The organism is Verrucomicrobiia bacterium, assembly GCA_019634635.1.
Classification (GTDB): Bacteria; Verrucomicrobiota; Verrucomicrobiia; order Limisphaerales; family UBA9464; genus UBA9464.
Genome location: JAHCBB010000008.1, coordinates 57,672 through 173,014 on the forward strand (window position 1 = coordinate 57,672; position 115,343 = coordinate 173,014).

89 protein-coding genes, 4 tRNA genes and 1 pseudogene (1 of these 94 only partly in view) are annotated in these 115,343 nt (G+C 65.7%); 35 read left to right on the forward strand and 59 right to left on the reverse strand.

The window, feature by feature from the left end:
- Positions 1-396: 396 nt before the first annotated feature.
- The 12 genes and pseudogenes from KF791_07430 to KF791_07485 form a co-directional block, all read right to left on the reverse strand.
- Positions 397-897, reverse strand: coding sequence for a transposase (locus KF791_07430; protein MBX3732413.1), 501 nt, complete (start codon positions 895-897; stop codon positions 397-399).
- Positions 898-997: 100 nt separating this feature from the next.
- A complete protein-coding gene (locus KF791_07435) occupies positions 998-1,435 on the reverse strand; it encodes a transposase (GenBank protein ID MBX3732414.1) in 438 nt (145 codons plus the stop codon).
- Positions 1,329-2,717 (reverse strand): annotated as a pseudogene (locus tag KF791_07440) (IS66 family transposase). Before KF791_07440 ends, KF791_07435 begins: the two are co-directional and overlap by 107 nt.
- On the reverse strand, positions 2,714-3,592 hold the full coding sequence (locus KF791_07445; protein ID MBX3732415.1) for a DUF4338 domain-containing protein: 879 nt from the start codon (positions 3,590-3,592) through the stop codon (positions 2,714-2,716). The pseudogene KF791_07440 and the gene KF791_07445 overlap by 4 nt, the downstream one beginning before the upstream one ends.
- Positions 3,593-3,644: 52 nt before the next feature.
- Positions 3,645-3,980, reverse strand: coding sequence for an IS66 family insertion sequence element accessory protein TnpB (gene tnpB / locus KF791_07450; GenBank protein ID MBX3732416.1), 336 nt, complete (start codon positions 3,978-3,980; stop codon positions 3,645-3,647).
- Positions 3,974-4,342, reverse strand: a complete 369-nt coding sequence (locus KF791_07455; protein ID MBX3732417.1) for a hypothetical protein — start codon at positions 4,340-4,342, stop codon at positions 3,974-3,976. The genes tnpB and KF791_07455 overlap by 7 nt, the downstream gene beginning before the upstream one ends.
- A gap of 966 nt (positions 4,343-5,308) precedes the next feature.
- Positions 5,309-5,533: a hypothetical protein gene (locus KF791_07460; GenBank protein ID MBX3732418.1), complete on the reverse strand. Its 225-nt coding sequence runs from the start codon at positions 5,531-5,533 to the stop codon at positions 5,309-5,311.
- Positions 5,534-6,298: 765 nt separating this feature from the next.
- Complete coding sequence (locus KF791_07465; GenBank protein MBX3732419.1) at positions 6,299-6,997, reverse strand: transposase zinc-binding domain-containing protein; 699 nt, start codon at positions 6,995-6,997, stop codon at positions 6,299-6,301.
- 10 nt (positions 6,998-7,007) lie between these two features.
- Positions 7,008-7,859, reverse strand: coding sequence for an ABC transporter permease subunit (locus KF791_07470; protein ID MBX3732420.1), 852 nt, complete (start codon positions 7,857-7,859; stop codon positions 7,008-7,010).
- A 5-nt stretch (positions 7,860-7,864) separates the two neighbouring features.
- Positions 7,865-8,794 carry an ABC transporter ATP-binding protein gene (locus KF791_07475; GenBank protein MBX3732421.1) on the reverse strand — a complete coding sequence of 310 codons (930 nt, stop codon included), beginning with the start codon at positions 8,792-8,794 and terminating at the stop codon, positions 7,865-7,867.
- Positions 8,791-9,342, reverse strand: coding sequence for a type II secretion system protein (locus tag KF791_07480; GenBank protein MBX3732422.1), 552 nt, complete (start codon positions 9,340-9,342; stop codon positions 8,791-8,793). The genes KF791_07475 and KF791_07480 overlap by 4 nt, the downstream gene beginning before the upstream one ends.
- Positions 9,339-9,953, reverse strand: a complete 615-nt coding sequence (locus tag KF791_07485; protein MBX3732423.1) for a hypothetical protein — start codon at positions 9,951-9,953, stop codon at positions 9,339-9,341. The genes KF791_07480 and KF791_07485 overlap by 4 nt, the downstream gene beginning before the upstream one ends.
- A gap of 213 nt (positions 9,954-10,166) precedes the next feature.
- Here KF791_07485 and KF791_07490 point away from each other — a divergent pair, with 213 nt between their 5' ends.
- The 9 genes from KF791_07490 (at position 10,167) to KF791_07530 (ending at position 20,007) form a co-directional block, all read left to right on the forward strand.
- Positions 10,167-11,369 (forward strand): class I SAM-dependent rRNA methyltransferase, encoded by a 1,203-nt coding sequence (locus KF791_07490; GenBank protein MBX3732424.1) that lies wholly within the window; start codon positions 10,167-10,169, stop codon positions 11,367-11,369.
- A gap of 54 nt (positions 11,370-11,423) precedes the next feature.
- Positions 11,424-13,325: a PIG-L family deacetylase gene (locus tag KF791_07495; protein ID MBX3732425.1), complete on the forward strand. Its 1,902-nt coding sequence runs from the start codon at positions 11,424-11,426 to the stop codon at positions 13,323-13,325.
- A 10-nt stretch (positions 13,326-13,335) separates the two neighbouring features.
- Positions 13,336-15,162, forward strand: coding sequence for a DNA primase (gene dnaG, locus KF791_07500; GenBank protein ID MBX3732426.1), 1,827 nt, complete (start codon positions 13,336-13,338; stop codon positions 15,160-15,162).
- Between the two features lie 62 nt (positions 15,163-15,224).
- Positions 15,225-15,530, forward strand: a complete 306-nt coding sequence (locus KF791_07505) for an ATP-dependent Clp protease adaptor ClpS (protein ID MBX3732427.1) — start codon at positions 15,225-15,227, stop codon at positions 15,528-15,530.
- Between the two features lie 25 nt (positions 15,531-15,555).
- The gene (locus tag KF791_07510; GenBank protein MBX3732428.1) at positions 15,556-16,038 is read left to right on the forward strand and encodes a hypothetical protein; all 483 of its coding nucleotides are present in this window, start codon (positions 15,556-15,558) and stop codon (positions 16,036-16,038) included.
- Positions 16,039-16,080: 42 nt separating this feature from the next.
- A complete protein-coding gene (gene aat / locus KF791_07515) occupies positions 16,081-16,734 on the forward strand; it encodes a leucyl/phenylalanyl-tRNA--protein transferase (GenBank protein MBX3732429.1) in 654 nt (217 codons plus the stop codon).
- Positions 16,735-16,926: 192 nt separating this feature from the next.
- On the forward strand, positions 16,927-17,556 hold the full coding sequence (locus tag KF791_07520; protein MBX3732430.1) for a type II secretion system protein: 630 nt from the start codon (positions 16,927-16,929) through the stop codon (positions 17,554-17,556).
- A 37-nt stretch (positions 17,557-17,593) separates the two neighbouring features.
- Complete coding sequence (locus KF791_07525; GenBank protein ID MBX3732431.1) at positions 17,594-19,309, forward strand: type II/IV secretion system protein; 1,716 nt, start codon at positions 17,594-17,596, stop codon at positions 19,307-19,309.
- Entirely contained in the window at positions 19,306-20,007 is a 702-nt protein-coding gene (locus tag KF791_07530) for a type II secretion system F family protein (protein ID MBX3732432.1), read from the forward strand. The genes KF791_07525 and KF791_07530 overlap by 4 nt, the downstream gene beginning before the upstream one ends.
- 148 nt (positions 20,008-20,155) lie before the next feature.
- Here KF791_07530 and KF791_07535 read toward each other — a convergent pair whose 3' ends face one another.
- Positions 20,156-20,935, reverse strand: coding sequence for a choice-of-anchor L domain-containing protein (locus KF791_07535; GenBank protein MBX3732433.1), 780 nt, complete (start codon positions 20,933-20,935; stop codon positions 20,156-20,158).
- A gap of 506 nt (positions 20,936-21,441) precedes the next feature.
- Here KF791_07535 and KF791_07540 point away from each other — a divergent pair.
- The 7 genes from KF791_07540 (at position 21,442) to KF791_07570 (ending at position 30,106) form a co-directional block, all read left to right on the forward strand.
- Entirely contained in the window at positions 21,442-21,999 is a 558-nt protein-coding gene (locus KF791_07540; GenBank protein MBX3732434.1) for a hypothetical protein, read from the forward strand.
- A complete protein-coding gene (locus tag KF791_07545) occupies positions 21,993-23,411 on the forward strand; it encodes a hypothetical protein (protein ID MBX3732435.1) in 1,419 nt (472 codons plus the stop codon). Before KF791_07540 ends, KF791_07545 begins: the two co-directional genes overlap by 7 nt.
- Positions 23,408-24,001, forward strand: a complete 594-nt coding sequence (locus tag KF791_07550) for a hypothetical protein (protein ID MBX3732436.1) — start codon at positions 23,408-23,410, stop codon at positions 23,999-24,001. The genes KF791_07545 and KF791_07550 overlap by 4 nt, the downstream gene beginning before the upstream one ends.
- Positions 23,998-24,552 carry a hypothetical protein gene (locus tag KF791_07555; GenBank protein ID MBX3732437.1) on the forward strand — a complete coding sequence of 185 codons (555 nt, stop codon included), beginning with the start codon at positions 23,998-24,000 and terminating at the stop codon, positions 24,550-24,552. Before KF791_07550 ends, KF791_07555 begins: the two co-directional genes overlap by 4 nt.
- Positions 24,549-26,156, forward strand: a complete 1,608-nt coding sequence (locus KF791_07560; GenBank protein MBX3732438.1) for a secretin N-terminal domain-containing protein — start codon at positions 24,549-24,551, stop codon at positions 26,154-26,156. The genes KF791_07555 and KF791_07560 overlap by 4 nt, the downstream gene beginning before the upstream one ends.
- Before the next feature lie 279 nt (positions 26,157-26,435).
- The gene (locus tag KF791_07565) at positions 26,436-27,101 is read left to right on the forward strand and encodes a response regulator transcription factor (protein ID MBX3732439.1); all 666 of its coding nucleotides are present in this window, start codon (positions 26,436-26,438) and stop codon (positions 27,099-27,101) included.
- Between the two features lie 137 nt (positions 27,102-27,238).
- The gene (locus tag KF791_07570; GenBank protein MBX3732440.1) at positions 27,239-30,106 is read left to right on the forward strand and encodes a hypothetical protein; all 2,868 of its coding nucleotides are present in this window, start codon (positions 27,239-27,241) and stop codon (positions 30,104-30,106) included.
- 47 nt (positions 30,107-30,153) lie between these two features.
- Here the strand turns inward: KF791_07570 and KF791_07575 are convergent, their stop codons facing one another.
- Entirely contained in the window at positions 30,154-30,498 is a 345-nt protein-coding gene (locus tag KF791_07575) for a hypothetical protein (GenBank protein ID MBX3732441.1), read from the reverse strand.
- Between the two features lie 168 nt (positions 30,499-30,666).
- On the opposite strand from KF791_07575, the gene KF791_07580 reads away from it, so the two are divergent.
- Positions 30,667-31,047, forward strand: coding sequence for a hypothetical protein (locus KF791_07580; GenBank protein ID MBX3732442.1), 381 nt, complete (start codon positions 30,667-30,669; stop codon positions 31,045-31,047).
- Between the two features lie 10 nt (positions 31,048-31,057).
- Here the strand turns inward: KF791_07580 and KF791_07585 are convergent, their stop codons facing one another.
- Complete coding sequence (locus KF791_07585; protein ID MBX3732443.1) at positions 31,058-31,489, reverse strand: DUF309 domain-containing protein; 432 nt, start codon at positions 31,487-31,489, stop codon at positions 31,058-31,060.
- 145 nt (positions 31,490-31,634) lie between these two features.
- Between KF791_07585 and KF791_07590 the strand changes: the two genes are divergently transcribed.
- Positions 31,635-32,540: a polyprenyl synthetase family protein gene (locus tag KF791_07590; GenBank protein ID MBX3732444.1), complete on the forward strand. Its 906-nt coding sequence runs from the start codon at positions 31,635-31,637 to the stop codon at positions 32,538-32,540.
- 13 nt (positions 32,541-32,553) lie between these two features.
- On the opposite strand, the gene KF791_07595 is transcribed toward KF791_07590, so the two are convergent.
- On the reverse strand, positions 32,554-33,939 hold the full coding sequence (locus tag KF791_07595; protein ID MBX3732445.1) for a DUF1501 domain-containing protein: 1,386 nt from the start codon (positions 33,937-33,939) through the stop codon (positions 32,554-32,556).
- A 59-nt stretch (positions 33,940-33,998) separates the two neighbouring features.
- A complete protein-coding gene (locus KF791_07600) occupies positions 33,999-36,416 on the reverse strand; it encodes a DUF1553 domain-containing protein (protein ID MBX3732446.1) in 2,418 nt (805 codons plus the stop codon).
- 873 nt (positions 36,417-37,289) lie between these two features.
- Between KF791_07600 and leuA the strand changes: the two genes are divergently transcribed.
- Positions 37,290-38,969, forward strand: coding sequence for a 2-isopropylmalate synthase (gene leuA, locus KF791_07605; protein MBX3732447.1), 1,680 nt, complete (start codon positions 37,290-37,292; stop codon positions 38,967-38,969).
- Between the two features lie 29 nt (positions 38,970-38,998).
- Here the strand turns inward: leuA and KF791_07610 are convergent.
- From KF791_07610 to KF791_07640, 7 genes are all read right to left on the reverse strand, one after another.
- A tRNA-Gln gene (locus KF791_07610) sits at positions 38,999-39,072 on the reverse strand.
- A 365-nt stretch (positions 39,073-39,437) separates the two neighbouring features.
- Positions 39,438-43,502: a hypothetical protein gene (locus KF791_07615; protein MBX3732448.1), complete on the reverse strand. Its 4,065-nt coding sequence runs from the start codon at positions 43,500-43,502 to the stop codon at positions 39,438-39,440.
- 567 nt (positions 43,503-44,069) lie between these two features.
- On the reverse strand, positions 44,070-44,663 hold the full coding sequence (locus KF791_07620; protein ID MBX3732449.1) for a hypothetical protein: 594 nt from the start codon (positions 44,661-44,663) through the stop codon (positions 44,070-44,072).
- Complete coding sequence (locus KF791_07625) at positions 44,660-45,484, reverse strand: MBL fold metallo-hydrolase (protein ID MBX3732450.1); 825 nt, start codon at positions 45,482-45,484, stop codon at positions 44,660-44,662. Before KF791_07625 ends, KF791_07620 begins: the two co-directional genes overlap by 4 nt.
- Before the next feature lie 206 nt (positions 45,485-45,690).
- Positions 45,691-46,335, reverse strand: a complete 645-nt coding sequence (locus KF791_07630; protein MBX3732451.1) for a PEP-CTERM sorting domain-containing protein — start codon at positions 46,333-46,335, stop codon at positions 45,691-45,693.
- A gap of 135 nt (positions 46,336-46,470) precedes the next feature.
- A complete protein-coding gene (locus KF791_07635; GenBank protein MBX3732452.1) occupies positions 46,471-49,260 on the reverse strand; it encodes a valine--tRNA ligase in 2,790 nt (929 codons plus the stop codon).
- 107 nt (positions 49,261-49,367) lie between these two features.
- Positions 49,368-49,440, reverse strand: a tRNA-Ile gene (locus KF791_07640).
- A 326-nt stretch (positions 49,441-49,766) separates the two neighbouring features.
- On the opposite strand from KF791_07640, the gene KF791_07645 reads away from it, so the two are divergent.
- The gene (locus KF791_07645; protein ID MBX3732453.1) at positions 49,767-50,924 is read left to right on the forward strand and encodes an ABC transporter substrate-binding protein; all 1,158 of its coding nucleotides are present in this window, start codon (positions 49,767-49,769) and stop codon (positions 50,922-50,924) included.
- Positions 50,925-51,021: 97 nt separating this feature from the next.
- Complete coding sequence (locus KF791_07650) at positions 51,022-51,912, forward strand: branched-chain amino acid ABC transporter permease (GenBank protein MBX3732454.1); 891 nt, start codon at positions 51,022-51,024, stop codon at positions 51,910-51,912.
- Between the two features lie 16 nt (positions 51,913-51,928).
- On the opposite strand, the gene KF791_07655 is transcribed toward KF791_07650, so the two are convergent.
- Together KF791_07655 and KF791_07660 are read right to left on the reverse strand one after the other, a co-directional pair.
- Positions 51,929-55,387 (reverse strand): pyruvate carboxylase, encoded by a 3,459-nt coding sequence (locus tag KF791_07655; protein MBX3732455.1) that lies wholly within the window; start codon positions 55,385-55,387, stop codon positions 51,929-51,931.
- A 117-nt stretch (positions 55,388-55,504) separates the two neighbouring features.
- Positions 55,505-55,963, reverse strand: coding sequence for an SRPBCC family protein (locus KF791_07660; GenBank protein ID MBX3732456.1), 459 nt, complete (start codon positions 55,961-55,963; stop codon positions 55,505-55,507).
- Positions 55,964-56,008: 45 nt separating this feature from the next.
- Between KF791_07660 and KF791_07665 the strand changes: the two genes are divergently transcribed.
- Positions 56,009-56,851 carry a prepilin-type N-terminal cleavage/methylation domain-containing protein gene (locus KF791_07665; protein MBX3732457.1) on the forward strand — a complete coding sequence of 281 codons (843 nt, stop codon included), beginning with the start codon at positions 56,009-56,011 and terminating at the stop codon, positions 56,849-56,851.
- A 344-nt stretch (positions 56,852-57,195) separates the two neighbouring features.
- Positions 57,196-58,797 carry a LamG domain-containing protein gene (locus KF791_07670; GenBank protein MBX3732458.1) on the forward strand — a complete coding sequence of 534 codons (1,602 nt, stop codon included), beginning with the start codon at positions 57,196-57,198 and terminating at the stop codon, positions 58,795-58,797.
- A gap of 112 nt (positions 58,798-58,909) precedes the next feature.
- Here KF791_07670 and KF791_07675 read toward each other — a convergent pair whose 3' ends face one another.
- From KF791_07675 to KF791_07685, 3 genes are read right to left on the reverse strand one after another with little or no spacing between them, the layout of a single operon-like run.
- Positions 58,910-59,164: a type II toxin-antitoxin system RelE/ParE family toxin gene (locus KF791_07675; protein ID MBX3732459.1), complete on the reverse strand. Its 255-nt coding sequence runs from the start codon at positions 59,162-59,164 to the stop codon at positions 58,910-58,912.
- Between the two features lie 2 nt (positions 59,165-59,166).
- Positions 59,167-59,466, reverse strand: coding sequence for a type II toxin-antitoxin system prevent-host-death family antitoxin (locus KF791_07680; GenBank protein ID MBX3732460.1), 300 nt, complete (start codon positions 59,464-59,466; stop codon positions 59,167-59,169).
- 49 nt (positions 59,467-59,515) lie between these two features.
- Entirely contained in the window at positions 59,516-61,576 is a 2,061-nt protein-coding gene (locus KF791_07685) for a hypothetical protein (protein MBX3732461.1), read from the reverse strand.
- Between the two features lie 439 nt (positions 61,577-62,015).
- Here KF791_07685 and KF791_07690 point away from each other — a divergent pair, with 439 nt between their 5' ends.
- The 4 genes from KF791_07690 to KF791_07705 all read left to right on the forward strand — a co-directional run bounded on the left by KF791_07690 (position 62,016) and on the right by KF791_07705 (position 71,118).
- A complete protein-coding gene (locus KF791_07690) occupies positions 62,016-64,463 on the forward strand; it encodes a sulfatase-like hydrolase/transferase (GenBank protein MBX3732462.1) in 2,448 nt (815 codons plus the stop codon).
- 189 nt (positions 64,464-64,652) lie between these two features.
- Positions 64,653-66,401, forward strand: a complete 1,749-nt coding sequence (locus tag KF791_07695; GenBank protein ID MBX3732463.1) for an Ig-like domain-containing protein — start codon at positions 64,653-64,655, stop codon at positions 66,399-66,401.
- Positions 66,402-66,541: 140 nt separating this feature from the next.
- Positions 66,542-67,498 (forward strand): SEC-C domain-containing protein, encoded by a 957-nt coding sequence (locus KF791_07700; GenBank protein MBX3732464.1) that lies wholly within the window; start codon positions 66,542-66,544, stop codon positions 67,496-67,498.
- A 347-nt stretch (positions 67,499-67,845) separates the two neighbouring features.
- The gene (locus KF791_07705; GenBank protein MBX3732465.1) at positions 67,846-71,118 is read left to right on the forward strand and encodes a HEAT repeat domain-containing protein; all 3,273 of its coding nucleotides are present in this window, start codon (positions 67,846-67,848) and stop codon (positions 71,116-71,118) included.
- Positions 71,119-71,130: 12 nt separating this feature from the next.
- Here KF791_07705 and KF791_07710 read toward each other — a convergent pair whose 3' ends face one another.
- The 4 genes from KF791_07710 to KF791_07725 form a co-directional block, all read right to left on the reverse strand.
- A complete protein-coding gene (locus KF791_07710; GenBank protein MBX3732466.1) occupies positions 71,131-71,922 on the reverse strand; it encodes a ubiquinone/menaquinone biosynthesis methyltransferase in 792 nt (263 codons plus the stop codon).
- Positions 71,923-72,188: 266 nt separating this feature from the next.
- Complete coding sequence (locus tag KF791_07715) at positions 72,189-72,590, reverse strand: PIN domain-containing protein (protein MBX3732467.1); 402 nt, start codon at positions 72,588-72,590, stop codon at positions 72,189-72,191.
- Complete coding sequence (locus KF791_07720; protein MBX3732468.1) at positions 72,587-72,835, reverse strand: AbrB/MazE/SpoVT family DNA-binding domain-containing protein; 249 nt, start codon at positions 72,833-72,835, stop codon at positions 72,587-72,589. Before KF791_07720 ends, KF791_07715 begins: the two co-directional genes overlap by 4 nt.
- A 91-nt stretch (positions 72,836-72,926) precedes the next feature.
- Complete coding sequence (locus tag KF791_07725) at positions 72,927-75,182, reverse strand: sigma-70 family RNA polymerase sigma factor (protein MBX3732469.1); 2,256 nt, start codon at positions 75,180-75,182, stop codon at positions 72,927-72,929.
- A gap of 470 nt (positions 75,183-75,652) precedes the next feature.
- Here KF791_07725 and KF791_07730 point away from each other — a divergent pair, with 470 nt between their 5' ends.
- A complete protein-coding gene (locus KF791_07730) occupies positions 75,653-76,342 on the forward strand; it encodes a thymidylate kinase (protein ID MBX3732470.1) in 690 nt (229 codons plus the stop codon).
- Positions 76,343-76,346: 4 nt separating this feature from the next.
- Positions 76,347-77,108: a thymidylate kinase gene (locus KF791_07735; GenBank protein ID MBX3732471.1), complete on the forward strand. Its 762-nt coding sequence runs from the start codon at positions 76,347-76,349 to the stop codon at positions 77,106-77,108.
- Positions 77,109-77,147: 39 nt separating this feature from the next.
- On the opposite strand, the gene KF791_07740 is transcribed toward KF791_07735, so the two are convergent.
- The 12 genes from KF791_07740 to KF791_07795 form a co-directional block, all read right to left on the reverse strand.
- Positions 77,148-77,224 (reverse strand) — tRNA-Pro (locus tag KF791_07740).
- Positions 77,215-78,258, reverse strand: coding sequence for a 4-hydroxythreonine-4-phosphate dehydrogenase PdxA (pdxA, locus tag KF791_07745; protein ID MBX3732472.1), 1,044 nt, complete (start codon positions 78,256-78,258; stop codon positions 77,215-77,217). Before pdxA ends, KF791_07740 begins: the two co-directional genes overlap by 10 nt.
- A 24-nt stretch (positions 78,259-78,282) precedes the next feature.
- Positions 78,283-79,299, reverse strand: a complete 1,017-nt coding sequence (locus tag KF791_07750; GenBank protein ID MBX3732473.1) for a peptidylprolyl isomerase — start codon at positions 79,297-79,299, stop codon at positions 78,283-78,285.
- 168 nt (positions 79,300-79,467) lie between these two features.
- Complete coding sequence (locus KF791_07755) at positions 79,468-80,133, reverse strand: hypothetical protein (protein MBX3732474.1); 666 nt, start codon at positions 80,131-80,133, stop codon at positions 79,468-79,470.
- Between the two features lie 415 nt (positions 80,134-80,548).
- On the reverse strand, positions 80,549-81,811 hold the full coding sequence (locus KF791_07760) for a putative Ig domain-containing protein (GenBank protein MBX3732475.1): 1,263 nt from the start codon (positions 81,809-81,811) through the stop codon (positions 80,549-80,551).
- Between the two features lie 634 nt (positions 81,812-82,445).
- Positions 82,446-82,817 carry a hypothetical protein gene (locus KF791_07765; protein MBX3732476.1) on the reverse strand — a complete coding sequence of 124 codons (372 nt, stop codon included), beginning with the start codon at positions 82,815-82,817 and terminating at the stop codon, positions 82,446-82,448.
- Between the two features lie 529 nt (positions 82,818-83,346).
- Positions 83,347-83,523, reverse strand: coding sequence for a hypothetical protein (locus KF791_07770; protein ID MBX3732477.1), 177 nt, complete (start codon positions 83,521-83,523; stop codon positions 83,347-83,349).
- Positions 83,524-83,674: 151 nt separating this feature from the next.
- A complete protein-coding gene (locus KF791_07775) occupies positions 83,675-83,875 on the reverse strand; it encodes a hypothetical protein (protein ID MBX3732478.1) in 201 nt (66 codons plus the stop codon).
- Between the two features lie 42 nt (positions 83,876-83,917).
- Positions 83,918-84,571 carry a cadherin repeat domain-containing protein gene (locus tag KF791_07780; GenBank protein ID MBX3732479.1) on the reverse strand — a complete coding sequence of 218 codons (654 nt, stop codon included), beginning with the start codon at positions 84,569-84,571 and terminating at the stop codon, positions 83,918-83,920.
- Between the two features lie 138 nt (positions 84,572-84,709).
- Complete coding sequence (locus KF791_07785) at positions 84,710-88,801, reverse strand: PQQ-dependent sugar dehydrogenase (GenBank protein ID MBX3732480.1); 4,092 nt, start codon at positions 88,799-88,801, stop codon at positions 84,710-84,712.
- Between the two features lie 276 nt (positions 88,802-89,077).
- Complete coding sequence (locus KF791_07790; protein MBX3732481.1) at positions 89,078-90,703, reverse strand: sulfatase; 1,626 nt, start codon at positions 90,701-90,703, stop codon at positions 89,078-89,080.
- A 100-nt stretch (positions 90,704-90,803) separates the two neighbouring features.
- Positions 90,804-91,280, reverse strand: a complete 477-nt coding sequence (locus tag KF791_07795; GenBank protein MBX3732482.1) for an MgtC/SapB family protein — start codon at positions 91,278-91,280, stop codon at positions 90,804-90,806.
- Positions 91,281-91,455: 175 nt separating this feature from the next.
- Between KF791_07795 and KF791_07800 the strand changes: the two genes are divergently transcribed.
- Together KF791_07800 and KF791_07805 are read left to right on the forward strand one after the other, a co-directional pair.
- Entirely contained in the window at positions 91,456-92,235 is a 780-nt protein-coding gene (locus tag KF791_07800) for an SDR family oxidoreductase (GenBank protein MBX3732483.1), read from the forward strand.
- 20 nt (positions 92,236-92,255) lie between these two features.
- Positions 92,256-93,131: a DNA alkylation repair protein gene (locus KF791_07805; protein ID MBX3732484.1), complete on the forward strand. Its 876-nt coding sequence runs from the start codon at positions 92,256-92,258 to the stop codon at positions 93,129-93,131.
- Between the two features lie 49 nt (positions 93,132-93,180).
- Here KF791_07805 and KF791_07810 read toward each other — a convergent pair whose 3' ends face one another.
- From KF791_07810 to cimA, 13 genes are all read right to left on the reverse strand, one after another.
- Positions 93,181-94,710, reverse strand: coding sequence for a mercuric reductase (locus KF791_07810; GenBank protein ID MBX3732485.1), 1,530 nt, complete (start codon positions 94,708-94,710; stop codon positions 93,181-93,183).
- A gap of 28 nt (positions 94,711-94,738) precedes the next feature.
- Positions 94,739-95,344: a TVP38/TMEM64 family protein gene (locus KF791_07815; GenBank protein MBX3732486.1), complete on the reverse strand. Its 606-nt coding sequence runs from the start codon at positions 95,342-95,344 to the stop codon at positions 94,739-94,741.
- 160 nt (positions 95,345-95,504) lie between these two features.
- Complete coding sequence (priA, locus tag KF791_07820) at positions 95,505-97,814, reverse strand: primosomal protein N' (protein ID MBX3732487.1); 2,310 nt, start codon at positions 97,812-97,814, stop codon at positions 95,505-95,507.
- A 62-nt stretch (positions 97,815-97,876) separates the two neighbouring features.
- On the reverse strand, positions 97,877-99,007 hold the full coding sequence (locus tag KF791_07825) for a c-type cytochrome (protein MBX3732488.1): 1,131 nt from the start codon (positions 99,005-99,007) through the stop codon (positions 97,877-97,879).
- A 45-nt stretch (positions 99,008-99,052) separates the two neighbouring features.
- Positions 99,053-99,127, reverse strand: a tRNA-Glu gene (locus KF791_07830).
- Positions 99,128-99,231: 104 nt separating this feature from the next.
- Complete coding sequence (locus KF791_07835) at positions 99,232-99,723, reverse strand: PEP-CTERM sorting domain-containing protein (protein MBX3732489.1); 492 nt, start codon at positions 99,721-99,723, stop codon at positions 99,232-99,234.
- Between the two features lie 47 nt (positions 99,724-99,770).
- Positions 99,771-100,385 carry a hypothetical protein gene (locus KF791_07840; GenBank protein MBX3732490.1) on the reverse strand — a complete coding sequence of 205 codons (615 nt, stop codon included), beginning with the start codon at positions 100,383-100,385 and terminating at the stop codon, positions 99,771-99,773.
- A gap of 148 nt (positions 100,386-100,533) precedes the next feature.
- A complete protein-coding gene (locus KF791_07845; GenBank protein ID MBX3732491.1) occupies positions 100,534-101,355 on the reverse strand; it encodes a hypothetical protein in 822 nt (273 codons plus the stop codon).
- Positions 101,356-101,471: 116 nt separating this feature from the next.
- Positions 101,472-102,818: an MBL fold metallo-hydrolase gene (locus KF791_07850; GenBank protein MBX3732492.1), complete on the reverse strand. Its 1,347-nt coding sequence runs from the start codon at positions 102,816-102,818 to the stop codon at positions 101,472-101,474.
- Positions 102,819-102,921: 103 nt separating this feature from the next.
- The gene (locus tag KF791_07855) at positions 102,922-103,959 is read right to left on the reverse strand and encodes a hypothetical protein (GenBank protein MBX3732493.1); all 1,038 of its coding nucleotides are present in this window, start codon (positions 103,957-103,959) and stop codon (positions 102,922-102,924) included.
- Positions 103,956-105,176: an SAM-dependent methyltransferase gene (locus KF791_07860; protein MBX3732494.1), complete on the reverse strand. Its 1,221-nt coding sequence runs from the start codon at positions 105,174-105,176 to the stop codon at positions 103,956-103,958. The genes KF791_07855 and KF791_07860 overlap by 4 nt, the downstream gene beginning before the upstream one ends.
- Positions 105,177-105,181: 5 nt before the next feature.
- Positions 105,182-105,889 carry a dethiobiotin synthase gene (gene bioD, locus KF791_07865; GenBank protein MBX3732495.1) on the reverse strand — a complete coding sequence of 236 codons (708 nt, stop codon included), beginning with the start codon at positions 105,887-105,889 and terminating at the stop codon, positions 105,182-105,184.
- The gene (gene cimA / locus KF791_07870) at positions 105,886-107,484 is read right to left on the reverse strand and encodes a citramalate synthase (protein ID MBX3732496.1); all 1,599 of its coding nucleotides are present in this window, start codon (positions 107,482-107,484) and stop codon (positions 105,886-105,888) included. Before cimA ends, bioD begins: the two co-directional genes overlap by 4 nt.
- Before the next feature lie 438 nt (positions 107,485-107,922).
- Between cimA and KF791_07875 the strand changes: the two genes are divergently transcribed.
- From KF791_07875 to KF791_07885, 3 genes are all read left to right on the forward strand, one after another.
- On the forward strand, positions 107,923-108,636 hold the full coding sequence (locus KF791_07875) for a FecR domain-containing protein (GenBank protein MBX3732497.1): 714 nt from the start codon (positions 107,923-107,925) through the stop codon (positions 108,634-108,636).
- A gap of 79 nt (positions 108,637-108,715) precedes the next feature.
- Positions 108,716-111,037 (forward strand): adenylate/guanylate cyclase domain-containing protein, encoded by a 2,322-nt coding sequence (locus KF791_07880; GenBank protein MBX3732498.1) that lies wholly within the window; start codon positions 108,716-108,718, stop codon positions 111,035-111,037.
- Positions 111,038-111,155: 118 nt separating this feature from the next.
- Positions 111,156-112,766: an ABC-F family ATP-binding cassette domain-containing protein gene (locus KF791_07885; GenBank protein ID MBX3732499.1), complete on the forward strand. Its 1,611-nt coding sequence runs from the start codon at positions 111,156-111,158 to the stop codon at positions 112,764-112,766.
- A gap of 60 nt (positions 112,767-112,826) precedes the next feature.
- Here KF791_07885 and KF791_07890 read toward each other — a convergent pair whose 3' ends face one another.
- The gene (locus tag KF791_07890) at positions 112,827-115,046 is read right to left on the reverse strand and encodes a hypothetical protein (protein MBX3732500.1); all 2,220 of its coding nucleotides are present in this window, start codon (positions 115,044-115,046) and stop codon (positions 112,827-112,829) included.
- Positions 115,047-115,270: 224 nt separating this feature from the next.
- Between KF791_07890 and KF791_07895 the strand changes: the two genes are divergently transcribed.
- A protein-coding gene (locus KF791_07895) for an AraC family transcriptional regulator (GenBank protein MBX3732501.1) crosses the window boundary here: on the forward strand, positions 115,271-115,343 show its 5' portion. Its footprint extends 767 nt past the window's final position; only the first 73 of its 840 coding nucleotides appear in the window; its start codon is at positions 115,271-115,273; its stop codon lies beyond the right edge, outside the window.

The following is a 115,343-nucleotide window of genomic DNA, read 5'->3' on the forward strand; positions in this document are numbered from 1 at the left end:
CCTTGACCCAATACATAGCAGGAATTTGGTTTTTGCGCCTCGCCGGGAGAGGGAGATTTGATTCTGCTGACCCGACCGTTTTGGAAGTTCACTTCGCAATTTTCCCGGTGTCAACTTTCGATTTTCGCCTGCGGCGAGCCTTCTCCCAAGCCGTAGCGAGTCGAGTGGCTGTCGAAGGCCGCCAGAGGGGGGGGCAGGGCGCCGAGTACCCTGTCCGTTTCTAGGACGCAGCTCGCGGGCTGGCGTCCATCGGCTGAGGGGCTTCAGTCCGCGAGGATATTCTCGTAGTCCGGCATCGGGGGGCGATCAGGAATTCGCCGTCATGGAGAGGCGCGGGATCGTCGCGCTAAGAAACGGACATCGGGGGATCCGGTGGGGTAATTCACGAAAGTGGGCTCAAGATGACTTTGTGTGGGTGGAAGGAAGGGGATCTGGGAGGTTAAAGTCGAGATGAGAACCGATGAGGTAGATGATGGCGGTGAAGTACTCGACGGACTTGAAGCCGCGAGCCTTGCGCTTGGCATTCTGGATGAGGCCGTTGATCGCTTCAGCGGCTCCGTTGGTGATGCGGGTCCTGAGGTAGGCGACCACGCCGTCCCAGTGGTTGCGGATCGTGCGGGCCACCTGCTTCATCTCCGGGATGCGGGATCGGGCCACCCAGCTGCACCACCACTTGAGATCGGCCTCGGCCGCCCGGGCATCCGTCTGGGCCATGATCGTGCGCAGGGCATCGACATGGTTGAAGGCTTTGCCGGTCTGGAGCTGGCCCGAGCAGACCCGTTGGCGGATCCGCTGCTGCTCCGCGGTGAGCTGACCCTCCGGCTTGAGCAACGCCCACCGGGCGCCTTGGAGTTCCTCAGGAAATTCGCGGCGCTCCCGACGCCGCACCTCGTCCAACGCCCGGGTGGCCAGTTGAACGTAAGCGGTAAGGCAGGTGCATGTCCCCGCCGCTGATTGCGGCGGGGCGCTGCTCCTGAACTTCGTGGGGGCCTCAGGCTCAGGCCGGTGCCGGAGGAGGCTGCTTCCAGTTTTCGGGCAGGACCTCGTCGATCTGCGTGATGTTCATCCCCGGCAACCGCCGGAGCACATCGCTGAGGTACTCCTGCGGATTGATCCCGCGCCGCCGGCAACTGATGATCACCGAGTAAATCACCGCACTGCGCCATCCGGCATCCGGGTGCCCGATGAAGAGCCATCGTCTCCGCCCCACCGCCGGCCCTCGAATCGAGTTTTCCACCAGATTGTTGTCGATTTCGAAGCGGCCCGATTCCAGATACCCGATCAGGGCCTCGTACTCGTTGAGCAGGTAGCTGACGGCTTTTCCCAGGCTGCTTTGGGGCAGGAGTTGCGGTTGCAGCGCGCAGCGCCTTCGCCCGGAGCGACTCCCACAGCGGGGCCGCCTTTTGCCGCCGAACTTCGTACCGATCCTCCGCACTCATGGCCTTCAGCTCACGTTCCAGCCGGTAGAGCCTCCGAAACAGGCCGATGAACTCGATGGCACGGGCATCTCCCTCCCGCACCGCACGGCAGAACTTGCGCCGCGAACGAGCGGCACATCCGATGCGCCTGAGCGTCCGGATCACCTTCTTGAGCGAATCGTACACCTCATAGGCATCGGTTTGGATCGTGCCCTCAAACGCCCCGAGTTGTGCACAGGGGGCACGGCGTCCGCGGGTGTCCTGGAAATCCAGGTACACGTCCCCGCCCGGAACGGCGTAAAACCAGAGATAGCCCCTGGCGCATTTCCCCTTCACCTCCGGATCCAGCACGCGGACCGGCGTCTCATCAACCTGGAGATAGCCCCCCTGCTTCATCCGTTCGAACATCCGCCTCACCACCGGCTGGAGCACAAAGGCAATCTGCTCCACCCACTGGACCATCTGCTGACGGGGAATCACGACCCCGTGGCGTTCGCGGAAGATCCGTTCCAGCGTGTAGTAGGCGACGTGGTCGTCGAAGCGCGCGAGGAGCAGGTGGACCGCCAGTCCCGTCCCCAGTTTGCTCTGCGGCAGCAGCCGAGGCGGCAGGGGCGCAATCCTCACGCCGCCACACCCGCATTGGCAGCCGTACTTTGGACGGACCGTCCGGCGGCAAACCACCTTGGCCGGCACATACTCCAGCTCCTCGCTGACCTCCTCACCGAGGCACACACGGGTCTTGCCGCACTGCGGGCAGGCATCCAGTCCCTCGGGTTCGAGCACGACCGTCTCCCGTTCGAGATGGTCGGGCATGGGGTGGCGCCGGCGACGTTTCCTGGCGGGCTTCTCCTCCTCGTCCTCGAGGACGTCGTCGCTGACGGGGGGGTCGCGCTGCGCCTGTTCCTTGAGGTCCTCCTCCAGTTCCCCGAGTTGGGCCTCTTGCTCCGGGTTGAGCGTGTCGGACTTCTCACCGAAGAGCTGGCGACGCAACTCCTCCAACTCCTTCAGCGCCTCCTCCAGTTGGGCCTCCAGCCCGTTCTTCAGGACCTCCAGTTCCTGATTCTTCGCCTGCAGACGTTCGGCATCCTCCTTCCATCGAGCCACCTCGGCTTCACGTTGCTCGTATTCCTGGCTCCGGCGGAGGCTCTCGGCCTGGAGCTTTGCGTACGCACCCCTCAGCCGGGCCGCCTCGGCTTGCCCCTGATCTCGTTCCGCTTTGAGCCGGTCCAGTTCGCCTTGCAGGGCCTTCAGTTGTTCTTGGAACCGGCCCATCTCGGGTGATGAATCCGATGGCTTCATGCCCTCAGCTCCTTTCGAAAGTCCGCCTGCAACGGCAACACGAACACCTCCTTGACCGGCACTCGCAGCGTGCGCTCCCGATCCTGCCGGCTGCGGCCGGTCGTCCTGCCCAGCGCCTGCCAGTTGGCGGCCCGGTAGCAGGTGCCCCGGAATCGTTCCCCCTCCACGAAGCTTTCCAGCAGGACCACCGGATGGCCGTACTTGTCCTTCCAGTCGGCGGCGATGCGCCGGGCCACCGCACCCAGCAGGTGGCTGGCCAGGTGAGACACCTGCACCCAGGGCAGGATCAGGAAGCGGCTCTGATTGGCGATCCTGCCCAACCCCACCTCCCGCTGCCGGGGGCTCCAGCCAATCCACCGGTCGCGCACTGCGCACTTCCACGCCGCGGCCCCGAACACCATTACCGCCAGCAGTCGCCCGGCGGCGTCGCGTGCCGCGTAGTGCAGGCTCTCCCCAACCGGGGCCCGGTATCCCAGGTAGTGAAAGCTTGCCAACGCCGACCGCACCTCGGCCCGATCCCCGGTGCGGGTGCTGACTTCCTCGATGCGCACGCCCCACGCAAGGCTGGACAGGCTTCCGGTGATCGGTGAGGTGTCCCAGAGGCGCGGAGGCGGGGGCGCAAGGCGATGGCGGTTGGGCGACACGATGCGCGGCGGCGGCAGCTGGATCCATTCCCGCTGGTGCAGCTTGCCGAGCAGCGTACGGGCCGCCATGTCCTTCCACTCACCGCGGTCGGTGCGCCAGTTCCAGAGCGAGCACAACTCCCGCGACAAGCGGTAACGACTCCACTCCGGGTGGCTGCCAATCAGTTCCCGAATCCGGACGACGTCCGACGGCTCGATGCGCCGTCCCTGGAGGATGCATGCGCGGGTCATGAGTCCGAAGATGATCGGCGCCGGGAGCAGAGTCCAGCTCAAACTTTGCGGATCATCGCCGATACCAGCCCGGCTTTTCGCGCACCTGCAGGCCCGCCACCAGGGCGGTGAGCTGGTCGGAGCGCAGCGTCAACGCGGGCCCTTCTCCGCGCGGCCAGTCGAAGGAATTTCGCTCCAATCGTTTGGTCGCCAGCCACAGCCCGCTGCCGTCCCACCACAGCAGCCGCAGGCGGTTCCGACGACGATTAGTGAACACGAAGAGCCCGCCCTCCAGGACCTCTCGCCGGAGGACACCCCGGACGTGACTGGTCAGTCCGTCGAACCCCCGGCGAAAGTCCACAGGTTCCACCGCGACGAACACCCGCAGGCTGGCGGTCTCGATCAGCATGGGCGGCGGATCGCTTGGGCCAGGGCCCCGATCCATGCCGGATCGGTGTCCCGACGGACCCGCAGACAGGTGCCGTCCCTCCACGCGATCTCCGCGTCCCAGCCGCCCCCGGGATCCGGGGGCGACCGACGGACCCACTCGACCTCGCGGAACATGGGTTCCGCGGGCCGCAGTACGTCGGCGGCCTTCCGGGACTTGGCCCCGCGCCCCCCGTAGATCCAGTAATGAAGCTGCGATGCCCTCAGGCCATGTACCTCAGCAAACCGACGGAGTCCCAGATCTCCCTCCCGGTACCTCTGCACCCACCGCTGCCGCTCCGCCGCGGGGACGGAGGCCCTCAGTGCAACGCATTCCGTGTTCATCCTCCCAGCCTGCCACACCATCAACCCCTCCGGTAGATGCGCTCCCCTTACCGCTTACGATTCAGGAGTGCCTTTAGTGTGGCCATGGTGAGGGGGGCTGTTGGTGGTGTCGTTGATCCCTTTGTCCGCTCGATGATACACCATGGGTCGCCCCTCACCATCCCCCCTCCCCTCGGGAGCCCAGGCGCCCTCGGCACACCCGGGAGCGGTCGAGCGCTGGCGCGGCGAGCGGCGGCGACGGGCTTCCGAGCCACAGCTCGCGTCGCCGCCGGTCGCCACTGCGTAACGGACTCGCCTGCGCCAGCGCACTTCGCCCCAACGCGTCCCATGGCCGGACGGTTCCCCTTCAAACTCTCTCCCCACCCGCTCTCAATCCCCAGTTTTCACCCACAAATTCTGCTGAAGAGCCCATTTTGGTTTCATTGGTGTGGCTATAATGCTTTCGGCATACGGTATTATAAATTTTGTTTTGCAATCAATAAATCAAGTAAGATAAAATGAAAAGCGACCGCAGGTCGCTTTTTTGTTTTGGTTAATCTTTCCAGAAATCAACAGTCCCGTATACATCGGGACCGTGGTGCTTCGGGTCTACTCTGATTTCAAACGATGACACAGGTCCATCTTCCAAAACCAAGGGTGGCCCATCGGGTGGAACATCATAAATCATGCTCTTATTCACCCTGACTTGGAGGAATAGACCTGGCCTTTGAGTCACATTGACCCAATGCACTCGCTCATTGCGAGCGTCGAGTGCTCTATAGATATCTTTTGACCAGGATGTTGTCATCACGGTCATGGACATCCTTGGTTTCGTCTTCAGCTCTTCAAGGTGTCTCACTTGCACCTTTTGCTTTTCGTGCTCGAGGGAAGACTCTTTCCACCAGTTGTATACAAACGGCGAAAGGAGGATGAGTACTACGAGAATGATAAGGTTTTTCATTGGATGAACTGTTAGGAATTTGGTTTTTACGCTTCGCCCGGAGAGAACTGGGCGTCCGACAGTGCCTCGAGGAACGCATCGCGGTCGCCCTGTGCAGGCTTGATGCTCACGATTGAGGCGGGGACCAGGGCATCGGGGAACGTGTCCTCGTTGACCCCCACGGCGGCGTCCTCTTTGTTGTCCTCACGCGGGGGGTTCTCGGCGACGATGGCCCGCCACTTCTTGCGAGGCAACGCGGTCAACAACACCACGGCGGCACGCTTACTACTACTGGTAGGAAATTGGTTTTTTGACGCTTCGCCGGGAAAGGGAGATTTGGTTGCACTGCCCCGATCTTCAAAGTGAGTTCAATTCGCGATTTGAGCGGTGTCAACTGCCAATTTTCGCCTGCGGCGAAGCTTCTCCGAGGCGGGAGAGGGTCGAGGGGCTGTCGAAGGCCGCCAGAGGGGGCAGGGATCCCAGTGCACTACCCGATTCCAGGGTGTCGCTTGCAGGCTGGCGTCCATCGGCTGAGCAGGCTTCAGTCGGTGAGGACGTTCTCGTAGTCCGGCATCGGGGAGGTCTCGATCAGGAACTCGCCATCGTGGAGAGGCGCGGGATCGTCGCCTTGTGGGACGGATACTAGAAGCTGCAGACCGGAGGCTGGAGGAGGAGGTGGGGGCCGCGCCGGGGCGAAGGTGGCGGGTCCACACCACAGATTGAGATGGCGGAGGATTTTCTCGATGGCGGCGGGCTCTTCGATCAGGGCGATGAAGCGCATCGCCTTGCCGCATTCGGGGCATTGGAGGGGATCGGTATGCCACGCCTGCCGGATGAAATCCCGCCACTTGCGGGCGGGCAGCTTGGCCGGTGGAGGCGGAGAGCCCTTGGGCCAAGCCACCTTCGCGGCGGGATTGGCGCGACTCCGGCAGCCGCGGCTCTTGTTCGAACACAGGCCGTAGTACCGGATCATTTGGGCACCCCGGTCGGGGATGTGCTGCGAGAGTGCGGCCAGGAAGTCCTCCGCGGCGAAGACCTCAAAGTTGCGGTGGACCTTGGCATTGAGCCGCGAGCGGTAGATCACCACGTCCCCGGGTTGCTCCAGGGTGATCTTGGCCGCGGAGAAGGGGTTGCGCAGGATGTACTGGCAGAGTGCCTCCCGTTCGGCGAGATGCTCCGGGGACACACTCCGGGCGGCATCCACGTTGAATCCGGTGTGCTTCCAGCCACGCATGCGCTCCACCCGTTGCGGGGAGATTCGACGCAACCGGAGGAGTTCGGCGAAGATCCGGTCCCGAAAAGCGGACTCCAGAATGCCGTGCGGGATCTGGGGAGCGGGGTGCCACTGGCCCTCCAGAATCCAGGAGGCCATCGGCCATCAGAGCATGGATGTGGGGGTGGAAGTCGAGGTATTCGCCGAAGGTGTGGAGGGTGAGAAGGAAGGCGGGGCGTCCGCGAGGCAATCCCAGGGCGGTGCGCAGGAGTTGGGTCAGCGTCTGCTGTGCGACGGTACAGAGGCGCCGGAGGAGGTTGCGATCCCGACGGAAGAGGGGTCGCAGCAGTTTGGGCAGGGCGAGGACGACGTGTCGGTGGGGTACGGGAAGCAGGATGTGGTCCACCAGGTGGGCGGCGGTCTGCAGAACCTTGCGTTGATGGCAGGAGGGGCAGAACCAGCGTCCCTTGCGGGAAAAGGCGACAAGGTATTCGAGGGGAACCCGCAGGGGCAGGACATCCATCAGCGCCGGCTCAGGACTTGATGTCGCGCATCTGGAAGATGGCGGCGCCGACGGCAAAGAATGTGGCGTTGAAGCCCGCAAGCAGGCAGAGCGATTCCACCATGCGGGCCAGCGGTGGCGTCGGCAGGAAGGTCCACTGCCACAGATTGAGATGATGGGTGAGGAACCAGCCGCGGTATTCCGCAAACCACGGGATGTTCATCAGGATGGCGTTCGCAAAGAGCACCGACAGGGCCAGGATGGTGGCGGCGGCGGGTTTCATGTTGAAACAGGAGAACAGGAACCCAAGGCTCAGCACCGTGACGGCCTTGGTGGCCAGCAGGGCATGCGCCGCGGCGTACCGGCCCAGGCCCGCGCCCGCACCAAAGACGGCGAACCCCCCGCCCGGTCCGCCCCCGTCAAACTGGATCGCAAACAAAGGGCCCTGCGGAAACCAGATCGAGGCGATCAGCCATCCGAACAGGCCAAGCCCGAGGGACAGGAGCACCGCAAACACGGCGCCCGTCAGCCACTTCAGCGCAAGCAACCGCAACCGCGAAACCGGACGGCACAGGATCATCCGCAGGGTGCCGTCCTCCGCCTCCTTGGCGACCAGGTCCCCGCCGACCAGCGCGACATACAGTGGCAACAGCAGGAAGGCGACCGGAAGCACCACCTGGGTCGCGATGGTCCCCGCCGTCAGGAACTCGGCGGCGGGATATCCACCCCCCTCCAGCGCCCGCCGGATGGACTGCGTGGCCCGCGTGTACCGGAAGATCCCGATGATCGCCGCCTGCGCGAGCAGGAACGCACCAAATCCGATGTAGGTGCGCTTCTTGCCGAAGAGCTTCCAAAGTTCGTGTTTGAGCTGGTTGGGGAACACAGGAGTTACGTCAGGGACGTCTCAGCGCCGGAGGAGGCGGCCTGCCCCGCCTGGCGCACCACGGACAGGTAAAATCGTTCGAGGGTTTCCTCCTCGGGGCTTGCCGCATGCACCGGAACTCCCAGTTCCACCAGGCGCTTCACCACCATCCAGCACTCGACACCGTCGCGAAGTGTCAGCAGGCCGTCCGGGGTGGCCCCGGTGATCCAGGCCTCGTCCCGCAACCGCCCCGTGACCCCGGGGAGGTCGTCGGTGACAAGCCGCACCCGGTTGCGCGAACGCGTGGCCTCGGCGACCGAACCGTCAAAGACCTTGCGCCCGCGGTGCAGCACGGCGATCGCACTGCACAGTTGCTGCACCTCCCCCAGCAGGTGCGAGGACAGCAGGATGGTGAGGCCGAATTCGGCGTGCAGGCGGCGGATGGTGTCCCGCATCTCATGAATCCCCTCCGGATCCAGTCCGTTGGTGGGCTCGTCGAGAATGAGGAGCGCCGGCGAGGGCAGCAGTGCCTGGGCCAGCGCCAGCCGGGCCCGCATGCCATGTGAATAGGTCTGCACCCGCGTGTGTTCGCGTCCCGACAGACCGACCCACGCGATGACCTCGCGGATCCGTGCCGCCGGGGTGGCCGCCGAGTAGCCCGCGAGAATCTCGAGATTCCGCCAGCCGCTCAGGTAGTCGTAGAAGGCAGGCGCCTCGAACAGGGCGCCGACCGTCTCCAGCGCCCGGCTCCGGTGCGTCGCCACCTCATGCCCGCAGATGCGCGCACCGCCCGCACTCGGCCAGATCTGGCCCAGCAGCATGCCAATGGTGGTGCTCTTGCCGGCACCGTTGTGCCCGAGCAGCCCGAAGATGACCCCGCGCGGCACGTGCAGATCCAGGGCGTCCACCGCGAGGTGGCGCCCGAAGCGCTTGGTCAAATGGTGCAGGTCAATCACCGTTCTGGTTCCAGCACGAAGAAGTGCTTCACCCGCCCGTCCGCGTACAGGTGGTTTTTCGAACGTCCGGGGCCCAGCACGGCGTGGAAGTTGTCCTGATCGCTGAACACCGGCACCCCGTCCCCGGACACGGGCACACCCAGCACCCGGACACCGTCCGCACGTTGGCCGTTGAGCAGAAAGTTCCAGAAATAGCTCGAACCGGCCTCTTCAAAGAACCGGGAGCGATCGGAGGGACACTGCAGGACCCGGCGGTTTCCCAGCCGGCCCCCCAGGACGACCTCGACGCTGTTCGTTGGTACCGGAAGTGCCTCCCGCGAGCGATTGATCATGATCGGGAACCGGTTCCCATGATCATCAAGATAGAGACGCAGGCCGATCCCGATCTGGTGGAGGTTCGATCGGCAGGCCGTGGACCGGGCCCGGCCGGTCATCCGGGCCGCGGCCGGCAGGAGCAAGGAGGCCAGCACCCCCACGATCGCCATCACGACCAGAAGCTCCACCAGTGTGAATGCCAGGACGCGCCCGTCGTCGCCCGGACGCTTCATGGACCCCGCATCCGGCGGCCCGGACGAAACAACCGTCCCGATTCCATCGCCCGCTGCATCTCCTCCAGCACCGGCTGGAGCTGAACGCGCGTCTCGGGGGATCCCTGTTCCATGAACGATTTCACCCCCAGCGCCACCAGCCGGTCGCGCATCTCCGGACTCAGGCCGGAAGCGTCCTCATCCGCAGACGCCGTTTCCTGATCCTCGCGAAGCCGGCGCACCGTTTCGTCCACGGCCTGTCGGCGTTTCTCCTCCGGCAACTGCTCAAAGGCGGTCAGCATCTGGCCGAAGCCGGTCGGCAGCGTGAGTTCCAGCAGCGTTCCCCGTTCCTCGTCAGTCATCGAACCGAACCATGCGGCCCACTCCGGATGCCGTCGGATCTGCCGCCGTTCCTCGGGCGTCAGGGCGTTCAACATCGTCGCCAGTTTGCGCAGCGCCTTCATCCGGTCCCCGGGGGAGAGCCGTGCAAAGTCCACCGATTCCAGGTAGGCGGACAGCTTCGCAGGCGTGACCTTGAGGTGCCGCATCCACGCGAGGCCGCCCAGGGCCAGGGCCCACGCCACCACGAGGGCGGCGAAGGTCCAACTCAGCGTGCGGACACGGGGTGACATGGCGGCGACAGACTAGAATGAATCTCCGCGATGCGGAAGAGGAGCCGTGGCATCCTCAACACCCCGTCAGACCCCGACGCGCGTTCGCCGCCGCGGGATTCTGCTGCCGCATCGGCTGGGAATCGAGGACGGCGCCAGCTTGGACAACCCGACGGTCTCCGGTAGCGTGCCCGTCTGGTCGGCGCCTGGTGTGCCCCCATCTGTCCACAAGCCATGAATCTTTCCACGGTCCTGCTCAAGCCGGGCGAGGCCGACCGCATCGCGGCCGGCCACCCCTGGGTCTACACCAACTCCATGCTGCGCCTGACCGGTCCGGCAGCCGACGGCGACTGGGTTCAGGTGAAGGACCACCGCCAGCGCCTCCTGGGCACCGGATTCTACAATTCAAAATCCAGAATCGCGGTCCGGCTGCTCGACCGGGACCGGGTTCCCGGCGACCGGGAATTCTTTTCGCAACGCATCGCCGCGGCCGCCGCGGTGCGACGACGGTGGCTGCCCGGGGCGACCTCGCACCGGTGGATCAATGCCGAGAGCGACTTCCTCAGCGGGTTGATCGTGGATCGTTATGAGGACGTGCTGGTGGTCCAGATCAGTTCCCTGGGCATGGAACGACGGAAGGATTTGATCTGCGAGGTGCTGCGGGAGCAGTTCCAGCCCCGGGCCATTCTCGAACGTGGGGACCCTGCCGCCCGCCGCTTCGACGGTCTCGAAGGCGTCCAGGGCGTCCTCTGGGGCGAGGCGCCCGACCGGACGGAGATGGGAATGAACGGCCTGCGTTGGACCGTGGATTTCGCGGAGGGTCACAAGACCGGCCATTACCTGGACCAACAGGTGAACTACGCCTCGGTCGGTGCACTTGCGGCGGGGGCCTCGGAAGTCCTCGACTGTTTCACGTACACCGGCGGCTTTGCGCTCCACGCCGCGCAGGCCGGTGCCCGCAACGTGCTGGCCCTCGACCAGAGCGAAGCCGCGGTCGCCGCGGGCCGCGCCCATGCGGAGGCCAACGGACTGGCGAAACAGGTGCAGTTCGAGGCGGCGAACGTCTTCGACTGGCTCAAGGAGCGGACCGCCGTCGGACGCGGTGAGCGGGTGATCCCACGCTTTGATCTCATCGTGCTTGATCCCCCCTCCTTCACCCGGAACCGGGCCTCCGTCCCCGACGCCCTCCGCGGCTACAAGGAGATCCATCTCCGGGCGCTCCGGTTGCTCAAGCCCGGTGGCGTGCTGGCGACATTCTGCTGCTCCCACCACGTCCATCGGAACCTGTTCGAGGAGGTCATCCTCGCCGCCGCCTTCGACTCCCGCCTCACGCTCCGCCGCGTGGCCAGCTATACCCAGTCCCCCGATCACCCGGTGATTCCCGCCATTCCGGAGACCGAGTACCTCAAGGGATTCGCCTACGAACGGGTTCGGTGACCCCGGTGGCGGTTCGTCCTTCATGCGGCCGCGGGAATGGCGCATCTTGCGTCCATGCGATTCCCAAAGCTGGCTGCGGTTCTTGCCGCCCTCCTGCCCGGCACGGCCGCCGGTGCGGAACCGGACTTCCTCAAGACGGACCTGCTCGGCGTCTTCGCGCATCCGGATGACGAAACCGGCGCCGCCGGCACGCTGACGCTCGCCGCTCTCGGGCAGGGCCTGCGGGTGGCCGCAGTCTACTGCACCCGCGGTGAGGGTGGCGGCAACATGGTGGGGCGCCAGTGGGGCCCGGCCCTGGGCATCCTGCGCGAAATGGAACTGCGCGACTGCCTGGCGATCCTGGGCGTCCGCGGATGCCACTTTCTCGACCGCACCGACTTCGCCTACACGGAGAGCCTGTCCATCACGCTGGAGAAATGGGGCCATGAGCGAACGCTCGAACGACTGGTCCGGCTCGTCCGCACCCTGCGCCCCGACATCATCCTCACCATGAATCCGGCGCCAAACCCGGGTCAGCACGGCAACCACCAGGCCGCCGGCGTCCTGGCCATCGAGGCCTTCGATGCCGCCGCCGATCCCGCGCGGTTCCCCGATCAGCTCCGATACGAGGGCCTCGGGGTTTGGCAGGTGCGCAAGCTGTATTACGGCGGTCCGGCAGGCACCGGAGCGACCGTGGACCTCACCCAACCGCTCCCCGACGGCCGCAACGCCGGGGAGGTCGCCGGTGTGGCGCTGTCGCATCATCGCTCCCAGGGATTCGGCGCCTTCGCCAACTCCCCCTGGCTGCGGCGTCCGCAACACTGGACCCTGGTCAAAAGCGTCGTGCCGTTCGCAACCGACGAAACCGACCTCCGTCGAGGACTGCCGGTGGATGGCGACACGCCGGTGCCAATTCCCTCCGAGCCCCCGGAACCGGGACCTCCCCGGCCGGAAATCCTGTTCCAACCCCGGCCTGCCGTGGCGTGGTACCGCCAATGGACCCGGGAGCAGGGGATCGCCTCGCTGGCCGCGCAGTTCACCGCAGACCTTCCAGTTGCCACCGGCGAAACGAACACCCTCACCTTTTCGGTGTCCCACGGCGCCGCGCTGTCCGGGGCCACGCGGATTCGCTTCCAGGTTCCGGACGGCTGGCAGGCGGATCCTCCCTCGATGGTCCTGGCGCACGGGGCCGGGGGCGACCCCCGGTGGACCGTCCGCATCACCCCGCCGCCCGGCGCCGAAGGGGATGTGGAGATCCTCGCCGTGGCCGAGGACGGCGACCCCGCGTTGCGGGGAACGGCGCGGCTGCATCCGGTGCCCACCCTCCGCATCCCGCGGATCTCCCGGCCCCTGTCCATGAAGGACGCGGACGACGCCGACCCCGCGTGGGCGGCGCTGCCCGTGCATGCCATTCCCGAATCGCGGACCTGGCAGGGCAGGGTGACCGATCCGGCCGACTGCAGCGGCAGGTTTCGTGTGGCGCACGACGGCACCCGGCTGTTCGTCGAGGTGCGGGTGCGCGACGACCAGGTGGTGAGCCAAATTGCGCCGGACGACATCCAGGGCCACTGGCGCGGCGATTCGGTGGAACTCTGCCTCGATCCCACGGCGGGCGCGGAGCACACGCTGGGCACCTTCAAGCTGGGGATCTTTCCCTTTGACACCACGGGCGTCGTGCGCGCGGCCCGCGATGCCGATGCCCGTCCGGGGCGCGTGGAGGAAACCTCCCCGGAAACGCGGCTGCTCTCGTGGCGGACGCCGGACGGCTACGCGATCCGCGCGGCCATTCCTCTTGCCGACATTGGCGGGTTGCGCCGCGATGCCGGCCAGCGGCTCGGTTTCAACGTCCTGATCTATGACGGCGACAAGGCCGATGCCGCCCCCGGGGAGAACATCAACCGCAGCCGCCTCGCCTGGTCCCCGCGTCCGGGCGTCCAGGGCCGCCCCGAGGACTGGGGACGTGCCGTGCTGGAGTAGGCGCCCGACCATGCCCCATTTTTCGTCGCCGTTCCTCGAGCAGGTTCGCGCCGCCAGCGACATCGTGGATATCGTCGGCGCGGCGCTGCCCCTGAAGCGCGCGGGATCCAATTTTGTCTGCCTCTGCCCGTTCCACCGGGAAAAGTCCCCCAGCTTCAACGTCCATCCCGGCAAGCAGATCTTCCACTGCTTTGGGTGCCAGAAGGGCGGCGATGTCTTCAAGTTCGTCGAGCTGTACGAAAACATCAGCTTTCCCGAGGCGGTCGCCCGGCTGGCGGAACGGGCCCGAATCCCGCTCGAAACGGAGCGCGACCCGGCCGCGCGCGAGGTGCGCGGACTCAAGGACCAGTTGCTCAAGCTCCACGAGGCCATCGCCCGTCGCTGGCAGCAATGCCTTGAAAACGAAGCGGCGGGACAGGCGGCACGCGACTACCTGACGCGGCGCGGGGTGCCGCCGGAGGCCGTCCGGGAGTTTCGCATCGGCGCCGCACCCGACGCCTGGGACGACACGGTGAACTGGGCGCGCGCGAAGGGATTCGACACCGCCCTTTGCGAGCGTGCCGGACTCATCCTGCGCAAGGAGGAGACCGGGCGCCTCTACGACCGGTTCCGCGGACGGCTCCTCTTCCCGATCTGTGACGAGCAGGGTCGGGTGATCGCGTTCAGCGGGCGCATCCTCGCCGGCGATGAGAAAGCCGCGAAATACGTCAACTCGCCCGAGACACCCCTCTTCACCAAAGGCCGCATTCTCTTCGCCCTCGACAAGGCGAAACGGGCCATCCTCGACGCCGGCCACGCGGTGATCTGCGAGGGCCAGCTCGACACCATCGCCTGCCACGGCGCAGGCATCCGCAATGCGGTCGCCCCGCAGGGCACCGCGCTGACGGCGGAGCATGCGCGCATCCTCAAGCGCTACGTGGACGAGGTGGTGCTGTGCTTCGACGGCGACCGGGCCGGACGCGACGCCAGCATCCGCTCCTTTGACGCCCTGCTGGGATCGGGGCTTGCGGTGCGGGTCGCGAGCGTCCCCGCGCCGGAGGATCCTGACAGCTACATCAGGGCACATGGTGCGGAGTCGTTCCGCGGGATCCTCGCGTCGGCGGAGGGCTACTTCGACTTCCTGTTACGGCACCTGACCCTGCTGCACGACCCGTCCACGGACCGCGGGCGGATGACCATTGTTCGCGAAATGGCCGAGGCCGTGCAGAAGACAGGTAATGCGGTGCTGGTGGACACCTACGCGCAAAAGGCGGCGCAGCGCCTCGGGGTGACCGTGGAGGCGGCCCGGATCGAATTCCGAAAGGCGCGCCGCGCACCGGTGGCCACCCGCGATCCCGAAGACACCGGTGGTGACGCCAACGCCCGGCACTCGGAGCCTTCGCCGCAGGCGCCGCCGCCACCGGCCCTGGAACAATGGCTGCTCAAATACGTCCTGCTTCAGCCCGCACTCTCTCATTTTGCGGCGCTGCATCTGGATCCGCACTGGGTCACCCATCCGGCCGTGCGCCGGGTGATCGCCATGCACTTCTCCCTCGAAACCGGTGTGGCCGGTTTGCTCGCAACCTTTGAGGACGACGATGAGGCCCGCACGCTGGTGGCGGCGGCGGCGACCGAGCGGCGGGAGATTCCGGAACCCGAGCGGCAGCTCGCCGACACCATCCTTCGCCTGCGCAACGCAGCGCTCGACCGCGAGATCACCGCACTCATGGCGCGCGCCTCGGAGACCGACCCGGCCGGACCCGGGCACCACGAGCTGCTCGCAGCGCTCCAGGACTGCCGCCGTCGCAAGCGCCAGCCGCTGGAACCGCTCGGCGACAGTGTCCCTCCCCCGGGATAGGGAAACCTCCCCCGAATTCCCCGGCAGCTTGTTTCCGACGCCAGTGCCGCTAGCATCCGGTCATGCCGTCGGTGGACATGCCGCTTCCGGAGACGGAGATCCTTCCGGAAAGTGACGCCAAGGAAACGCGGGAACCCGGGTTCCTCGTCATCTGCTGGAACGATCCCGTCAACCACATGGCCTATGTGACCCATGTCTTCCAGACGGTGTTTGGTTGGAACCGGCAGAAGGCCGAGAAGCACATGCTCGAAGTGCACCAAAAGGGCCGGAGCGTGCTCACCCGCGATGGATTCGAGCGGGCGGAATTCCTGGTGCACCAGCTCCAGAAATTCTCCCTCCAGGCCACACTGGAGCCGGCCGGGGAATGAAGCGGTCCGCACCCCCCCTGGCCCGGTGAAGTTTGTCTCCCGCCATCCTGACCGGCTGGTGCTTCGTCTCGACTCCCGAGAGTACGACGCGCTGCGCGCCGCCCTCGCCCTGAGGGCCCACCTGTCACGCCGGAGGCGTCCGATCTCCGGTGATGCCTCCACACCACGCGACGTTCCAGCCGACGCCGACGCCGAACTGCACGAGGCGCTAGGCGAGCACCGCCGGCACCTGGGCGAGGCGGTTGAGGCCCTGTTGGCGGATCCCAAGCGATGCGCGCCCCTGCCGCGAGGGGCGCGGGAACTGACGCTGGGGACCGAGGATGCAACGCTCCTGCTCCAGACCCTCAATGACCTGAGGGTGGGTGCCTGGGAGCACCTGGGGTGTCCGGATTTCGAGGAGGAAGATCGGCCGGAGGTCACCGAGGAGAACTTCCTGTGCCTCTGGGCGCTCCAGGTCACCGACCTGTTTCTCGCCTTCCTCCTCCGCGGGCTCCAGACCGAAGACTGATACGCCTCCCCGGCGCTCCCGCGCAGCGACGCCCTCGCAGCCATGGTCTGGAAGCTTGATGATCGCCTGTGGTTTCCCGACCCCACCCACGCGCGGGCGGACGGACTCGTGGCGATCGGCGGCGACCTGTCCCCCGCGAGGCTGCTGCTGGGGTATCGCAGCGGACTGTTCCCCTGGACCTCGGGTCCCGTAAGCTGGTGGTCCCCGGATCCGCGGGCGGTCTTTCCCCTCGAAAGGATTCATGTGCCGCGGAGCCTGGACCGGTCGCTGCGCCGGGGCGGATTCGAGGTCACCCTGGACCGCGATTTCGCCGGAGTGATCCGCGCCTGCGCCGGCGCCTACCGGGGCGGCTCGCCCACCTGGATCACTCCGGAGTTCATCCGTGCCTATGAAACCCTCCACGCCTGCGGCCACGCCCACAGCGTCGAGGTCTGGTGGGACGGCGAACTGGCGGGCGGGTTGTACGGCGTGGCGCTCGGCGGTTTCTTCAGCGGGGAGTCCATGTTCCACCGCGTCTCCGACGCGTCAAAGGTCGCGGTGGTGCACCTGGCCCTCCGACTTCGCGAACGGGGCTTCACCGTGTTCGACACGCAGATGGTCACCCCCGTCACCCGCGCCCTTGGTGCGGTGGAAATCCCGCGCGCCCGCTACCTGCAGCAATTGAAGGAAGCCCTCCACCAGCCCGAACGCTGGTAGCCGGGTGGGTGGTGAAACCTGGGGAGGCCGGGCGCTGCAGGACGCGCGCCTCACTACATGTGGCGATGGGCGGCATCCGGGAGTCGTGGGAAACCGTCAGCGTCTCGCCACGGCCCCGGTTTCGGGGCCCGGGCCCGGCGGGTGCCGGCCCGGCGCGAACCCTGTCAAAAGTCCACCGACCCCAAGTCTCCCATGAAGGCTCCCATCCACTCCCAAATCCCCGCCCGCGGCTTCACCCTTGTCGAGATGATCGGCGTCCTCGCCATCATCGCCGTTCTCGCATCCCTGCTGCTGCCGCGAATCTTCGCCGCCATCAACGACGCGCGCGTCACCAGCGCCGCGCTCGCCATCAACTCCATCCGTTCCGCCTCGATGACGTACTTCGGCAAATACGGCCGCTTCGGTGATGTCAACGGCGCGCCGATTACCGACCTGACCACGCCGGCGGCCGGCAATTGGGCGCAGGAGGTCCTGCTGCGCGGCGGCTACCTGGAACGGCCGTTCACCACCAAAATCTCGGACGGCGCCTACCTGTACCTGACCAACTGTGTCACCCCGGGCACCGATCCCACCGGCGCCAACGACGCCTACAACTTCGACGGCCAGCCGCCAGACAATGATGCCTCCGGTGGACGCTACGTGCTGCAAGCCGTCCTGGAGAACGTCGCGCTGGAGGACGCGCGCGAACTCAACCGCAAGCTGGACGGCGATGAGTTTGGCGAGGGAAACGGAACCAACCCCGTGGATAACCGGGGGCGCGTGAAGTACAACTTCACCGGGGCCCAAAGCGGCACGGTCAAAATCTACATCGCCCATCGCTGAGTACGGTCCAAGGGATCCGTCGCCGTTCCCCGCGGTCATGAAGCCCGCCCCCAGCGATCCCGGCCTTGGAGAACGCCTTCTGGCCGAAGGCCTCCTGACCCAGGAGCAGCTCGCCCTCGCGGAATCCGAGCGACGACGGCGCGGCGGCGGACTTCTCGACGTGGTCGCATCCCTCGCCTTTGCCAGCCCGGACACGCTGTGCGAATTCGTCGCCCGCGTGTCCGGGAGCCACCGGGCCGACCTGGCATCGTGTCCACCCCGTCCGGAGCTGCTGGACGTCCTCCCCGCCCCGCTGGCCCGCCGGCTGCGCGTTGTCCCCGTCGCCTGGGCGGACGGGCGCCTGACGATCGCCACCGCCGATCCGTTCAACGTGGTGGCCCTTGACCTCGTGCGGCAGTCGGTGGGATGCGACGTCGAGGTCGTCACGGCATCCGAGCGCGAAATTCTGGGCGCGCTGGACCGAATGGAAGCCACCGGTCCAAGTCTTCACGAGTCCATCGAACGGAGTGCCCTCGAGGTCCCCGAACCACCGGCCACGAGCCTGGCCGCCGAACCCGCTGCCGGCCCCGAGGGTCCGGAGGCACCGGTCATCGCCCTGGTCCATCAGATGATCGAGCGCGCCGTCGGCGCCGGCGCCAGCGACCTGCACGTCGAACCCGGGGAAACCTCGGTGTCCCTGCGGCTCCGGGTGGACGGTCTCCTGCGGCACGACGTGCTGATCCCCAAGTCGCTGCAGGCCGCAGTGACCTCCCGGTTGAAGCTCCTGGGCGACATGGATGTCACCGAGACCCGGCGTCCCCAGGATGGCCGGGCGACCGTGCGGGTGGATCGGCAACCGATCAACCTCCGGCTCTCCACGCTGCCCACGCGTTTCGGGGAAAGCGTGGTGCTGCGGATCCTCGATCCGACGTCGCAGGGCCTCGGCCTCGCGCAACTCGGCCTCCCCGGCGCAATGGACCGCACCGTGCGGAACCTGCTGGCCACACCGCACGGGGTGCTCCTGGTGACCGGGCCCACAGGGAGCGGCAAAACGACGACCCTCTACGCGCTGTTGCAGGAACTGAACCGTCCGGACCTGGGAATCTTCACCCTTGAGGATCCGGTGGAGCTGACCCTGCCGGGCATCCGCCAAACCCAGATTCAGGAGGACATCGGGCTGACGTTCGGAACAGCCCTCCGATCCCTGCTGCGGCAGGACCCTGACGTGATCCTGGTCGGGGAGACGCGCGATGCGGAGACCGCGGGCCTGATGATTCGCGCCGCCCTGACCGGCCACCTGGTATTCTCGACCCTGCATACCAATGATGCCCCGGGCGCGATCCCCCGCCTGCTCGACCTCGGGATCGAACCGTGCCTCATTCCGGACAGCCTCGTGGCCGTCCTCGCGCAACGCCTGGTACGCCGCCTTTGCCTTCAGTGCCGGCGCCCGGTTGCGGATCCCGGGCGCGTGGCGGCGGAGCACCGTCCAAGCCCTCCGAATGGAACGGCATTGGAGCTCTGGCAGGCCGTGGGATGTCCGGCCTGCCGGAACACCGGCTACCGGGGACGCCAAGCCTTGTTCGAGCTGCTGGTGCCCGACGAGCGGTTCCATGACGCGGTGATGCGTCGCGCACCCCACTCCGAATTTCTAAGGCTCGCCCGGGAGCAGGGCATGGAGGGCCTGTTCGAGGACGGGTGGCGGCGTGTGCTCGACGGCACCACCACCCTTGCCGAGGTCATCACCGTGACGCGACCGCCGGAGGCACGGCCATGACGCTGTTCACCTACCGGGGCGTGGACGCCGGCGGACGGACACGGTGCGGCCGCCTGCACGCAGCCGACGAGTCCTCCCTCGAGCAACAGCTGCACACGGCGGGCATCTGGTTGATCAGCGCCACGCGGACCCGGATGCCCCGAATCCCGCACCGCCGCCGGCGGCGGCTGCCCCGCAACGAACTGGCACAATTCTTCGGCCTGATGGAGTTCCTGTCGCGGGCCGGGGTTCCACTGGTCCAGTCCCTCGACCTGGCCGCGCAGGACGCCGGCCGGCGGGAATGGGGGGCCCTCTACACCGACCTTCGACTCGGCGTGGAATCGGGCCGGACCCTGGCATCCGCCATGGAGCAGCATCCGGAGGTTTTCCCCACCGACATCACCCACTTGATCCGGGCCGGGGAGACCGGGGGCTCGTTGCCGGAGGCCTTCGCCGAGCTGCGACGCACCCTGGAATGGCGGGAACGTGTGGCGTCGGAAATCCGGCAGGCGACGGCCTACCCGGCGACCGTGCTCGGGGTCGCCGCCTGTTTCGTTCTCGTGCTGTTCACCTTCGTCGTCCCGAAATTTGTGGTCCTTCTCGCCGCAGTGAAGGTCTCCCTGCCCTGGCCCACGCGTGTCGTGTTCGGAGCCAGCGAATGGATTCGGGTCGCGGCGGATGCCTGGTTCGGATGGCTCCGGCGCCGCAATGAGCTCTGAGTAGGTTCACAACAAGGCACGAACGAAGGCAACACGGCGCAACAATGCCGAGCCCCGCGGGTTGGAGGCGGTGGCTCGACTCGAATCAGACCAGCACCCAACCGGGCATGTTTACCCGGTTGGGTGCATCTGACTTGGCCGAAATCAACTACCAGCTAATGGAAGTACGTAGAAACACCGCTGAGTCCAACGATGTGTCATTTCCATCGGCAACCCCAACCCGAATCGTCTTGGAAGTGTTGTAAGGAACTTGAATCGTGATGTACCAAGTAAAGGTATAGCCTCCATATACAAAATTTGCCGCTCGATATCGAGGAAGACTAGAGTCGTAATTGTTAAACCAATTCAAATAATTAACTTGGTCGTTTACATTTTCGATGGTTATGGGGTCTCCGTACAGGGTAGCTTGGTTGACGCCGTTAACCCAGATGCCCATGGCGTCATTGAACAGATTGTTCACGTAATCGGGATACTCTTCTGATGCAAAGGTAAAGTACAAGTAGATCGTGCGCGTTGCATACTCAGGATTGTAAACGGTAAACTCGACGTACGACACGTCACCGCTAGTCTGCCCATTCATCAACGCTGTGAATGCCGAGTTAGATCCACTTGAGGTTGAGGTGCTTGCCACGGTTGACTGTGCCGACGACGCGCTCGCTATATTCCCCGTCGATAAAATGACTCCATTCGTCATGTTGCCATTACCGACTTGATCCGTTGCGAGCGCGGTAAACGTTCCCCGCTGCTGGGAGCCTCCCTGCGATGAGATCGAACTCAAGGTCAAACTTGAGCTTGATGGTACCAACGTTTGCGCAACCTGCGTGGCCGTTGCCTGCGTTGTGGATATTCCCCCTTCGAGGCGGGCAACATATGCAATGGCAAGCAACGTAAAAAGTGCGGCATTGCGCATCGAGGATTTGTTGTTCATTTGATGTGACGTTTGTGACGTTTGTGACGTTTGTGACGTTTGTGATGTTTAGGCTAGGGTCCCAAAGGCAAGCCACGACAGCCGTCGCTCGCGAGGAGGGACCGAGGAAACGGCACCCAATTCGAGAGGCAATAGCTGAGGAAGCTTGCCCGCATCGTTGAGGACAACATTCCAATTGTCAATCAAAAAATTGTCGAAATCTGGATAGAAGAATCGTTTCGATCCGCAAGTGAGGACAGGTGTCGAGAGGAGGGTATCCCTTCGGCATGTGTGCAGAGGGGGTTAACGGGGCGAGTACTTCGTTACGGTGCGACTCCCGGCGGACGCGAGCTCAGGGTGCCCTAGGCGAGGTGGTGGCGCCCGAGGTCTGCCTAAGGGACACAGGGACACAGAGGATGCTCCTGCGGTAGTGATGTAGCATTTTTCGCGGAACGAGGCGTTGCCACTGCGTGCCTGTCTGCTGCTCATCAATATTGTCCGGCAAAACTAGCAAGAGTTTCCAAATCTTGCGTGAATTCTACCAACATTTGGTCGTGGGCCGGCTGGATCTGCGGGAGCAGTTCGTTCCAATGCTCCTCACCCGGTCCGCCGGAGAAGCGCCGGCCTTTTTTGGCGTAGACCGACTGGCCACAAATCCCATGCCCGAGGGAATCTTCGAGGCCTGGTATCTTCGCGGGTCGGTGCTGCGCCTTCATGGCGACACCGGGGCGCTTCAGTCCTCAGTGGTCCTCCACCAACCGCTCGCCATGACGTTCGAGCGTGGTGCGTGGCGGGGGCGCCCCACGCTCAGGTCCGCAGCCGGTCACTGGACCGGGCCGGCTGTGGATGAGGCCCTCGACCGGTTCCTGGGCGCGCCGGAAAACCCGGGGGGACTGCACGCCGCAAGCCCGGCGGACCGGGATGCCGTCGTGCGATCCCTCCGGGATTTCTTCGAGGCCTACCTCGACTGGGCAGCACACGGGTTCCCACAGACCGGGCCCGACCGGGCGACGGTTGTCGGTGCCGTCGCCCAACTGGACTTGATCACCGCGCCCACCTCCACCAGCCCTGACACCCCATGCTGACCCTGCGTCCAACCGCCACCCGCGACGCGGCCCCCATCCCGGAGCGGAGCGGCCGGATGACCGTCAGCTGGCTGCACACCCGTTTCGTGGCGGTGACCGGTCCGGAAGCAGCCCGCACCCATTGGACGTCCCCCGCTCCGGTGTCCACTCCCGGGGAACTGGGCGAGGCCCTTCGCGCTGCAACCGCTGCGCTGCAGCCGTCGGAGCGAACCCTCGACCTGGTGATGGCACACCCGCGCCTCCTCCACCAGCGGGTGGACCTGCCCCCGATGCGGCCGTCCCTGAGGCAGCGATATCTTGAAAGGCAGGCCGGACGCCTTCCGGGACTTGGCGATCCGATGCGCTGGTCCGGCCGGCCTGCGGTGCCGGTGGCAGCCCGCGAGGCGGTGCTGATCACTTTGCTGCCCAGATCGCTGGCAGATGCCCTGTGCGATGCCAGCCGGAAGGCGGGCCTGGAGCTTCGGAGCCTGATTCCCTTCAGCGAGCTCCTGCTCGACGTTGCCCACTCGCTTCCCGGGAGCCGGACCGAGTTCCGCCTGGTGGCCACCCACCTTTCGGGGACCACCGAAATGGCCATCACACGAGGCGACGGGCTGGCATTGCTCGCGCGCAGCGCGGGAATGCAGCGTACCGGGGGCGGGGTCTCGATGGCCGCCGAACTGCACCGGACCGCGCAGTTCGTTGAGCAGACCTTTTCGCATCCGGTGGATCGCCGGTGCTGGCTGGGCCCGGCCGGCGCCGAACAATCCCCGGAAGGCTTCGAAAGCGTTCCCGGAGCCTGGGATGCCGCCGACTGGACCCGTCGGGCGGCACAGCGCGGCAACCCCACGGGCGTGAACCTTGCGGTCCGCGATCCGTGGGAACAGCCCGGCCGCCGGCTGGTGCTGCGAACGCACACCCTGCTCGCCGTCCTCGGACTCGTGGGCGCCGCAACCTTCCTGGTCTTCGCCGATCGCACCGCGCGCCAGGAACACGAAATCCTCCGCACGCTCCGCCGGGAAGCCGCACACCTGGCCGCGCGTGAGGCCGAACTGCGTGAACCGATGGAGCGCCTGCGGCGCCAACGCGCCCTGGTCCATCTTGCCGGAAGTCCGCCGCCGCCGGTGCCGCTCTGGTTCGTGGCCACCCTGGCACCCCGGATTCCCGGAACGTTGCAGCTCATGAATGTGGCCATCGAGCGGAGGGACAGCGGATGGCGTTATCGCGTGGCGGGCCGCCACCGTCGGGACCCGGGGGATCGGGCGGACGCGATCGCCTCATTGAGTGCCACGATGTCGGGAGACCCCTTCTTTGCCCGTGTCGAGGCTCCGCCTCCCACCGATCCCGCACCGTGGGCCACTCGAGTTCGCACCCTCGGAAGCGGCCCCCGGGATGCGTCCGATGCGTTTCTGCTCGAAGGAGATCTCCCATGAACTCCCAGTCATCCACTCCCAACCCACCCCTTCGGAACCGGGTCACCGAATGGATCCGATGCCTCACCCCCTTCGCCGTCGCGGCGGGCCTCCTCGTCGCCGGGATCCACCGGCTGCGTCCGGTCCTCGGGGAATCAGCAATCCTTCATCGCGAACTGGGTGATCGCATCACCCGGGTGCAACAAGACGAACGATGCCTTCACGATGCGGACGAGGAGCAGCTCGCCGACCGCTTCGAGGAGCTGTGCCAGGCGCTCGCCGGCGATCCCTCAACGGTGGGCACCTGGCTGGATGCCGCCACCGCGATCGCTCGTGAGCTGGGATGGAATCTCCAGTTCGCGATCACCGATGTCGTCACGCATCCGGCCGCGGACCGGGAGGTCCTTCGCATTCCCATCCGGCTCAGCCTGCGGGCCACGGGGGCTTCCGGGGAGCGGCGTGGGCTGCAGGACTTATTGAAGTTCGGGCACTGGATTCTTCGGGACACCCGGCGTGCGGATGTCACCGGTCTGACCATCGCTGCCGACCTCCACGGAATCCTGACGGCAACCCTGGATCTCGAACTCTGGATCATCCCGCCCGTCTCATGAAGATCTCCCAAGCCATTGGATTTGCGGTCATTGCCGCGATCGCCGCGGCAGGCATCCTAACGCTGCGGAACCGCGGTGGCCCCGGACCCGTGGACGCCTGGGCGACCGGAATCGCAGCGGCGGATTCCACTCCCCAGGACGAATTCCAGGATCCGGAAGCGTCCGACGCCCCACCACCAGTGCGAGACTGGAGGCTCCGGGAGGGCGACGCCCCTGCGGATCCCTTCGCCGGCGATCCCGTGGACACCGCTTCCCCCGGTCGGTCGGAGGCGTCGGAACCCCTCAGGCTTGCTGCCGTGTGGTGTCAACCGGGTCAGACGTTTGCAGTGATCAACGGAACGGTCGTGGCCGAGGGAGGTCATGTTGCCGGATACCGGATTGACCGGCTGGCCCCCGGGCTCGCCCAACTGAGCGGCCCCGAAGGCGTTGTCCGTCTCGTGGTGGCCCGGACGGCCTGGGTGCTGTCACCGCCGGTGGCCACCGCCACGGAGCAATCCTCCAGCCGCTCCGGCCCTCAGATCCTTCGTTCAACCACCCGAATTCTGCGATGAACCCATCCACCTTCCAACCGACCGTCCTGCATCCACGGCGTACAGAGCTGCTCCGGCGACTGAGTCTGGCGCTTCTCGTCGCGGTGACCGTCACCACGACGGATGCGCAATCACCCCGCGACGCGCAATCCGGCGGCACCCGCCCTTCCCGGCGTCGTCTGGAACAATGGCGGACGGTGGATCGCGAACTGTCGCAGGCGGAATGGCCCGTCCTCCCTCCCGCCGGGATTCCGGAAAGGCCCGCGCGATCCGTGGAGGTCGAGCGTCCAGCCTCGCCTGCCGATTCGCTCGCTCCAGACCGGCCGTTGTACTCGTTTTCGGCCGCCGACCTGGACCTCAAGGAGGCCCTGGCCCTGTTCGCGAGGGCCAACCGTCTCAACGTGGTCCCGGATGCCGACGTCACCGGGGTGATCACCGTGGATCTGCACGATCTGCCGCTGCCGGTCGTGATGCGGGCCCTGCTGGAGGCCGCGGACTGCGGATGGACGGAATCCGAAGGGCTCATCCGCGTGAGAACCACGGAAAGCCGTTCCTTCCTGATTGACTACCTGCGGTTGCAACGCAAGGGCCTCGGACAGAACTCGGCCACGCTGGCCGCCGGCACCTCGGGTGGCGGGACCACCGTCGCCACCGCATCGGGCTCCCAGACCGTGGGCGGGGGCGCCTCCGGCGCCACGGGCGGTTCGTCCGTCCAGCTCACCGCCGAGAACACCATCAATTTCTGGACCGAGCTCCGCGACGACCTGACCCGCCTGCTCACGGCGCCGGGCCGCGACACCCTGGCGATCAATCCCACGGCCGGCCTCATCGTGGTTACCGACCGGCCGTCCGCGCTGAGGCGCGTCGAGCGCTATCTGGACCGTCTCCAGCACACGGTGCAGCGGCAGGTGGACATCGAGGCGCGGCTGTATGACGTGACGCTCAGCGACCAGTTCGAGTTCGGCATCAACTGGGAGGAGGTCATCCGGACCTCAGGCGGTGCATTCGGGATGGCCGGCTCCCCGATGATCACCCGTCCCCTCGGCGGCTTCGATCTGTCCCCTGCCACGCTCACCCTGGCGTTCGAGAATGATCAGGCCTCGCTCCTGATGAAGGCCCTCCAGGAGCAGGGGGAGGTGCGGGTGATCTCCAAGCCAAGGCTCCGGACGCTGAACAACCAGACGGCACTCATCAAGGTCGGCACCGAGATGCCCTTCTTTCAAAACCAGTCCACCATAGTGCCCGGAGGGGGAACCACGGCCGGGGCATCGGCGGTCATCGAGCAGGACACGGTGATCAGCGTCACCGTGGGGACGATCCTGGCAATCACTCCGCAGATCTCCGGGGACGACTGGGTGACGCTCGACATCTCCCCGGTGCTCACCAGCCTCCTCGAGACCAAAATCTCCCCCAACCGCAGTACCACGGCGCCAGTCCTCGACATCAAACAGGCCTCCACCCTCATCCGGGTCCGGAGTGGGACCACCATCGCAATGGGCGGGCTGATCCAGACGGAGTCCGCAAGGCTTCGACGCAAGATTCCCGGCCTCGGGGACATCCCGTGGCTTGGCCGGCTGTTCCAAGGCGACTTCGACGCCCGAAGGAAGAAGGAACTCGTATGCTGATCACCCCGAGGATTGTCACCGACCCTCCAGCCCCGTGACCCGATCCCCCCGTCACCATTTCGCCACATTTTTCCGCCTTCCGAGATTCCCCCTCTGGACACGCTTCGCACCATGAGCAGTTTTCGCCCTATTCCGCGGACCGTTGCGCTTCGCCGCACCCCGCACGGCTCGGCATCCCCGACCGGGGGTTCCCCCTCTGCACTCCCGGTTTCCGCCAGGCCGTCGGCCCCCTCGGCGTCCACGGAGACAACTCCCATCACCCCTCAGGAAAACCACCTGATGCACTCCACCCAACACATGAACCTCAACATTGCCATCATTGATGACAGCGGCGGTGCCCGTGACGGGCTCGCCGCACTGGTCCGGATGACTCCCGGCCACCACCTCGTCTCCGTATGCAGCACCGGCCGGGGCGCCCTCGCCGAGCTGCCCCAGACCCGGCCGAAAGTCGTCCTCATCGAAATGAACCTCAGAGATATTCCGGGTCCGGACTGCATCCGGCGCCTGAGATCCCTGATTCCGGGGGTCGAGATCATTGCGATCACGACCCGTCCAGAACTGCCCCACATCCTCGCCGCCATGGCCGCGGGGGCCCATGGCTATCTCCTCAAGGACTCGCCCCCGCAGCGCGTTCTGGAAGCCATCCAGGAGGTGGCCACGGGCGGGGCTCCACTGGCTCCGGCCATCGCCCGCTGCCTCATCGAACAATTGTACCAGGACCGCCCCGGGCCTGCCGAGGCGATCCGCCTGAGCCGGCGGGAGGAACAAGTCCTGTGGCGGCTCGCCGACGGGCTGCGGGCCAAGGAAGTGGCCACCGTGCTCAACATCAGCACCTACACGGTCCAGACCCATGTGCGAAACATCTACTCCAAGCTCGGGGTCAAATCCGTCGCCGAGGCGGTGGCCTGCTACCTCCGACGCGATTTGCGGACCCCGCCGGCGTGACCCCGGGTGGCCGGCGGATTTCGTCACCGCCATGTAACTTCAGGGCCACCCCCCTGTTGCGACCGCCCCCCCAAGGTGCCCGCTCCGATGCCGCCATTTCAGGCGGGACATCGCTGTCGTCGCAATCAACGAAACCAATGAACTCTATCATCCATTCCTGGCGGAGGCTCGGAGGCCTTCTCCTCATCCTGTGCGGCCTTGCGGGCGCCCAGCTGGCACACGCCGAGACGGTCACCATCCCGGCCGGATTCCTCACGGGCACCAATGTCTGGAGCCGCACCAACACCTATCTGCTCGACGGGTTTGTCTATGCGCTGGATGGCGCCGTACTGAAGATCGAGGCGGGCACGGTCATCAAGGGGGCCCTAGGCACAGGGCCGGAAGACTTCGGCTGCCTCTTCATCTGCCAGGGCGCCAGGATTTACGCCCAGGGGACCCCTCAGAATCCGATCATCTTCACCGCGGAAGAGGATGACGTGGAGGATCCCACCGATCTCGGCCCCCAGGACACCCAACTTTGGGGCGGCGTGGTGCTCTACGGGCGCGCACGGATCAACAACTCCAACAACGGCACGGGCGATGCCAGCAACCCGAAATACGACATCTACGAGGGGCTTCCCGACGACCAGGCGCCAACGGGCCAGTTCGTCAACCGGTTCGGAGGCGGGGACGACGACGACGATTCCGGAGTTCTCCGGTACGTCTCCATCCGCCACGGCGGCAAGGTGCTCGAGTCCAACAAGGAGGTGAACGGGCTTTCCCTCTGCGCCGTGGGACGCAGCACCACCGTCGAGTACATTGAGGTGTTCGCCAACTCGGATGACGGATTCGAATTCTTCGGGGGGACGGTCAATACCCGTTATCTGGTCAGCGCCTTCAACGAAGATGAGGCCTTCGACGCGGACCAGGGCTATTCCGGCAAGAACCAGTTCTGGTTCGGGATCCAGAACTCAAACTCCGTCGAGAAGGGCATGGAGATCAACGGGGAACCCCAAGAGCGGATCACCGGCCAGGGAGTGCCTGTTTCCAACTGGGAAGTGTACAACGTCACTTTGATCGGTGCCGGGGCTCAACAGGGCACTCCAGGATCCGGGAACAACGCCTTCACCTTCCGGGCCTACACCCAGGTCGGAGTTTACAACGGCATCTTCACCGAGTTCAACGGGCTGCCCATCACCGGTGGCGCGTTCTCCACGGGTGCGGAACCGACCGTGCGCAACAACCTGTGGTTCGGCTTCTCGGACCCCACGTTCACTCCGGCCGCCGTTTTCAATCCGACGGCCACGAACGACGTTGCCGATCCGATGCTCCGGGGCATTTCCCGCGCCTGGCCGGCCGATGGCGGCCTGAATCCTTTGCTCAAGCCGGAAAGCCCGGGCTTTGAGAACTATCGCCCGGCGCCCCAGGATGGCTTCTATCAGATCGCCCCGTACCGCGGTGCCTTCGACGGGGCCAACAATTGGATGCGCAAGTGGACCTTCCTCGACCAGGCGGGCTACCTGCCGCCGCAGACCAATCTGGTGACCATCCCTGCCGGATTCTACTCGGGCCGCCTCGACTGGGCTTCCACCAACGTCTACCTGCTGGACGGTTTTGTCTACCTGCTGGACGGCGCCGAGCTGCACATCGAGCCAGGCACGGTGATCAAGGGCGCTCTGGGAACAGGGCCTGACAACTTCGGCTGCCTTTTCGTCTGTCAGGGTGCGAAGGTCTTCGCCGAAGGAACCCCGGTGAACCCGATCATCTTCACCGCCGAGGAGGATGACGTCAGTGACCCCGACGACCTCGGGCCGCAGGACACCCAGCTTTGGGGCGGCTTGGTGATCTACGGACGGGCCCGCATCAACAATTCCAACAACGGCACCGGCGACGCAACCAATCCCAAGTACGACATCTACGAGGGGCTGTCCGACGACCAGGCGCCAACCGGTCAGTACGTCAATCGGTTCGGTGGAGGCGACGACGAGGACGATTCGGGGGTCTACCGGTACATTTCGATCCGGCACGGAGGCAAGGTGCTGGAGTCCAACAAGGAGGTAAACGGCCTGTCGCTCTGCGGCGTCGGTCGTTGCACCAAAGTCGAGTACATCGAGGTCTTCGCCAATTCGGACGACGGATTTGAGTTCTTCGGCGGCTCGGTCAACACCCGGTATCTCGTTGCCGCATTCAATGAGGACGAAGCCTTCGATGCCGACCAGGGATACACGGGCTTGAACCAGTTCTGGTTCGGCATCCAGCCCCAGAACAGCGTGGAAAAGGGCATGGAGATCAACGGCGAACCCCAGGAACGGATCACCGGCCAGGGTGTCCCGGTCTCCAATTGGCAGACGTACAACACCACCCTCATCGGTGCGGGAGCCGTTCCCGGCACCCCGGGATCCGGGAACAACGCCTTCACCTTCCGGGCCTACACCCAGGTGGGCGTCTACAACGGCATCTTCACCGAATTCAACGGACTCCCCATCACCGGCGACGCGTTCAGCACAGGTGCCGAGCCGACGGTCCTCGACAACCTCTGGTTCGGATTCTCGATGCCCAGCTTCGGGCCGGCTTCGGTGTTCGAGCCCGGAACCGGAAATCGGACCAACGTCAACCCCATGCTCCGCGGCATCAGTTGGTCGGAGCCCTTTGGCCTCGACCCGCGACCGGAGGCGGACAGCCCGGCGAATTCCTCCCCGCGCATCGCGCCCGACAACGGGTTCTACCGTCCCGCTCCCTATTACGGCGCCTTTACCAGCAGCCGCAACTGGGCGGTGGACTGGACATGGATCGGGAACAGCCTGCTGCTGAATCCGGAGGGCGGATTCACGCCGGTTGAGTATCCGCCGAGCGCCGGGCCGGTGATCGTGATCGAGACCGGCGACGGGGGCGTGCAGGTGATCTTCTCCGGCACCCTCCAGTCGTCCGAAACCCTCGGCGGCGACTTCGCCCCGGTTCCGGGCGCCGCCAGCCCCTACACGGTGCCCCCGGAGACCACGCTGCGATTCTACCGCGCGGCGGACTAAGGCGTCCCAATCATCACGGGGCCGGGCTGACACGCCCGGCCCCTTTTTTATTCCATGACCTGCTTTGCGATCGCCACCAGGCGCCGCCCGGACGCGCGAATCCCGAGGGTATCCCGGACCCACGTCCGGCGATACAGCATGCCACCGCCCAACTCTCCGGCAGTATCCCGGACTTCGTCTGCAGAAGCGGCCACGGAAACGGTACGAATGGTCTCCAAGTCCCTGCGGAACAGCCCGGCGTCGAGCCACAGCAGCAACCGGGCTGCCGGACGCTGCAATGGCGGAACACAGCGCAGGAAGAGTTCACGTTCGAATTGCGACTCCGGCACACGGGCGCGACGCAGAAACGCTTCGCGCAGTCGTGCAGGGGAAACCTCTTGGGAGCCCTTCATCAAAGGGCATCGTTACGCCCCGGTGACCCCGGTCAAGATGGTGAGGGCAACGTCTCCGTAAAGTTTGGTGGCCCGCAGGCCGGGGCTGAAAATCGAGGCACACTCAATTTCCCGCTCGCCTTTCCGGGAACGGCTGCACTTTCATCCCCGGAACATTTTCCGTCCCCGATGAATCCACTCCTGCGCCTTGCCACCCTGACGGCCACCGCCACCACTCTGGGCCTGACCGGCTGCTCGACGTTCAGCAACACCAAGCCTTCCATGTCCATTGACCAGATCATGGATGAGGGCTTCAAGGGCAAGGAGTCCCTGGCAGCCCGGCTCGGAGAGAACACGGCGACCTCCGCCGACAAACAGCGGATGGTGTACCTCACGCAGCAACTCGCACTGAACAAGCCGCCCATGGGGGATTTGGCCAGCTGGGAGGACAAGACATCCCAACTCAGCCGCGCGGCCGTGGCGCTGGCGGACCGCCTGCCGGACTCCATCGAGGCGTGGCGGAGTGCTGCCAACTGCAAGGCCTGCCACAGCATCCACAAACCGGACTGATCGTCGCGGATCAGGACCCGGATGCATCCGGCCGAAGGGTCGGTCCGCAGCCCGACGCCAGCGGGTTGTCCCGAAATCCCCCCGCTTCGACCCGTCCCCTCCATTCACCGATCACCCGCAGGACGTCATCGAGATCCAGTCCCTCGTGGCGGACGGGGTACCGGCGGAGATTGGACTCGGCGAGGTTGAACAGTGCCACGGCCGGGCGCAGTCGTCCTTTCTGCAGGTGGACGAACGCCCCGGCGAACTGGATCAGACCCTTGTAGAACGCGTGGTTCGCCCCGTCGCGCCCCTGGGAAAGCCACAGTTCCTCGAGCACGTCATGGGCTTCGTAATACAGCCCGCGGTTGAAGCAGTCGAAATACCCGAGGTAGTGTGGATCAAACCGCGGGTCATGGAGACCGGCGATCATTTCGGCGATCCGGGCGGATTTCCGGCTCATGCGGGCAGGATTCGTGAGGCGCCGGAAAATGCACACTCCGGATTTTCACAAACGCGCCGGCGATCCCTTCGGGCGGCCCCGCGGGCGGTCCGGTGACTTTTGGGCTTTGAGCTTGCGGCACCCGGACTTGTAAGCTCCTCCATCAATGTCCGTTGCGAACACTTCTGAATTTGACGTTTCCCGATGGCTCGCGGCCCGTTCCCGCTCGGTGGACCGGGCGTTGGACCGGTTCCTCCCCAGGGCGACCGCCCGCCCTGCGACCCTTCATGGCTCGATGCGCTACTCGCTGTTTGCCGGCGGCAAACGAATGCGCCCGGCACTGGTGCTTGCCGCCGCGGAGGCCTGCGGTGGGCGCGAATCCGAGGCCATGCCCCTCGCCTGCGCCGTGGAGTGCATTCACACCTACTCGCTGGTCCACGACGACCTGCCGGCCATGGACAACGACGACTTCCGGCGGGGCAAACCCACCAACCACAAGGTGTACGGTGAAGGGATCGCCGTCCTTGCCGGCGACGCCCTGCTCACCCAGGCCTTTGAAATCACCGCCCAGGCCCGTTCCTGGCCGCGGTATTCCCACCAGGACCTCGTGCTGGAACTGGCCCGTGCCGCCGGCTCCCTCCAGCTGATCGCCGGTCAGGTGGCGGATCTGGAGGGGGAGGGACGCGACCTGACCCTCGCCCAACTGCGGTACATCCACGAGCGGAAGACCAGCGCGCTGTTGTGCTGTTCGGTTCGTCTCGGGGGCATGAGCGCCAACTGCACGCCAGCCCAACTCAGGGCGCTCACCGAATTCGGTCATCGCGTCGGCCTGGCATTCCAGGTGATTGACGACATCCTCGACGTCACACAGTCCACGGAAACGCTGGGCAAGACCGCCGGCAAGGACGCCGCCTCAAAAAAGGCCACCTATCCGCGGATAGTTGGACTGGAGAAATCCCGAAGGATCGCCGCCCGACTGACCGCCGAGGCCTACGAATCCCTGAAGATCTTCCGCGGCCGGGCCGCCGCACTGGAGGCGCTCGCGCGCTACCTGCTCGGCCGCGACCACTAGCCCGGGTCCCGTTTCAGGCGAGGATGCCGTGCACCACCTCGCCGTGGACGTCTGTGAGGCGGAAATCCCGGCCCGCATGACGGTACGTCAGGCGCTCGTGGTCCAGTCCCATGAGGTGCAGCAGCGTTGCATGCAGGTCGTGCACGTGCACCGGCTGCTCCACCGCTCGGAACCCAAAATCGTCGGTGGCGCCGTGGACATGCCCCCGCTTCACCCCGCCACCCGCAAGCCACACGGTGAAGCCCCAGTGGTTGTGATCCCGCCCCTTGCCGTTCCCCGGAGTTCCCGGGGCCGGCATCTCCACCGCCGGCGTCCGCCCAAACTCGCCGCCGCACAGAACCAGCGTGTCCTCGAACAACCCCCGCTGCTTGAGGTCCGTCAGCAACGCCGCGATTCCCTGGTCCACCTCCGACGCCAGACGCCGGTGCGCATCGGCAATCATGTCATGGCTGTCCCACGGCTGGACATCCCCGTGATAGCACTGGACCACGCGCACCCCCCGCTCAATCAGCCGTCGGGCGATCAGCAACTGACGGGCTTGGACGGTATCGCCGTACATCGCCCGGATGGACGCCGGTTCGCGCTCGTAATCGAAGGCGTCCGTCGCCTCGAGTTGCATCCGGTAAGCCAGCTCAAAGGACTGGATCCGCGCCTCCAACTGGGGATCATCGCCCCGCACCCGCCGGTGCTCCCCGTTGAATTCCCGCAGCCAGTCCAGTTGGCGTCGCTGCGATTGCGGGGACACCCGGGCATTCGTCAGGTGATCCATCCATCGCGACGGCTGCGATTCCCGGGTGTTGATGTGGGTGCCCTGGTAGATGCCGGGCAGAAAGGCCGACCGCCAGTTCGAGACATCCGACACGGGCAGCCCCGGGCACAACGCCACGAATCCCGGCAGGTTGCGATTCTCCGTCCCCAACCCGTAGGTGAGCCAGGACCCGTAGCTGGGACGCGACAACCGCTCGTCGCCGCAGTTCATCAGCCTCATGGACTGCTCGTGGTTGGGGGTGTTGGCGAACATGGAGCGGATGAAGCAGAGGTCATCCACGTGCGCCGCCGTCCGTGCAAAGATTTCGCTGACCTCAATGCCGCTTTCGCCGTACGGACGGAACTCGAACGGCGAGGGCAACGCCGCCCCAAGCGGCCGTTCCGTGGTCAGATTGCCCCCGGGCAGCGTCTGCCCCGCGTACCGCGACAGGGCGGGCTTGGGATCGAAGGTGTCCACCTGGGACGGTCCCCCATTGAGGAAGATGTGAATGATCCGGCGCGCACGCGGCGGGCGATGCGATGGCTTCGGGGACAGGGGGCCCTCCATGTCCATCCTGCCTGCGGTTTGCGCCTCTCCCAAAACGCCCGCGAGTCCCAGCATGCCCAGGCCGGTGCCCATGGACTGCAGCATCTGACGGCGGCTCCAAAACGAACCGAAGGACTGGGATGCGATGTTCATTGGGGATGGGTTCAATCCAGAAAGACCGCCTCATTGGAGATCATCAGCATCTGGGCCAGCAGCTCCCACGGGCCCGCCGGAGCGTCCCCGCCGGTCGGAACCTCCACGAACCGCACGGCGTCGCGAATCTCATCCACCGACGGTTCACGGCCCAGCACGCGCCGGAACAGCGCCGCCACCCGTGCTCCGGGATCTTCTGCAGCCACAACCTCCGGAAGCGATGCCAGCGCGCGCGCCTGCTCAAGGACGAAGGGGGCATTGAGGGCAAACAGGGCCTGTTGGGGAACGGTGGTGGAAGGGCGTCGCTCCACACATTGATCCGGGGCTGCAAAATCGAAGGTTCGAAACAGCGAGGGCAGATTTTGCCGGTCCACCAGCCCGTACACGGTCCGCCGAACATTCAACGGATCCCCGGCCGCATCCCCGGGAGGCCCGCCGAGGGTCAGATCCAGCCGCCCGGAGACCTGCAGCAGGGAATCCCGCATGGCTTCGAGATCCAGCCGTCGCCGCAGAACGGCTCCCGGTTCGGAGGCCGCGGTCCCGGAAATCGGCGTCCGCACAGCCTGGGCATACGTCGCGGAAAGCAGGAGCGTGCGATGGAGCGACTTCAGGCTCCAGCCGGACCCGATGAACTCGGCGGCCAGCCAGTCGAGCAACTCCGGGAGCACCGGCGGATCGCTCCGCGCACCGAATTCCGATGGCGTGCCGACCAGAGGCTCGCCGAAGTGATGCATCCACACCCGATTGACCAGCACGCGGGCGGTCAGCGGGTTGTCCGGGGAAACGATGGCTTCGGCCAGTTCCCGGCGCCCACTGCCCGAGACGAAGGCGTGCGGCTCTCCGTCCCCCAGGGCTCGCAGGAATGCCCGGGGCACCTCGGGGCCCAGTCGGGACGGATTGCCACGGAGAAAGATCCGCGGCTTCAGGGGTTCCGGCAGATCAGCCACAATCATCGCCCGGGCCGGAGGCCGGTTCGTGGCATGTGCCGCGAGCTTGTCGAGAGCCATGGCCAGCCCGCTGTAGCGATCCTTGTCCGGACGCGACATGTGTGCGGGCGTCTCCCGGCGCGGGAACGTCATCGGCGCATCCGGCCCGGAGACCAGCGCGACCAATTCCACGTCGCCGGATCCGTCCCGGGCATGCCGGTCGTTCATCGCGAGCAACAATTCGCCGTAGGCCCGGGCCACGGCGGCGCGATCGGTGAAGCGCCGCCCCTCCAGCGCGGCGATGACCTGGGGATTCCAGTTCACATCGGGCGGCACCACCAAACGAACCGCCTGCCCGTCGGGAGCGTCTTCCAGGGCTGACGTCAGGGACGCCCAAGGACCAAAAACCCGGTCTTCCAAATTCACCCGCGCCGCGAGCAACCGCCGCGTGCGCAGCATCAGTGCGGGCCGGAAGTCCTCCGGCGTCAACGAAAGGCCGAACTGGGCGGTCTCGGTCAGATCCGGCTCCGTGGTCGCCGCCCGGACCAGATAGTCGCCAAGGCGCGAGCGCAGGATCCCGGTCAACTTCGCATGCTCGGCATCGAGGTGGTCGTCGAGTTCCCGCCGCGCCGCGGCCAGCCGCTCTTCGAATTCAGGGCCGCCCGGAACGGCCGCCGGATCCTCGATGAGTGGCAGCACATACGGCCGCTCGGTCGAGGCGAACACGCCATATAGGCCGTAGTACTCCCCGATCGAGATGGCATCATACTTGTGGTCGTGGCACCGGGCACACGACACGGTGAGCCCCAGCAATCCACGGGTGACGGTGTCAATCTGGTCATCAATCTGATCGTGGGGATTGTTGTCGAAGAGGCGCCCCAGCGTCAGAAACCCGAGCGCCGCGAGCCGCCACGAAGCCACCGCTGGCGTCGCCAGGTCCGCCGCCAACTGGTCGCGAAGGAACTCATCGTACGGGAGGTCCTCGTTGAAGGCCCGGATCACATAGTCCCGATAAGTGTACGCGTAGGGACGCAATGCATCCCGCCCGTACACCAGCACCAGATCCTTGGTGTCGGCATAGCGGGCGACATCCAGCCAGTGACGCCCCCACCGCTCCCCGTATTGAGGACTTGCCAGCAACCGGTCCACCACGGCGACGAATGCCTCCGGCGACGGATCCCGTTCGAAAGCCTCGACCACCAAACGTTCGGGAGGCAGCCCGGTCAGGTCGAAATACACCCGTCGCATCCGGTCCCTTGGGGCCGCCGGCGCGGCCAAGGTTTCTCCACGCGCCGCCAGGGCCGATTCGACAAACGCATCCACGGGCGATCGCAGGCGTCCGGAATCCCGGACCGCCGGGGGCGACGGGCGTCGAATCGGTTGAAACGCCCAATGACGGCGCGCCGCCTCCAGGGACATCGCAGCAGGCGCCGCCGCGAGCAGAGGCGGCGTCAACAAGGCGGTCCCGAACAGCACCATCAGCAGATGTCTCCAGCAAGTCATCAGCTCAACACTTGTGTCGCAGCCGGCCCGCAACCGGTCAACGCCAAGTTCCCCGGTAGCCGGACTGCCTGCCGGACTGCGAAATGCCGATGCGGACCATCCCCATGCCCACCGGGTCACCCAGCAACTCCCAACCCCGCTGGGGGCTCCGCGGAGCCGCCCGCATGAGGATGCCCCACAGTCCCAGATTCCGGTAACGCGCACGGTTCGGCAGAGCCTCACCCCACCGGACATCACCCCGCCGGGTGGAGCGGACAGAAGGACAGCGGACAGAGGGACAGGTCAATGGTTGTGGTAGGGCTGCTCCGAGCTGGGGGCCACTGCATGGGGACAGGTCAACCGTGGTGGTGGCTCTCCCACCGCGGACAAGCGGATAAGGGACAAGGGACAGGACCGGACAGAGGGACAGGTCCTTGTCCTTGGTCGCAGTGACACTCCCCGGCGCGCCGCTGTCGCCACGTGTCCCTACGACGCTCATCCTCCTTGGCAGCGGCACCCTCCGCACGCATTCATCCGAAGGGACACCCCGTTCCATAGGTTCAACCGACACTCCGTCCCCGTGCGCCCGGGCATCCCCAGCTCAAGGCGATACGAACCTGCCGACTTCCTCTCCCCGGCGTCTGAACCACAGGGGGGCACGGAATGCCCTTGCCCGGAAGTCGCGTTGCCTGTATCCCGAAACTGTGATCGGCAAACACATCCTTGGACTTGTGCCGGGCGCCTGCCTTCCCGGCAGCGCGGCGTGCGGGGTGTGTTGACGTCCGTTTCAGTCATCTTCGCCCCATCGCCGCGCATCGGCGTTGGGGCCTTCTCGTTTTGGGGCACCCGCCGGGCACGACGCACGAGGCATCAACCCCAGCAGGACAACAGGTCATGTTGAAAAACCCGTCCGAAAAATACCGCCCGTTCCCACCCATTCACCTGCCCGACCGGCAGTGGCCCGGACGCGTCCTCGAGCGCGCACCCATCTGGTGCAGCGTGGATCTCCGCGACGGCAACCAGGCCCTCGCCGTTCCGATGAACATCGCCCAGAAGCTGGAACTGTTTCAAACCCTCGTCCGGTGCGGCTTCAAGGAAATCGAGGTGGGTTTCCCTTCCGCCTCGAATACCGAGTTCGCATTCAACCGGCTCCTGATTGAGAAGGATCACATTCCCGAGGACGTCACGGTCCAGGTCCTGGTCCAGGCTCGTGAGGACCTCATCGAGCGCACCTTCCAGTCGCTGGCGGGCGCGAGGCGGGTGATCATCCACCTCTACAACTCGACCTCGCCCGCCCAGCGCCGGGTCGTCTTCGGCAAATCCCCGGAGGAGATCAAGGCCATTGCCGTCCAGGGGGCCCGGTGGATCCGCGACCGGGTGGACCGCCTGCCCGACACCGAGGTGCTGTTCCAATACTCGCCCGAGAGTTTCAGCGCCACCGAGGTGGAGTTCGCCCGGGAAATTTCCGAGGCGGTGATGGATGTATGGCGGCCGACGCCGGAACGTCGGATGATTCTGAATCTGCCGGATACCGTGGAGGTGGCGACCCCCAACGTGTATGCCGATCAGATCGAATGGATCTGCCGCAACATCCGGGATCGCGAGGCCTTGATCATCAGCCTGCATACCCACAACGACCGGGGCACCGGCGTGGCGGCAACCGAGCTCGGACTGCTGGCCGGCGCGGACCGCGTCGAGGGTACCCTCTTCGGCAACGGGGAACGCACGGGAAATCTCGACGTGGTCACCGTGGCGCTGAACCTCTACATGCACGGGATCCATCCGGGACTGGAGTTCTCCGATCTCAATAGCATTCGCACCGTGTACCAGCGCTGCACCGGCATGACCATTCCCCCGCGCCAGCCCTATGCCGGCGAACTGGTGTTCACCGCGTTCAGCGGCTCGCATCAGGATGCCATCAAAAAGGGTCTCGCCGAATGGGGCGCGGGCGGACGCACCCACTGGGACGTTCCCTACCTCACCATTGACCCCGGCGACATCGGCCGCGAGTACCGCGAGGTCATCCGGGTCAACGCCCAGTCCGGCAAGGGCGGTGTGGCCTACCTGTTGGAAAGCGAGTTCCGCATGGACCTGCCCAAGGACATGCAGCGGGAGTTCGGACCCATCGCGAACGACCAGGTGGACGCCCTCGGCCGGGAGGTCACCGCCGAGGAATTGCGGCAGATGTTTTGGCGCGAGTATGTCGAGCGGCGCACGCCGTGGTCCCTGATCCATTTCCATGCCGACGGGGTGGACGGCGTCTTCGACTGTCGTGCCAGCGTGGTGCACCAGGGGCGGGAGCAATCGCTCACCGGGCGTGGCAACGGGCCGATCGCAGCCTTCATCCACGCTCTGACCCAGGCGGGAGTGCCGCGGGTGGAGGTCGCCGACTTCAAGCAGCACGCGCTCGGCTCCGGCGAGGAGGCCAGCGCCATCGCCTACGTGCAGCTGAGGGCCGCCGATGGACGCCGCTGCTGGGGCGCGGGGGTGGACACCCACATCGAGCTCGCCTCAATCAAGGCCATCCTGAGCGCGTTGAACCGCATCGAAAACCCGACGTCTTCCTCCCGCTGAACTCCACGCGGCGCACCGAGCGGTGGAAATGGCTGGCCGACATGGATTCGAACCATGAATAAGGGCTTCAAAGACCCCTGTGTTACCATTACACCATCGGCCAACTGCGGCGCCGAAGCTATGAGGCCCCCGGGGCAGGGCAAACAGAAAATTGGCCAGAGCCTGTCCAGCGGGTGGGGCGGTGCAGCCGCGCCGCCCTCATTTCCATCCGAGGCTGTGCCGCCCGAGGATCACGGGGCCTCCACACGTTCAGGTCGCGGCAGGCGTGGTGGTGACTTCACACGCACAGGCCGTCCGCGATCCAGGCGCGGACGGGACTTTACGGACCCGCGGCAGCGGGTCCCCACCAACAACGCCAACGCCACCACCCACCCACCACCACCTCCATCATCCCTCCCTGTATCAAACAAAAAAGCGGGGCTGGAGTCGCCTCCAGCCCCGCCTGATGGGTCTTTCGCTTAAGTCAGGTCAGTTCCTGACTCGGGCAAAGATCTCGTTGTCGGTCGGTCCGGGCGTCCAGATGTACGAACCGCCTGTCGCACCCGGAACCGGGGCGTAGGTGCCGCCAAGTGTCGAGGACGCTTCGAGCTGACCTCCACCCGTCCAGGAGATGGTCACCGTACCGTCGGCGTTGACCACGATTCCGGTAATCACCGGCGGTGCCACGACACCCGTCTGCCGGTAGAGCAGAACCGCGTCGTTGTCGCCGTCACCCGAACTGATGCGCAACCGCAGCGTCTGGGTGCCGCCGAGGTCGAACACGGCAACGTCCGAACCACCAACAGAACGGAACGGAATGAAGTCATTCGAGCTCCACGCACCGGTGCCGTCCGCCGTCAGTTCGGCAAGAACGGTGGTGGTCTGATCCGGTTGGGTAATGTCGCCAGTCACCAGTTCCAGCGTCCGCCCCATCGCGTTGGCAGCCCGACCGTCGCGCGAACCGACGAACACGGCGCTGTATGAGCCGGCTTCGAAGGTGCGGGTGTAGTTCCACCAGTTCCCCGTACCGCCCCAACCAATCTTGTAGTTGTTGGCCAGCGTGAAGTCCGGACGCACGGTGTTGCCATTGCCGTTGTCAATGATCACATCAAGGTTACCGCCTTGACCCGGAGGAGAGGGCTGAACGTTACCGTCGCCATCCACCCATCCGTTGCGATAACTGTTTCCATCATTGCCATCGGGCGGGATATCACTGCGAGTGTTGTTGAAGTCAATCCCCGGGATACCGTCCAAGCCCATGTACAAGTCAGCCACCAGCGGCATGACGCTCGCCGCGGCCAAGGTCTTGCCTTCTTCATAATTGTAGTCCTCCGCCTCAATGACGAACGCGCCGGTGAGGGTTACCCGCACATCATCATCCGGGAACGTGGAGACCGATCCATTCTCATTGGAGACCACCACGTAGTAGTCGCCAATGTGACCGACCGTGGCGCTCGCGACCGCGTAGGAAGCGCTGGTGGCACCCGCGACCGGGCGCTTGTTCTGGTACCACTGGTAGGTCATGGGAAGCGCCGATTCAGCGCCAACCGTGAGGGTGAAGGCCGCACCCGGAGCCACATTCACGCCCGAAGGACGCTGGGTGATGATCGGCGCCACCACATTCGGGTCAATGTACCAACTCACACGGCTGCCGCCGAGTTCACCCTGCCCGTTTGCAGGATCCGCCTCACTGGCGAGCTTGACCGCAATGGCCCCATGGTCACCACCGCCGCCCTCCTTGTAGAGGAGTTCGAGGTAATACGACGTTCCCTGAGTCAGGCGAATCGCACCACCAGGGCCGGACGCCCACTCGGTGTCTTGATACTCATCCGAGCGATTCGTCCGGAATGGGGCGTCGCCGCGGGTTCCTGTGTTCGCATCCACGCCGTTTCCATTCCAAAGCCGCGGATCGCTCCAGGACGGCTCCTCGGCAATCCGCTTCTTGTTCGCGGGATCTGCGTCGGTGCTCAGGTACAGCTCACCGTGATCGTCGGTGGCGATGAAGAAGACATAGTCCCCCGTCACTTCCGGGGTGAAGAGCATCTTCAACTGGCCGAAGTAGTTGTCATAGAGTCCCGAGCCGGTGTAGGCGCTGCTGAGAAGCCGCACCTCGTCCGGGGGACGGTCCTCAGGGAAGGTGTCGAAGCCGCCGGTCTCATTCAGCCAGAGATTGAAGACGATGGCCCCAGCCTGCGCCTCGAACGCCTGGAACTCGCCGGTAAAGGCCGATGCCAGATTGGCGTTGTCGCGAACTCCATTAATGGTCACGGCGTAGCTTGCCCCCGGAGTCTGCCGAGAAGTACCGAGGCGAATCGTCCGATCGTTGACCCGTGTGGCCGAATTCACGGTCAGTCCTGTAATCTGGTAGTTGGACGCCGTCACGGCTGAGGGATCCACAACCGGTTCGGTGAAGACGACCGTCACCGAGTCGAACGTGTCCGCGCCGCCCAAGCGGCGAACCGAGGGCGGCGTGGTGTCAGGATTGACAACCAAAGTCGCTTCAGCGCTGGTCGCAGAGGCTCCGGCCACCGCGGCAATTACTTTGACCTTGGCGTTGTTTTGGGCAGCAGAGACCACCGGGATCGTGAACGTCGCCGCGTTGGCTCCCAACTGGGCCACGTCGTTGACATACCACTGCCAGGAGATGGCATTGCCGTAGTCCCCACCGTAGGGAGAGGAGCCGGTCGCCGCCGCCGTGAACGTCGCGGATTCATTGGCGCTGGTGGTCACATCGTCCGGATCATCGGTGATGGCCACTGAGGCACCGACCGCGTCCACGGGAGACTCGATGATGGCGCCACGGATCGGGGTCAACTGACCGGCCGGGGTGGGATCCCCTTCGCGCCGAATGGCAACCTGACCCCAGTCGCCGCCGCCGCCTTCCTTGACCACGAACGTCACACCGACGCGCTGGCCGGCGGTGAATGTGATGACTTCGCTGGTTTCGTCAGGGCTCACCCCGTCAACAACCTCTTCGAAGCCCCCGCAGCATCCGAACTCTTCGGCAATCGGGAAAGTCGCAAGAGGATCCGGAAGCGCCGGTCCCGCGGTGTTGACGTAGAGGGCGCTCGCGTCATCCGAACGGAGGAAGAAGCGGTAATCGCCGGCCTCCGGAATCGTCAGAACACCGGTCATCTTGGCGAAGAAGTTGTCGCCAAAGGTGTTTCCGAAGCCCGAGGTTTCGCCAAAGCTGAACCCGTTCCCGTAGCGGATGCTGTCGGGCGGATCGGCGTAATGTGGGTCGAACAGACCAGCTTCGACCGAAGTACCCGGAATATTGAACCAAAGTTCGATCTTGCTGAAGCCCACACCAGGAACGTCAGCCACCGTGCTTCCGGTGATGCTGGCATCGGGACCTGGCAGACCCGCGATGTTCTTTCCGCGGACCCGGTAGGTGTAGCTGGTGTTCGGAGCGAGGCCCCGATCCTCGTAAGTGGTGGTGGTCAGGAGCGGGGCAACAACGACGCCGTTCCGCTCCACTTCATAGGCCACCCGGGCGTTGGGATCGCCGACGACAGTTGCCGGATCCCAGGCAATGCTGGCGCGCCGGGAGCCAATCTGAGCGATTCGAAGGTTACCAGGAGCTCCCGGCACTTCACTGACCTCCTGTGCGATGGTGACCAGTCGCAGGTTGTCCACATGCGTGTGGGCATTGGCACCGCCGGTGCGACCGGCGAATACCAACTGACCCGCGGACGGGAAGTAGGTGGTCTGGTAGTCTCGGAGGATGTCCGCCCCTTTCCAAGTCACGGTCAAACGCCCCTCGGATGTCAGGTCAATCGTGAACGGCCTCCACGCTAGCGTGGCCCACGACGCGGGATCGTATGGGTCTCCCCCATCGGCCCAATAGGCTGCATCACGGGGTCCGGTTTGGAGACTAGTAGTGTCGTCGGCCGTACCATGGCGGGTCAGCAGGCCTACTTTTTGAACGGTAACGTCATCTACGCGAACGATGATTCCCTCGATGTCTGTCGAATCTCCGGGATCGTTACGGAAAGTGTTGCCGGACCACGTGTCGAAGGACACTGAGATTCCCGTAATTGTTCCGGTCTCGGCGCAACAGCCGGTCGCGGAGCCGACGTCACCACCGGCCAAGTCACTGTCCGAGAGGCTCGTCAGGAACGGATCTCCATTTCTGGCAAAGCTGATGCTGAAGCCGTCGGCGGCCCGATCGCCCGTGCTGTTGCCCGTCCGCAAGTCGCACGAGAACGAGAAGCCGGTGACGACCTTACCCGGGTCGGTATCCTCAAACACCACGATCCCCGTTTGACTGTTCACCGGGTAGGTCAGTGCCATGAACCCATTGGGATTACCGCCGGCCGGCACAAACATCTGGTCATTGTTGCCCGCGATCTCCACACCGGCGGGCTGGCCGGCATCGAAGTTGAAGAGCACATCGGCCGCTCGCGCCGACGTGATCCCGACAAGAGCCGTCAGCGCAGTGGATGCCGCGAGCCATTGCATGGGCCCCGCGCTCCGCTTCCGCGAACGACTCCAAGTCGCAAAGGCGCCGGCGGTGGGCCGGCACAACTGCTGTTGGAATTTGTGTTTCATTCGAGTGTTTTGTGTGATGCCACGCAAAATCCCACGGGTCGTTACGGGGACAAATCACGAGGCGATGCCCAGAGAATTGAAAAGGGCCGACGCGAATTCAAGAAAAACGTGGCGGAAAGTTGAAACAATTCGCGCGAGGTGGTGTTTGCGGCCGCCAATCCGACACCCACCAGGACGCCCACCGCACCCCCGGTGGAGCTCACCCATCGAAGATCCACCGAAGCCGTCGGCGCATGAAGTCCCCACAGGCCAAACCCCCATGTTGTCCGCACGGCTCGGCAGGAGCCTCGTACCCCCCCCACCAGCAGGCAGGAGCCACACCCTGACGCACCCTGCCACATCACCCACCACCACCACCGGTGGGGCCCCCTATCCGCGCGTGGAGTCCCCGCAGGCCCGACTTGCGGTTGCGGGAACGGTTCGGCAGGAGCCTCACCCTACCGTGATGGACACCCTCGAGCAGGCCCACAATCGCAGACCCTCTCCCGGCGGGCCGAAGAGGCCCCTTGATCCGCCCGCGTCAGGAGGCCCAACAAACCCGACCCCCGGTGACGCGCCAACCGGCGCCTACCAGGACCAGTTGAACAAGCTGAGCACCGGCTCGTGGTTGATGAGGTCCCGGTAGAACGAGCGGGGGAGGGTCGCACCGGGCTTCAGAGTTGGGTCCCGGTTGAAGATCTCCCGTTCGCTCGGCCCGAAATCCTCGGGAGCCAGCGGGCTGATCAGGTCCACAAAATTTTGCGGCTCCGGCTCCCGGAACACAAACCCCAAGGCGCCATGACGCTCAATCTGCTCCATCGGCGTGGGCGATTCGAGCCGACGCTGCGTCTCGGCGTCGCCATCCAATCCGGGGGTCTCCGGGAGACTCAATCCAAACGATGTCGTCAGGGACGGGGGGACTTCAATCGGCGAAAATGGTGCGGCGGCGGTCGCCTCGGACGCAGGGGGCTCCGGGAGTTGAACGGGGGCTGAGAGGACTGCGGAGATTGACGGAGAGGTCGTGGGTGGCGCCGTTGGCTCCAGCAGCGGCTCGACCGCCTCCACGTGATTGGTGACCGCGACCGCCGCAGGCGGGGGGTCCCCGGCCAACAGCGAATCCACGACCCAGCAACCGGCCACAAGGGGGAAACACCGAATCAAGTGGCCGCATTTCGTGTTCATGGGAACCAGGGATTGTGGAGTTTTTCCTGGCCGACCGTGGTCAGCGGGCCGTGGCCCGGACAGATCAACGTTGCTTCGGCCATCGAAAGGATCATCTCACGAACCCGCCGTCGCGCAAGCGGGAGTTGCTCCCGCGCCCCTCCCATCGAACCCGCAAAAATGGCGTCGCCAACCACCGCGACCGAAGGCGCGCCACCGCCCCACCCGGTGACCACGTAGGTCACGCCATCCTCGGCGTGACCCGGGGTCGCCCGGTGCGTCACCTGCAGCGAGCCGACGGCGTACTTGGCCCCGTCAGTGAGACGTTGGTCGGCGGGTGCGCGTGACGACCCGCTGTGGACCCGGGCGGCCGGATACCGCTCCCGCAGCGGTGCCAGCGCGGCCACGTGATCTCCGTGCGCGTGGGTGATGAAGACTTGTTGAAGATGAAGCTGGTGGCGGGCAATGAGTTCGACGATCGGAGCGTCCTCGAACCCGGTGTCAAACAAGGCAGCCGCGTGCGTCCCCGGATCCCAGGCGAGGAAGGCATTCACGGTCATCCCATCGCCCTCGGTGGTGATCACCTCGAGGCCCTGCCATTGCGACAGGTCCACCGGCTCCGGCCTCCAGCCATGCGCAATCCCCTCCAGCCGCGGACCGGAGAGGGTGAGCAACGCTGCCAGCGGCTCGAAGCGTGTCCCGGACGCTGCCGTTCCGGTGGCCTCCATCTGCTCGTAGGCGTCCGTAGCCAACCCTGCGGCTGCTGCGGCCTCCGCGGATCCCACCTGATTGGAGAGTCGCGCCTTGCGAAGGATGTCACCGAGGCTGTCTTCGAGGTTCACAAGCGCAACGTAGTCCCGGGACACGCTCGCACGCAATTCATGACCCCCTTTTGTCAGGGGGGCACACCGCGTTCACTCAAAACCCAATGGGTGGGAAGGCCCAAGCGGCGGATGACAGGCCTGAGAACGCCGCCGGGGATGCCACACGGATACCGTTCCACCCCGCACCCGGTTGCCCCCGGCACATTCCCGGGCTGACGCCCCACTCAACCCCGCCGATTGCGGTTGCGGCGCTGACGCCACACAGCAAAACCCACCAAGCCTGCGCCCGCAACCAACCCTGACGTCACCGGCTCGGGAACGAGCTCCATGTTGCCGCCGAACGCATACAGGCCGACCGACCGCTGGCCCTGGTTCGGGAAGTTCAACCCTTCGACACCGGTTTCCGTGTAGGTGAACCCCGTCCCGGCAAGATTGAAGAGGGGATCAACGAACACGTATCCCGGCTGGGCGACGTTGATCGGCACCCCGTTCTGCCGGACCGTCCACGCAAGGACATATTCGGTGTTGGGATTGAGATTGATCGCAATGGTGAGATCTTCCCAGCGGGTGCCGTCACGCAGGGGCGAAGCCGTGCCCGCCTTGATTTCGACGCTTCCCAGCAGCGTCTTGTCCGTCGTAAAGATGCCAACCTGCTCGGCATATTCGAGGCCGTCTTCATCCATGTCGAAAATCCCAAGCGACCGGATGGTCACCGCGGCATCGCCCACGGAAAAAGGCGTGCCAATGGCGACCACACTGCCCCCGTCGCTCCAATTGCCGCTGGGATTCCAAAACACGGCGGCGGAGGCGGAACCAGCCGTAAGAACGGTCAGGCTGGCAAGCCCCATCAGGTTGCGGGTCGAATTCATGGTGAGCGGGTGCTGTGAACTGGAATTGCTCGTTTTCAGGAGCCTCAAAGATGACCAAACCGTTCGCAAGCAGAATTTTTGCCAGTCTCAATCCGGAAGTCCGGTTTCACCTGATTATTGACCCGGTGATCCGGCTCACCCGGGAAGGTTTCCGAGCGCGGACCGCACGGCCTGACGCTTGGACTCCCAGTCGGCCAGGCGCTGGCGGTGCTCGTCCAAGACCGCCGCGGGAACCTTTTGGGTGAAGGCTGGATTGCAAAGTTTGGCCTCCACTTTGGCAATTTCACCGACGATCCGGTCGTGCTCCCGGGTCAATCGCATCCGTTCGGCTGCGACATCCATCAGGCCTTCCAGGGGCAGGAAGAGCTCCCCAAGGGCATTGGACGCCATCGGGGTGCCCTTTGGCGGCGCATACGAGGGTTCGACCCCCAGGGTTTCGGCATTCAGCAGCGTCTTCAGGACGTCCAGTTGCCCGGGTTGGGGAACTCCGGACGGTCTCAGCACGAAGCGCACCTTCTTCGCCCCATCCACCCGCGCGTCCAGCCGCAGGCTTCGCCCAAGCGTGACCAGATCGTAAGTGGCCTGCGCAACCCGGTCGGCCGCCTCGTCCAGGCCGAAGTAGTCCTTCTCCGCATCGCTCAGCCGACGCGGCCATGGCGCAGTCATCAGCGTGAGCCCCCCCTGGTCTGCCGGCAGGTCGCGGGAAAATCCCAAGGCATGCCACAGCTCCTCCGTGATGAACGGCAGGAACGGATGGAAGAGCCGGAGCAGGTGCCCGAGGACAAAGTCCATCACCGCCAGTTTGTTCGCCCGAAGCGCCGGGTTGCCGCCCTGAAGCGCCGCCTTGGACGCCTCGACATACCAATCGCAATACTCGCTCCAGAAGAATCGGTACAGGGTCGCGGTGGCCTCGTTAAACCGGTAGCTCGTAAACGCCTGGTGGACCTCCCCGATCGCCTGGTCCAGCCGGAGCAGGATCCACCGGTCATCGTTGGTCAACCGCTCGGGGACGATCTCACCGCCGGGATCCGCAGTGCTGCCGGCCATCTGACGAAACCGGCACGCATTCCACAGCTTGTTGCAGAAGTTCCGGCCCAGTTCGACGGACTTCTCGTCGAACCGGATGTCCTGACCCAGCGGCGCGGACCGCATCACGCCAAACCGGAGGGCGTCGGCTCCGTACGCGGCAATCAAGTCGAGCGGGTCGGGTGAGTTGCCCAGCGATTTGGACATCTTCCGGCCCTGTTTGTCGCGGATGATCCCGGTGAAATAGACGTTCCGGAAAGGTGCCTCGCCCATGTACTCGTAGCCCGCCATGATCATCCGGGCGACCCAGAAGAAGATGATGTCCGGTGCGGTGACGAGGTCCGTCGTCGGGTAGAAGGCCTTCAGCGTTGCGTTCCCGGAATCGGTGTCCGGATCGCCCGTCCAGCCCAGGGTGGCGAACGGCCATAGCCAGGAACTGAACCAGGTGTCGAGCACGTCGGGATCCTGGATCCAGCCGTCTCCCGGGCATTCCACCTGGCACCGCTCCTCGACGGGCCGCAGCGGCATCTCGTCTCCGGAGGTCCCCTGCCCGGTCACCCCGGAATCCGGGGCGACCCGGTACCACACCGGGATCCGGTGTCCCCACCACAATTGCCGGCTGATGCACCAGTCCTGGATGCCGCCCATCCAGTGGTCGTACACCTTGGCCCACCGATCCGGGAAGAAACGCATCCCGAAGCCTTCGGCCCCGGAGTCCGGGTTCGGCTCCGCCGGTGCCACGCACGCCCGGGCCTGTTCCACGGCCGGGTACTTCAGGAACCATTGCTCACTGAGCCGCGGCTCGATGGGCACATCGGCACGCTCGCTGAAGCCCACATGGTTGACGTACGGCTCGGCCTTTTCCAGCGCGCCGGCCGCCTCAAGGAGTTCCGCCGCGCGCGCACGCGCCGCGAAACGGTCCAGACCGGCAAGATCCGCCCCCGCCGCTGCGCTCATCCGGCCGTCGGGGGTCAACACATCCACAACCGGCAGCCGGTGCCTCAGGCCGATATCAAAATCCGCCTTGTCGTGCGCCGGCGTCACCTTGAGCACCCCGGTGCCGAAATCGAAGGCCACGTGGTCGTCAGCGATGATGGGGATCACCCGCTGCTCCCGGGAGGCCTCGAGGGGCAGGGCGCGATACACCTGTTTCCCGATGAGGTGCTGGTACCGTGGATCCTTCGGATGGACCGCCACCGCGGCGTCGGCCGGGATCGTTTCCGGGCGGGTCGTGGCAAAGGTCAGGTACGTACCGGGTTCCCCGACCACCTCGACGCGGACATGGTACAGGAAACCCTTCTGTTCCTTCATGACGACTTCTTCGTCCGACAGCGCCGTCAGGGAGGCCGGGCACCAGTTGACCATCCGTTTCCCCCGGTAAATCAGGCCCTTGCGGTAAAGATCCACAAACACCCGCTGGACGCACCGGGAGTACTCGGGATCCATGGTGAACCGGGTTCGGGTCCAGTCACACGAGGCTCCGAGGGCGCGCAACTGCTTGAGAATGATGCCACCGTAGGTCTCCTTCCACTCCCCGATTTTCGCCACGAGGGCGTCGCGCCCGAGATCGTCACGGTGCCGGATTTCACCGGACTTCTTGAGGGACTTCTCCACCACGTTTTGCGTGGCGATGCCGGCGTGATCCGTCCCCGGCAACCAGAGGACCTCGCGGCCCTCCATGCGGGCCTTGCGAGCCAGGATATCCTGAATCGTGTTGTTCAACACATGCCCCAGCGTCAGCACCCCGGTCACGTTGGGGGGCGGGATGACGATGGAGTAGGCTGGCCGGCGTGCGGACACCCGGGCCGGGTCGGCCGTGAAGCAGCCATGCTGCTCCCAGAACGCGTACCATTTCGCCTCAACAGATTGCGGCTCGTAGGCCTTCGGAATCTCCATGATGACAGACAGGACACGTATTGACGCGAAGTTCGGACGATTTCGCGATCGAAATGTGGCCAGGTCCCCGACGGCCGGCGGGCGGGGACGGCGGAGAGGAGTTCGGGGGGTGGGCCCAACAGGATTCGAACCTGTAACCAAGGGATTATGAGTCCCCTGCTCTGACCGTTGAGCTATGGGCCCGCGATGGACCGGTGGCAACTCACCGTCCGCAGCCTTCGGTCGTTGTGCCCGGCCTTCCGAGGACGATCACCGCGGAATTCACGCCGCGAGGAGACCGTACCTCCCGACGCCAGGCGGACGCAATCCGCCGCTTGGCCCCGCACCCATCCCGGGGGCCGGCCGGCACGTCTGCGAAACAGTGCGGGTCCATCCGGTCGTCACATCGGTGATTGGCCAGGCGGATTCCCGGGGCGAACAAACGCCTTTTCCTCATGGAGGCATCCCCCTAGCGTCGCCCGGTCCTCGGCGTCACACGGGCGCCGTCAAGTTCTTCCTCTCTCTCCATGATGTGCGTCAATGAACTCCCGCGTCGCCCCTTCCTGGCCGGCCTCCTCGTGGCGGTCCTCCTGGTGACCGGATGCAAGCCCGATGGGGACCCCTCGGACGGCCCCATCAAGATCGGCGAATTCGCCTCCCTGACCGGCGGCGAGGCCGCCTTTGGAACCGCCTCCCACAACGGCACCGTGCTGGCCATTGAACAGATCAACCGCGACGGCGGCGTTCTCGGCCGCCCGCTGGAACTGATCACCGAGGACAACCAATCCCGGCAGGGCGAATCGGCAACCATCGTCAAGAAACTGATGAACCGGGACCAGGTGGTGGCGGTGCTGGGAGAAGTCGCCTCCGGACGCTCCCTGGAGGCGGCCCCGATCTGCCAGGCGGCGGGCATCCCGATGGTGTCTCCATCCTCCACCAATCCAAGGGTCACCGAGGTGGGCGATCACATCTTCCGGGTCTGCTTCATTGATCCGTTCCAGGGCAGCCTGCTGGCCGACTTCGCCCGTCGCACCCTGAAGGCTCGCAGGGTGGCGGTGCTTTCCGATGTCTCGGCCCCGTACAGCACCGGGCTCGCCGAATATTTTCAGAAGGCCTTTCTGGCCGCGGGCGGCGAGGTGATTGCCGAGCAGAAGTACTCCAGCAAGGACAAGGACTTCCGGGCCCAGCTCACGGCCATCAAGGCGGCCGCACCCGACGCCGTCTTCGTGCCCGGGTACTACACCGAAGCCGGATTGATCGTCACCCAGGCCCGCCAACTGGGATTGAATGTGCCCATCTTCGGCGGCGACGGCTGGGAGGCTCCCGAGCTCCTCCAGATTGCCGGGCCAGCCCTCGAAAACACCTACTACAGCACCCACTACTCCTCCGAGGCGGACGACCCGCGTGTCCAGGAATTCGTGAAGGCCTTCCGGGCGCGCTACGACGGCCAGGTGCCCGACGCGATGGCGGCCCTCGGCTATGACTCCGCCATGGTGCTTGCCGATGCCATCCGCCGCGCCGGGAGCACCGAACCGGCAAAAATCCGCGACGCCCTGGCCGCCACGAAGGATTTCCCATGTGTCACGGGCCTGACCACCCTCGACGCGCAACGCAACGCGTCCAAGAGTGCGGTGATCATCACCGTCCGGGACGGCCGTTTTCAGTACGTGGAGACCATCCAGCCGTGACCCCGCCCACACCGTTCCCGGTTGCCGCCGGGGTCACCGGAGCCGATCCGGCCCCGTTTTTCGCGGCGGCGGATGTCGAGTGTCGGAGCGTCTGCGCGTGACCGAACTGCTCCAGCAGATCCTCAACGGGATTTCCCTCGGTGCGATCTACGCCCTGATCGCGCTCGGGTATACCATGGTTTACGGGGTGCTCCGCTTCATCAATTTCGCCCACAGCGACGTGTTCATGGTCGGGGCCTACCTGGGGTTTTACCTGGCCCCGAGGGTGGGCGCGGGCGGGATCGGCGGCGGGTTGCTGGTGCTGGCCGGTGCCATGGCCGGATGCGCTCTGCTGGGCGTCACGATTGAAAAGGTGGCCTACCGGCCCCTGCGCGGACGCTCCACCCTCACGGTGCTCATCACGGCGATCGGCATGTCGCTCTTCCTGCAGAACGTCGGGCAGAAGGTGTTCGGCGCCAACCCCAGGGCTTTTCCGCGCTTGTTTCCGGGGACCCAGGTGCAGTTCGCCGGGCTCACCATCTCCAGCGACCAGCTGATCGTCCTGCTCGTCGCCCTGGTCCTCGTCGCAGGACTCCACTTCATCGTCCATCACACCCGTACCGGCACCGCCATGCGGGCGCTGTCCTTCAATGCGACCGCCGCGTCGCTTGTGGGCATCAACAACGACCGCGTCATCTCCTTCACCTTCGCCCTTGGATCGGCCCTGGCGGGCGCGGGAGGCATCCTGTACGCGATGAACTACCCGAGCATTGACCCTCTGATGGGCACCCTGCCCGGGCTCAAGGCCTTCGTCGCCGCGGTGCTCGGCGGCATCGGCAACCTGCCGGGCGCCGCCCTTGGCGGCCTGCTGATCGGTCTGGTGGAAACCTTCGTTTCCGGCACCCGGGCCTCCACGCTCCGCGACGCCATCGCTTTCGCCATCCTGATCCTGATCCTGCTCTTCCGTCCCGCCGGACTGCTCGGCCGGGTCCGGGTCGAGAAGGTGTAGCGGTGCCGCGGGCCGGTCAGGCCCGCAACCGGACCAGCAGGTCCTTGCTCGCCACCGTGTCGCCCACGGCGCACAGCAACTCCGCCACAACGCCGTCGGCCGGCGCCGCCACGGTGGTCTGCATCTTCATCGCCTCCATCATGAGCAGCCGGTCTCCGCGGGAAACCTTCTGTCCGACCGACACCGCGATGGTGGCCACCAGCCCCGGAATGGGCGCACCGATCTGCAGGGGATCGGCGAGATCGGCCTTGGCACGCGCCTTCATCTGCGGGCTCACCCGGCGGTCGGTGATGTGGGCCTCGCGGGTGATGCCGTTCAATTCGTAGGTCACAGTGCGGCGGCCGTCCTTGTCCGGTTCCCCGACGTTCACCAACCGGATGATCAGGGTCTTGCCCGCCTCGATGGCGACGCTGATCTCCTCGCCCGGACGCAGCCCGTAGAAGAAGGCCGGGGTGGGGAGGACGCTTACGTCACTGAACTCCCGCTCGTGCCGCGCGAATTCGGCGAACACCTGCGGGTACATGAGATGCGAATACAGATCGTCGTCGGTCACCTCCCGCTTGAGCTTCTCGCCCAGGTCCTCGCGCAACTTCTTCAGGTTCACGACCGGAGCGCGGTTTCCGGCCCGACCCTCGCGATACGCCGCCTGCGCCTCCCGAAACTTCCGGTCCCCCAGCACGACCCGCTGCACCGTCTCCGGAAAGCCACCGTCGGGCCAGCCAAGCCCGCCGCTCAGCATGTCCACCACGCTCTCCGGAAAGCCCGTGGTCCCGGGCTCCAGATTGACCACGTCCGCGGGACGGATGCCCCGGCTGAACAGGAACAAGGCCAGGTCGCCCACCACCTTGCTGGACGGGGTGACCTTGACGAGGTCGCCCAGCAGGGCGTTCACCTCGGCATAGGTGCGGGCAATTTCCGGCCAACGGTGCGACACACCCATGCTGGCCGCCTGCTCCTTCAGGTTGGTGTACTGCCCGCCGGGCATCTCATGCAGATACACCTCGGCGCTCCCGGTCCGCGGCGCCGTGTCGAATGGCGCGTAGAATTCACGGACCCGTTCCCAATAGTCGGAAAATTCGTTCAGCGCGGCGAGGTCCAGCCGCGTGTCCCGCGGCGTGTGCTGCAGGGCCGCAACGACGGAATTGAGATTGGGCTGCGACGTGCTGCCCGACATCGCCGCCAGCGCCAGGTCCGCGATGTCCACTCCCGCATCGCAGGCGCGAAGCACGCTGCCGGCATTGACGCCGCTGGTGTCGTGGGTGTGAAAGTGAACGGGAATGCCAACCGCCTCCTTCAGTGCCCGGACCAGCTTCTGCGCCGCGTACGGGCGGCACAGCCCGGCCATGTCCTTGATCGCAATCAAATGGGCCCCCATACGCTCCAGCTCCCGGGCCAGGCCGACGTAATATTTCAGCGGATACTTGTCCCGCTGCGGATCCAGGATGTCCCCCGTGTAGCACAAGGTCCCCTCGCACAACGCATGGGTCTCCTGCACCGCCTCCATCGCCACCCTCAGGTTCGGCAGGTAGTTCAGGGAATCGAAAATCCTGAAGATATCCATGCCCGAGGCCGCGGCGTGGCGGACGAATCCGGCAACGACGTGGTCCGGATAGTTCGAGTAGCCCACGGCATTGGAACCGCGGAAGAGCATCTGGAAGCAGATGTTGGGAATCCGGGTCCGGAGCTGCCGCAGCCGGTCCCACGGGTCCTCATTTAAAAACCGCATCGCCGTGTCGAACGTCGCCCCGCCCCAAAGCTCGAGCGAAAACAACCCCGTCCGGGAGTCGCCCAATCGCCGCGCGAGCGCATCGGCACAGGCCAGCATGTCATACGCGCGCACCCGGGTGGCGAGCAGCGACTGGTGGGCATCCCGGAATGTGGTGTCCGTCACCAGCAGCCGGCGCTGCTTGAGGATCCAGTCCGCAAACGCCCGCGGCCCCTGCTCCCGCAGCAGATCGCGGGTCCCCTTGGGCACCGGGCCGACCCCGGGGCCCGGCACCACCGGTGGATCAAACGACCGGGCAGGCCGGTAGCCCTTGGCCTGCGGATTGCCGTTCACAATCACGTTGCCCAGGAAGTTGAGCAGCTTCGTCGCGCGATCCCGCCGCGGCCGGAACGTGAAGAGCTCCGGCGAGGTATCAATGAGCGTGGTGGTCGCCTGTCCGGTGCGGAATTCCGGATGCCGGATCACGTTCTCGAGGAACGGGATGTTGGTCTTGACCCCGCGGATCCGGAACTCCGACAGCGCCCGCCCCATGCGGTCCAGCGCGATGGCGTAGGTCTGGCCGCTGGCGATGACCTTCACCAGCATGGAGTCGTAAAACGGTGTGATGACCGCGCCCGAGTAGCCCATCCCGCCGTCGAGCCGGATGCCAAAGCCCCCCGGAGACCGGTAGGCCAGCAGCTTGCCGTAATCAGGGGTGAACCGGTTTTCGGGATCCTCGGTGGTCACCCGGCACTGAATCGCGTAGCCGTTGCGGGCGATCTGGTCCTGGGGCGGCATCCCGACCTCGGGGGAATGGAGGGCATGCCCCTGCGCGATGAGGATCTGTGCGCGGACCAGATCCAGCCCGGTGACCACTTCGGTGACCGTGTGCTCGACCTGGATTCGCGGGTTCATCTCGATGAAAAACCATTCGTGCCGGTCGAGGTCGTAGAGGAACTCAATCGTGCCGGCATTGTCGTAGCGGATCTCACGGGCAATGCGGGCCGCCGCCGCACACAACTCCTGCACCACCTCCCCCGGCAACCCGTGGGACGGGGCCACCTCGACCACCTTCTGGTGCCGTCGCTGCACCGAGCAGTCGCGCTCGTAGAGATGGAGCACGTTGCCATGCTGGTCCCCGAGGATCTGCACCTCGATGTGCTTGGCCCGCGGGATGTACTTCTCCAGAAAAACGGCCGGATTCCCGAAGGCGCGTCCCGCCTCCCCCTGCGCCTCGTCCAGCAGGGATCCCAGATCCGCCTCCCGCCGCACCACCCGCATCCCGCGGCCGCCGCCGCCGAACGCCGCCTTGATGATGAGCGGGAAGCCGATCCGTCGCGCGGTCTTCATGGCGACGTCACGATCGCTGATCGGCTCGTCGGTGCCCGGCAGCACCGGGACGCGAATCCGCTGGGCCACGGCCCGCGCCGCGGTCTTGTCCCCCATCATGTCGAGCAGCTCCGGACGCGGCCCGACAAACGTGATGCCGGCGCGGGCACAGGCCCGGGCGAACTCCGGATTCTCACTGAGAAACCCGTACCCGGGGTGGATGGCGTCCGCCCCGGTCTCCCGGGCCAGGGCGACGATGCCCTCGATGTCGAGATAGGCGGCCACCGGCCCCTTGCCCTCGCCGACCAGGTAGGATTCATCGGCCTTGAAGCGATGGATGCAGAACCGGTCCTCCTGCGCATACACCGCCACGGTCCGCAGGCCGAGCTCGGTGCCGGCCCGGAAAATGCGCACCGCAATCTCGGAACGATTGGCGGCCATCAGTTTCCGGAAGACCCGGGGGCAACCCTGCGGCGGCGTGGGAACGGGGGCGACTTTGGAAGGCATAGCGAGCGGCCGGAGGGTGACGAAATCCGCCGCCCGTTTCACCAGCGAAAGTCACCCGCCACCCAGCAGCCGGGCGGTCCGCGCGTGTCGCTCGCGAAACAGGGCCCGGAGGACCGGACGGTGGAACACGGGATCCACCAGCCGCCCCAACCAGCCCCCGGGCAGTTCATACTCGATCTCGTCGGTCATCTCCGTGCCACCGGGGACGGACCGAAACCGGTGGGTGTGACGCCACCGCCGGTAGGGCCCCTGCAAGGCCACATCCACCAGCACATCGGGCGGCTGCAGCACCGCGATCTCAACCAGCCAGCGCTGCGGCAGGAGCCCAAATGCACGCACCCGGACTTCGACCCGGGCCCCGGGATGCAACACCGCCGGGGCCTCGACCCGGTGGACCCGGATCCAGGACGGCGAAATCCGCACCAGGTTCCCGGGCTCCAGGTGGAAGGTGAATGCGGTCTGCGGCGATACGGGGAGGAGCTTTGGACATCGGAACACGAGCCGGGTCATGATCCAAGGTGGCGCGGACCGCATTTCTTGCCAGACTCCATCTGAATGGCCGGTGGCGTCACGTTTCCGTTCCCGCCGCGGCAGCGGGTCCCGACGCGGGCCGGGCTGTCGCCCCGGCACGGCTTCACCCTCACGGAGCTCCTCGTGGTCATTGCCGTCATCGCGCTGCTCGCCGGGCTTCTGTTGCCAGCCCTCGCGCGGGCCCGCCAGTCGGGGCTGTCGGCCTCCTGCGTCAACAATCTCCGCCAGCTGCAGCTGGCCTCGCTCGCCTATGCGCACGACCACGCCGACAGCCTGCCCCCAAACAACTTCACCTACATTGTCGGCAACACCAACGCACCGTCCCTGACCAATCTCTCTTGGGCGCCCGGCGACGTCACCCGCGACACCACTCCCGACCTGCTCCGGTCCGGGGTGCTCCACCCCTACCTCGGTACGGTCGGGGTATTCCGCTGCCCGGCGGATCCCTCACGGATCCAGAGCCCGGAGCGGGGGCATCCCGTCCCCCGTACGCGCAGTTACAACCTGAGCGTGTGGCTGAATTGCGAGCTGGAATGGAATGCGGCGCGGACCGTCGCCGAGGCCTCGCGCCCGTCGCCGGCGGCGGTGTTTGCCTACATTGACACCCATGAAGACGGCATCATGGACGCGACCTTCGGCATCACGCAGGACGACGGCGGCTACTACGGCAGCCGGTGGATTGACCAGCCCGCCGATCGCCACCGGCAGGGCGGCAACCTGTCCTTTGTGGACGGCCATGTGGAGTCCTGGCGCTGGCGGGCTCCCAAGCGCTTCGAGGCATGGGGCCAGGAGCCGCGTCCCGACGGGGACCTCGACGACCTGCGCCGCCTCCAGGGACGCCTCCCCCTGCCCCGACGGTCGCCATGAGCGTTCCTCCAGAATCTCCATCCGCGTGGGCAGCTCACAAGACTTGCGGACCCGTTCGCCCCCGGAAGCTCCCAATGATCGTGGTTTGAAATTGCACCAATCCGGATCTCCGGCGTAAAGAGTCCCGGGAGGAATCAGAGTTCGGTCCGCCCTTCCGGTGTCCAATTATGGTCTGGCGCCGGAGGCGTCGCGGTGCCGGCACGCCCTCTCCGGAAGTCCCCGGGCATTGGAGCCTGCGCAGGGGACCTCCGTTCCGTCCCCCCCGTCCCCCCAGCATCCGGAATTCACCGCGTGGATTCCCCGGGCGCGCAGGCGTTGGAGCAATAAAAACACATCCTGAACTCATGAGATCGGTAGAATGGAACCCACCCCATGTCCGTCATGTCGCCGCCCTGCTGCTGGCGGCCGCGGCCACCCTGTCCACCGTCCGCGCGCAGACCACGCTCGCGGACTTCCAATTCAACGAAGGCACGGGCACCACCACCCGGAGCGTCGTCAATGACCTCGTCGGCACCCTCGGCGTCAGCCCCAATCCCGAGAATCTCCCGCTGGTGATCGCGGAATCGCCATCCGGTGCGCCCAACGACCGCGCGGTCCAACTGCTGGGATCCGGCTTCCTGGTCGTCAACGACGCCGACGGACCCGTCCTCGCCGTGGCGGACGAACCGCTCACCGTGGAGGCGTGGGTGAAGTGGGACGGCTCGGACTTCGACCAGTACAACGGGATCCTCGGCTACGGCAGCTCCTACAAGCTCGGCGTGGACAGCACCCAGATCATCTGGACCCTGTTCGGGATCGTGGACGTGTACAGCGGCCTGTTTCTGCCGCAGGACGACTTGTGGCACCACGTGGCCGCGGTTTACGAGCCCGGTGTCGGGGTCGAATTCCATCTGGACGGGGCCACGACCTACGTCGAGGAAACGCGCTCCATGCGGGCGTTTGCCAACAACCTGCTGAGCGTTGGCGCCGAAGGACTGGGCAACTCCATCGTGGCGGCCCTGGACCGTGTGAGAGTGCACAAGGCGTTGTTGACGGCGGAGGAACTGGACAGCGTGGCCGCGACACCCAAGCCCGTCCTCGCCGCAACGCTGGTCGCCTACGATTTCAACGAAACGGCGCCGCCGTTCCAGAGCGCAACATCGCCCTCCCGCCCGGCCATCACCTCCGAAGAATATTTCGCGTCCAGCACGGCTCCGGTGTTCTCGCCGGACAGCCCGACGGGTAGTCCCGGGGATTTTTCGATGGATTTCACCTCGGCCGGACGCCGGGTCGTGGTGCCGGATCCGAACATGGCCATCAGCCTCGACACCGGCGACTTCACCGTGCAGGCGTGGGTGAAGTTTGGTCCGCAGACCTCGCGGGCCGTCCTGTTCTTCAGCAACGGACCCGGAGGCGCCCTGTCGTTCTCCATTCTGGACCGGCGGGTCTTTGTGACCACGCTGGGTATCCTCGACCAGCCGTCCACGGCGGTGATCCCGGACGACGGCGGCTGGCACCATATCGCCGTCGTGCACGAGGCCGGAACGGAATTCCGGTTCTATGTGGACGGCCTGCTCGGCCAGACCGTGCCCTACACGGGTGGCGTGTTGATCGGGGTGCGGACTGCGGAAGAATTCTTCATCGGCAGCGAGCCGACGGGGGGCCTGCCCTATGTGGGCAAGCTGGACCGGCTGCGCATCACCAACGGTCAGGTGGCACCCGAGGATCTCGACTTCCGGGTCATTCCGGGCGTGGACCCCGAGACGCCGGAACTGACGGTGCGCAACGTGGTTGAAGTGGCGTGGCCGAGCCTGCCCGCCGGCTACGTCCTCCAATCCACGACGGACATTTCGGACCCGGAAAGCTGGACCACGGTGCCGGAGGCCCCCCTCGCCTCGGAAGGCCAGTTCCGCATCTACTTCCCGGTAACACTGGAGAGAACCTTCTACCGCCTGGTGCAGCCGTAGGTTCCGGCCAGAGGTCAAATCGGAGGCGCGGGCGGGCTTCGGCCCGCCCGCGCCAATGAATATGCAGTCCTATCGCGCCCGATGGTGGAAGATTGGGGGATGCCTCGATCCGTCAGCGATAAACTTCGCGGCGATGGCGGACGCGGTTGACGCGCACAACCCGGATCTCGTCGGCAATTTCGTACACCACACGATAGTCCCCAACGCGGATTCGCCAGTCGCTCTTGCTGCCAGCCAGTCTGCGGCAACCGGGCGGGCGCGGATTGTCCGCGAGGGTTTGAATCGCCGCGATAACGCGGTCGTGCATCTCGGATGAGAGACGCACCAAGTCTTTTTCGGCGGCGCGTTCAACCAGGACGCGATGCATCGTCACCTGCGGTTGCGCTCGGCGAGGTAAACCTCCAGCGGGCGGTAATGCAGAGGCTTTTTGCGGGCGCGCTTAAGCCAAGCCACGTCGCCAGCATCCTCAACTCGTTCCAGCAGCTCTTCGTAGTCCTTGATGGGGAGAATGACGGATACGGGTTTGCCGTTGCGCGTCACAATCTCGGGTTCGGTCAGTCTCGCCTTCACGGGTGGGACGGTATCACCGCTCAGGCTTTGACGTAAAGTTCGCCTCCCTTCTCGCTGAACTCGCGGGCCTTTCGGTCCATTCCGGCTTGATGACCTCATCCGGGGCGCGGGCGGGCGTCGGCCCGCCCGCGCCATCCTCCTCGCGGCCCTATTGGAGCAGACGGAAGTAACGCTCCTCGTCTCCCAGGGGCAGGGTGGCCACATTCTGCCCGTCCACCACCTCAACCGAGGCCTCCACCGTTCCCCAGTCCGGGTCATCGAGCCGGGGCGTTGCCTGGATCGCAAACCCGCTGGCCGCCGCCGGCCAGGTCAGCACGAGATTGCCCTCGACCCGTTCGATCGTCAGCGCCACCTCAACCGGCGGCCTGCATTCCTCCAGCGGATTGATGCCGGCAAACGGGCCGCACGGCCGGATCACCCCGTAGCGGACGCGGGTGACGGCAATCTTGGCCTGCACGTCGCCGGCATTTGCCGTGGTGAAACGCGCCGCGGCCTGCGGCCCCTGATTCACTCCGCTGAACTTGACCCGCTGGATCTCCCAGTATGCGGTCCGCCATTCGCCGGTGCCTTCGAGCTCGACGAAGAAGCTGTCCGGAGTGAACCCAAAGGTCTCCACACCGTTGGCTTCCGTCCGGTACACCTCCGGCTTGATCCGCGTGCCGGCAAGCTCCGGGTCATCGTAGTAGGTGATGCAAATGGACAGGTCCGCCGGCGGCTGGGAGGTCGGTCCGAAAGGCTCATCAATGATGGCGAAATTGAGGTAGCCGTGGACAAAACCGGGCGTGCCGTCATCGCGGGCCGGACGCACGGCGAGGCGGCGATCACCGGCGGGGCCGGCCTCCTCGATGATCATTTCCTGGTCGCCCCCGCTGCTGCCGGCGGCCAGGCCGTTCTGAATCTCCAAGTGGAGGTCGAGTTCGGCGAAGTTGCCGTACTGATCGGTGCATATGCTGAGGTCCTCAAAGCAATCGGCCAGGGGGTCCTGTCCGGCAAGTGGATGCGTGCCGGTGCGAAGCACGGCGATCTCAAAGCGGGACACAAACACCTGCCCGTTCTCGGACACGAACCGCGGCCCTGCAGTGTGCGTGGGGGCGGCGTTGACCCCGAACAAGTTGACCGCCGGCACCGTCCAGGAGCGACGGACCCAGGTCCCCGTGCCCTCCAGGACCTGCCGGTTCCCCGCCGGAAAAAAGCCGATGCCTCCCTGATCATCGGTGGCGTAGGCCTCGGGCCCGAAGCGCACGTCCATGCCGGCAAAGGCCGGATCGTCGTAGAAATCCACGCATACCTTGACCGTCTTGGGGTCATTGCATGGCAGGCCAAGGTAGTTGTCCGTGATGCCGAAGTTCAGGAATTGCCCGGCCGGCCGCACCGCGCGTCGCCGGTCGCCGACCGGACCCACGTCGTCCTGGAACTCGACCGTCTGGTCCCCGCGATCAATCACTTCCAAGTGGCTGGCAGTTCCCGCCGCGAGGTCCATCCCCGCGAGGTTCGTTTCCGGCTCGGGATCACAGGCCTCCGGCGGCAGGAAGATGTTGATGGCCTCCGGTTCCCCGAAGGCTCCCGGCACCCCAAAGGCCACAACGCGCACCGTCAATCCGGGCACATTTTCGAGGCGGATGGTGCCGCCGTTGACACCGCCATTCTGAAACCCGCCCTGCGCGTTGGCCGGAATCGAGCCGACCAGACGCGTGCCGTCCGAAGCACGCACGCCATTGGGGATGCGGAACAAAATCCAGTTCCATCGCTTGTTTCCGGCCTCAAGCGGCACCTGACCGCCGACCGGTGCGGCGAGTTCCGGCAGCGTGCCCGTCAGGAAATTAAAATTTCTCGGATTGCCCGCCGCGTCGAACAGCCCTGCGTCACCGTACGCCTGGACGAGGATATCAATCGTGTCGTAGTCGGCCCAGGTGTCGAATAGGAAGTCGGCAACATTCAGGTAATTCCCCAGGACCTTCTTGCCTGTGCGCCCGCCGATGGTGATGTCCTCCGCGATTTGATCGCCCCCGGACAGAATGCTCAGCGCCGAGTTGTCCCAAAAGGGACCGGGAGGCTCCAGACCGTCGTCCGTAACGATATAGTGAACCGGGAAGTCGGGGTTGATCGTGGCCGGCCATTGTCCGGGATCGAACGGTCCGGTTTGCGCGAGGGCGGCGCCGGCCAAAAAGAGGCCGAAAACCGCTCCGAGAATTCTGGATGATGGTTCCATTGTACTTTGCAGAGGGATTCGCGGAGATCCATAGGCCAGAGGTGGGGACGGGTCAACAGGTCCTGCTGAGGCGAGCCTTGGGGAACGCCAGGGCCCCAGGGCTGCGCTGGCCGGCCAACGAGACGGACCGGCGGCACGCTGATCCATGCCGTCACCCCCGCCACCCACTCCGTGATCGGACGAACACCGTGCCGGTATGCCCCAGAGGCTCCCGCGCCCTCGAAGTCACCTCGCGAGTCCCCCCATCCGACCGAACGCCTCGAAGCCTCCCACGAGTGCGGACGTAATGCGGTCCATCTTCTTCCCCGGGCGACGTGGTGCCCCGGTTCGTTGACTGAAACGGGCACCCATTAATTTGTTGGTTCCAGGAAGGAAAGTGCGTTGACATTCCACCGCCCATGCGATAGCCCGCTCCCGCTAATTCTACCCCAATAAAAATATGGCTGCATTTGCCCCACCCGCTGCTCCGCAGGAATTCCGCCGCCGGCCTAGTTGGACGCGTGTCTGGATGGCGGGCTGGCTGATGGCTGCTGCAGCGCTTGTCTGCCCGGCCGACGAACCGGCCCAACGGACCCTTCGCCAGCATTCGGCTGCCAAACCCAACATCCTGTTCATCATGCTTGATGATGTCGGGATTGATCAACTGCGCTCGTTCAACCCGCTGGCGCCGAATCCTCCATCCACACCGAACCTGGACACCATCGCCGCGGCCGGGGTCAAATTCACCCGCTGCTATTCCATGCCGGAGTGTTCTCCGGGTCGTGCATGCTTTTTCACCGGACGCTACCCGCTGCGCACCGGCGTCACGGCCGCCATCCTGAACCTCGACCTTACCGGCGCCCAGGTCTCGCGCTTTGAAGTCACGACCCCCCGGATCCTCGCCACTGCCGGCTATCGAAACGCAATGATCGGCAAATTCCACCTCGCCGGCCCGGATAATAATCCCGACGGCTTTGGGACACCCCACGCGCTGGGCTGGGATTACTTCAACGGCACGCTGTATGGGGCGCCCGCCTATATTGATCCCACGCTTGGCGGACAATACACCGCGGATGCCACAAATTATTGCTGGGGCTTTCCAGTCGGATCCCAGCGCGGCGTCGGCTGGTTTCTTACCTCAAGCAATACCGTCGTGTGCCAGGACAATGACGGCCTCGGCTACACCGGAAAGGAGATCTGCACACTGGGAGGCATCCCTGCGCTGAATGCAGCCGGCCAGTTTGCGGCGAATTGTGCGGCGGCCCGGTCATCCGGCCGCACGGTCACATTTACCAACAACAATGGATATTATATGTGGCCGAGGGCGATCAATGATGGATCGAATGTCACGACGGGGATCGGGCGCCGATATGCCACGACGGACCAGACGGACAACGCGGTGGCCTGGATTCAACAGCAGCAGCAGGCGGGGGATGCGCCGTGGATGTGCACGGTGAGCTACTCCTCCATCCACACGCCGTATCAGCCACCACCGGATTCGCTGTATCCTCCGGGATTCGAATGGCCGTCCGGGCTTCCGGAAAACGACTGCGCAAACGAGGGCACCATCAAACTGGTCAGCAACCTGATGGTGTCGGCGACCGACCACGAAATCGGCCGCCTGCTGGTCGAGTCCGGACTTGCGATGCGGGGCCCCGACGGGCGACTCGACTACGACCCCTCCGCAACGGACACGATGATCGTGATCGCCTCGGACAACGGCACGTATCTCGACAGCGTCAACTATCCCTACAATCCGCTGCGATCGAAGGGCAGCCCCTACCAGACCGGCGTCCTGGTGCCCCTGATCGTGGCCGGGCCTGTGGTCGCCAGCCCTGGGCGTTCGGTGGACCATATCGTCAGTGCCGTGGATCTGTTTGAGCTGTTTGGTGAACTGGCCGGTGTGGAGGTCCGCGCCGCCGTCCCTCCAACGCACATCCTCGACAGCCGCCCCATGCTCGCCTATCTCACCGATGTGGATCAGCCGGCCATCCGGAAGTTTGCCTTTGCCCAGATGGGCAACGGGCTCAAAGCCCCGACGACCCACATCTGGCCGACCGTGGTCGGTGTGGGGCCGGCGAGTATTTGCACCGACTCGATCTTCACCTCACAGAGCCTGGCGGAGTCCGAGGGCGGAACCTGGTTCGGGCCCGGGGGATCCCAGGAATTCTATTCCTGCTGCGACGTTCTGGCGGCCAACATCTACACCAATCTCACCCTCCTCGACATTCGATCGTGGATGGTGGCGGACGACCGCTACAAGCTCATCAAGTTTGACCGCGCCGCCTGTGAATCCGCACTGGGCCAGTATGAATTTTATGATCTGCGGCCCACGCCCCTCAATCCGGTCAATCCCCTGGGGCTGGACAACGCCGGCCATGATCTGCTGACCAATGGCGTGGCGGTCAATCTGACTCCGGAACAGCAGCGGCACTACGATGAACTGCTGGCCGAACTGAACCGCATTCTGACCTCCGAGCCCGCATGCTACACGGATGGCAATCTCGACAAGCAGGTGACCCAATTGGATTTGGACGGCGTCCTGCAGTACTGGGGACAGGCCAGCTGGTTCGATGTCAACAGTGACGGCACCACCGATCAACTGGACCTCGACTGCGTCATGGCCAATCTCGGTAACAACTGCCTGGAATCCGGTGCCGGTATCGTGTGTCCCACGCCGCCGTATCTCAGCAATATCTCGCTGTCGAACGACGAGATGTTCCGGTTCTTCTTCAACAGCACTCCGGGGGTGCCCTTCACCGTCATTGCCACCACCAATCTTTCATTGCCCGCGTCCACATGGATGAACTTGGGGCTGGCCACGGAAACCAGCCCCGGCTCGTTCATGTTCACCGACGCGCCCGCAACGAATCTCCTGCCACGCATCTACCAGGTGCGCACGCCCTAGCGGTGCCGGATGCCCGCCGAAAGGTCAACCACCCGGCAGACCCGGTTCCCCCGCGTGGACGCGAGAATGCGGGGCGGTACCGCGGCCATTTGAGGGCCATTCCCCACTTCACCCGTGCGGCAATTCGGCCGAAGACGTGGGCAAAATTGGTGCTGGATCGAACGATCTAATGACGGTAAGCATCGCCTCATGGTACATGGATTGTCGGGGAAGTGCGGCGCGTTCCGCTGGGCCGCCCTGATGCTGTCGGGCCTGGCCGCCGCCACCTTCCTTTCGGCCCAAGCTCCGCAAATTGCGTCGGTCACGCCCGCGAACGAGGCCACGGACGTCCCGGGAGAAACGCCGCTGGTCATCGTGTTCGATCAGGTCATGGACACGCTGTTTCCGGTGCTTACCGGCGTTGGAAACCTGGCCCTCCAACCCCCGGGTATTGCCGCGCAGGTTCAGGGGACGTGGGGCGACGACCGACGCACCCTCACCATCGCGCCCTTCTTCGGCCCCTGGCCCATCAACCAGACCATCGCCTGGACCCTAAACCCGTCCGGCGTAAACGCGCTCTTTGCCATCAAGAGCGCCGCAAGCGTCCCGTTGGCATCGGTGTCCGGGTCCTTCTCCACCGGCGTCGGCGCACCCGCGATGGGATCGGTCACTCCGGCAAACAACGCCCAGGCGGTGCCAACCAACACCGCCCTGACGTTCCGATTCACCCAGCCCATGAAGAAAATCACACTGCCCGGTGGCAACCCTCCGGCGGTGTCCATCACCGGACCCGGGCTCGATCCGGCCATGCTCACCTACGGTTGGAGTTCGGACGGCCGGTCCCTGGTCTGCGAGTACCTCGGCGGATTCCCCAGGAGCACCCGTGTGACCTGGGCACTGAATCCCGCAGGCGCGCCCATCCAATTGGAAAGCGAGACCGGCAAGCCTCTCGCCAGCGCCACCTATTCGGGCGCCTTCACCACGGGGTCCACGGGAAACTGCGATCGCGACCCATTGCCAGGCTGGGGCTCCTATGGGATGACGCGCCGCGGCAACTATCTCCAGGAATCAGCAGCCGAACCGGTACCGGATGTTGAATTCGACGAACCCTTCTTTTTTGGCGCCGTCATTGACAGCCCCGATTTCGGGCCTCCGGTGACGGCTGCGTCGCTGGAGTTCCCGGATGGCAGCAGGACGAACCTGACCGCATTCGGGAGCTTCGCGTACTTTGCGAGCTTTGAAACTGAGGCGGAAATGCTGCAGGAGTACCCGGCCGGGACCTACACCGAACGCTTCACCCAGACCGGACTCCCCGAACGGGTGGTTCCCATTCAGGCACACATTGATTTCCCCCCGATCCCCAGGATCACGAATTTCGCCGAGGCCCAGGCCGTCAGGCCTGAGCAGGCATTCACTCTTCAATGGGTTGCCTTCACCGGTGCCTCCGGCAACGACTTCATCTCGATGTTCATCTACGACGAGGAGGATGTGTTGCGTCCTGTGGTCTTTCAGGCACCCGATCCCTGTGTCCCCTTGGAACTGGAGCCGACAGCCACCTCAATCGTCCTCCCTCCCAACACCTTCCAGACCGGCCGGTCCTATGTCGGCGAATTGCTGTTTGGCAAAAGCTTCCTGTACTCCACCAACACGTTTCCGATGATGTACGGGTACGGATTCAATTTCCGTGCCGTCCGGTTCCCGATGAAGGCGGAGGGCGGTGTCAGCCCTGCGGATCCCGCCGTGCTCTCCAACGGGCGGGTCCAGGACACAGGCCGGTTCGCCTTCGACCTCGAAGGAACTCCCGCAACCGCCTACAAGATCCAAAGGGTGGACCGTCTGGACGCCGTCAACTGGCCCGAAATCAGCACCGTGACGACGGATGCCACCGGTGCGGCTGCGTTTGAGGACGGCCAGATCCTCGGACCCGGACCCTGGTTTTACCGGGCTGTGGCCCCGTAGGGAGCCCCTTCCGCCATGCGCCGCGGCCAGGCTGAGGCCGCACCGCTCTGTCGGTCGCGTCAACGGGCGCGCCGTGGAGATCGCAGGCCGGGCTTCCCCGCGACGCCCCTGAGGAGTATCCATGGGAGCGCACAATGTCCATGCAAGCGAAACTTGAACTGGTCTGGATCCCTCACGACGCCCCCGCCCGGGCGGAACCACGCCTCCGCGTTCAGCCGTCCGATCCCCCCGCCGCACCACAGGAGGCGGAAGCTCCGACCGAATTCGTCATTTCGATCTGTGGCAGTCCCCGGTGTGGCTGTTCGACGATCCATCTCGAGAATCCGGCGGCGAAGGCCGTCGAGCCGGAGTCGCGTATTTTTCCGGCCGATATCTGGCTCGACCTTGAAACCAAGTCCCTGGTTCGGGGATCCGATGCGACGCCCGACCCGGCCTTCGAGCGGTTTGACGACATGGTCCGCACGCGGTTCACCGATGCCGACCTGCAGGCGCTGCGCGGTTGGTTTTTCGCCGAGAAACTCCATTTGATCCATACGACGCCAGTCTCGGAGATTGAGATCCATGACCTGCCCGATGTGACCTCGGGTTTGATGGTCGGATTCATAGACGTCTTTCCCCGCGGTCTGGCCTTCAGCTGCACCTTCGAGGATGAGCTGTGGGCCGTGAGTGACCAGTATTGCGTTCAACCCGGGTGCACCTGCTCCGAGACGGTGCTGTCGTTTCTCCCGCTCCATGATCGCCCCGGGCTGCCGGGCGCGACAATCCGCGAACCCCCTGCGCTTCGATACAACTACCTCACCCACAAGACGCGCCCTCTTTCGGACCGGCCCGCCCATGGGCCGGATCGAACGGACCTGTTGGGCGCCCTGAAGGCCGCGTTTCCCAAGCTCGATGGGTACCTTCAGTTTCGTCACCTGATCCTGCAGAGCCTGTACGTCCGGAAGGAAATCGAGCGGGCCACGTCCCAAACTTCCTCCATTTTGACCTCCATTCGTCCGAAGATTGGACGCAACGATCCCTGCCCCTGCGGCAGCGGACGCAAGTTCAAGCATTGCTGCCTCAACAAGGTGAATCCCGCCTCCCGGATACCCGGGTGACGCATCGGCGCAGCCACGCGACCCGCGAGCGGCCGGATCGTTCCCCAACCGCGTGACGATGTCGCCGCTTGGACCGAACCGTTTCCAGTCACGGCAAGTCGTTCCTCGGTGACGTCGGAAGGGGGCCTTGCCTTGCTCGCGGGCCGCGGTGCGGAGGGTCTTGGGTGTGAGCCATCCCTGGACGGAGCCGCAAACCGAATTCAGCCATTTGCGCACGGTCACCGGCTCGCAGGAGGTGGACATCGTGCCGGAAGGGCCCGGCGGACCGCGCGCCGATGCCGGACACCACCAGTCACGGGACGAATCGTCGCTTGAAGATCGTCAGAGGTTCCGCGGTCAATGGGCGGATGCGCATCAGGCTCCGCCGTTGGATTCAGACGCTTGCCAGCCTTGTGGCGGGTGGGCTCGGCCTAGGGCCCGGGTTCTCCCAGGCCGCCGCCCCCCTCACGTTTCAAAAGAACGAACGCCTTGCCCTCGTTGGCGGCGGACTCGGGGAGCGGATGGGCCTTTACGGGAATTTTGAAGCCCTGCTCCACGCCCGATTCCCCGATCGGGAACTCGTCGTGCGCAACTTTTGCCGCCCGGCCGATGAGGTGACCGTGCGGCAGCGTCCGAACGACTACACCAAAATTGACGATCCGCTGAAGGTCTTCAGCCCCGACATCTTCCTTTGCCTTTTTGGGTTCAATGAGTCGTTTGCCGGACCCGACGGCCTGGAGGCCTTCCGCGAGGCCTATGCCGCCTACCTGGACACCCTGAGCCAGACCTACGGACGCGATGGACAGACGCGCCTGGTGCTGGTGTCGCCCATCGCCTTCGAGAATTCGGGTGATCCGTTTCTGCCCGACGGCCTGACGGAGAACGCAAACCTAGAGCAGTACGCTGGCGCGATCCGGGACCTGGCCGCCGCGCGAGGCGTCGCCTTTGTGGATCTGTTCACGCCCACCCGGACCGCGTTCGACGCCCTGCCGGGCGCACAGTTCACCACCGCCGGATTCCTCCTGAACCAGGCGGGCGACCGGTTGGTGGGGGGCCTGTTGGATCGTGCCCTGTTTGGCGAGCCGGGACCGTCCGCGTTGTCCGCACCCGACCTTGAACGTTTGCGCGAGGCCGTCGTGGACAAGGCGTGGGTGCACCAACAGGACTATCGAATGCTCAACGGCTGGTACGTGTACGGGGGACGCCGCACCTGGGACTTGGAGACCTTCCCGCTCGAATACCAGAAGATCCGCAACATGGCGGCCGTCCGGGACCAGTTCGTGTGGTCCATCGCCAACGGCACGGTCGAGCAGAGCCGTCCGGACGACTCCCGCACCGGCGAACTGTTCGTCCCCAAGACGCGTTTTGGGGTTCCGCAGCAGGCCTACTCGGAGCCCAAGGCGCTGCGGTATCTTTCGGGCGATGAGGCGCTCAAGGAGATGAAGGTGGCTGACGGCTTCGATGTGAGCCTCTTTGCCGCCGAGGACCGGTTCCCGGAGCTGGCCAAGCCGATGCAATTGGCCTTCGACAACCGGGGACGGCTGTGGGTGGCCTGCATGCCCACCTATCCGCAATGGAAACCGGGCGACCCGCGACCCGGTGACCGTCTGCTCATCCTGGAGGACCTCGATCGCGACGGTCAGGCCGACAAGTGCACCGTCTTTTATGACCAGTTGCACTGTCCGGTCGGTTTCGAGTTCTGGAACGGCGGGGTGCTCGTCAACGATCAGCCGCGACTGACGTTCCTCAAGGACACCAACGGGGACGACCGCGCGGACCAGGTGATTCCGTTGCTGGACGGGTGGGCCACCGACGACACCCACCATTCCTTCGGCAAATTCCAGTGGTCGCCCGAGGGGCGGCTGCACGCGCTGGAGGGCGTCTCCATGTCCACGACGGTGGAGACGCCGTGGGGACCCCTCCGCAACGCCAACACTCCGGGCGTCTACGTGCTGGATCCGCGCTCGATGAAGGTCCGGCATTTCATCACGCCCGGCTACGGCAACCCCTGGTGCCTGGTGCATAATTTCTGGGGACAGGGCATCCCCGGCGATGGCACCACCGCGCAGCAACACTGGAATTCCCCGTTGAGCGGCTCGGCGAAGGGCCAGCGCAAGGGGCTCAATGCGATTTTCGACCACGAGGGCATGCGACCCGCGCTTGGGAGCGAGTTCCTGTACAGCCGGCATTTTCCGGACGAAGTCCAGGGACAGTTCGTTTACGGCTGCGTGATCAACATGAACGGCATCCCGCGGTTCACGATCGGTGATGACGGCGCCGGCTACCGGGGGCAGCGGGTCAAGCGGGACGTGGTGGCCGAAGGCCAGACGACTTCAGCGCCCGACAACCTCCTGGAAAGCGGCGATCGAAATTTTCGTCCCGGTGTGCCCCAGATCGGACCGGACGGTGCGCTGTGGTTCCTCGACTGGCATAACGCGCTGATCGGCCACATGCAGTACTCCCAGCGGGACCCGAACCGGGACAAGACCCGGGGACGGATTTACCGCATCACGGCGAAGGGGCGTCCGCTCCTCACCCCGGTCACCCAGCATGGCAAGTCCGTGCCTGAATTGCTGAACCAGTTGAAGGAGTATGAGCCGCGGACCCGGTATCGCGTGCGTCGCGAACTGCGGGACCGTCCGGCCACCGAGGTGCTCCCGGCGGTGACGGCGTGGATCGGCCGGCTGAATCCCGCAGATCCGTGGCACGACCTCCATCAACTGGAGGCCCTGTACGTGCAGGCGGGATTCCATGCGCTGGACACCAATCACTTGAAGCGGGTGCTGGGTTTGCCCAGCCGGGACGCCCGGGCGATGGCGGTGCATGTGCTGGGCGAGGAACTGGCCTACGTTTCGGACCCCATGCCGTTCCTGCGCCGCGCCGTGTCCGACACAGATCCCCGCGTCCGACTGGAAGCTCTACGCGCCCTGAGCTTCTTGGAAACAGAGGAGTCCGTGGCGGTGGCCCTGGAAACGACGCGCCTGCCTTTGGACTATTGGCTCGACTACACGCTGCAGCACACGCTGGGCGCGCTCCAACCGGTCTGGCAGCCCGCGCTTGAGACCGGCCGGATCGCCCAGGACAACCCATCCGGGCGGGAGTACCTGGACAACTACCAGAAGGGCCAGCCCAGCCTCGGACTGGTCAAACAAAGCCTCCAGGCGCTCATCGAATCTCCGGACCTTCCCGAGGACCAGCGGGAGCGTCATGTCGCCGCGGTCACGCGGGTCCGGGGGCGGGTCCGGGAGGGGCGCTTCGTGTTCGAGCGGGTCTGCACCAGTTGCCATCGCGTCAAGGACATCGGGATTGACTACGGACCGGAACTCACCGAGGTCGCGGCGCGCATGAACCGGCAGCAACTTGCCGAATCCATCCTGTATCCCAACCAGGAGGTCGCCCCTCAGTGGCTGACGACCAACATCACCACCCGGGACGGCGAGGAGTTCAGCGGAGTGGTGGCGGCGGAAGACGAGGCCACCGTGACCCTCAAGCTCGGTGGTGACCTGGTGCAGCGGGTCGCCAAGGATGCCATCACCGAGCGGGATACCCTCAAGGTGTCGAACATGCCCGAGGGCCTGGCCGCCGGGCTCGCACCGCAAGAGTTTGTGGATCTGATCGAGTACCTGGCCTCGCTGAAATGACCCACCCCGGGACTATTCCGGGCGGTCGGCCGCGTTGATGGCCATCATGCCACCCACCAGGTGGATCACCCGCGTATCGGAAAGGCCCATGGCCCGCAGGCGCGCATCCACACCCCGTTGCGCCGGGTACCGTCGCAGTGAGGCGAGGATGTAGCTGTGGGTGTCCGCGTCCCCACAGAAGATGCGTCCGAACAACGGCACCACCCACCGCAGGTACTGGAAATACATCCATCGCCAGACCGCGGAATCCGGCTTCCCAAAATCGAGGATTCGCAACCGCCCGCCCGGCTTGAGCACGCGGACCAGTTCGTCGAGGCCACGATCGAGGTCGGCGAGGTTGCGGAGTCCGTAGCCGATCGTCACCACGTCGAATGCGCGATCAGGGAATGGGAGCTGCAAGGCATCTCCCTGCCGGAACTCGGGCGGGGTTCCGGGCAGCTCCTGCCAGCGGACGGCACGCTGGCGGGCGACGTCCAACATGGGCTCACTGAAATCGAAGCCAACAGCCCGTGCCCCGGCCCGAGCGAGCGCAAACGTCAGGTCCCCCGTTCCACAACACACATCGAGGGCCTGATCTCCGGGGCGCACTGCGGCGAGCCGGATCAACCGCCGCTTCCAGAGCCGGTGCAGGCCGAGGCTCTGCAGGTCGTTGATCAGGTCGTAACGCGGAGCCACGGCAGCGAACAGGTCCCCAACCTTCGCCGCCCGCGCCCCGTCTTCGACGTAATACCGGCTCACAACGGGACAGCGTAGTCCGCCATCGCCGATTTGGCGACCCGGGGGCCGGCCGGATTCCGGGAACAAACCAACTTTCCGGGACTGCCGGAATTCCAACCAGGAAACGGCAATTCGATCGAACCGACGGGAACAAAGGCCAGGATGGGAACCGGGATTTCAAGATGCCTCGGGTCCACCAAAGACAACCAAGGACAGGACAGTCATTCACCGACCCGCTGACGACGGAGTGAGAACTTCATCGGCGATCAGGGGTTGTGCCGGACGTGCCGGCACCTCGACCAGGAGGTGGAAATGGCTGGATCTTATCCGCAACGTCCATTGGTCGAACCCGGTTACGGCGTGAGGATTTCCAAGTCGGGTGCGGTATGGGCGAAGTGCGAGGGGTTGCGCGTGACGATGCGCTTGGCGCCCTTACGCCGGGCACAGGTCGCGTGGAGCGAATCGTAAATGCCGCCACCCATCACGCCGCGACGCTGCGCTTCGCCAATCGCCTTCTCGTAATCCACCAGAGGCAAAGGCTCGACGACCAGACTGGACTTGAGGCCCAGGGTCAATTCCGCCGCCGCGGCGACCGGCACCTTATAGAAGCCGGTGAGCGTGGCGAATGTCTCTGCCAGGGCGTGGGCGTCGGTGAAGGGCGCTTCGAATCCTTCCAGCGCTTCAAGGCAGGCGGCATGTTCCGGATGCTGCTCCAGCACGGCTCCCACAAGAATCCCCGTGTCCAGAAAGGTCATCGCTCGTAGTGGCGCGCGACTTCGACGGCTTCGGCCAGCAGTGTCGGGGGCACCGCACCGGTCCAGAGCTTTAATTTGCCGCGTTTGACGACTCTGCCCTGGGTGGCTGGTTCCATTTCCAGCACGATTCTCCCCGGCGTGGCGGAGGCTTTGAGCTTTTGTCCGCGCGGGACGCCCGCCGCCCGCCGCAGATCAAGGGGCAGGACGATTCGATTGGAACCATCAAGTTGCACGATTGTTGTCACGGTAAAAGTATGGCGAGACTATGGCGTGATTGCAACCCCCACTCCAGCGTCCTCCACTGCGCGCCATCGGTCAGGATGGAGTCTTGTGTTTTCAGGGCCTCGCGGGCGATGCGATGAGCTGCCGGGCTTGGTCGGCCAGGACGGGATCCTTCTCGGCGATTCCGTTCGCAAAGGCCTGGGCGATCTGGACGTCCAGGGCCGCCAGCTTCCTCGTCACGTTCAGAATCTCCTCGCGGGTCCGCCAGGTGTGGTGCATCCGCTGATCCGAGATCAGCCGCTCCACCCGGGGATCCTTTTCGGAGCCCGGCCGCGAATCGAAGGTGGAATCCGCGAAGATCACTCCATGAAACATCACGTCTGCCGGCACGCGCTCGATTGGCGCTTGCGGATCAAGCTGGTGGATCGCCTGAACCACCTGATCGCGGCTGTCCTCATCCATGCCGGCCAGCGCGGCGATCATCGCCGGAATGGCCTCGGGCGATTGGATGCCCGTACGCCCCAGGGTGGTCGCGGCCTGCAGCGCCGTCGCCGGATCGCCCAAGGCTCGGATGAGGTCGTCATGCGTCGCGAATCCCTGGGAGACATCCTGACGTGCCTGCCGCGTTTCCGCGTCACGCGTCATAGCTTGGTCAAGCTCGGGAATCTGCGCCCGCAGTTCGGGCTGGATCTGGCCGATGGCCAGCCACGCCGCGTCTTGCTGGTAGGACTCGTGGCTCGTGCGGGCGACTTCGAGCAAATCCGGAATCAGCGGCTTGGCCGCTTCTCCTGCGGCGGCGGCGTGTTCGATGGCAACGTCCACGTTGACTCCACGATGATCCGCAATGGAGACGTTCAATCCCTCTCGCAGCCCGTCTCGGATGGACTCGATCACCCGGGGATCAGTGCCATGGGGTGTTCCCAGCAAGACGGTCGCGGCGCTGAACCGGGTGACGGGATCCGCCGTCTCCTCGAACAGCTTCACCAGGCCCGGCAGATGCTGGGACGTGGCTTCCGGATTCTGACGGAAAACCTCGTGGATGGCGTCGGGAAGAAATCTCCGCATCGCCGGCGAGCCATCCACTTTGGCTGTTTCTCGAAGCAACTCGGTGAGTGCTGGCAGGTCCGACGACTCCAATCCCAGTTTGCGGAGGGCAGAAAAAGCCCCCACTCGGCCGCTCCAGTCGCTCCGCCAGGCGGTCTCCCAGAGGAACGACGTCAGCCCCGGCACATTCTTGTTCAGTTCCCCCATGGCGTTAATCGCGCGCATCCGCGCCAGGCGCCGTCCGCCTTCTGCGTCTTCTGTCGAATCTGGCTCTAAAAACACCTCTCTCAGCGTCGCGAACAATTCATCATGTCGCCCGCCAAACGCGGCCATTGCCTCCAAACCGCTGGAATCGGGCCAAATCGTCCCGCCTTTGGATGGAGCCGCCAAAGCCTTTCTCAAGCGCTGACGTGCCGCCTCCAGTTCCGAAGGCGTGAGTTGCGCGGCCACCCGCGCCATCGGCAATAGACGCGAAGCGGCGGGCACAGGCGGCGACTCGGGAGGCTCCACCGTGGCCAGCGAGGGATCGGTTGCCCCGTCCGGCGCACTTTGGGTCGGCCCACTTCTCATGACGACTGTCGAAAGGACCGCCACCAGGGCGGCGGCCAGGAGAATCACTGTCAGTTTGGTTCCGTTCATAAGTCCAAGGAGTCCGTGGATCAGCAGTGGAAGGGAAGTCACAGCGCCGCCCGCGCCAGTCGCCGCGGAGGCCACGCGCGCCGCGAGGGCTGCCGGCGCCAGCGCCACGCCCTGCCCGGTCATGGCCGCGGCCAGAGCCGCGGGCGAACAGGTGATGCCGCGCTGGATCAGCAGCCTCCTCAACTGGTCCAGCGCGCGATGGATCCGCATCTTCGCCGCGGCATCACTGGTGCCGAGCGCGGCGCCGACGTCGCGGAGCGGCTTGCGAAGGAAATAGCGCAGCACGATGGCGTCGCGGTCGGGTTCGGCGAGTTCCTGGAGCGCTTCGTCGAGGGCGGGAACGATGGGGGAGGGGTCGGGGTCCGGCATGGGAGGGTCTTCGGATACGATGGCGCCTGCCACCGCCTCCCAATGGCGGCGGCGTTGTTCCGTCCGAGCGGTCCGGGCGGCGAGCTGCCAGGCGGTGCGATGCAGCCATCCGGCCAGCGAAGGGTGCCCGGCCAGGGATCCCGCCTTGCGGGCCAGGAGGACAAACGCCGACTGGGTGACTTCCTCGGCGAGCGAAGGGTCCGTCAGGTGGCGCCTGGCGACGGAATGGACCAGGCTCACATAGCGGTTCACCAGTTCCGTGAACGCCGCCTCGGATCCCTCGAGCGCATAGGCCCGCAACAATTCCCCGTCACTCATCGCTATCATCCTATCCCCGGCCGGACGGGAAAGTAACGGGACCGTGGACGAAACCGTGCAAGCCGGTGGCAATTTCCGTCTAGCGGTTGGCGAGTACCAGGGGTTCCCCGGAGCCATCAATGATGCTGGAGTACCATGCCACCACGCGCTGATCGGCTGCACGCCCGATGACCTTCGGAGTGAGATCGGTTCGTGATGGTTTTGGGAGCGGGGCGTCGGATTCTGCCGGCACCAGTGAGATCGCGAGCAGGAGCGCCGTAACCGCACAGGCGATTCGAGGAGGCGAGGAAGCGGCGGGACGGAGAGCGGGAGTGGGCCGGGAGGGAGGAGGGGGGGCCTGACGGGGTTACAGGGAGCTTGTGAAGGTTGAGGGATGCTTATCGGAGTGATCAGCGAGGTCAACGAATTTGTCCGGGCTGAGGAAAATCCCGTTGGCCCCCCGGGCCGGTCGTTCCTAGGTTTGCCGGCCAATGAAGCGCACGTTCGCGGAGCAGGGCTTTCCCGGACGCCTGATCGCCGTCGAAGGGCTCGACGGGTCCGGGAAGTCCACGCAGGTGCACCTCCTGCGCACGTGGCTCGAGCAGCAGGGATGCAAGGTGTTCTTCTCCGAGTGGAACTCGTCGGCCCTCGTCAAGAGCGCCACCAGTCGTGGCAAAAAGGAGAACCTGCTGACGGCCACCACCTTCAGCCTGATCCATGCGACGGATTTCGCCGACCGTTATGAGCGCCAGTTGCTGCCCCTGCTGCGCGCCGGCTATCTGGTCCTCTGCGACCGCTATGCCTTCACCGCGTTCGCGCGCGACGTCGTCCGGGGGGTGCCGCCCGACTGGGTCCGCGGCGTGTACTCCTTCGCCGCCCTCCCCGACATCACATTCTTCTTCAAGGCGCACCTGGAAGTGTCCCTGACACGGATCCTGGACAACCGCCCCGTCCTGAAGTTCCACGAGGCGGGCATGGACCTGAAGCTGTCCCCGGATCCCTACGAGAGCTTCCGGCTCTTCCAGGGGCGGATTTTCGAGCAGTACCTGGCCATGAGCACCGAGTTCCAGTTCACCATGATCAACGCCAACCAGCGCATCGAGGAGCAACAGGGTGTGGTGCGGGCCCTGCTCGCCTCGCGGGTGGACCTCTGCAAGTACATTACGCCCAAGTCCCCCTGACCCCATGCAGCCCCGTAAACCCAGGTCCCGGCCCGGTCCTCCTGCAACCACCGCCCGCGTGGTGGTGCCCGAAATCACCGCAAAACGGTTCTTCGGCCACGGCCTGCCGGGCGTGGATCTCGCCAAGCTGAGCGGCAAGTTGATCGTCATTGAGGGGGCGGACGGGTCCGGCCGCTCCACGCAGATCTCGCAGCTCGCCCGGTGGCTGGAGGGCAACGGCCACGCCACGCTTCAGGTCGGGCTCAAACGGTCCACCCTGGTCAGTGAACAGCTCGAACAGGCCCAGCACGGCAACATCCTGTCCCGGACAACCCTGTCGCTCTTCTACGCCACCGATTTTGCCGACCAGTTGGAGCATTCCATCCTGCCCTCCTTGCGGGCCGGTGTCGTGGTGCTGGCGGACCGCTACATCTACACCCTGATGGCCCGCGATCTGGTGCGCGGCACCGACGAGCACTGGCTGCGCAACCTGTTCGGCATCGCGCTGGTGCCGGATGCGGTGTTCTATCTGGAGGTGTCTCCGGAACAACTGGTCCAGCGCGCCTTTGCCAAAAACCAGTCCCTCGACTACTGGGAAAGCGGCATGGATCTGGGGCTGTCCCGCGACATGTTCGACAGCTTCCTCCAGTATCAGGCACGCATGCGGGAAACCTTCCGACGCCTGCAAAAGACCTACGGCTTTTCAATCATTGACGGGGAGCGCCCCCCGCTGGACATCAATGCCGAACTGCGTGACCGCATTGAGCAGGTCCTGTCCGGGCACTGATTCTCCGGAATTTCAGGGGAATCATCGCTGCGGGAGGATTGGTCGGGACGACAGGATTTGAACCTGCGACGTCTTGGTCCCAAACCAAGTGCTCTACCTGGCTGAGCTACGTCCCGCCTGCCGCACTGTGCCTGTTCGGTGAGCCCGGGCAACGCGTTTCTTGCCGCCGATCCCCACCGGCAAGCTGCAAGGCGAGCCGGATCGCCGAGGTCATGCTGTCCGGCCGGGCACTTCCAAGGCCCGCAATGTCGTAGGCGGTACCGTGATCCGGTGACGTGCGGACGAACGGGAGGCCCAGGGTCCAGTTCACTCCGGTGTCGAAGGCCACCAGCTTCAAGGGCGCCAGTCCCTGGTCATGGTACAAGGCCACGACCACCTCGCAACCTCCCCGGATGGCATGCCCGAACACCGTGTCGGCGGGCCAGGGACCGTCGGCGTCGCAACCTGCGGCCCGGGCGCGCGCCAGCGCCGGCTTCACGACCAAGTGCTCCTCCGTCCCCATCAGGCCACCCTCGCCTGCATGGGGATTCAACCCGCAGACGGCGATTCGCTGACGCGGGAGCCCCAGCCGATGGCAGGCCGCGGACGCCAACCGGATGGCGCGATCCACCGACTCAATCGTCACGGCCCCGGGCACCTGGCAGAGCGGCAGGTGCGTGGTGGCAAGCACCACGCGCAGCCAGCGCCCCCGATCATCCGTTCCCAGCAGCATCATCGCGGTCTCCCGGGCTCCGGTCCGCCCGGCGAGATACTCGGTCTGCCCGACGAAGGAGATGCCCGCACGCAGAACCGCCTCCTTGTTCACCGGCGCAGTCACCAACCCGTCGAGGTCGCCTTCAAGACACCGTCGCGCGCCCTCCGCAATCCAATCCAGCGCGGCGCGGGACGCCACCGCCGCACCGCGCTGAAGCCCCCGGGGCAGCGCGGCGCCGCACGCCAGACTCCAAAGCCCCGGCTTCGCGGCCCCTCGGCCCGGCCAGGTGGCGATGGGCAGGCGGATTCCCCGAAGCGCCGCGGCACGCTGGAGGACGCCGGGATCCCCCAGGAACACCAGGGCCGCGCCGGCGAACTCCGGCGTCACCGCCGCCCCGGCCGCCACCTCGGGCCCGATGCCGGTCGCATCCCCAAGCGTGATTCCAAGGACGACCATTCCCGGGGGGGCGCGGATCGCCCATCAGTAATAAGCCACGTAGGATTTCTTGCGGAGCCGGGCGATCCATTGCTTGCGAAGGCGCTCCTTTTCGATGTTGCGGAGCATCTGCTCAACCTCGTCCCGCACATCGGCAATGGGCTTCATACCCGAGGACCTGCGCTCCTCCACCTTGACGATGAACACCGCGGAATCGAGATCAATGATGTCACTCACCGTCCCCGGCGCGGACTCAAAGACGAACCGGCGCAGCTCGGGGCGCAGGTCGGAGTCGCGGTCCTCAATCCACCCCCGGTCGCCGCCCTTGATGCGGCGGGCATCGTCGGAGTACTCGTCGGCGAGCTTCGCAAAATCTCCGCCCTCCTTGAGCTTCGCCAGCACTTCCGCGGCGATCCGGACGGGCTCGCCGCGGGCATGCCGGGATTTATCAATCACGATCATCCGGATCCGCGCCGCCTCCTGAACGTTGAACCGGTTGGTGTTCTGCTCGTAGTAGCGTTCGATCTTGCGCGGCGACACGAAGACGTTCTGGTTCACATTCTTCAATGTCATCTGGGAGATGATGAATGCGTCGCGCTGCTCGTTCTTGAAGTCCTCGAAGCTCTCGCCCACCTGGTTGAGCGTCTTCATGAGGCTCAGCCGGTCGCCGAATTCGGTGCGAATCTGGCCCTCGACCACGTCGTTGATGATGCCATCCGGCAGATTGAAGCCGGCGCTGTAGAACTCATCCAGGATCAGGTAGCGCTCAATCAACTGCTCGAGGCTGTCCCGCAGGATTTCCTGGCGCTTTTGAAGAAAGAGTTCCGGACGCGCCATGTACTGGCGGCGCGCGGCATCAATGGCGCGCGCCGCGAACTGTTCGACCGCCTGAACCGTAATGACATGCGAATTCACCACCGCAGCCACCCCGGTCACCGGCACGCTCGGGGCATTGCCTCCGAACGTGGCACCCTGGCCCTGCACCGGACCACAGGCGAGCAGCAAACCGATGGCAAGTCCAAGGACCTGTCCAGGCCGGAACTTTGGTTTTCCCGAATCCATTGAACCGACACGCTACGAACTCCCCGTGGGGCTGTCCAATCCGGACCACCGCCGTCGTGGCAGGGGACTCCGGTGCAAATCCACTGCCGGTCAAAGCCACCGGCAGGTCCTGGAGTCGCAGCACCCGGAACTCATCGCTCGGGGACGCCTGCGTCGCCGGTTTCCAGCTCAATCGCCACTGGGATCGGTCGTTGCACGCTCCGGCGCCACCGCACGAACCCTCAGGAACCGGATGCCGGATTCGGTCGGTGGAAGCGGATGGCGCATCCTGACCCGAATCCGGCCGTTGTGGATCTCCTGCTCCAGTGGCTCGGCCACCACCTCGGTCCAGCGAAGGAGGTCGGGTGAAGACTCGATGCGATATTGAACGTTCGTGATGGCATGGAGCGGATGCTCAAACTCAAGGAGGAGTTCCTCAGGGGCATGCGCCAACATCACCCCAAGGTCCAGAGCCTCCGAAGCGGGCGGCTCCGGAACGGGTGGGCGGGCCGGACCGTGAGCAGGGACCTCCAAGCGCACGTAGTCGTACTGGATCCAGTAGGAAGTGCCGGTCGGGGAGGGACCCGTGCGGGTGAACTCGATCGTGTTCGCACCGGCCGTGGCCCGCACCGCCATCGCCGGGAACTCCAACACCAGGTTCGTCGCCCCCGTCACCCGCCCCGCCCACAACACCGTCACCAACCCGGTGCCGTTGCGAAACTGCACCCGCATGTCGTGCTCCCCGAAGCCGGGCTGGTTCACTCCGTTCAACATCCAGCCCCCGCTCACCCAGTCCAGGCTCAGACGGCACCGTGCTCCGGCGCCCGTCTGTGTGGCATCCAGCACGAAATGCATCCGGCTGGTCAGATCCCGGATCGTGTGCGCCCGTTCCCACGCCGTCCAGGGCTCGTTTGTCCAGTGCCCGCAGTTCCCGGCTCAACCCGTTGAAGTCCCACAGGGTACACTCCGGCGAAGTAGAAATGTCGTCCGCCGAAGGATTGGCGCGCCGAATACCCGGGTCCCCGGTGACGGGTCACCACGCGCCCGGCGGAGAGATTCTTCAGCCTCGCTTTGCACGCTGAACTCCCGCGTCGCCGATACGCAGCACCGCCGTCGTCGTCCACACCCAGCCGCCACACCTGTCGCAATACCACCGGCTCCGGCGGCGGGGGGCGGGGGAGGCGGGGCGGCGCGTCATGAACCGTCACCCGGAACGTCCGCGAATCGCTCAAGGGCGGCACGCCACTGTCGCTCACCCGACCGTGCCACTTCAATCTCGGGGCCCTGTGCCTGTCGGCGTCCAGCTCACCAGCCCCCCCGCACCAACCGTCAGCCCCGACGGTCCGGACACCAGCGAGTAGCTCAACACCTGCGCCGGCAGGTCGGCATCACTCGCCGTCAGCTGCACGCTCCAGGGCACCTGCTCGTCAATCACCCGGTCCGCCACCGCTGTCAGCACCGGTGCCGTGTTGACCTCCCGTACCGTGATCCGGAAGCCCTTCGTGTTGCTAAGCGGAGGTTCGCCGTTGTCCCGCACCTGCACCGTCACCTCATACTCCCCGGGCCCCTGTACCTCGGTCGGCGTCCAGCTCACCAGCCCCCCCGCGCCAACCGTCAGCCCCGACGGTCCGGACACCAGCGAATAGCTCAACACCTGCGCCGGCAGATCGGCGTCACTCGCCGTCAGTTGCACGCTCCAGGGCACCTGCTCGTCAATCGCCTCATCCGCCAACGATGACAGCACCGGCGGAGTGTTGTTCCCATCAAGGACGGCAATGCGGAAGCGCGCCGTGCTGCTCAATGGCGGCTCTGCGTTATCGGTTACCCGGACCACCACTTCGTACTCCCCAGACCTCTGCAGTTGGCCGGGAGTCCAACTCACGCGACCTCCCGCTTCAACCGTCAGCCCTGATGGACCCTCCACCAACGAATACGTAAGTACCTGTGGCGGCAAATCCGCATCGCTGGCCGTCAACTGCAAGCTCCAGGACTCCTGCCCGTCAATCGCCTGATCAGGCACCGCCGACAGCACCGGTGCCGTGTTGATCTCCCGTACCGTGATCCGGAAGCCCGTCGTGTTGCCCAGTGGAGGTTCGCCGTTGTCCCGCACCTGCACGGCCACCTCGTACTCCCCGGGCCCCTGCGCCTCGGTCGGCGCCCAGCTCACCAGCCCCCCCGCGCCAACCGTCAGCCCCGACGGTCCGGACACCAGCGAGTAGCTCAACACCTGCGCCGGCAGGTCGGCATCGCTGGCCGTCAACTGCACGCTCCACGGCACCTGCTCGTCAATCACCCGGTCCGCCACCGCTGACAGCACCGGTGCCGTGTTGACCTCCCGTACCGTGATCCGGAAGCCCTTCATGTCGCCCAGTGGAGGTTCGCCGTTGTCCCGCACCTGCACCGTCACCTCATACTCCCCGGGCCCCTGTACCTCGGTCGGCGTCCAGCTCACCAGCCCCCCCGCGCCAACCGTCAGCCCCGACGGTCCGGACACCAGCGAGTAGCTCACCCCGCGCCGGCAGGTCGGCATCACTCGCCGTCAGCTGCACGCTCCAGGGCACCTGCTCGTCAATCACCCGGTCCGCCACCGCTGACAGCACCGGTGCCGTGTTGACCTCCCGTACCGTGATCCGGAAGCCCTTCATGTCGCCCAGTGGAGGGCCCGCCGTTGTCCCACCTGTACCACGTCACCCTTGTACTCCCCGCCCCTGTGCCTCGGTCGGCGTCCAGTCACCCAGCCCCCCAGCCAACCGCCCCTGACGGTCCGGACACCAGCGAATAGCTCAACACACCTGGGCGCTGGCAGATCTGGCATCACTGCCGTCAGCTGCACGCTCCAGGGCACCTGCTCGTCAATCGCCTGATCCGCCACCCAGACAGCACCGGCGCCGTGCGTTGCCGCCGCCGTCCAATGCCTCCAGCCGCACGTAGTCGTACTGATCCAGTAGGAACTGCCCGTTGGGAGACCCAGGTGCGGGTGAACTCAATCGTGTTCGCACCGGCCGTGGCCTGCACCGCCGTCGCTGCCGGGAATTCCACTACGAGGTTCGTCGCCACTGTCACCCGCCCCAACCACAACACCGTCACCAACCCGGCGCCGTTGCGAAACTGCACCCGCATGTCAGCTCCCGGCCGGCTTACCACTCCGTTCAACATCCAGCCCCCGCTCACCTGGTAGTCCATTTGCGGCTCAGACGGCACCGCCCGGCGCCGGCCCAGTGGCATCCAGCACGAAGTGCATCCGGCTGGTCAGACCCTGGATCGTGTGCGCCCGTTCCCACGCCGTCCAGGGCTCGGGTCCTGCGGCACCCTGGCAGTTCCCGGCTCAGCCCGTTGACCCACAGGGTACACCTCCCGGCGAAGTAGTAGTCGTCGTCCGCCGACGGATTGGCGGTCGCCGAATACTCCGGGTCCCCGGGCAGACGGGTCACCACGCCCGGCGGGGATTCCTTCAGCCCGCTTTGCACGCTGAACTCCCGCGTCGGCTGATACAGCACCGCCGGGTCGTCGTCCACACCCAGCTGCCACACCCGTCGCACCACCGGCTCCGGCGGTGGGGCAAGTGCGCGTCATGAAACCGCCACACCCGGAACGTCCGCGAATCGCTCAAGGGCGGCACGCCACTGTCACGCTCACCCGACCGTCACTTCATAACTCCCCGGGGCCCTGTGTCCCCAGCCTGGCGTCCAGCTCACCAGCCCCCGCGCCAACCGTCAGTCCTGACGGGTCCGGACACCAGCGAGTAGCTCAACACCTGCGCCGGCAGGTCGGCATCACTTCGCCGTCAGCTGCACGCCCAGGGCACCTGCTCGTCAATCACCCGGTCCGCCACCGCCGACAGCACCGGTGCCGTGTTGACCTCTCCCGTACCGTGATCCGGGAAGCCCTTCGCGTCGCCCAGTGGAGTGCCCGCCGTTGTCCTGCACCTGCACTGTCACCTCGTAATCCCGGCCCCTGTGCCCGGTCGGCGTCCAGCTCACCAGCCCCCGCGCCAACCGTCAGCCCTGACGGTCCGGACACCAGCGAATAGCCTTCGACTCCGTGCCGGCAGATCGGCGTCACTGTCAGTCAGTTGCACGCTCCAGGGCACCGTCGCTCGTCAATCGCCTCATCCGCCAACGATGACAGCACCGGCGCCGTGTTGCCGCCGCCGTCCAATGCCTCCAGCCGCACGTAGTCGTACTGGATCCAGAGAACCGCCCGGCGGGGAGGGACCCGTGCGGGTGAACTCAATCGTGTTCGCACCGGCCGTGGCCCGCACCGCCGTCGCCGGGAATTCCAATTACGCGAGGTTTCGTCGCCACTGCCACCGACCCGTCCACAACAGCGCGTCACGAACCCGGTGCCGTTGCGAAACTGCACCCGCATGTCGTGCTCCTCGGCTGGTTCACTCCGTTCAACATCCAGCCCCGCTCACCCAGTTCAGGCTCAGACGGCACCGTGCTCCGGCGCCCGTCTGCGTGGCATCCAACACGAAGTGCATCCGGCTGGTCAGATCCCGGATCGTGTGCGCCCGTTCCCACGCGCCGCTGCCCAGGGGCCCGTCCTGCGCACCCGCAGCTCCCGGCTCCAGCCTGTTGAAGCTCACAGGGTACACCCCGGCGAAGCAGTGGTCGTCGTCCGCCGACGGACGGCGGTCTCAATACTCCGGGTCCCCGGGCAGACGGGTCACCACGCCCGGCGGGGATTCCTTCAGCCCGCTTTGCACGCTGAACTCCCGCGTCGGCTGATACGGCAGCACCGCCGGGTCGTCGTCCACACCCAGCTGCCACACCCGTCGCACCACCGGCTCCGGCGGCGGGGGGGGCGGGGGGGGCGGGGGCGGCGCGTCATGAACCGTTACCCGGAACGTCCGCGAATCGCTCAAGGGCGGCACGCCACTGTCGCTCACCCGGACCGCCACTTCATACTCCCCGGGGCCCTGTGTCCCGGTCGGCGTCCAGCTCACCAGCCCCCCCGCACCAACCGTCAGCCCCGACGGTCCGGACACCAGCGAGTAGCTCAACACCTGCGCCGGCAGGTCGGCATCACTCGCCGTCAGCTGCACGCTCCAGGGCACCTGCTCGTCAATCGCCTGATCCGCCACTGCTGACAGCACCGGTGCCGTGTTGACCTCCCGCACCGTGATCCGAAAGCCCTTCATGTCGCCCAGTGGAGGTTCGCCGTTGTCCCGCACCTGCACCGTCACCTGTACTCCCCGGGCCCCTGTGCTCGGTCGGCGTCCGTATAGTTCACCAGCCCCCGCACCAACCGTCAGCCCCGACGGTCCGGACACCAGCGAATAGCTCAACACCTGCGCCGGCAGATCGGGTATCGCTGGCCGTCAGTTGCACGCTCCAGCGCACCTGCTCGTCAATCGCCCGATCCGCCACCCCAGACAGCACCCGGTGCCGTGCTGCCGCCGCCGTCCAATGCCTCCAGCCGCACGTAGTCACTCGACCAGTGAGGGAACTGCCCGTTGGGGAGGGACCCGTGCGGGCAGCAACTCCACCGTGTTCTTCGCACCCGCCGTGGCCTGCACCGCCGTCGCCGGGAATTCCACTACGAGGTTCGTCGCCACCGTCACCCGCCCCGTCCACAACACCGTCACCAACCCGGTGCCGTTGCGAAACTGCACCCGCATGTCGTGCTCCCCGAAGCCGGGCTGGTTCACTCCGTTCAACATCCAGCCCCCGCTCACCCAGTCCAGGCTCAGACGGCACCGTGCTCCGGTGCCGGCCTGTGTGGCATCCAGCACGAAGTGCATCCGGCTGGTCAGATCCCGGATCGTGTGCGCCCGTTCCCACGCCGTCCAGGGCTCGTCCTGCGGCACCCGCAGTTCCCGGCTCAGCCCGTTGAAGCCCACAGGGTACACCCCGGCGAAGTAATAGTCGTCGTCCGCCGAAGGATTGGCGGTTGCCGAATACTCCGGGTCCCCGGGCAGACGGGTCACCAAGCCCGGCGGGGATTCCTTCAGCCCGCTTTGCACGCTGAACTCCCGCGTCGGCTGATACGGCAGCACCGCCGGGTCGTCGTCCACACCCAGCTGCCACACCCGTCGCACCACCGGCTCCGGCGGCGGGGGAGGCGGGGGCGGCGCGTCATGAACCGTCACCCGGAACGTCCGCGAATCGCCCAAGGGCGGCACGCCACTGTCGCTCACCCGGACCGTCACTTCATACTCCCCGGGGCCCTGTGTCCCAGTCGGTGTCCAGCTCACCAGCCCCCCCGCGCCAACCGTCAGCCCCGACGGTCCGGATACCAGCGAATAGCTCAACACCTGCGCCGGCAGGTCGGCATCACTCGCCGTCAGCTGGACGCTCCAGGGCACCTGCTCGTCAATCACCCGGTCCGCCACCGCTGACAGCACCGGTGCCGTGTTGACCTCCCGTACCGTGATCCGGAAGCCCTTCATGTCGCCCAGTGGGGGTTCGCCGTTGTCCCGCACCTGCACCGTCACCTCGTACTCCCCGGGCCCCTGTGCCTCGGTCGGCGTCCAGCTCACCAGCCCCCCCGCACCAACCGTCAGCCCCGACGGTCCGGACACCAGCGAATAGCTCAACACCTGCGCCGGCAGATCGGCATCGCTGGCCGTCAGTTGCACGCTCCAGGGCACCTGCTCGTCAATCGCCTGATCCGCCACCCCAGACAGCACCGGCGCCGTGTTGCCGCCGCCGTCCAACGCCTCCAGCCGCACGTAGTCGTACTGGATCCAGTAGGAACTGCCCGTTGGGGAGGGACCCGTGCGGGTGAACTCAATCGTGTTCGCACCGGCCGTGGCCTGCACTGCCGCCGCCGGGAACTCCAATACCAGGTTCGTCGCCACCGTCACCCGCCCCGCCCACAACACCGTCACCAACCCGGTGCCGTTGCGAAACTGCACCCGCATGTCGTGCTCCCCAAAGCCGGGCTGGTTCACTCCGTTCAACATCCAGCCCCCGCTCACCCAGTCCAGACTCAAACGGCACCGTGCTCCGGTGCCCGTCTGTGTGGCATCCAGCACGAAATGCATCCGGCTGGTCAGATCCCGGATCGTGTGCGCCCGTTCCCACGCCGTCCAGGGCTCGTCCTGCGGCACCCGCAGTTCCCGGCTCAGCCCGTTGAAGCCCACAGGGTACACCCCGGCGAAGTAATAGTCGTCGTCCGCCGAAGGATTGGCGGTTGCCGAATACTCCGGGTCCCCGGGCAGACGGGTCACCACGCCCGGCGGGGATTCCTTCAGCCCGCTTTGCACGCTGAACTCCCGCGTCGGCTGATACGGCAACACCGCCGGGTCGTCGTCCACACCCAGCTGCCACACCCGCCGCACCACCGGCTCCGGCACCGCCTCGAGGCTCTCGATGTACCGAGCGATCAGGTTTGTGGCCCCCCGGTTGAGTTGGAATGTGGCAAGGGGCGGCATGTGGTGCGGCGATGGCAGTTGATGGCCGCTCATGTCAGCGATGCGCCGGAAGAGGATGGAGCGAAAGGCATCTCGGGGCTTGATCACGCGGGCCCCTTCGATTCCAAGGTCGCCCACGACGGAACCGTTGATGATTCCGGATGCCTCCAATGGGACCGAGAACCGGCCGTCCCACTCGCCGCGCCCGGTACCGCCCGGCTGATGGCAATAGGCGCAGTTGGCGTCGAGGTAGGACTTGAACCGGTCCCCCAGGGAAACGGATTCGTCCTCCGCGCGTGACAGCCGCGGCAAACCGGCCATCGCGCCCGGCGCCCATCCCGGAGTCAGACGCCCCTCCAGCACCAACCGGCCAAGCTGGTCGCCAACGTTCAACTGTCGGGTGCTGAACCCCAGGGCCCATCCCGCGGTTTCGTTATGACAGTTCAGACACTCCTGGCGGGACGGAAACCGCCACGGCTGGAGGTCTTCCTGCCCGTCCACAGTGACGGCAAAGTGGGTGTCGGCGCCCGACATCTCGACGAGATCGGCATCCGATCGATCGGCGCGCCACCGATACGTCAGTCCATACGCTCCATCGGGGGTCTTGACGATGAACCGGGTCTCCACCGGAATCCGGCCTCCCGAACCCCGATCCGATTCCAGCTCGAAGTGTTTTACCCAGAAGGCTCCCGGCGGGAAAGCCCAGTGGTCCTGGGCATCGCGCTGCACTGTGGTTCCCGCGGGCAGGAAAAACCACCGGGACTTGAGGGCATAGTCGGACCAGAAAGGGTTGGCGACCTCGTAGGGGCGCACGGCGGACACCGGCGTCAACGTTGCCAGGTCTGCAAACACTCCGGTGGCACTGAGGGTCGCCGGAGGTTGAGCGGACACGTTGACCACCAGGCGATGCCAACTCCCGCCATTGCTCACCAGAATATCCCCGGTCATGGGGTCGAGGGCGAACGAGTTCAGACCCCCGGAATGACCGGCAATCCGTTCCACCACGGGGACGGGGCCTCGCGTGATTGCCCAGATGTGCCCGGAAACAAAATCTCCGCACAGGTATTTCCCGTTCAGATTCGGGTATTTGGAGCCCTCATAAACGAAACCGCCGATGATGGCGGCGCCGGTGAAGTTCGGATGGGTGCCTGGTTGCGGGTTTGCGAGGTTGGGATAGCTCCAGTAGGGAGGCGAAAAGGCCGACGGATTCACCTGCGGGGGTACTCCGGGCCGAGTGGTGATCTGCGGCCCCTCAAGCCAGTGCCACCCGTAGTTCCCGCCGCGGACCACCCGGTTGACCTCCTCCCATCCGGCCAGCCCGACATCCCCGGTGAGAATGGCCCCGGTGCCCGGCTCAAAACAAATCCGGTGGGGGTTTCTCAATCCAATCGCCCAGAACTCGGTCCTCACCCGGGAGGGATCCACCGTCCTGCCGTTGAATGAGGTGGCCCCAATCCACGGATTGTCGGCGGGAATCCAATAGCCTCCCCGGACGGCCGGATGCGGATTGGGGGGAAGATTCCCCGGCCGGCCATCCACATCAATCCGCAGGATCCCGCCAAAGAAATTCCGATCAATGGTCTGGGACGAGGTCTCGGCCCCGACCCGGGTTCCCTCGTCTCCGAGCGGCACATAGAGATAGCCGTCCGGGCCGAAATGCAGGTCGCCCCCCATGTGCAGGGGAAGGTCATCGAACTGCTCAATCATGACGAACCGGCTGGACAGGTCCACCCGGTTGGGGTTCGCGGCATCCATCCGCCAACGGGTGAGCCGGTTGAACGTTCCCTGGGCGTTGGAAACGGCCCCGAAGGTGTACATCAGGCGATTGGCCGCGAACTGCGGGTGAAACGCGAATCCCAGCAATCCCGACTCGTTGTCCGTCCAGGTCTCGGCCCGCACGTCCAAGACCGTGGTCAATGTGGGGGCCAGCGTGTTGGTGATGACGGCAATCGCCCCCTGCTTGAAATTGATGAACAGCCGCGTGTCACCCGGCGGGCTCTTGGCCCCGATGCTCCGGTTGACCTCCTTGTTGAAATTCAGCCCGCTGAACGCCCGGACGAGGGAGTACGAATTGGCCGAGTCCGACGCCGGGAACGGGCTCTCAAAACCGCGCGCCGCCACCAACGTGCCGACCGCGAGGACGGCCGAGAGGATTCGCTTCATACCGGACAGTGAGGGTCCCGACGCCAAGGTGGGATGCGGCATTTTCTCCCCGGAAAACGAGACGGTTTCCAGACGTCGGTCATGGATTCCGAAGTTCTGCCAACGCGTGTCCGATTGGCAACCACGAATTCAACAGGGCCATTCGGGAGGGTGCAGGACCGATGGTTTGCCACATTGAGAGATCCACGATTGAGCCGATCGGTCGGAAGAATCCGGAGGCCGCGACGACCGGCTTCGTACTGGTGTGCCAGCAGACGTTCAGCGGCTGGTACTCGGTCACGGGGGGGCCGTCGTGCCCGCGGGGATGCGGTGGTCTCCGGGGGGGACTCCGGGACCGTCCATCGGGTATTTGCCGTACGCATGGCGGGGCTCCTCGGATGCCGGCGGAACCTCCAGTTCGCGCCGCAGACGCTCCAACTCCTTCCGCAGGCCGGCGACCGTGCGGGCCTGTCGGGGATCGTGGATGAAGTTCCGGGTTTCACCCGGATCGCGCCGCAGATCGTACAACTCCCATTCATCGAGATCGGGATGATAAAAATGAACAAGTTTGTATCGGTCGGTGACGACTCCGTAATGCGGCCGGACCCGGTGCCACACGGGATACTCGTAGTAGTGATAGTAGAAGCTGGTGCGCCAGTCGGCCGGGGGACGTCCCTCCAGGACCGGCACAAGACTCCGGCCCTGGATGTCCGAAGGCACCGGAACCCCGGCGGCTTCCAGGAACGTCGGCGCGAAATCGAGGAGGGACACCATCCGGTCCGACCGGCTCCCGGGTCGGACCACTCCCGGCCACCGGACGATCAGCGGCGTGCGCAGCGACTCTTCGAGGATCCAACGCTTGTCGAACCATCCGTGCTCGCCGAGGAAGAACCCCTGGTCGCTCGCATACACGACCAACGTGTTCCGCCAAAGCCCCTCATCGTGCAGATATTTCATCATCCGCCCGACGCTTTCATCCACGGCCAGAATGGTCCCAAGATAATCATGCATGTAGCGCTGATAGATCCAGCGCAGGCGGTCACGGCCGGTGAGCTTCGCCTCCCGAAATGCGGCATTGCGCGGGCCATAGTAGGCATCCCAGACGGCACGTTGCTGGTCGTCGAGTCCCTGCGGCGGCGTCAGCTTCACATCATTGTCGGTGAAGGCTCGCGCGAGCTCCATGTCCTGGTCCCGCCACGCCAGCCCGCGGCCGCCACCGTAGTCGTCAAACAATGTCTTCGGTTCAGCGTGCGTGCGGTCGCGGTCCCACCCCAGGTGCCGGAGGGCGGGCGACCAATCCCGGTGCGGTGCCTTGTGCTGCGACATCAGGAGGAACGGCCGCGACCGATCCCGTTGTTTCAACCACTCCAGGGACAAATCGGTGACGATGTCCGTCACATATCCCTGATGCCGCACCGGGGTGCCGTTGCGGATCATCGGCGGGTTATAATACACCCCCTGGCCGGGGAGGATCTCCCAGTGGTCGAAACCCGTCGGGTCGCTCTCCAGATGCCACTTGCCAATCACCGCAGTCTGGTAGCCGGCCGCCCGCAGCAATTGGGGGAACGTCGTCTGGCTCCCGTCAAAGGGAACGGTCTCATTGTTGTAGAAGCCGTGGCGGTGGGAGTACTTGCCCGTGAGCACCGTGGCGCGGCTCGGTCCACAAATGGAGTTCGGCACCAGACACCGCTTGAACAGCATGCCCTCCCGGGCAAGACGGTCGAGATTCGGCGTCCGCACCAACCGCCGCCCCTCGCCATAGGCGCTCAGCGCCTGCCACGCATGGTCATCGGAGAAGATGAGCAGGATGTTGGGAGGTCCGGACGGTCCCGCCGCCGCCCCTCGCGGTGCACCCACCCCATGGGCAATGCCGATGACCAAGGAACACAGAACGACCAGGTGACGAAGGTGCGGCGGATTCATGATGCGATTTTATGGATAATCTGCGCCGGCCGGGCCGGGGGAAGTCCAAACTGGCCGCTGCAGGGCGCAACGATTCGCGGCGCGTCCCGCCGCGAAAAATCTAGGGTGCGCTCCCGGCGGACTTCCCGGCGGCGGAGCGTTCCTCGAGCTGCAGGGTTCCCTCGACGGCCAGGCCGACTTTCAAAACAAGCAGCGAGAGCACCAGGGCGAGCAGGGCGAGGCGCCAGAGTCCGGCACCGCACGCAAGTCCCAGTGCTGCCGAAACCCAGATGCTCGCCGCTGTGGTCAACCCCTCGACCCGGTGATGGGCGCTGTCCCTCAGGATCACTCCGCCCCCAAGGAACCCGATACCCGTGAGCACCCCTTGGACGACCCGGCTGATCGCACCCGTGTCAAACTCAGACCCCACGGTCGCCAGTTCGAACATGGCAACCATCACCGTCGCGGAACCCAAGGTGACGAGCGCCTGGGTGCGCAATCCCGCCGGCTTGCCGCTGCGACCCCGGTTGATGCCGATGGCCGCTCCCATCAGGGTTGCCGCACCCAGCCGCAACACCACTTCGGACCACGTCATCAGCTGGCGAACATCGGGTGCTTCGACCATGGGGCACCCTCCCGCCGGCGGGCGCGCCTGGCAAGCCGGGGTTGGGACAGCGAAGAATCGGACGCTGGGCTCATGGAATGGCTGACTCCTCCGGAAATCTGCCGGTTTCCGCGTGACCCGCGCCGGGGCTCCCGGCAGCGTGACCCCGATGTTCTCGCTGGCTGGCAAATCCGCGCTGGTCACCGGTGCCGGCTCCGGCATTGGCGCCGCCATCGCCGCAACCCTTGCGCACGCGGGTGCGCACGTGATCGTCACCGATGTTCAGGAACCCGGCGGCAGGGCGACCGTGGACGCGCTGAAAGCCAGGGGCGGCTCCGGGGAGTTTGAATCGCTCGACATCACCTCGGAGGCCGCCTGCTTGACGCTCGCCGGAGGGATCCATGCCCGCCGCGGCCCGTTGGACGTGCTGGTCAACAATGCCGGCATCGGGCACGTCGGCACCCTGCTCACCACCACCGGCACCGACTTCGACCGGGTGTTTGCCGTCAACGTACGCGGCCTGTTCAACGTCACCCGGGCGTTTCTTCCCGCCATGCTGTCCGCCGGACGCGGCTCGGTGATCAACCTCGCCTCCGCCGCCGGACTCGAGGGTCTGCGGGATCGCCTCGCCTACGCGACCAGCAAGCACGCCGTCGTCGGATTCACCCGCTGCGTCGCCCTCGACCACGCCCGGACCGGGGTGCGGGTCAACTGCATCTGCCCGGGCCGCGTCGAGACGCCCTTCGTGAAGTCGCGGCTGGCCGAGTATCCCGATCCCGAGGCCGCCTACCGCGACATGTGCTCCACCCAGGCCAACGGGCGCATGGGCACGCCGGACGAAATCGCCGCCCTCGCGCTGTACCTGGCTGCTGACGAGAGTGCCTTCGTCACCGGCGCCGCACTGCCCATTGACGGGGGCATGACCGCCGGCTCCGGCCGGCTGTCCTGAGCCGGGAGTGGTGACAGGACATGAAGCCTGACCGAACGGCCTCCGGATCCAAACCCGGCTTGAGACTGCCGGCGGCCCCCCGCTCGATCGCGCGGGGCAGCACTCTGAGGGCCCTCCTTGACCTGGAGGCCATCGCCTGTCTGGCCCACAACCTTGCCTGGGTTCACCCGCGCTTTGATTACCGGACGTTCCAGCGCGATGCCGCGACAGGCCTGGCACCGCTGGGCATCATGGAACGTGGAAATCACCTGGCCCACGTGCTCCGCCGTCACCTTCCAACAGTGTACGAGGAGGCCATCGCCGTATTGACTGCGTCGCTGACGCCGCCCCTCCAGCGAACCGACGATCTGGGGCTGGGCGGGTTCTTCCACCTGCCTCACGTGTGCTTCGTGGCGACCTATGGCCTCGATCCCGGCTACAATGCCGGGCGCGATCCCTTTGACACCTCAATGGGGGCGCAATACGAGCTCACGCGGCGGTTCAGCGCTGAATTCTCCATCCGCCACTTCCTGGTCCGCTGGCCGGAGCGAACGCTGGCACGACTGATCGAATGGACCCGGGATCCGGACCCACACGTTCGCCGGCTGTGCTCCGAGGGGAGCCGTCCGCGACTCCCATGGGCCATTCGGCTGACGGCCTTCCAGCAGGATCCCCGCCCCGTGCTGCCCATCCTTGAGGCGCTCAAGGACGACCCGGACCTCTATGTGCGCCGCAGCGTCGCCAACCACGTCGGCGACATCGCCAAGGATCACCCGCAACTGGCGCTGGAACTGTGCGACCGCTGGATGAAGGACGCCCCGCCGGAGCGCCGCTGGCTCATCCGTCACGCGCTGAGGTATCCCGCCAAACACGGGGTGCGCGAGGCATTGCGGCTCAGAAGGCTGGCGGCGCGCTGATCAACGCCATCCGAAAGGACGATCCGGGATCCCCCGGAACCGTCCGGCATCACCGTCGGCACCACCGAAACCACCATGCCATCAACCGCTTGACCGGTGGAGTCAGCCGCGTACGCCGGTACAGATCCCCGGTGCGGCGGAATGCGTCCGCGTGCGTGGGATAGGGATGGATGGCTGCTCCCACCGTGTCCAATCCCAGCCCCCCTTTCATGGCGAGTGTGATTTCCCCGATCTGGTCGCCCGCTCTCGGCGCCACCACTGTCGCCCCCACAATCGTGTCCGTGCCCCGTCGCACGTGAATCCTCACAAATCCCGATGAGTCCCCGTCGAGGATGGCTCGATCCACCTTCGACAATTCCTGCGTAAACGTGTCCACCTCCATGCCCCGATCACGGGCCTCCGACGCGCCAACCCCCACATGCGCCAACTCCGGCGACGTGTAGGTGCACCGGGGAATCAGCAGCGAACCCACCCGGGCACGGCCGGGAAACAGGGCGTTCTGGATCACCAGACGCGCCATGAAGTCGGCGGCATGCGTAAACTGATGGGGCGAACACACGTCACCGCAGGCAAAAATCCGTGGGTTCGTGGTCCGCAGGTGGTCATCCACCGTCACGCCATGCGGTCCATGAGCCACGCCGGCGGCATCGAGTCCAAGACCCGCGACGTTGGGTATCCGGCCCGTGGCGACCAGCAGCTGATCCACGACGAACTCACCCGAGCCAGCCTCCGGACCGGGCTGCAACCCGATTCCTCCGGCGGCCCCGGCAGCAACCCGCAGCGCACGGCCGCCAGGCAACACCCGCACGCCGTCACGCTCCATTGCCGCCCGCACCATGGCGACCGCATCGCGATCTTCGCGCGGCAGCAACCCGCGCGCCCCTTCCACCAGCACCACCTCGGAGCCCAGCAGGGCAAAGGCCTGGGCCAGCTCGCAACCGATGGGACCCGCGCCAAGAAGGCCCAGGCGCCGCGGCAACCGTGTCAGGTTGAACACGGTCTCGTTGGTCAGGAACGGCACCGCCGCGAGTCCGGGAACCGGCGGCACGGCCGGACGCGCTCCCGTGGCGATCACCGCCCTGGCAAAGCGGAGGGACTGTCCGCCGACCACCACGGTGTCGAAACTGGTGAAGCAGCCCGCGCCGAAGTAGACGTCCACCCCCAGGTCCCGGAATCGGCGCGCCGAGTCGTGCGGACTGATATCGGCGCGCAGCCGGCGCATGCGCTCCATCACCTGACCGAAGTCCACCGTCACTCCGTCGGGGACCCGGACGCCGAACCGCCCGGCATCGCGGACCGCGGCGACCGCCCGCGCAGCCCGAATCACGGCCTTGGACGGAACGCATCCGGTGTTCAGGCAGTCGCCTCCCATGAAATGCCGCTCAATCAAGGCCACGCGCGCCCCGAGATCGGCGGCAATCGCCGCCGCAACGAGCCCCCCGGTTCCCGCGCCAAGCACCACGAGGTTGTAGCGTCCCGCCGGTGTGGGATTGACCCAGTCGGGAGGATGAACGTTGGCGACCAGCCGATCGTCGTGGGCGTCCCCGGACGTGCGTGGAGGCGGTGCGGAATGACTCATGATGGGAACTCCATTGGGCCAACGTCCATCAAAGGCGCCTCGCCAGGGCACGACGTGCAATGCGGGTGATGAGGACCGTGACGGTCACCGTGGCCATCAGGCCCACGCCGTAGAGTGCCCATTCCATCGGCGTTCGCTCTCGCGTTCCCACCGCCGCCTGAGCCAGCGAACCCAGATAGACGTACAGCACGGTCCCGGGCATCATGCCGATCCAGGACGCCAGGACAAACGGACCCAGCCGTACCCGGGTCAATCCAAAGGCATAGTTGAGCAGATTGAAGGGAAAGATCGGCGACAAACGGGTCAGTCCCACAATCTTCCAACCTTCCGCGGCCACCGCACGATCCACCGCGGCAAAGCGCGCATCCCCTTCAAGGCGGCGCGCGATGGCGTCCCGGGCCATGTACCGTCCCAGCAGGAACGCACCGGTGGCGCCAAGGGTGGATCCGGCCGACACGTACACCGATCCCCAGACCACACCGAAAAGCGCCCCGGCCCCCAATGTCAGCGCGGACCCCGGAACGAACAGAACAGTCGCCACCACGTAAATGCCGATGAACAGGACCGGTCCCCATGGACCCAGCCGCTGCACCGCCTCCAACCCGTGCCGGAGCACCTCCTGCACGGGCAACATCCGGACGAGGACGAGGACTCCGGCAGCAGCAGGAAGGAGCAACCACCAGCGGCTGATGGACCGTGATGCGTTGGGCTGTGGCGTAGAGGACACGACAACGGTCTGAGTCTGCCAGTCCACTTGGGGTGAGAAAACTTGCGGACGGCAAAAACTTTTGTGTTCAGGACAGGTCCACCGGGTCCACGTCAATGCCCATCTGGACATCCTCCGGCAGCGTCAGCCCGGCGCGCAGCGCGGCAAGTTCGCCGCTCAACCGCGCCATCGAACGGGTCCGCATCATGATCTGATGGCGGTACAGGGTTTCCGCCCGCATGAGCGGTGCCGGCGCCGGTCCTGCGAGAATCAGATCGCGCCAGTCCTTGAGCCGCGCAGACAGCTGTTTGGCCACGTGGTCCGCGGCCAGGCGCACCTTGTCGTCGTTGCGTCCCTTGAACGTGATCAGGACCACGCGGGCCACAGGCGGATAGCGCAACGACTGCCGGAATTCGAGCTCCTGATCGTAGAACCCCTCATAGTCGTGGCGGCGGGCAAACTGGATGGCCGGATGGAAGGGTGTGAACGTCTGGACAAAGACCTCGCCCTCGACATCCCCGCGTCCCGCGCGACCGCTCACCTGGGTGAGCAACTGGAACGTGCGTTCGCCAGCCCGGAAGTCCGGCAGGTGCAGTGCGAGATCGGCATGAATGATCCCGACCAGCGTGACGTTCGGGAAGTGCAGTCCCTTGGCGATCATCTGGGTACCCACCAGCACATCCATGCGACCGGTTCGGAACTCCGTCAGCACCCGGCGGTAGTCGTCCTTGCGCTTGAGCGTGTCCGTGTCCATCCGGCTCACCCGGGCCTTCGGGAACAGCTTGCGGAGGGCATCCTCCACGCGTTCCGTGCCGAGGCCGGAGAACCGGATGCGGGGATTGGCGCATTGCGGGCAGGCGGAGGGCACGGGTGCCGCGTGGCCGCAGATGTGGCACCGGATTTCGCCAGCCTGGCGATGGTAGGTGAGCGAGACGCTGCAGTTGGGGCAACCGGCGACGTATCCGCACTGGTCGCACTGGAGCGAGGAGGAGAATCCACGCCGGTTCAGGAACAGAATCGTCTGCTCGCCCCGTTCGAGGCGCTGATGGATTGCCTCGCGCAGGGGCACCGAAAAGACCGGAGGCCCGCCGCCTCGTCCCGACCGCCGTTCCATGCGCAGATCCACCACGCGGACCACCGGCAAACGGGTGTCGGTGACGCGCCGCAGCAGCTCCAACAGGACGTACTTCCCGCGACGAGCGTTGTGATAGCTCTCCATCGAGGGTGTCGCCGATCCCAGGACCACGGTGGCCCCTTCGCGTTGTCCGCGCACGACAGCGACATCCCGGGCGTGATACCGGGGCGACTCCTCCTGCTTGTAGGAATGCTCATGTTCCTCGTCCACGATGAGCAATCCGAGCGGATCCACCGGGGCAAACACCGCAGACCGCGCCCCGATCACGATCCGGGCCCTGCCGGCCCGGATCTTGTGCCATTCATCGTGCCGCTCACCTGCGCTCAACCGGGAATGAAGCACCGCCACCAGGGTGCGGTGGGGTCCGCCGGAGAACCGGGCCTTGAAACGTTCCACCGTCTGGGGTGTGAGCGAAATTTCCGGCACCAGCACGATGCCGCCGCGCCCCCGCGCCAGAGTTTCCGCCAATGCCTGCAGGTAGACCTCGGTCTTTCCGGACCCGGTGACGCCGTGAAGCAGAAAGACCCGGGGAGCGGGTCCCGGACCGGCGGAGTCTCCGACGTCAATGGCATTCCGGATCGCGGCCAGCGCTGCAGCCTGCTCCTCGTTGGGCGTCAACGGCGTCGTGGGAATGAACCGCTCGTGGGCATAGGGGTCACGCTCTTCGCGACGGGCAGCCACGAGGGCATACCCCTTGTCCTCCAGCTTGCGGACCGTTTCCGCGGTGGTGCCAGCCAGACGGACCAGTTCCTGGAGCGGCAATTCCCTCCATTCTTCCAGAATGTTCCAAACCAGTTGCTGACGGGGCGTCAGCGCGGGCAGCTCCATCCCGGAGACGGGCATGGCGTGCACATGCAATCGTTCACGCCATCCGGCCTCCTCCCGCCGCACCGCCTCAGGGAGCACGCTTTTGAGCGCCGTCTCGACCGGGCAGCAGTAGTAGCCCGCGAGCCAGCGGGCGAGATCCAGCACCTTCGGGGTCAGCAGGCTCTGTTCTCCGATGAGCTTGGAGATCGCCTTGAGGGAATCGTGGTCGGAAGACTCCACCACACCGGTCACGACACCAAGTCTCGATCCGTGGCCAAACGGCACCCGGACACGGGAGCCCACGACCAGCCTCCCGGACATCGCTTCAGGGATCGAGTAATCAAACTCCCGTCCGATCGCGAGATCGAGCATGACCCGGGCAACCACAGACGGAGCTTCAACGGATGGGTGACTGCGGGGAAGCGCGATCCCGCCTCCAGGACCCCCCAAGCCCATCCGCGGTGCCGCCAAACGCCCCAGGACAACTCTCTCTGGCAGCGCTCAAGGGTCCGTCCGGTTCAAGGTGACTCTGACCTGAGCGAGGCCAAGTACTCGATGAGGTCGGCAAATTCTTCGGCGGATAGTTGCTCCTCCAGCCCCGCTGGCATGATGGAAAGCGTCTGCTGTTCACGGGACGCAATGTCCTCCTTTTGGATCGCCACCACCGGTTGCCCCGGAAGTTTGAGAAGGAGTTCATCCGCCGACTCACTGGCGATCAGGCCGAGGTACTCCTCTCCATCCGTCCGCGTGATCTGCCATGCTTCGAACCCAAAAGAGATGCCGCTGCTGGGTTCCAGAATCGCCGCAATCAGCGCCTCCCGGGCCAGCTTTGAGCCGATCCCGGTGAGTTTCGGTCCAAAATCCACGCCGTCGTCGCCCACCTGATGGCAGGCGCTACACGCCACGTCGGACCGGCGAAACAGCTCGCGGCCACGCGTCGCATCCCCCCGCATTGCCAGCAACTCCCCCATCGGAGGCAATGGACGCCTCCCGGCCGGGGACTTCCCCGGCCTCAGGGCCACCAGCGCATCGCGAACTCCCGGGAGGCGCGAAGCGTACAGCGCAGATTCCGCCTCCTTCGCCAGCGAGTCCGGCAGGGCATTTTCCACGAGGAGGTCCAAGAGCTTAGACGCCCCCGCCGGGCTGGAAACCAGGACTCGAATTGCCGCCCGACGGGTCTCCTCGGAGCGGGCGGCATCCTCAATCAGTCCGAATGCGGGCTCTGCACAGCGGGCGTCTCCGGCGGATGCCATCGCCTGGAGCAGGGCCATCGCAGTGGCATCATCGCCGTTCAACGCCACATTCAGTTGTCGGACATCGCCCCCGTCCAGAATCCACCGAACCGCTTCTCCGGCCTCGGGGGCGGAGGGGTGTCGCACGGCAACCGCCAGCAGATTCGAGTGCATACCTTCCAGCCGGAATGCAGCCACAAGTCCGACCAGTTCGGGCTCGGATCCAATCTGGGATGCCAACCGGTGAACGGCCTGACGGAGTGCCGGGTTTCCATCCAAGTCCTTGTTCTCCATCCGCAGCAGCGCCTCCAGCGCAAGACGGGATCGGTCGGAGACCTCCCCACTGGAAGGAAATGAGGCCACCGTTCCAATGAGAACGAGGGAGACGACGGCGAGGTGCTTCCGAATCAACTCCATCCAGCGAACAGAAGAAACCGGACTCCTCCGCGAGAATTCCCGGGCTGGTAGCGCGTACGGGAATCGAACCCGTCTTTCAGCCTTGAGAGGGCCGTGTCCTAGCCGATAGACGAACGCGCCAGACCGTTGGATGGTGCGGAACCGGTAATTGGAGTCAAACGGGGAATTCCTGAAAACAAAAAAGCCGTCCCGGAACCCGGGACGGCTTGAGAGCAAAGGGCCGCTTACTTGCGGCGGGCCACGAAGAACAGGCCAACCAGACCCAAGGCAGCCAGCGCCACCGTGGAGGGCTCGGGAATCACTTCCAGCTGGAGGCCGGTGAAGTTCCCAGCAACGCCGAGCGCCGGAGGAGGCGTGGCACCGCCACCGAACTGAGTCAGGGTGACGAGCGCCTCATTCTTGATCAGCGCACTGGCATAACTCGCACCGGAGGAGGTGTCCCATGCGCGGATGGTGATGGACGTCGTCGGAATGTCCGTCACACCCAGGAAGAACAGTCCGTCGGCTCCAAGGCCGCCAGAGGCGATGACAGATTCCCCGGACAGGACTTCAACCTGACCAAGAGCCTTGGCGAGCGGAGCGCCGCCCACGCCCAAGATGAAGGCACGGGCAGTACCTCCCGGCGGAGTGAAGTTGTTGTTGAGGTTGACGGTTCCTTGGGCGAGGGCGGACAGCCCGGCGGCCAAGCCGATGATGGTCAACAGGATTTTATTCATGGTTGTCGTTGGAAGCAGTCGTTGGAGGAGAACTGGCGACCGTCAGCTTACTGAACGGTGAAGGTCTTGGTCCAGGTGAACGCCTCGGTGGTCTGCACCACGAAGCCCTGACCGACGGTGAAGCTGGGCTCGCCCACCGGCCAGATGCCGTCGCCGAGGGTATCGAACGCCGTGTAACCGGTGCCCGTCCAGGTCAGAACGGTGGAGCCGTCCGGAGGGGTGAGGCCCAGTTCGGTCGCCGTGCCAGCGATGGGGATCTTCGAGGACACGAAGTTGTTGCCCACGACCAGCGCGGTGGCCTGGGTGCCGATCAAGGCATCACCCACCGTGGTGACCGAGGTGTCAGCCCCGACGTCCACAAACACGCCCATGCCGGGAACCAATGCGAAGTCGTCGCCACCGACGACGCCCACACCGGCCAGGATATCCGTGCCGACGAAACCGCTGCCAGTCCACCGGAGGATGGAGCAGTCAATCCCGCCGAAGATGGTGCTGACGTTGTTGCCGTTGGCCGCCGTGTTGTCCAGCGGGTTGGTGACCAGGTTGAGACCGCTCTTGAGGTTCAACTTGACGTACCCGACGATGTTGGAGCTGACCGCCGCCGTGGCCGTGGAGGCCAGCGCCACAGCAGCAGCGGAGAGTGCGAGGATGTTTTTGTTCATGAGAGACCAGATGGTTTCCGTGTGTGAGAGAGAGGTTCCAGAAGGTGGCCCCGAGCGTCAACCAAATTTTCTTCAGAATCTTGAATCGGAATCGGGACGGGGGTTTTGAAGCGGGATTCGGTGATCCAGAGGTCTTCCGGCTTCAGAATCAGGGCGCAAATCGGGACGGGGGCGGAACCGGGATGGGAACACCACCACTGCCGACGACTCCACCCGTTTCCGGAATCCCGGCCGCCGACGGTTCCTGGTTCAGGATCGGAGCCCCACGTGACAAGGCCCGCGCCGGCAGCGTCCGGGGCGCGGTGACCGTCCCGGGGTCCATCGCCGGCATTTGGACAGGAATGCCCCCTTGCTGCCCCGCCGCCACGGCCCCCGGGAAGACCGCTGGTGCCGCGGCAAGACCGGGATCGCTCAGGTTTACACCGCCCCGACCGATAACCACCGGCCCCGATTGGGCTGCCGGCTGGGGCACAGGAGCCACCGGCTGCGGGGTCGGCGTGCCCGGGCGCCCACCGGGTGCCTGGACCGGCACCGCTCCCGCGGCGCTCTTCATTCCATTGTCCTTGAAATTCAGCACCACTTCGCGGCCTCCGACCAGGACCCGGACCTTGCCCTCTCGCGGCAGAATCTCCTGAACCTTCAGATCCTGGATCTCTTCACCCTCCCGCGCCGTCTCGTAATCCGGACTCTTGGCTCCGGGGCGATTGACCACAAAGTAGGCCTTTTTGATGCCCCGCTCGTGCGAAACGCCCGTCAGAAACACATTCGGCGGTGGAGCCGGGGGCGGCGGGGGCGGCGGGGTCTGATCCGGCTCGGGAGGCGGACGGATCCCGAATGCATTTCGGTTGGTGATGACCCCGTAGGGATTGTCCGGAGATCCGGCGTTGATCGCTCCCACCGTTGGAACGACGGCAAACGCCGCCAGCAACCCGGCAATTCGGGCCAACGAAGATGGCGTGGGAACCGGCATAGGCAGAGTCTGAAACACCAAACCCTGATGGAAGTTGCCCCCGCGGGCCGCCGATCGCCAGCCGAAATCCTGTACCGGCATGCCGGGGCTCTCTGCGTCCAACCCCGTTGGACTCCTTACACGGACTCCGATGAACCGGGCTCCGGAACGACCACGTCGGCCCGGGGAAGCAGTTGCCTCAGGGTTTCGCCAAAGGCGAGGGATTGGGATTCCTCCCCGTGAACCACGAAGATCCTCTGGAGGGATCCCCGGATTCGTCCGACATACGCCGCCAGTTCCCCCCGGTCGGCATGGCCCGAGAGAAAGTCCACCGCCGCCACGCGGGCACGCACCTCGACCGGTTCGCCAAAAATGTTCACCGGAGACCGGCCCGCCCGGAGTTGGGCGCCCAGGGTGTGGTCAGCGCAGTGGCCGACAAAGAGCACCAGATTGCGTGGATCTCCCAGGTTGTTGCGCAGGTGATGCCGCACCCGCCCCGCCTCGGCCATGCCGGACGCGCTGATGATGATCATCGGCCCCGGCAGGTCATTGAGCTGCTTGGAATGGTCCGGACTGCGGATGTACGTGAGATGCTTCATCTCGAACGGTTGTCCCTCCTCCCGGAGCCGCGCGTACATCGCCTCGTTGAAGCATTCCGGATGCAACCGGTGGACTTCGGTGGCGTTGACCGCCAGCGGGCTGTCCACATAGACGGGAAAGATCGGGGCCTTCTCCCGCGCGAAAAATCGCTTGAGGCGCACGACCAGTTGCTGGGTCCGGCCCACCGCAAATGCCGGCACAATGACCTTGCCGCCCGCCATCAGCGTTTCCATCGCGGGCTGGAACAGGGCCTCTTCGTCCGCGCGCGGCTCGTGATCACGTCCGCCATAGGTGCTCTCCACCTGGAGGAAATCCACCCCCTCCACCGGAACCGGATCTCTCAGGATGGGGTCGTCTCCGCGCCCGACATCACCGCTGAACAGATACCGGAAGCGCCGCGAGCCCTCCCGAACGTCCAGCACGACCTGCGCCGAGCCGAGAATGTGGCCCGCGTCCACAAACGTCGCGGTTACGCCGTCGCCCACCGGGATCGGGCGGTCGTAGCCCACCGAGACGAACTGACGGACGGTCCGCTCGGCATCCGTGACCGAATACAGGGGAGTGACCGGCGGTTCGCCCCGCCGCGCCCGCAACTTGTTGACGAACTCGGTATCGGCGATCTGGATGTGCGCCGAATCCTCGAGGAGGATGGAGGCGAGGTCGCGCGTCGCGAAGGTGCAGTAGATGTTCCCGCGAAAGCCCTGCCGGTGGAGATTGGGCAGGTTGCCACAGTGATCCATGTGCGCGTGGCTCAAAACGACGGCGTCAATACGCGCAGGGTCGAAGGGGAAGCAGCAGTTCCGTTCGATGGATTCGCCGCGCCGCCCCTGGAAGAGACCGCACTCCAGGAGCAGACGATGCTCGTTCACCTCGATGAGGTACATCGAGCCCGTCGTGGTTCGGGTCGCACCCAGAAACGTGATCTTCATGGCCGAGGACCGCGGACTTTCCGGAGCGAGGCCCGCACACGCAATGGAATCCGTTGCCTCACGCCCCGGCATCCGCCGCCGCGGGTCCCGGACCGCGCTGGAGTCCGCCGCCCTCCAGCGCCTCCACGGCCACCACCGAGTCGCCTTCGACCTTCCATCGCACCCGTTGCAGACCGTCGGCCGCTTCGATCCGGTCGAGGGTTTCCTGGAAACCCCGCGCCGACAGGCGCAATTCCCGGACACCCCCTGCGTCACAGGTGAAGATCCGGCTGAATCCCTTGTGACGTCTTGGCGCCCCCACAAGGCGGCTCCAGCCGGCCTCAGGGTGGACCCCGGGCCGGCGATCCAACACCAGATGACTGAACGGCAGGCTGCGGAGGTCCACCCCAAGACAGCGCGCAAAGGCGGCCCACTGCGGATCCGAGAAAACGGCCGACGGCGGCCTCGCAAAAAAGTGGCACCAGTGGCGCTCGTTCCCCGGCGTGGTCATCCCGCACGGGCCGCCGTGCGGGCACGGACTGATAATGCGGAAATGTTCCCGAAGCGCCTCCCGTGCGGCAATCAATCCCCGGCTGTCCGCATGGGTTCCAGGCTCCACCCAGAGCACGACCTCCACACGCCGGGCCAGCGCCAGGAGGCGACGCCGCTCCCCTGCAGGCAGCTCGTTGAGAACATGGCTCACGACCAACGTTCCCGGGGCCTCAGGGCCGGTCAGCACGGATGCCGGCACGGGGCCGACCCGAACGCCGGGGAACGCATCCGAAGCCGCCGCGCAGGCAAATTCCACGGCCGGCCGGGAGCGATCATGCACCCACAGGGTGGTGTCCGCGGACACGCCGAACGCGGCAAGGACCCGGCGGCCCGCGATCCCGCTGCCACAGCCGAAGTCCAGCAGCGGTCCCGGCGGCAAGCGCCATCCACGCGCCGTCAACTCCCCGAGAACCGCGTCCCACTTCCACCCGATTCGCTCGCCAAAGGTGGCGTCATACGCCTTCAGATCCGCCCGGTGCCTCCAGTACGGCCCCCGGACCCGCTCGCGTCCGAGGAAGATGGAGCGGAGCCGCTCCAGTGCGGGCCCGTCGGGAAAGGGAGTCATGCCGGAGACCCCAGGGGAAATCCGATGGATGCGGCGAGATGCTGGTGGCGGATGCCGAAGGCGGCGGCCAGTTCCCGCACCCGCCGGGCGGCGGCCCCGGGATCCGTATTGGAATGCCGCACGGCGGCGATCATCAGGTTCTTTGCAGTATGTTCCGGAGAGATGAACTCGAAAACCCGCGGATCGCGTCCGGCCCATTCCAGCAGTCCGGCTCGCAACGCGTCGGTAACAATCTCCGCCATGCGGCTGTTCAGGATCCCATGGCGGAGCGCCCCCGCAAAAATGGCGGGCGCCGTCAGCTGAACCTGCACCTCGCGGTGACAGCAGGGCGAGACCACGAGCAGCGCGGCATCGGCCAAAATGCCGGCGGCCAGGGCGTCATCAGTCGCCGTGTCGCAGGCGTGCAGCGCCACCAGCACGTCCATCGCCTCCCGGGGGGCCTCGGCAATGGTCCCGGGCAGGAACTCCAGACCGTCGCATCCACTCTCGAGCGCCGCGCGGTTGGCTCCAGCCACCAGCGAGGCCCGGGCCTCCACTCCAAAGGTGCGTACCGGCCGCGCGGACCGCGACCGGAGGTGTTCGTGAAGCGCAAAGGTCAGGTGCCCCTTTCCGCACCCCATGTCCCACACGCGGAGGGGCGGGTCCCGGAGGTCGCCCTCCAAGGCCGCCGCACCCCCCCGCAGAAGTCCCGCCTCCACGAGCAACGGATCCAGCAGTTCGATGAACCGGTGGATTTGCCGGTATTTTGATTCCTGTCCACGGCACACCGTCCCTTCCGCCGTGGTCACCCCCAGGGCGCGAAGCCATGGGCGGTCCGCCGGTACGGTGCGCGCCTTGACCCGGTCGTGCGCCTGGGTTGGGACCTCCGGGGCCAGTGCGGGGGAATACAGCACCCGTCCCGCACGTCCCTTGCGAAATTCAAGCTGGGCCGTCCGCCGTGTGGTGAACAGGTTGGCCACGCAGAATTCCGTGCCGAGCAGCTCCCCAAGCCGCTGCACCCCCTCGTCCGGCTCCAAATTCCGGGTGACATCATGCGTCGGCAGGCTCCAGACCATCTGCAGGCGCGGGCCGTCACGCAGCAGCACGGGACGCGCCAGCAGCCGGCGCGCGACGGCATCCGTCTTCCGGGGCGCCCCCAGGCTCACCTTGATCAAGGTGCCCTCCGCAATCGCCATCGCGAGGGCGTCCATCCACTCCTGTCGGGCATCACCGGGCATGCGGATCAGCCTTTCCCCACGGCGCCACCCGGGCAAGCCCCGTGCACGATCGGCGCCAGGATGCGCGCCAGAATGCGGTCCAGTCGGGAATCAGGTTCGGGCGGCGCCGGACCCCGGAACCGGGGCAGGACGATGACCCGGTCGGCGCCGATGCACTCGCCGAGCAGCGCCGGGTTGGTGCGGCTGGCGGCGTCGCGGCAGGGCGGCTCGACCAGGACGCATCGCGCCCGGGCAGCGATTGCCCCCGGCAGCGCCGCCAACACGAGCCGGGCCTGGTTCAACGCACCCAGCCGGTTGGGACACACCACGACCGGGGTGGCCCGGAGACTCCGGATCAGATCCAGGGCCGAGAATCCTTCGCCCAACGGACTGAGCAGTCCCCCCGCCCCCTCGACCAGTAGCGTCCCGTGACCGGAGGCAGCCTGGCGGAGAAAGCGCACCACGGCGGCCATTTCCACCCGGCGGCCTTCACACCGGGCCGCCAGAAGCGGCGTCAGTGGACGGCGGAACACCCAGGGGCAGATCGCTTCCCGGTCCAGGGCGCCTTCCTGGGCCGCCTGAAGGGCCCGCACGTCATCCAGTCCCCCCGAACAGAAGGGCTTGACCGCCCGGACCGCCTCGCCGCGCCGCCGGAGATGGCGCGTCAGGAGCACGGCCAGCACCGTCTTCCCCACGCCGGTGTCACTACCGGTGATGAACACCACCCGTTTCACGGCCGGACGGCAATGTTCGCGCGCGGCCGGTGATCCAGCAACGCGTACTCCATGGAGTCCTCCAGCGCCTTCAATGACGCGGTGATGATGTTCTCGCTCACGCCGACCGTACCCCACTCCCGACGACCGTCGGTGGACTGGATCAACACGCGGGTTCGGGCTCGCGTGCCCTCGACGCCGTCCAGGATGCGCACCTTGTAATCGGTGAGCCGCACCTTTCGCAGCCGGGGAAACGAGCGCGCGAGCGCCGACCGCAGCGCACTGTCGAGTGCATTCACCGGCCCGTCCCCGTCGGCCACCGTGTGATGGACCACGTCCCCGACGCGGACCTTCACCGTCGCCTCGCACACGGAGCCGCCGTCGTCGCCGCGCATCGAGACGTGATAGGACTTGATGGAGAAGAAAAGCCCGGGATTATCGTCGAGGATGCCCCGGATCAGGAGGGCCAGCGATGCCTCGGCCGCCTCGTATTCGAAGCCCTGCGATTCCAGTTCCTTGACCCGGGCGGTGATCGCACGGGCCTCCGGGGCCTCGGGCGCCAGCGGGAAGCCGAGTTCGCCGGCCTTCAGCAGAATGTTGGTGCGCCCCGACATGTCACTGACCAGGACCCGCCGCCGGTTGCCCACCAACTCGGGGGGGATGTGCTCGTAGCTGCGGGCCACCCGGTCAATCGCATGGACATGGATGCCCCCCTTGTGGGCGAAGGCCGTCTGACCGACCCAAGGCTGGCGCGGGTCATGGCGGACATTGGCGATCTCGTCCACAAACTCGGAAAGTTCCTTCAGCTTGGGCAGTGATCGCGCCGGAACGCAGGGGCGGTTGAGCTTGAAATGCAGCGTGGGGATGACACTGACGAGGTTGCAGTTCCCCGTGCGCTCCCCGTAGCCATTGATGGTCCCCTGGACATGCGTGGCGCCGGCCTCGAGGGCGGCCACCGCGTTGGCGAGGGCGAAGCCGGCATCGTTGTGCGTATGAATGCCCACAACCGTACCCAGTCGCGCCACCGCCAGCGCGGTGACCCGTCCCACCTCGGCGGGCAACCGTCCGCCATTGGTGTCGCAGAGGCAGACCACGTCGGCGCCAGCCCGCGCCGCCGCCTCCCAGGTGGCCATCGCGTAGTCCGCCGCATCCGCATGACCGTCAAAGCTGTGTTCGGCGTCGTACACCACGCACCGACCCTGGTCCTTCAGGTACCGGACGGTTTCCGCAATCATGGCCAGATTCTCATCGGCCGACACGCGGAGCACCTCCGCAACATGAAGGCGCCACGACTTGCCCACGATGGTGATCACGGGCGTCTCGGCCTCCAACAGCAGGCGTACCTGGTCGTCGCGCTCGACGGGCACCCCTTTCTTTCGCGTAAACCCGAAGGCGGCGATCCGCGCAGACTTCCAGCGGCGTCGGCGTGCCTGGCGGAAAAACTCCATGTCCTTCGGATTGGAGCCCGGCCATCCGCCCTCGATGAACCCAATGCCGAACTGGTCCAGCTTCTCGGCAATCCGCAGCTTGTCGCTCAGGGAAAAGTTGATGCCTTCCGCCTGTGCGCCATCGCGAAGGGTCGTGTCGTAGAGGGCGACTTTGGAGTTCATGGACATGGGAAACGTCTCTGGTTCTTGAAGTGAAAAAGCGAAAACCCCGTCCCGCGGCGCGGAACGGGGCTTTCGATCGTGAAAACGCGTTCAGCGACGGCAGGCGGCCCGGGACGCAATAATGGACCGGGGCACCACGCCCCGGAACCCCACCGCCGCACCTTGGGAAAAGCCCGTCATCGCTGGGGAAAAGTCCCAAAACTGCCGGCTCGAGGCAAGCGGGAACTCGACGACAACGTACCCCGCGGAGAACAGGCGATGGAGGGGCCGGCGGAGGGCCCACGGACTTTTCTGAACAATCCTGTGGCGCCCGGGGACAAATCTCCGGTAGAACCACGCCGTCAAACGTTTCAGCAGTCCAACCAGGAAATTAAGGCGTTGACTTTTCGACCCTCCTGCCTAGGCTGCGTCCCGTCCGACTATCATTCTCCAAAGGGCTTCAACATGAACTATTTTGGACGCTTTTCTCGTGTGGCGTGCGTCGGTGCCGTTTTGGCGTTGGCCGCGAACCTCGTCCTTGCCGCACCGCAGACCGGCAGCGCAAAAGTCGCGAAGGTCAGCGGCATCGTCTATCTCGGGTCCGCACCGGCCAGTGTGGGTGACGTCATCGGCCCCGGCACGGTCATCAGCACCGGCCCGGCCTCCGAGGTCCTGCTGAACCTCGGCGCCAACGGCGGCTTCACCCGGGTTCTGGAAAACAGCAAGTTGTCCATTGACGAGCTGACTGTGGACTCCGCCGGCCCCGAGACGGTCGTCAAGACCCGCCTCGGCCTGAAAGCCGGCAAGATTGACTCCCAAGTCAACCGGCTGTCCAACCAGTCCAGCTACATCGTCCAGACCCCGACCAGTACCGCCGCGATCCGCGGGACTGTGTTCACCACCTACGCCAACGGGGCCGTGCTGGTGTTCGATGGTTGCGTGGATGTGGTCGTGCAGGATGCGGTCACCAGCCGTGAGGCCCGCTACAACGTGTGCGCCGGCCAGATGTTCGACCCGAACATCCCGGGAGTGGTTTCCATTCCTCCGGGCGTGATCGCCCCAACCTTCGCGGTCGGGCCCGGCACTCCGCCGACGCCGTTCCTCGAGCGCCCCGTGGTGTACGTGTCCCCGTTCCCGCCGGATCTTTCTCCGGTGACCCCCGTCTCCGCCGCCGAGTGAGCGATGGGATGAATCGAGGTTAGATTTTAATCACCCAGGGCAACGCAAGTTGCCCTGGGTTTTTTCTTGGGAGACACCCATGTCCCCGCGGCGGCAGCGGCAGATTCCCCTGTGGGTGGCTCTCGTTGGCGCCTGCGTCGCCGTGGGCACCGTGGCGTTGACCCGGTGGGCCGACCGACAGCATCCCGGCACCGGTGGCCCCGGCGGTCTGCGCCCGGTGTTTCGCAAATTTGACCCGCTTCAGCGGATCGAACTGATCACCTACGACTGGAGGGCCCGCGTCGCAGCGGACCGCAGTGCCGAGGTCTCACCCCGCCTGGGGTTGGTGGCTCTGGACGACCTCAGCATCGCCGAGCTCCAAAAAGGAGATACCCTCGGAGTGCCCGTGGGCCCCCTTTGGCCCCGATACGTCTACGGCCTGGTTCTGAGGGAGCTGAGGGACCAGGGCGCCGAGGCCGTCGCGATGGACATCCTGCTCGGCGACGAGCGTCCGGACCACGGCATGGTTCCCTTCCCCGGACTCACGAACCTGACCTCCGACGAATACTTCGCCGCCGAGCTGGCGGAATCCGGGAATGTCATCCTCGCCTCGATTGCGGAGTTTCCGCCGGCATTCCCATTCCGGCTTCAGGCGATGCTTGGCGACGCCGATTCTCCGAGGGATGTGGATGGCACCGCCCGGCGGGTCAACGCCTTTGTAGCGCACCGCTTCCTGCACCCGCTCATCGAGGGACAGGCACGACGCCAGGGGCTGGATGTCGTCGGCGTGAGCTCCAACGCCGTCCGGCTATGGAATCCTGTCCAGGAAATTGAAGTCCAGTGGCCTGTCCGCCCTGACGGCACCGTGCAAATCCCCCGTCCGGGAGCCACGTTGGAGGCGGACGCCGTCCACGTGAACCGCCGGGTGTGGAACATGGGGCTGGTCCTGGCGGCCCAGCGGCTGGGATTGGATCTTGACATGGCACAGGTCGAGCCCGGACGCGTCGTTTTCCGCGATGCCGGGGGGCGTGCGGTCCGCACCCTGCCGGTCAACGAAGCCAACCAATTTTTCATCAACTGGAGCACCACGAGCACCAACCGCTCACGGATCGCGGCCGCCGGACTGATCAACCTCGTGCAGCATGCGGTACTGCGCTCTGCAGATCCGGAGAATTCCGGCCCCACAGAGTGGACCAACCACCTGGTGGTGATCGGGTCCACCGCCACCGGAAACAACCTTGCCGATCGTGGCGCCACTCCGATTGCGCCGCTGGATTTCCTGGTCAGCACCTACTTGAACGTCGCCGACTCCCTGTTGCGCGGCCAGTTCGTGCATTTCCTCCCGCCGTGGGGCGACTACCTGGTCGTTCTGGTGGCCGCCCTGCTGGGATCCATCCTGACCTGGCGGCTGTCCACCGTGCCCGCCAGTCTCATCCTCATCGGGGTCGCTGCGTCCTGGGTGGTCGTGGCGTTCGTCGCCTTCAATCGCGACCGGCTCTGGCTCCCGCTGGCGCACCCGCTGATCGCCGGTCTCGCGCTGAACCATGCGGCCATGCTGACCTACCGCAGCGTCTTCGAGCAGAATGAACGCCAGCGGGTGCGCGGCATATTCGCCAAGATCGTTTCACCCAACGTGGTTCAGGAACTGCTCCGCTCAGATCGCGTCCGCCTCGGCGGCGCCCGTCGGGAGCTCACCGTGTTCTTTGCCGACGTGCGGGGATTCACCGAATTGACCGACAAGGCCCAGGTGGCAGCCGAGGATCATGTACGGTCCACGGGCCTCACCGGCGTCGCCGCCGAGGCCTACTTCGAGCAGCAGTCCAGTGAAGTGCTCCAGACGGTCAACCTCTACCTCGCCACCATCGCCGACGTCATCAAGGCCCACCGCGGCACCCTCGACAAATACATCGGGGATTGCGTCATGGCCTTCTGGGGCGCGCCCACGCCGAATCCGCTGCATGCCGTGGATGCCGTCGCTGCCGCCGTGGAAGCCCAGCAGGCCATGGAACGTCTCAATGTGCAGCGGGATGCGGAGAACGGGCGGCGCCGTTTGGAGAACGTCCGCCGGGAGGCCGAGGGCCTCCCCCCGCTGCCCGAACTGCCCCGCCTGGCCCTTGGCACCGGCATCAATTCCGGATTCATGACGGTCGGCCTCATGGGCAGCGACAGCCATATCCTCAACTACACGGTCTTCGGACGGGAAGTGAACCTCGCGTCCCGCCTGGAGGGCGTCTCCGGACGCGGACGCATCATCATCGGCGAGGCCACCTACCAGGCGCTGGTTCGGCACCGTCCGGACCTTGCCGCCCGGTGCCTCGCCCTCGACCCGGTCACGGTGAAGGGATTCCGTCAACCGGTACCCGTGTACGAGGTGCCATGGCGGGAACTTCCCGCGGCCGACCACCCGGCGCAGCCGTCCTGAGTCCACGCCAGCGGGATCCTTTACGATCTCAAGCCCCCCCGGGCCGTACTTCCCTGATCTTGAGGCTGGCGCCGGGTCCGGATTCGGCTACTGCTTCGCGCCGCAAACGGGTTGCCCCATGCTATCCATCCGAGATCTGAAAATGTCCGTGGCCGGCCGCACGCTGTTTGAGAACGCGTCGCTGCAAATCAACCACGGCGACCGCGTCGCCCTCGTCGGCCCGAACGGGGCCGGGAAGTCCACGCTCTTCTCGCTGATCCTGGGGCGCCATGCCCCGGACGAGGGAACACTGGAACGTGATGCGTGGACCATGGTGGGCCACCTCCCGCAGGAGGCCGAGGCGGTCGGCGCGGAAACCGTGCTGGAGGTGGCCACCGGACGCGCCCAAGTGCTGCCCGCCCTGGAGCAGCGGCTGCGTGCGCTGGAGCAAGCCGGCTCGGTAGACACCCCGGAGTACCTGGAGGCCCACGCCCAGCACGACGCCCTGAACGACCCGCAGGCCGAGGCCCGGGCGAAGCGGATGCTCAAGGGCCTCGGGTACCGGGACAGTGACTTCGACCGTCCGGCGCGGGAGATGAGCGGCGGCTGGGTGATGCGGGCCCATCTCGCCCGGCTGCTCGTCATGGAGCCTGACCTGCTGCTGCTGGACGAACCCACCAACCATTTGGACCTGGTCTCCCTGCTCTGGCTGCAGAACTACCTGAAGAACTATTCCGGTGCCCTGCTGCTGATCTCCCACGACCGCCAGTTCATGGACGAGATCATCACCCGGGTGCACGAGATCGCGGACCGGACGCTGGTGGCCTACACAGGCAACTACGCGGACTACCTCCGCCAGCGGGAGGAGCGTTACGAGCAGCAGCTGGCCGCTTACAAAAACCAGCAGAGGGAGATCCAGGCGCTTCAGGAGTTCGCGGACAGGTTCCGGTCCGTGGCCTCCAAGGCCTCGCAGGCGATGTCCAAGCTGAAACAGATCGAGCGCATGGAGCGGACCGAGAAGCCCACGCCACCCCGGAAGCCGTTCCGCTTCCAGATCCCGCCCCCGCCCCGAGGCGGCCAGCGGGCGATTTCCCTCCGGGACATCCACATGGCCTACGGCGACCACCCCGTGTACGCGGGGCTCGACCTCACCGTGGAGCGGGGTGATCGCACCGTGCTGGTGGGACCGAACGGTGCGGGGAAATCCACGCTGCTCAAAATCGTCGCCGGTGTGGTTTCGTTCCAGCGCGGGGAACGCGACCTCGGCCACAATGCCAAGCTCGGCTACTTCAGCCAGCACCGGGCGGATTCTCTCGACCCGAACAAGAACGTGCTGGAGGAGATCCTGGCCAGCGCGCCGGCGCTCCGGGAGGACGAGGCCCGCGCAATCCTGGGGTCCTTCATGTTCCGCAAGGAGGAGATCTACAAGCCCACCACCGTGCTCAGCGGCGGCGAGAAGAGCCGGCTGAACCTGGTCAAGTTCCTGGTGGACCCGCCCAACCTCCTGCTGATGGACGAGCCCACCACCCATCTTGACATCACCACGGTCGAATCCCTCACCCTGGCTTTGGAGCGCTATGAGGGCACCCTGGTGTTCATCTCCCACGATGTGCACTTCATCCGGCGACTGGCCACCAAGGTCCTGCACATCCATCAGGGCCAGGTTCGGGGGTACCCCGGCGGCTACGACTACTTTCTGGAAAAGACCGGGTCGGCCCACGACCCCCGGGCGGCCCTGACCGCGGCGTAGGCTCCCGTCTCATCGTGCGAAGCGGAGGCCGCCGCAACACTTCCCACCGGACAACTGGGTCTACGGCTGCGGAGCGTCCGACGCCGGTGCCGGGGACGCCGGGGGCGCGGCGGGGGCTTCGGGCGCGACCTGACCCCAGCGGCCGCCCGTCCACCGGTGAATGTATCCCTGATGGTTGAGGAGCAGATACGCGACAACGAGCACCACGGCAACGGCGATGATCCGGGGCCACGGGCTCGACCTTTCGGCGTAGGGGTCGCTGAGGTCGCGCTGGGACCCCGGCGGCAGGGTCGCAACGCCGGTCAGCGAGGCGCCAAACGGCACATTGATTCGCGCCCGGGTGTTGATCGCCCAGCCATTGGCGTCAAGCAGCGGTCCCAGATTTCGGGTCCGGAGCTTCAGCCATGCGAGGAGCATGGAGGGACCGGAAATCAGCAGCAGGATCGCGATAACCCCGATCGGCATCCAGATGCCCAGGTTCACGAACCCGCCGACAATGCCGCCGATCATGCCGCCGATGCCAGAGGCGCCAATGGCCAGTGCGGTGACCATGCCGGTGTCCAGCTTGGGCTTGGGCAGCGGCTCCGCCTTGCCGGTCTCCACGGTCTTGCCCGCGTTCACTGCGGCACCCGTGAGCTTATCCGATGCTGCGGCGTCCGCGGCCTCCGCCCGTTTGCTCGCCTGCTCCTGAATGAATCGGGCGAGCTTCTTGTACGGTGACCAGAACGCCTGGCGGACGCTGATCGGGTTGTCCACGATCTTCGTGATTGTCGCATCCCAGTCTCTTCCCTTCCGATCGTAGAACAAACCGTTTCGCCCGACCATCAGGTTGTCCGAATCGCCGTCGGTAAAGGCAGCCACGATCTCCATCTTCTCGCCCGACCCGGTCCGCGTGCAGTCCAAGTAGGCCAGATAGCTGCCGGCGAGCGGGGCCATGCCCGCGTGTTTGGCAGCGTTGGCCACGGTGAGCACCAGGTCGCAGCTTCGTTGGTCGAGGTACAACGTGCCGGCCTGGAAGATGGCGGGCTTGTTGCGGTCGTAGAAGTCCCGGAAATTGACGAAATTGGTGCACAGGAGGTGGAGGTCCCGATGGAAACGGGTGAGACGCTCCACCGCTGCAATGGCCTCCACGTTGGCGGCCTCGTCGCGATCCCGGGCAATGAGCGCCTCCAGATCGGTGCGGACGCCGGAGCTCAGCAACTCCCGAACCCGTGCAATCCCGAGTCCCTCCACCCCGGCTCCCGCCTTCTCCGAGCGCCAATGGAGGTGCGGCGCGAGCCGGGCCTGCAGCGCGACCCAGTCGGATTCCGTGAGTTCCGTCCGGGCGCCAAGCAACGGCTGGACCACGGCCGTATCGAAGGCGGCCATGGCCCCCGCCCACGCGGGATTCAGTGCGGTCTTCAGCGGCAGGGGACGTCCGGCGGCCACCTGGGCCAGAGGGAATCCGCGGATCTCGGACGCGGTAATGGTCAGGTCCTGCGCCGCAACCGCGAGATATTCCTCCTCCTTGCGGTTGAGGATCGCCGCCGCCCTGGAGTCGAATGCGGCAAGCCGGCAGCGCCCGAAATAATCATCCACCTTGCACCGGACCGCCTCCAGGGCGTCCGCCGCCGCGCCGGTGTCCCCTCCCAGCGGCAATACCGCGGCGGCCTCCGCCTCGGATTTGCCGATCCACGCCTCGTACGCGGTGAGCGCGTCGAAAAACCGGACGACCATCGCCTCGTCAACGCCGGGGCGCCCCGAGCGATCGGTGACCGATCCAAGGCACTGGATCAGGTCCTTCAGTGCCGCCCGTGTCGCCTCATCCGATGCCGACTCCTCAACGATGATGCCATCCCCGTTGAAGGCCGTCTGCGCGAGGATGCGCGCGGTGTCCGTGGTGTCGGCGACCGAGATCGCCGCGGCGTCCTTCTTGTCGAGGCTCGCCAGAATGCGGCGGGCTGATTCCAGCAGCGTCCGGCCCTCCGGCGTGGTGTCGTTGATCGCGCCGAGCGATACGGTGTCGCCGCCCTTCACCAGTTCGTCGGGATCCTTGAGCATCGCGAGAGCCCAGCGGACGGCGGCGAGCAGTTCGGGAGCCCGAACCCGGCCGTCCTTGTCGGCGTCAATCAGATCGAGGGTCCGGCGGTCGAACTCGACCCCGGTCACCGGACAGGCGAGGGCGACCCAGAGTTTCTGGTTGAGCTGGTCGAGGTGGGCCAGGTCGGCGCCCGTGTCGAGCTTGACCTGATCGAATCCGCCGGCACGGAAGAATCTCCAGATGTGGGAGTGGGTGGCCATAAGACGCTTTGATTGAGGAACGGTTGGATCTTCGAACCCGACCGCGAGCAGGTTACCCAGATTTTTCCACCCGCCAATCCGAGAGTGCCGCACGGCCGTGCCGGGAGGCCCCGCCGCTCGTCGGGGCACGCGAAACTCGATGGCAATCCCGGGGGATCGCATCAGGGACCCGGCGGTTGTCACCGGAGGCCGCGGGCGGCACGCTGGCGGACGTCAGGCCTCCCATGACGCATCCCCCGCTGGTCGAGACCCATCGCGCCGGTCCACACTCCCGTGAATGGATCGTGCGGGCATCCG

Coding starts and splice junctions, on each gene's coding strand:
- KF791_07445 (MBX3732415.1), bottom strand. CDS start 3,592: ATGACCCGCGCATGCATCCTCCAGGGACGGCGCATCGAGCCGTCGGAC.
- tnpB (MBX3732416.1), bottom strand. CDS start 3,980: ATGCTGATCGAGACCGCCAGCCTGCGGGTGTTCGTCGCGGTGGAACCT.
- KF791_07455 (MBX3732417.1), bottom strand. CDS start 4,342: ATGAACACGGAATGCGTTGCACTGAGGGCCTCCGTCCCCGCGGCGGAG.
- KF791_07465 (MBX3732419.1), bottom strand. CDS start 6,997: ATGGATGTCCTGCCCCTGCGGGTTCCCCTCGAATACCTTGTCGCCTTT.
- KF791_07480 (MBX3732422.1), bottom strand. CDS start 9,342: ATGAAGCGTCCGGGCGACGACGGGCGCGTCCTGGCATTCACACTGGTG.
- KF791_07485 (MBX3732423.1), bottom strand. CDS start 9,953: ATGTCACCCCGTGTCCGCACGCTGAGTTGGACCTTCGCCGCCCTCGTG.
- KF791_07490 (MBX3732424.1), top strand. CDS start 10,167: ATGAATCTTTCCACGGTCCTGCTCAAGCCGGGCGAGGCCGACCGCATC.
- KF791_07495 (MBX3732425.1), top strand. CDS start 11,424: ATGCGATTCCCAAAGCTGGCTGCGGTTCTTGCCGCCCTCCTGCCCGGC.
- dnaG (MBX3732426.1), top strand. CDS start 13,336: ATGCCCCATTTTTCGTCGCCGTTCCTCGAGCAGGTTCGCGCCGCCAGC.
- KF791_07505 (MBX3732427.1), top strand. CDS start 15,225: ATGCCGTCGGTGGACATGCCGCTTCCGGAGACGGAGATCCTTCCGGAA.
- aat (MBX3732429.1), top strand. CDS start 16,081: ATGGTCTGGAAGCTTGATGATCGCCTGTGGTTTCCCGACCCCACCCAC.
- KF791_07520 (MBX3732430.1), top strand. CDS start 16,927: ATGAAGGCTCCCATCCACTCCCAAATCCCCGCCCGCGGCTTCACCCTT.
- KF791_07525 (MBX3732431.1), top strand. CDS start 17,594: ATGAAGCCCGCCCCCAGCGATCCCGGCCTTGGAGAACGCCTTCTGGCC.
- KF791_07530 (MBX3732432.1), top strand. CDS start 19,306: ATGACGCTGTTCACCTACCGGGGCGTGGACGCCGGCGGACGGACACGG.
- KF791_07535 (MBX3732433.1), bottom strand. CDS start 20,935: ATGAACAACAAATCCTCGATGCGCAATGCCGCACTTTTTACGTTGCTT.
- KF791_07545 (MBX3732435.1), top strand. CDS start 21,993: ATGCTGACCCTGCGTCCAACCGCCACCCGCGACGCGGCCCCCATCCCG.
- KF791_07550 (MBX3732436.1), top strand. CDS start 23,408: ATGAACTCCCAGTCATCCACTCCCAACCCACCCCTTCGGAACCGGGTC.
- KF791_07555 (MBX3732437.1), top strand. CDS start 23,998: ATGAAGATCTCCCAAGCCATTGGATTTGCGGTCATTGCCGCGATCGCC.
- KF791_07560 (MBX3732438.1), top strand. CDS start 24,549: ATGAACCCATCCACCTTCCAACCGACCGTCCTGCATCCACGGCGTACA.
- KF791_07565 (MBX3732439.1), top strand. CDS start 26,436: ATGCACTCCACCCAACACATGAACCTCAACATTGCCATCATTGATGAC.
- KF791_07570 (MBX3732440.1), top strand. CDS start 27,239: ATGAACTCTATCATCCATTCCTGGCGGAGGCTCGGAGGCCTTCTCCTC.
- KF791_07575 (MBX3732441.1), bottom strand. CDS start 30,498: ATGAAGGGCTCCCAAGAGGTTTCCCCTGCACGACTGCGCGAAGCGTTT.
- KF791_07580 (MBX3732442.1), top strand. CDS start 30,667: ATGAATCCACTCCTGCGCCTTGCCACCCTGACGGCCACCGCCACCACT.
- KF791_07585 (MBX3732443.1), bottom strand. CDS start 31,489: ATGAGCCGGAAATCCGCCCGGATCGCCGAAATGATCGCCGGTCTCCAT.
- KF791_07590 (MBX3732444.1), top strand. CDS start 31,635: ATGTCCGTTGCGAACACTTCTGAATTTGACGTTTCCCGATGGCTCGCG.
- KF791_07595 (MBX3732445.1), bottom strand. CDS start 33,939: ATGCTGCAGTCCATGGGCACCGGCCTGGGCATGCTGGGACTCGCGGGC.
- KF791_07600 (MBX3732446.1), bottom strand. CDS start 36,416: ATGACTTGCTGGAGACATCTGCTGATGGTGCTGTTCGGGACCGCCTTG.
- leuA (MBX3732447.1), top strand. CDS start 37,290: ATGTTGAAAAACCCGTCCGAAAAATACCGCCCGTTCCCACCCATTCAC.
- KF791_07615 (MBX3732448.1), bottom strand. CDS start 43,502: ATGAAACACAAATTCCAACAGCAGTTGTGCCGGCCCACCGCCGGCGCC.
- KF791_07620 (MBX3732449.1), bottom strand. CDS start 44,663: ATGAACACGAAATGCGGCCACTTGATTCGGTGTTTCCCCCTTGTGGCC.
- KF791_07630 (MBX3732451.1), bottom strand. CDS start 46,335: ATGAATTCGACCCGCAACCTGATGGGGCTTGCCAGCCTGACCGTTCTT.
- KF791_07645 (MBX3732453.1), top strand. CDS start 49,767: ATGTGCGTCAATGAACTCCCGCGTCGCCCCTTCCTGGCCGGCCTCCTC.
- KF791_07655 (MBX3732455.1), bottom strand. CDS start 55,387: ATGGCCGCCAATCGTTCCGAGATTGCGGTGCGCATTTTCCGGGCCGGC.
- KF791_07660 (MBX3732456.1), bottom strand. CDS start 55,963: ATGACCCGGCTCGTGTTCCGATGTCCAAAGCTCCTCCCCGTATCGCCG.
- KF791_07665 (MBX3732457.1), top strand. CDS start 56,009: ATGGCCGGTGGCGTCACGTTTCCGTTCCCGCCGCGGCAGCGGGTCCCG.
- KF791_07670 (MBX3732458.1), top strand. CDS start 57,196: ATGAGATCGGTAGAATGGAACCCACCCCATGTCCGTCATGTCGCCGCC.
- KF791_07675 (MBX3732459.1), bottom strand. CDS start 59,164: ATGCATCGCGTCCTGGTTGAACGCGCCGCCGAAAAAGACTTGGTGCGT.
- KF791_07680 (MBX3732460.1), bottom strand. CDS start 59,466: ATGAGGTCATCAAGCCGGAATGGACCGAAAGGCCCGCGAGTTCAGCGA.
- KF791_07685 (MBX3732461.1), bottom strand. CDS start 61,576: ATGGAACCATCATCCAGAATTCTCGGAGCGGTTTTCGGCCTCTTTTTG.
- KF791_07690 (MBX3732462.1), top strand. CDS start 62,016: ATGGCTGCATTTGCCCCACCCGCTGCTCCGCAGGAATTCCGCCGCCGG.
- KF791_07695 (MBX3732463.1), top strand. CDS start 64,653: ATGGTACATGGATTGTCGGGGAAGTGCGGCGCGTTCCGCTGGGCCGCC.
- KF791_07700 (MBX3732464.1), top strand. CDS start 66,542: ATGCAAGCGAAACTTGAACTGGTCTGGATCCCTCACGACGCCCCCGCC.
- KF791_07705 (MBX3732465.1), top strand. CDS start 67,846: ATGCGCATCAGGCTCCGCCGTTGGATTCAGACGCTTGCCAGCCTTGTG.
- KF791_07715 (MBX3732467.1), bottom strand. CDS start 72,590: ATGACCTTTCTGGACACGGGGATTCTTGTGGGAGCCGTGCTGGAGCAG.
- KF791_07725 (MBX3732469.1), bottom strand. CDS start 75,182: ATGAGTGACGGGGAATTGTTGCGGGCCTATGCGCTCGAGGGATCCGAG.
- KF791_07730 (MBX3732470.1), top strand. CDS start 75,653: ATGAAGCGCACGTTCGCGGAGCAGGGCTTTCCCGGACGCCTGATCGCC.
- KF791_07735 (MBX3732471.1), top strand. CDS start 76,347: ATGCAGCCCCGTAAACCCAGGTCCCGGCCCGGTCCTCCTGCAACCACC.
- pdxA (MBX3732472.1), bottom strand. CDS start 78,258: ATGGTCGTCCTTGGAATCACGCTTGGGGATGCGACCGGCATCGGGCCC.
- KF791_07750 (MBX3732473.1), bottom strand. CDS start 79,299: ATGGATTCGGGAAAACCAAAGTTCCGGCCTGGACAGGTCCTTGGACTT.
- KF791_07755 (MBX3732474.1), bottom strand. CDS start 80,133: ATGCATTTCGTGCTGGATGCCACACAGACGGGCGCCGGAGCACGGTGC.
- KF791_07785 (MBX3732480.1), bottom strand. CDS start 88,801: ATGAAGCGAATCCTCTCGGCCGTCCTCGCGGTCGGCACGTTGGTGGCG.
- KF791_07790 (MBX3732481.1), bottom strand. CDS start 90,703: ATGAATCCGCCGCACCTTCGTCACCTGGTCGTTCTGTGTTCCTTGGTC.
- KF791_07800 (MBX3732483.1), top strand. CDS start 91,456: ATGTTCTCGCTGGCTGGCAAATCCGCGCTGGTCACCGGTGCCGGCTCC.
- KF791_07805 (MBX3732484.1), top strand. CDS start 92,256: ATGAAGCCTGACCGAACGGCCTCCGGATCCAAACCCGGCTTGAGACTG.
- KF791_07810 (MBX3732485.1), bottom strand. CDS start 94,710: ATGAGTCATTCCGCACCGCCTCCACGCACGTCCGGGGACGCCCACGAC.
- KF791_07815 (MBX3732486.1), bottom strand. CDS start 95,344: ATGTTGCCCGTGCAGGAGGTGCTCCGGCACGGGTTGGAGGCGGTGCAG.
- priA (MBX3732487.1), bottom strand. CDS start 97,814: ATGGGCTTGGGGGGTCCTGGAGGCGGGATCGCGCTTCCCCGCAGTCAC.
- KF791_07825 (MBX3732488.1), bottom strand. CDS start 99,007: ATGGAGTTGATTCGGAAGCACCTCGCCGTCGTCTCCCTCGTTCTCATT.
- KF791_07835 (MBX3732489.1), bottom strand. CDS start 99,723: ATGAATAAAATCCTGTTGACCATCATCGGCTTGGCCGCCGGGCTGTCC.
- KF791_07840 (MBX3732490.1), bottom strand. CDS start 100,385: ATGAACAAAAACATCCTCGCACTCTCCGCTGCTGCTGTGGCGCTGGCC.
- KF791_07845 (MBX3732491.1), bottom strand. CDS start 101,355: ATGCCGGTTCCCACGCCATCTTCGTTGGCCCGAATTGCCGGGTTGCTG.
- KF791_07850 (MBX3732492.1), bottom strand. CDS start 102,818: ATGTACCTCATCGAGGTGAACGAGCATCGTCTGCTCCTGGAGTGCGGT.
- KF791_07855 (MBX3732493.1), bottom strand. CDS start 103,959: ATGACTCCCTTTCCCGACGGGCCCGCACTGGAGCGGCTCCGCTCCATC.
- KF791_07860 (MBX3732494.1), bottom strand. CDS start 105,176: ATGCCCGGTGATGCCCGACAGGAGTGGATGGACGCCCTCGCGATGGCG.
- cimA (MBX3732496.1), bottom strand. CDS start 107,484: ATGTCCATGAACTCCAAAGTCGCCCTCTACGACACGACCCTTCGCGAT.
- KF791_07875 (MBX3732497.1), top strand. CDS start 107,923: ATGAACTATTTTGGACGCTTTTCTCGTGTGGCGTGCGTCGGTGCCGTT.
- KF791_07880 (MBX3732498.1), top strand. CDS start 108,716: ATGTCCCCGCGGCGGCAGCGGCAGATTCCCCTGTGGGTGGCTCTCGTT.
- KF791_07885 (MBX3732499.1), top strand. CDS start 111,156: ATGCTATCCATCCGAGATCTGAAAATGTCCGTGGCCGGCCGCACGCTG.
- KF791_07890 (MBX3732500.1), bottom strand. CDS start 115,046: ATGGCCACCCACTCCCACATCTGGAGATTCTTCCGTGCCGGCGGATTC.